Origin of the sequence: Escherichia sp. HH41S, assembly GCF_009820115.1 — a bacterium.
GTDB classification, from domain to species: domain Bacteria; phylum Pseudomonadota; class Gammaproteobacteria; order Enterobacterales; family Enterobacteriaceae; genus Escherichia; species Escherichia coli_F.
In genome coordinates, this window is sequence record NZ_VNXE01000064.1 from 1 (window position 1) to 113,948 (window position 113,948).

Below are 113,948 nucleotides of genomic sequence, written 5' to 3' on the forward strand. Positions count from 1 at the left end.
CTGGCTTTTGCCTCACCGGTCAGCGTTGCGGCATCAGCAAGTTTATCGACCGCTTTCTGGACTATCTTATCGGCATCCTTGACGGCCTGCTCTGCGCGGGCGGCATTCTGGTTTGTTTCAGAGGCCAGCTTTTCAGCTTTCTGCACATTACCCGCAATTTCTTCTGCATCCTGCTGTATTTCCCCAGCGAGCGTTTCTGTATCCTGGCGGGCCTGTTCAGCAGCGGTGGCATGCTCTCCTGCTTTTTCTGCGCTTTGCTGCGCCTGTTGCGCCAGCTCTTCGAATTTCTTCAGGGCTTCCGGGCGCAGGTCAATATCGGTTGCGCCCAGAAAGTCATTCAGCGAACCGTCCGTTGAATCTTCATAAACGCGGATGACACCGATTTCTGAAAGGCGCTGTGTGCTCTGTGTCAGGCGAACGCTGTACACGCCCGGCAGAACGGGGAAGTCGTATTCCCCGTTCTGTGTGGTGACGTGACTGAAAACACTTTTCAGAATCCCTGCACGGTTGTGCAGGGAGGTCAGTGTAATGGTTGCGCCGCCCAGCGGTTCTCCCGTGGGCGTTTTAATCACACCTTTAAGCTGCGGCATCGGGACGCTCCGGCCAGTTGATGGCGTTATATGTGGCTTTATCAGTAATCGTGCTTAAATCCATCGCCTGTAATTCCTTTGCGTAAATGCGCCAGGCTTTCAGGTTTTCTTTATCTTCGTCGCTGATTAACCCCAGCAATAAATCCTTTTCCCACTCGCCGGTCATGATGCTGACCTGTTTTAACAGGGTGTCGCGCTCGTCTTCCGCTTTTAGTTTGTAGTCAAAAACAAATTCATCATTGCGGTAAAACCAGTAACCCGGCGCAGTGATGCGGCGGTTAGTAGTAATATCCGGTAGCTCAATGATGCTGACGTTGGTGGGTTCGATACCTGTCACATCCTTACCGACCCACACCACACGCCCTCTTTCGTTGTAGGCCACTTTTATAGTGTCACTGGCAAAGTTCTTCTGTTCTTCATACCAGTTTTTGCCGTCCTCCGAAAAAAGCCAGACAATACTATGCCGCTTTGTCATCTGATATTGCTCTGCCGTTTTCGGATTACCCGCAGTAATATTTTTTAAATGCAACATTGTTATACACTCGATGCGTTATACCAGGTGCCGTTAATTAATTTCTGAAGAGGTCTTGAATACAGTTTTAGTGCTGATGACGGGGCAACATCACCACCAACCACGACATACCCCGAAGGAACGGTAAAATCATCGTCATAGTGCCCGTCGACCCTCTGACTTCCCAGCCTGATATCCTGTACACCAGTAGCGGTGATGGTGATATCTTGGGTGCCATCAAAGGGCACATTATTAATTCTGCGGGCCGTCTGAAGGCGGGTTGCCGTTCCGGCGTTGCCGCTGATATTGCTGACAGTGATATCTGTAGACAGGGCCATGCCATTGACCCTGCGGGTATTCGGCACGGCACTGTTGGCTTTATTTACCGTGTCACGCAATGAAAGTGCGTCGATAATTTCACCGGCTGTGGTTTTACCCAGAATACCGCGCACAAAAGCACTGAGCGGCGTCAATGCCATTGTGTCTTTGCCGGTAAAATACGGGAACGTATTATTCTGACCGGTTAATCCGGCAATGGCACTGGCTGAACCACTGTTCGTAATAAACAGTTTTTTCAGCGCCGTCATAATCTGGTTGGTGGTATTTTTATCCGGTTTGATATTTGCCTGCCGGAGAATTTCCAGCAGTTCAGACTGAATAATATTAAACCAGTCCGGCCCCGGATAAGTGGGCGGAATACCATTCCCGCCTTCGGTGAAATAAAGCGTTGTTTTGCTTAATTCAACCGCGACAGGTGGCATTACCGGCACACCCGTCGGATTATCCACATGAAACATAAATTATTCTCCGGTGTAATAATATTCATATTCCGTGCCCGCCAGCCGGTAATGCTTCAGCAGGCATTCCAGCTCGCGGGTGCGTTCGCTGATTAATGGCGTCATAACGTCATCAATACAGGTAAACCGTCCGGCATCTTTATCCGGGACTTCTACTTTCAGCAGCCAGCGATACCGCGCCGGATGCAGCGGGTACATGCAGTCACGCAGACAGTGATGCGGCAGAACGGCCGTCACCTTAATGGTGAAGCCCAGCGCCGCCGCAGCGGCTTCAATCTGCCAGGTTGCCAGCCCGCCTTTGCGGCGGTATTTCTCCACCACGGCCCGGCGGCGGGCTTCCGTTGTGGTGGCGGCAATTCCGCATTCCGGTAGCGCCAGATATTGCTCCCACTCCGGCAGCAGCTGGAGCGTGGTTTCCGGTCGCATCTCCACATGCAGACGCGAGGCGTCGTATTCAGCGCGGGTTAAACGCTCTGCAAGCGCCCTTAAAAAGCGGTTTAAATCCGCGTCGTTATCACGCGGCCATGCCTTACCCCGTGGCATGACCTGTTGCAGTGCGGTCAGCCATTCCGTCACACTGTGAGCCATGTCACCTCCCCGATGGTGATAAGCTCATCCACATCACTGGTAGTGTCTTCCCCGATGTTCAGGAAGTAGTCCGCGATGCCGGACGTCATACCGATGGCCGTGCGCAGCGAGGACACCGGCAACATCTGACCGGGGGCCAGCGTTTTCTGTAATGCGGTCAGGTTTGCCCGGACGGCGTTCCTGTTCGCCTGGCTGTCCGGTGTCAGACGGATGGACAGGTCGAGCTTCTTCAGCCTGACCTGCACCGGCCAGACCTCGATGCCGCCCGGTTTACCCACCATCACGCCGGTGGCCGGGTGTTTGTGGCAGAACAGATACTGCTCCATTGTCTTCAGGTCTTCGCGGGTCGGCACAATGTCTTCACGGTCATCATAAAGCCATGCCAGCCCGACCGTGCCGGGGCCGTGCCACGCATCCCACGCCCACGCGCGGCTGACGCCCGGCACTTCACGCGCCCAGATGACGTAATCATGCAGTGCACCGCCCACCGGGGGATTGCGGCGCACATACAGCAGACGGTCCAGCAGCTCTGCGATGGATTCAATATCTGCGCCGCCGGTAATACCGCTATTCACCACTGCACCGGTGCTGCCCGTTCCGGGCAACGGGGACAGCAGGGTCAGAACCGAACCGGCAGCAAGATTGCCCGCCACACCGGCTTCTTCAGCCTGCACGATGACGGTGACCTCGCCGTCCTGTACCTCGCCGGATGTGAGCACCTGATACACCTGGTTCGTGTCGGACTGCATCCGGGTTTCTGCCGGAATGGGGGACTGACTGGTGAAGGTCACCGGCCCGCTGGCAAAGGTTGCCTGCTTGCGGATAACCCCTTCATACGTTGCTGTTTTGATAATGGTTTCATCATCAGACGCGGTGGACGGAATTATCTGGTCCTTAATCCAGCTCTGATGGTCGTATAAATCCCGGACCTGACTGCTGAACGACACGTTCAGCGCCTGCTCAACACTGACAGGCGGCAGCTTTTGCAGGCCGAGTTCATACGCAATATCTTTTTCGCCGTCGGCAATCAGTTTGCCCAGCGTGGGGATTTCATACGGCATTAATGGTGGCCTCCCATCGGCGGGTGATTTCGATTGTGAGCGTGGTTTTGTCCGGGCGGGTTAACACCACCTGAAAGGCAATACGGTCAGGGACGATGATTCTGGCCGTGACGGTGGCGTTACGGGCGTAACCGGCCCGCAGCAGCGGTTGCATGGACAGTCGCGCGTAATCCTCCACGCGCAGGCGGACATCTTCCGTCAGCTTTTCGCGCTCAAGCAGCCACAGGCGGGAACCCCACGAAAAATCGCTGTACGTGTCGCCCGGCCAGCCGCGCGGGTCGCCGGAGCCGTCAGGAATGACGTCATCGTCATCAGCACGGGCATCGGTGAAAAGGCAGATAAGAACCTGAGTGACCAGCCCCTCATCCCGTGAGAGGCCGTTATGGGTGACGGTGATGTCACCCCGTGAGAGAGTATTATTCCAGCGGATTCCGGTCGTCATACGGGCGGTGATGTCTTCTCATTGTCGCCGTCCTTATGAATGTGTTTGATGAAAGATTTACCGTTGATTATGGCATCTTCAGTAAATTCACAGGGACCGACGAATTTCATTTGTTTACCGATAATATTCAGCAATTCGTCGGCGGTGAGATTTACCGTTTTCCCTGAAACGTTTAATTGTTCTCCTGTGATTTGAATGACGCCGTTTTCCTTCAGGGTGATGTGTGATTTGCCGTCCTGGTGATACAGCCGGACATCGCCGGGGGACAGGTCTTTAGGGCGACATCGCTTGTCTTCCACCGCAATGGCAACCAGACCATCACGCCGTCCACCAACGGCCAGCACAATGGCTTCAGAACCTTCCGGCGGAACGGAAGTAAAACCGTAATTCTGGAAGCGTTCCACATCGTCATCAGTGGCGTCTGCCAGCGTCTGGATTTGCAGGTTCTGCCGCTCCAGACTGTCAGACACCATGCGGACAATGGCACGGTCAACCATCAGCCGCAAACGGCGGGCAATGGCGTTTAATCCCATGTGGCCACCGCCTTTGTTTTCTTCGTCTTCGCTTTCATTTCCGGCATATCCAGTGATTCAGGCGGAACCAGCGCCAGAACCGTCATCCGCCCCTGTGCGCCATCCGTCCAGGTCACCCCGGATATCAGCCAGGTGGTTTTCAGGTTCTGAATACTGTCGTCGATATCGACAAGGCGGTTGGTCTGCCACAGCGGGCCGCTGTCGCCCTGTTCGCGCCAGCCTGCCACCGTGATTTCCGTTGTGCGAGCCTCTCCAAGCATCCGGGCTTTGTACCATTCTCCGCGAATGCTGGCCCCGCCCACGGTCAGACTGTCTTCATTGACCAGAATGCGCGGGCGGTAACGGTTAATTTCCGGGTCTTCGATGATGTACTGGCGACCGCCCACCATCGAGGCAGGCTGGCTGTCCCACAGTTTGCCACCGGCACTGGTGGTGCCCTTGATGATGTACTGGCTGTTACGCTCCCGCCAGCTGAAGCGCCCACGGGCGGCGAGGATATTTTCTCCCAGCACCAGTGACACACCCGCGCGAACGGAAGATGCACGGGTGATAATCAGGTTACCCGCTCCGTCAGACGTCAGCAGAACGCCGCGCTGTTTTGCCAGCCGGTCGAGCAGTTCAAATCCCGTTTCACCCTGTTCCAGAACGACAGACGCAAACGCCTCTCCGGTCGGGGTTTCCGTGATGACGGTTATCCCGAACGGGCGGCAGACATCAGCCGCCACCTGTTCCAGCCGCACGCCTTTCCATTTCCCGGACGAATGCACCACAGAGCAGTCAACCAGGTCGCCGGTTTTGTCGCGCCCCATGACACGAATCTCCACGTTATCTGCGTCATAGCTGGGGATAAAATCATCGATATACCCCGTCAGCACGGTATCCGCGCCCAGCCTGACCGTGCAGGGTTGCCCCTCACGAATCACGCGCGGTGCCGCCGCTGACCAGCGGGTTGTCACACTGAGAACAAACTCACCGGCAATCGCCTTCAGGGAACGGCTGATGGACATTTCCGTCCAGCCTTCCCACAGTTTGCCGTCAACGGTAAGAATCACGGATTCCATCAGTCGGTAATCTCCACAGGTTGCGTTGGCAGTATGAATGACGGATGGCGCAGGCGGTTACGCTGCACGATTTCATCCCGTCGGCTTGTGTCACCATGTTCGCGCCATGCCAGCAATGCGGCAGATGTGGTTGTGGTCAGCGTCACCTGTCGGGTTTCCGGCAGACGGGCGGCACACTCGCGGGCATCCGTAATCACGGTCTGCCGTAAATCGCGCAGCGTTCGCCATAATGCCCGCTGGTTATTTTCCACCGCCGCCACCGCCTGCTCATGCAGTTCAGCCGCCAGCGTGTCACCGGCAGATAATGCCGCATCACTGGTATCGAACGTCATCGAGGCCACGGCATTTGCCTGTCCCAGCAGGGTTTCCAGCACAACCACCTGGCGGAAGTCATCAATGTTCTTTTGCAGGCTGTCAGATACCGGCTGATAACCCGGTGACAGACCGATGGCAAAGCCGATTTCGCCGTCTGCCACGCTGCCAGGCTTCACAGTGATATCTTCCGGCAATGCGCCGGTGGCAACCTGTCGGGCGCGTTCTCCGGCCCACTGGTTGCGTAATGTCGTGTAAACCGCCAGTGCTTCGGGGGGTTCCGTCACCAGATCAACCACGCCGTCGATGAACGAGGACAGCTCACTGACCAGACGCCCCGGCGTGGCAATGATGGTTCCGGCCATCTCCTTAAAATGGTTCAGCCTGTCCATCCACTGATTCAGTGCAGCCGGTAGTGTGGGCAGATTAGCCACAAGGTTCTCCATATCAGCCAGAAAGCTGTCGGCCATCTCACCCAGCCCGTCAAGTGCGCCGAACCAGTCGCCATCGTCAATGGCCGCTTTTACCGCATCAATACCCGTCAGCACTTCCTGCTGCGTGTTATCCGCCGCAGACGGGAACAGGCGCTCGCCTGCCTCAAACACTTCAAAGGTGACATACGCAATGCCGTCTTCCTCCGTGCTGAGGCGATGGGTGACCTTGCCAACCTGTACGGTCTGTATCCCGAACCACGGGTGGATAAGCTCGCCGGGGCCGGGGGTATTGAGCGCGTCTAAAAGGGCGTTTAAATCATCCTGGAAGTTTTTACCTGGCAGCTTTGCGTTAATCTGCTGTTGTCCCGGAACGGCCCCGTTATCATCCGTCCAGGCGGTTTCGCGCCGGGGATACGCACGGGGAATGGCACGACGGCCACCGGTGCCTTCCGTATCCACCAGAAAGAAGGGGACACCGCGAAACGAGGCATCGCGCAGCCCGTCCCATTTGCCTTTGCTCGTTGTCATTACCCTTGCTCCACGCTGGTGACGCCAGCCTGCGCACTGAGTCTGACGCCGGGTTGATCCACTCTGACGCTTTTCACGCGGGCGTCACCTTCCACCACCACACGGATTTCCCCCTGCAACTGCTGCGGAACGAATGGTGCGTTCTGCGTGGATTGCAGAACATCCCAGGGCGACGGCGCGGCGATGTTCTTTTTCTCCAGAGAGTTAAACCAGTTCTTGATATCCGTCCATACCGTCGGGCGGTTGTTGTTTTCCTGAACCCGTGCGATTAGCGCATCAGCTTCCTCTTTGTTCTTTGGGAAAGCCGAGAGCACCATGTCAAGGAGATTAAATCCTGATGCCGTTTGTGGTGTAACCAGCGCTGGCGTCTTTGGCCCACGTGGGTTGCGGGAGTTGCGGGGATTGCGCGATGAATCCGGCGCATCCGGCAGACCTCCGGTATTACCATTCATCCCGCCACTGCCCATATTAACCACATAAACCGGCATCACACCGGAGCCGAAAACATCTGTAATGCCACTGGGTATCCCTTTGCCTTTCCCTTTGGGATTCATGATGTCGTGGATGGTTTTACCGAACTGATACGTCTTTCTGATGGCGATAATGCCACCCAGCGCAATCGCTATATATTTACCCACCTGCAACCAGTTCTGGACGGTATCCTGGTCCACGCTGTTGAGCGCATCCGCCAGGTCCTGAACGGGCTTTGCCAGTTGCCCTTCAGCAAAACGTTGCCATTCGTTATTCAGTGATTGCATGGCAGCATTAAAGCCTTCGGCATTGGTCTGTGCGGCCTTTTGCGTGGACCCCAGCTCAATCGTGCCGTAAATCATTTTCTCCAGCAGTTCCCGGTTTTCAGGGTTAAGCAGCGCCTTAATCCCCTGCATCCCGGTCTGATCAAACACATCCTGAAGTTTCAGCGGGTCGTATTTGGCCCGTTTAAGGATTTCCATCATCAGTTCATAGGGCTTTTTGATGTCTTTTGTGCCTTTGACAAAAACATCAACGCCGTTTTTTTTCAGGAACTCGATGTTCTTTTTGTCCGACAGGGAGGCATACATGGCCTGAATACTGGTTACCGTCTCATCAATGCTGCCTTTGTTTTTGGCGAACACCTGAGCAAATGCCCCCATCTGGGCAATGGCTTCCGGTCCCTGATCCTGAATGATGGAAAACAGTTTCGGGGCAGCGCGGGCAACATCGGCAACGCTGACAGACCCCACTGCGAACTGCGAATACAGCCTGTCCATCATGTTATTGACCGCATCAGCGCCCCGGACGTTTTTTTCCCAGAACTGGGCCATCAGTCCGGCTGCAACCTGTCCGTCAACACCGAACGCCTGCATCATCAACCCCATGTTGCGGAGGTTGTCCACCACATACTGATAATCACCGGTTTTCCCCAGAAGTTCGCTGGCCCCCTGACCAAGCGCAGAAGCATCAATACGAATATCTTTCTGGTTCGATACATCCCTGATTTTGTCGTGAAGCGTCTTTACCTGTTCAGTGGTTAACTGGGCATCCGTACCCATCCGGCGCATCTGCGCATCAAAATCGGCAACCTGTTTGATGGTAAGGCTACTGCCAAGCCCGGCTATCATTGCCGTGTAGCGGTTACCCAGCGTATCAAGGCCGCGTCCTGCGGCCTCCGTTGTGGCTTTGACAAGGCGCATGGCCTTCTGATGATTCCGGGCGAACTGCGACATATTTGCGCCGTACTGCCGGGCTTTGGCGGTCAGGTTCCCGGCAAGGTTGATCATGATTTCCGTGCTGAGACGGTTACCTGTTGCCATGCTGTTTCTCCAGTTGCTTTATCAGGCGGAACAGCTGCCGCAGGGGCAGCTGTTCCAGGTACTGAATGCTGAATCGCTGGGACAGGTTAACCAGCAGGTTCATCAGTGCCGCCGCCAGCGGCATCAGTTCGCCCCCGCGTTGCCACCTCCTCAAGCATTTCATCCAGCGCAGCAGCTTTGGTGCTGATAAGCTCAAGGTCTGTCGGGTGGAGCATTCGCAGCTGTTTCATGTCCAGCGGGCCGGGAATGCTGCCGATGGCCGCAACCTGACGGCGCATCATCTCCAGCCCCATCAGCACTTCAGAGCAGTAGGCCACCGCCTTTCCGTTCTCGCCCAGTACCACGCGTTCTGCGGCCAGTTGCGCATCAATCACGTCACTGGCGGTCAGCTCGCGCAGTTTCACGGTTTTATGCAGGGTTTCATCTGCCGTGCCTTTGCCGGTCAGAAGCCCGTGTTTCAGTTCAAATTCCATTTCAGCCATGTCACACCTTCACGCATTTTTCACCGATAAAGTTGGCACTGATGGTGCCGGAATCCTCGTCCAGCTCTGCCGGATTATCCGTGGCGGAACCCGTCATCATGTAGTTCAGGCCGTTGTCGCCGTAGAACATCACCGTGACATCTTCCCAGCTGCTGATTTCAATCACGTCCATATCCGCTGCCGCCGCAATGGTCACCTTGATGGACGGCGAGGCCATCTTGCTGGAGATGCCCCAGACCTTGCCGCCGCCCATATGCTGGGTGCGACTGAAGCCGCCCGGATTCAGCGTGGATTTCCCCTCGGTTTTAATTTCGCGGCCATTCACGCGAATGGTCGCCATGCCAAGAATTTTTGCCATGCGGCCCCCTTAAAGTTTGAACTGAATCAGGCCTGCCAGCACACGCAGCTGGTTCACCAGATTCGGGTGGCAGATAAAGTTCAGGCGGTTTTTATCGCTGCTGTCGCGTGTCACCTGAAGCGTGTCCTTGTAATCGCTGAAGTTCTCCACAAGGCCCGCAGGAATAAGTTCGGTCTGGCAGATATCCAGCAGCTCTGCGGTGCACAGCTTCGGCGTCATCACCGGCTGCCCCGCATCCAGTGAGTCCAGCACGTCATCATCTGCCAGCTTGTGGCGCGGATAACGGTTCGTGAAACGGTTTTTGATGATGTAACGGATACGGCCCAGCGTGGCGGGGGACTGCACATCTAGGTACGACACATCCGCATCACCGTACTGGTTAACCCGGTACATGGTGATTTCACGCTCGATGCAGACGTTATCCCCGGCGTCCACCATGTGCGTGGCAATGCCGTCATGCAGCAGCAGGTTACGTTCCGGCATATCCCAGCGAACATTACGCGCAGACGGTAGAATGCCGGTCAGGACCAGCGTCTGAAGCGGACGCGCCGGGTCAATGGCAAGGTGATACGCTGCCGTTGCGCCGTATGACGCGGCCCACATCCACGCCGGATGCGGTGACAGGTTGGTGCCGATACAGCTAATCAGCCAGTCATTGCGGGTTTCACCAAACGTGCCGGTTTCCCCGTGCGTGCCACGAAACGCCGTCCACAGCTGCGCCTCCATCATTTTGAGCGGCCCCCAGCGGTTCAGCAGTTCATCACGCAGGGTGTTCAGGCTTTTCGTGTCGGTGAACGGGGCGATGATATCGGTAAACCACTCCGGGCCGATGGCCGCAACGGCATCCGCCATTTCCGGTGTCCCGGTGCCGCCGGTAAACGCAGTAGCGGTCACCTTCACACCTGCCGGGAAGGCTTCACCGGTGTAGTAGTTCAGGCGAACGTCGGCACCGTTGCCGGTGACGCCGTGCCAGTTCACGGTCAGCTCCACGGTATCCGTGGCATCATCCTTCACCGCAGCGGCCACCTGCGTGGCAGGCTTTTTCGTCACCGCATCAGCAATGGCTTTTGCAATGTTTTCCTTCGTAGCCCCGGCGCTCACGCTCACCTGAACGGACACACCGTTAATCAGCAGTGCCACCGTTCCGGCTTCAGTCGCTGTCCCCAGCACGGTCAGCGTGGCTTTTGCGGCAGCGCCTTCAGGCGCGGCAACCGGCATTGCCCAGGTTTCCGTGTACGTGTTGGCACGGCGCAGCATTTTGAGCATTTCAGCCAGCATCGACCCTTTGCCATAAAGCTGGTCTGCCTGGCTGTCACTGGTGATGCGGGTCAGTGACAGGGCGTCTGCGCTGCCGGACGATACCGCATGGCCCATGACCAGAATTTTTCGGCTTTGCGCGGATGCACCATCCAGCGCCTGTGAATTGTCGATATCGATCCAGACAAGCGGGACGCGGATATCATCAGGAATTGAACCCAGCGACATTATTTTTTCCCTCTGGTTTTGTTGCTATTTTTCGGAAGCGCGGTTATTTCCACATCTCCCTCGGCTTCACGGCGCAGCCAGTAAGCGCAGACGTCGAGACGTTCCCCTTCCGGGGATAAATGCGCGCCATCCGGTTTACGGACACGGACGTTTTCCCGCGCTGGCTTAATCAGTTTCTGTTCCATCGTCACCCCGTACATGGATCACGTCGTTAATTTCAGTGTGTTCACCGCTACGCAGCGTTGCCCCGAGGCGCAGGAAGTCCGGGAGCGCGGCGAGATCAATCTCTTCATCCAGCCGAAATTCCTGCTCCCACGTCACCGCCCACATGGTGACACCCAGCCCGTCGAGGCTGGCGGAGTAAATGTTGTCTGCCCGCACATCAGCAGCCAGGCGTTCAGCCCCCATGCCCGCTGTGGCATCCGACGACAGCAGACGTTTGATCACCTTTCCGGCCAGCACTTCACAGCGCACGTCGCGGGAGTACCCCCACGAATCCGTCGCCATGATGTAAGCCACCCAGGTAACCAGACCGGACAGCCCGCCGCGCGGGTTGATATCCCGGACACGCAGGGCAGCTACCCGGATACAGCCGGTACGACCGGACAGATAGCGCTTCACTTCTTCCGGGCTGTTGAACTGGCCGATGTGACGCTCCACCACGTCGGCCCGGTCAGGGGTTTTCCCCTGAAGTGCTGTTTTCAGCCAGGCCACAATGCGCTCTGCGGCCGCAACGGTGCTCCCCGGTGTGCGCAGTTCAGGGCGTTGTTCTGTCATGGCAGAACCTCCTTCCAGAAATGACTGATAACCTGTTGCAGCTCCTGCTGATTGGCAGAAGACAGCCCCAGAAATTCACGTTGCGGAATGTTCATCATGCGGTTATGTGCGCCGACGGTCTGCCAGACCGGATATTTCAGCGCCCGCCCGAAACACTGCGAGATAAGCCGTTTGTGGGCGCTGACCGGCACACTGCCGGAAAAGCCGTCATTCATGATGCGGGCATAATCCAGCGGTGAACCGATACGCACCACGCGGTTTTCCACGATGTACTGGATACTCTCCAGCAGATGGCCTTCACCGCGCAGCAGACTCTGGTTGCCGTGGCGGGTCTTTTTGTACCCGTCAGACCAGTCCGGCCAGCGTTCGCCGCCCGGACTGCTTTTCTCATCGATGATGCGGCGGCGGGTCTGTGATTCCACCACCGCACCGATGCTTTCCAGCAGCTCTGCCTGCAATGAACCATCTGTCAGCTTTTCAACGGCGCGGCGGATATCCTCCAGACGCTGGTCACCGCTGACCTGTACAGAAATCCCCATCACAGCACCCCTTTCAGGTTGTTACGGGTGAACAGCCGGGCATTGGCACCCACCACAATGATCTTCCCGTGGTCGGTTTCTGCCGGGGTGGCATACGTCGGCAGACCCAGGTCACGGGTGCCGTTCGCCATCTCACGCAGGGTTTTAATGGCGTCGTCGTAGCGTTTCTGGATCAGCTCTGTGATTTGATTGTCACGCTCTGACAACCAGTAAAACGCCAGCGATGCCGCCACGCGTTGCAGCGGGCGCGGGATTTCCGTCACTCCCAGCGGCAGCTGGTAGCGGCGGGACAGAAACGAATCAATTTCTGCTTCGGCATCACTGATGGCCTGACGGATTTTGTCTTCATCCAGTTCGTTGGTTTCCCGGTTAATCGCCATGTTCCAGACAAGATTGCCGTCCGCGCGTAACAGGTCTTCCTGCGTGATATACCCCATCAGCCTTTCTCCGTTTCCCGGACAATCAGATTCGGCTCTGCCATCAGGCGGGTGGCAACCGCAGCGGTCACCGCCACATCCTCACCGGCATGTGACCAGAAACGGCCACAGCGCCAGAACCCGTTTTCAGACACGGCCCGGACGTTCAGCCGGACAGGGGCGTCACCCTGTACAGTAACCGGGTCTTCAGCCGGACGTGGTTCATTCGCCTGACCGTCAGCCACAATAACGTCTGCCAGCGGTGCCGGGTTTTCCTGTGCTGCGCTGTTCTTTGCGGCTTTCGCGCCTTTGGTTCCTGCTTTTTCACTCATGACTCTGCCTTTTAAAAGGCAGTTAAAAGGGCATTCACAGCGCCTTTTAACTGCGGGTTACAACAGATTACGGATGACGGGTTATGCAGGGGTGGTGATGAACGGACTGACCACGATGTCCACATCCTTGTACCAGATGTTGGAATCGCCGCCGTTAACCAGCATGGCGTCAATGATGCGCTTCGCCGCCGCGCGGTTTTTCGGTCCCACCACAAGGGTGGTCGGGCGGATGCCCAGCGGTTCACCGTTGGTGCCTTTCATACCCAGCAGCAGATTGCTGGCCTTCTCGTAGTTCTCCGCTGTCAGTGCCGCACGGGAACCGACGGCGGTCTGCCAGAAGCCGAAGCCCGCATTACAGCGACCGTCCACTCCGTACAGGAACTCGTTATTCTTGAAGGTGTGCTCGCTGTTCAGATCATCCAGGGCTTCAAACTTAAAGGCGCGTCGCGTCTGCCAGATGATGGGTTTCAGTACCTGAGAATCATCAATCAGGAACCACGGTTCGCCCTTGTCTGATGCCGGGGTGCCGACAACGTTGCTGTAGGTGCCGTCGCCCAGCGGGTGGTCTTCATCAAAGAAGTTCTGACCGTCAAAACACAGGGTGTTAAACCCGGCACACAGCAGGGGGTAACACAGCTTGTCCGGGAACTCCGATGTCTGGCGGCCATAGCGTTCAGCGATAATGCTGTACTGACCAATCTGATCGTCTTCAATGTGTTCGCGTTTAACGCGGATCGAACTTTCCCAGGTTTTGTTCGCCAGGGTGTAACCATAACCGTCCAGCGTTGCCATCTGACGGGCGCTGACCCATTCCTTAATCTCCGGTAAATCTTTCATCCAGCCGTAGGTATTGGAGGCGGACGAACTCGGGATTTCAGAGGCGATGCGCTGCCACTGTGGGGTGACACCACTCAGACCACGGGTATAAGCGGCGCTCAGGCAGGTGGTCAGCGCGTGAAGGACTTCGGAAGTGACTGCTCCCATCAGTTATTCTCCTGTTTCGGTTTAGCGGCGAGGAACTCTTCCCCGGTAATACCCATGCTGCGGCACATCGCCAGTTCGGCGTCGGTCAGTGTCTGCGCGGGTTTATCCTTGCCCTGGCTGGGCTTGTCGTTGTTCACCAGCGGCTGTGCACCTTTGGTGTACTCCGCAAACTGTTTGCGGCCTTCTTCCGTACGGCAGGTGGCAAGGAACATGTCACGGTTTGCCGGGGCCACTTTTCCGGCTTCGATGGCCGCATCCACAAGCGCTTCTGCTTCCTTCTCTTCCAGTTGCTGAAGGCGTTGTTCTGCGGTTTCGGCACGGTTCAGTGCCAGATTGTGGGTTTCCACCGGTACAAACTTCGTCAGGTCAGGTGTCTGTGCGCGGTTCAGCGCCACCTGTTCGTTCTCCTGAAGTTGTTTAATGGCGGCCACGGTATCGTCTACCGTGGCAGATTCAGCCAGCCCAAGCAGGCCGGTGATTTGCTCAGGTACTGTCATCGGGTTTTTCTCCGTATTCAGTGCAGGAAAATCCAGGTTAGGTTTGTTGGTCAGCCCGACGCTGGACAGGCGCGTCACCACACCGTCTGCGTCAAAGAAAAACGCCGGGCTGTAATAGCGGTAACGGCGTTCGCTCAGCATCCACCGGGCGTACTCGCTCCAGACAACACGGCCTTCAATGGTGCCGCTGTCCGTCACGCGCAGTTCTTCCACCCAGCCATACGCCGGGGCTTCATCACCGCGTTGCCCTTTAATTTCGGTGGCGTGTTCAATGTCCACCGGAATTTTGATGTCGGACGAACGGGCGACCACCTCATGCGGATTACGGTTAATCCACGTCCGGCCATCGCGCCCGGTGAACTCACCCGCAGGAACGAGTTCAAGCCATTCCGGCAGTTGAGCGGGTGTCAGCTCAGGGATGGGTTCTGGCAGGGAAAAACACAGCGCCAGCAGTTCCGGTTGCATGTCAGTCTCCGTCGTTTGGGGTTACCGACGGTCAGTATGCGGAAGGCAGAAAAAAAGCCGGATTTACCGGCTTCACTGAAAACGGGGAAATACCCCCTTCAAAACCCCTTCAAAAACGCCACAGCATCTTCAAAAACGTCAGAATGCACATTCACGCCATCAGAATAAAAAACGCGTTTCTGATGCGTTTCAGGGGGATTTACGGCGGGAGGGTTACTCACTGTCAAAACGGGCCTGTTTTGTCGCCAGCTGGCGCGCCAGCTCCTGCTCACGGTTTATGCCGGGATTGTAGTTCCAGCCCGGATCAATTCCTTCCGGCACATCTTCCTCTTCGCCCGTGCGTTTGTTCACCCAGCGAACAGTTCTGATTTCCGGCGCTTCGGTGTGAATGGTGCCCTGTGCCACCAGTTGCGCATACTCACCACGGCTGACCTGACGGATGGTGCATTTGCAGCCCCAGCCGTTAGGGGCAAAATGTGTCTGCCAGAACGGATGATCTACCGGCAGACACAGACGCGCCCATTTCACATGCTCCGCCCGGTGCTCGCGGGATGGCCCCAGCTCATAAATCAGATACGGCATGGCCCGCTTTGTCCGCTGAATGCGTTCCCACTGGCCCGCCGCGCGGGCGGTGCGCATGTTGGTATCGTAAATCGTGCGGAGGCGGCGGTCGCTGCCCAGCTGTACGGTGCGCCTTTCGCCCGTCAGCGGATCATCCATCTCCTGTACGCCCCACCATCCGCGTTTTATCAGCAGCGGTTGCAGCGCCTCCCGGAACTCGCTGAACGTCTGCCCGCTTTGCAGGGCGTCTTCCACAAGGGCTTTCACATCCGACAACAAATCCAGTTGCAGCATTTTTGCCACGGTGAAGCTGTTCCGGTGCTCTTCCCGCCACACATCCCGGTAATCAAAACCGGGGCGCAGCTTCTTCGCCTTCAGCCACGCCAGCGCCTCTTTCGGGATGAGAGTTTCACGCATGACCGGTGTCCCCCAGCGCTCGCGCCTTAAAGCACACCTCCGCCAGTTGCAGGGCAAAGTCGTCCGCGTTCAGCGTTTCCTGAAGCTCAGGCAGGCGTTTCAGAAAGTCATCAAAACTGTCGCATTCCTGCGCCAGTGTCAGCACCGGGTTCGTGAACGCCTCGCCGGTTTTCTGCCAGTCACGCAGGGCATCATCCACCATCTGTGCCAGTTCATCGGAGTGTTCCCGGTTCAGGGCGACGCGCTCGCGGTTCATCGCCACATCACCTGACATTCCGGCAGACACCGGATGCAGAACATCAGCCCCGTCGTCCGGTTCAGCCAGGCCGAACCGGTCCCGCAGCTCCGATTCCTGAACCCGCATCCCCCGGTCAATCAGCGGCACCAGAGCATCTGTCAGCGCCTTCAGATCTTCCGCTTCACTGATACGCAGAACAACACGGGGATAGTGTTCCTGTGGCCCGTAGTTGGCCTCGATGTAGGGCCGCACCAGATATTCATTCAGCGTGTTAGCCAGCTGCCGCGCGTCCCAGCGCACAATGTCCATGCGCACCTGATTGTGCACGTCCGCCTGTGAGCGCGAACTGCCGTTATCCGTGGTCATGGTCTGCCCCAGCACAGCCTTACTGATTTGCGCATCGCACCATTCCGCCATTTCACGGAACAGTGCGCCGCCGTTATTCCTGCTGGCGGTTTCCTTCATCTCCAGTTGCATGGACTGCGGAATGGCACACCCGGCATCCGAGGCAATGGAGGCAATCGCATCAATCAGCACGCGGATTTGCTCCTCCGTGGCGTTGGGACCGTATTTCCCCACCGTAACCGGAATGCCGAATTTTTCCGCAAATGCCCACCAGTCGCGCACGGTAAAGGATTTCAGCATGTACATCACCGCCACCAGACGGGCCAGACCGTTACGCAGCGGCAGACCGGATTTCAGACGCGGCTGGTGAACAATGAATTTTCCCGGTGTCAGCGGTACGCCATCCACCGGTTCATCGTCCGTCAGCAGACGAAACTGGCGCAGCGTGGGTTTTTCGGCTTTCAGAAAACGGGGATCAACCCACTCATAATCACGGGGCATCCAGTGGTTGTTGCGGGTGTCCCACAGGATTTCACAGACCGCCACGCCTTTTCCCAGCCCGTCGAGCAAATCAAACATCAGCTCAGGGATTTGCGGGGCTTCCATCAGCGCACGGATAGCATCCGCCAGCTGTACATCGGCATCGTCGTCACTGGCAGCCACCACCACCGGTTCGATACCCGCCACCGTCAGCTTGCGGGTGCGCAGTACCGAGGCGTAATGCAAATCGCGTTCTTCCATCTCTTCGGCAAGGATAAAAAAATCACGCGTGATGCCATCGGCGGCATTGCGCAGAATGCCTGCCAGCCTGCCGGGATTCAGCCCGGAAGCAATGCTGATGCCCGGCGAGGCCGAACGCACGCCAGCTTGACGCGGACGGGCCTGTATTTCATCGAGCGTCTCTTTTTTGAGACTGTCTTCCTCACCGGTTGCCGGGTTCAGCAGACGGCGAACGGCCCCGGCCAGTTGTTTCAGGTTCACAGTAAACCTCCCTCATTTTTCAGGCCGCGCGTCAGCTTCATCTGGCGGCGCGCGTTGCGTTCTTCCGGTTTCGCCGGGCGGTTCAGGCGGTGCAGTTCGTAACGGTGGCAGTCATCTTTACTGGCAAGGAAGCCCAGGAAAATGGCCACAGCGGCGTCGCCGTGACGTTTGTGACCGTCGCTGCCTCTGGTTCGTGAATCATCAATGCCGGGAACGCCACGCAGTAACTGAATGGCCCCGAGGTCATTGATCACGTCTTCATGCTTCGGAAGGATCAGCTCATCATCTTCAAACGCCGCACGGAAACGGGGCATGTTTTCGCGGTAGAACGCCACGGACAGCATCACCTGTTCCACTTCGTCGCCGTACCGCTCCGCCGCCTGTTCTGCCAGATACTGACCATTCCCCCGCGCATCCATTTTGATGCCGTCACGACGGGGCAGACGATCGCAAAGCCAGAACAGCACCTGCTCCTGCTGTTTAAACGGCACATTGCCAAGCTCAACCAGGAACGGCACCTCGCGGGTGGTGTCATCGTTCACCGTCACCGGGGCCAGTACGGTCAGGTCACCCGAACGCGCAAAGTCTTCCCCCAGACAGTGGCGCAGGTTCTTCGGGAGTTTTTCCAGTTCAGGGCGCACCACTGTTTCCAGCCATTCCCGGATATCTGCCCGGCGCTGGCTTTCCGTCAGTGCGTTAAATTCCGGTGTGCCGGTAAAGCGCAACACTTTCCCGGTGCCACGGGCCGCACGTTCACGCAGTGAGCGGGGGATATACGTGCCGCCGCCGTTTTTCGGGACGCAGTAATATTCTTCCAGTGCGTCTTCGCGGGTGGCGGTATTTCGCAGCAGACCTTCTTTCCATTCCGCTTCGGCTTCCGGTGACCACACCATGCCGCGCACCTGACAGATACGCCGGTACAGCCCGTCATTGCAGGCGTCATCCAGCGTGATGGTGTGAATGCTGTAATCTTTTTTGCCCGCGCGGCTTTCCTGAATCAGCTGGTTAAACAGGTTGTCCACGCCGTCATGGGTGGAAATAAGGCGAATTTTGCCGCCCCATGTTTTCAGCGGCAGCACCGCCTTCAGCAGCTCGTCCAGTTTTTCATGGAACGCGGCCTCGTCGATGGTGACATTCCCCTGCATCCCGCGAATGTTGCTCGGGTTGCTGGACAGTGCCTTGACCTTAAAACCGCTGGCGAAGTACACGACGAACGTCAGAATGTCCTTGTCTTCGTCGGTGATCACTTCCTCGCAGATTTCTTCCGCTGCCGCATTAAACGCCTTCGCCCACATCGCCACGGCGTCGATAAATTCGCGGGCCATCTCCTTATTCGAACCGATATAAAAGTGATCGCGCCCGCCGTCTTCCTTCTTCAGTGATGCCGTCAGTGCTGCATCCGCCGCTTCCGCCCAGGTTAAACCGGTACGGCGGGATTTCTCGGCAATTTTCAGGTCGCCATCATCCGCCACCCAGCGTTTCTGATACGGCAGCAGAACATCAGATTCACTGAACGTGTCCATCTGTGTCATGCGCTAATCCCCAGAATTTCACGTTTGATGGTGTCAGCCGCACCGCCTGACAGACCGCCCGTTCTGACCAGTTCTTCGGTTTTCTCTGCCATCTCCTGCACAAACGCATCACGGATCGCTTTCTCGCGTTTATGGCTGGTCATGGCTGCCGCTTCCAGACGCTGGGCAACCAGCGCCAGTTGCCCCAGCGCCTTCGGTGCAACGGGCTTGTCGTCTTCTGCCATCGACATGGACGTTTCAAAAGCCAGCGTTTTTACAAACTCCATCAGCAGTTTGCCGACGTCTGACGTCGGCGCGGAACCCAGCTTTGCCGCCCAGACTTCGGCCATTTCGCGGGAGGCACGGATTTTTGCCCCGACTTTTTCCATGCGGATGGCATAGCGGTTTAAGCCCGTCCGGCTTAACTGCATCTCTTCCGGCAGGTTGTGTTCGTCAATCAGGGCGTTGATGGCTTCGCGGATTTCTTCCTGCGTGTGCCGCTTTTCCCGCAGCATCTGATGCAACTGCTCCCGGATGCTGTCCGGGAGTAAATCCACTTTGGAAAGACGGCCACGGGTGGGGCGTTGTTCATTTTCCATGTGTGCCCTCCTGTTGCTCACTACGCTGTAAACTTTCGTATGCAGATTTCAGTGCGCCGCTCTGGATTTCCCGCCATGTCAGGTTGTGCGCCAGACGGCGGAGTTCATCACGGGACGCTTTACTTATCGGATTCTTTTTACGGTTCACGACGGCCCCCGTCTTCAGTTCCCGGTGTTTTCAGACCGGCGTATATTTCTTCGCGAACGGAGCGGATATCCTTACCCAGCAGCTTCCACAGCCGCGCACATGCCGGTGATGAACGCAGGGCACGTTTCATGGGGGTATCCGGTGCATCCGGGCTCCAGGGCTTTCCGGTCTGTTGTTCGTATGCACGGACAATGGCGTTTTGCTCAATATCCGCGAGCACAAGACAGTACGCCAGCTGCCGCACGACGGCCCGTTCTCCGCGACTTAACGGCTTCAGTTTTCGGGCCATGCTCAGTCCCTCGCACGGGGTTTTTTAACGCCCGGAACGCTGGACAGGCCGTTTGCCACATCCTCACCGCTGCCGGTGATTTCAGCCACGTAACAGCCGCCCACATCAGACAGACGAACCAGCCCCTGCTCGCGCAGCCATGCAAGCTGGGTGCGCACCACATCACGGGATACCTTATGACCGTAGGCCTGAAGGCAGGTCTGCAACACGGATTCATTCGCGCTGTCGCCACAGTCCAGCAGGGAACGCAGCAACACAAGACGACGGTCTTCAGTGAGGATCTCTTTCATCGCCATTATTTTTTTTCCTTTAACTCGTTCTCTAATAACAAATCGCTGATGCGGGATACCTGGCGGATGGATGGCCCCAGCTCTTTGATTTCTCCCCGCAGGTTGCTGATATCCAGTTGCAGGCGGTGGAACTCATCACGGTCGGGTAAATGGTGTACCTGGCTTTCCATCACCGACATGCGGGAACGGAGTGAATCAAACTCTTCGCGTTTGACGTAGGTTTTCGCCAGAATCAGCTGAAGCAGGTTTATTCCTGTCATCAGCAATGCCCACAGAATGGGCCAGTTGGCTCTGATCATTTCCCAGGACACGATTTCCTCCTGTGTTCCCGTATCTGCTGACAGTCAATACAGGTCACCACATCCGGCAGCGCCGCAAGGCGCTGTGCCGGAATAACGTTCCCGCAGTCATTGCAGAAGCCCCGGCTGTGGGGCGCTTCTTTTGTCCGCGTCTGCCAGGCTTTAACGACGCTCTGACGTTCGTTCAGAACCACTTCACTGATGCGGTCGATTTCGTCGGTCATTTCAGCCCCGCAGAAATTTTGTCCTTGCTTGACTTGCTGTAACGGGCAAAGCCGTCAAGAGTTCGCACGCCGAGATAGCCCAGCGCCGGGGTAAGTAACATCAGCGTGATATCCCAGTCCGGTGACGGCATATGCAGCGTGATACCTCTGGCACCGGCAATGGCTCCGGCAATCTGGCCGCAGGAAAGCAACAGCACATAGGCCAGACTGCTGTAACAGGAAAGGCGGGCCAGCAGCGGGCGCGTCTGGCGCACATAGCTGTCCGTGGCGTTGTCACCATTGCGGATGGTTTCCTGCTGTTCGTGGTGTGCGGCCTGCTGGTCAGCCAGCACCAGCTTCTGCCGTTCCACCTCCAGCTGTTGCAGCTGAATTTTCAGGGTTTCCAGCTGCATCAGTTGCTCCGGTGACAGCATCACCAGTTTTTGTTCCAGAATGCGTTGCTGTTCAGCCACCGGCAGGCTTTCCCGGACGCTTTCCACCATACCGGCCACCGAGTCAGCGGCGGCAGATGTGCTGCCACCAAACCAGCGCCCGACGGAACGAATCAGCCCCGGCCCGGCTTTCAGCAGGACAGAAGCGATGCCTGAAAGGGTTAACGGATCCATGAATCCCCCTTATGAAAACGGCGCTGATGTTTATAAAGTGCCGCGCAAAAGATACCGCCCAGCCAGAACGCCAGCTGATAAGGCTCCTTCAGATAAAGAATGCCGAATGTCAGCATGAAAAAACCAACGGCCCAGACCACCCATGACCACACGACAATTCGAAGGGAGGCCGCCCGGAAGCGCCTTTTGGGTTGCAGGCGATAAGGCACGTTACCCAGCTGGAAACTGTGAATCAGGCAGAGTGTCGCGCCGTATGCCAGCACCATGACCGCAAACGCCCGCCATCCGGCAAAACAGCTCGCCAGAAAAAGCACTGCCGACAGCCCCAGAAACGACCACTGGCACAACATAAAGCGGGAGTAAATAACGCGAACAAAAAGACTATTCATTCTGTGCATTGAGTTTTTCCTTGTACTTCTGGCACTGCCAGAAAATGTCCCGTGTATCCACGGAGTTCCAGCCACGCATGTAGTAGCTGGCGTGTGTGCCGTCATGACCGGTATAGTCCAGCGGTTTCGGGGGCGGACCTCCGGCCATGCGGTGCAGAACCTCCTGACGCAGGCGGTCACGCCGCCCGGCTTTCAGTGAGGCATCCCAGCCTTTGCCCATATCACCCCCGCGTGGCGGACATGATGCCCAGAGGGGTATCGATGATTTCCAGACAGGCGTCGGTCAGTTTTTCCATGCGGTTAAACCAGCCGTTCAGGTATTTACCCTGGGCGGGTTTTGACTTGATGATGTCGGCATAAAAGCGGGAACGACGGACAATGCAGCGGGCCAGCAACCAGTCCGGGGTGGACAGACTCACGGCCTTACGGGTACGCGGGCCGATGATGCCGTCAGCATCCACATCAGCGGCTTCCTGCAAAATTTTGATGGCTTTTTTAACGCCATGCTGAACCGCTGCATCGAAAACAAACATCGCCACGCCATCAGGCCACTGGTCACATCCGGCAGGCAGCCAGTAATCGCGCCAGTAAATCTGCGCGACCTGTTCGCGGGTTAAATCTTTGATGCGGGTATCCGGTTTGCCGTCACCGCTGACATCGGTTTTGCCGTCAATCACACCGTCGCGGCGGTCAGAAATGCCGTATTTGGTTTCACCGCCACGGTCAGTGGGGTCATTGACATAAACGCCTTCGATATCAGGACGCAGAATAAAATTCAGCGCATGCTCAAAGGCCGGAGAGAATTTTTGATTTTCCATAAAAGCACCTGTGAAGCAGAGTTAAACGTGGTCTGCTTCATGGTGCCGGAGGCACAAAAAAAGCCGGATTTACCGGCTTTATTGATTAATGGCGTCGGTGCGGACGACGAACGGGGCGGGATTGGTTCGGGGAGTGGTAAAACAAATCAGGCTGGTATTTGTTACGCTCCAGACGTCGCATCCGCTTGATGGCCTTGTAGACGGTCTTATACGTCACCCCATAACGCTGAACCAGTTCAGGGATATTATGACCGTTAAAATCACGCCAGATACGCATATCCCGGACAAGACTTTCCAGAATACTCCCCCTCGGAACATAAACCTGCATCCCCCCGATATGGCGACAAATAGCCACAACCAGCTCAAGGGAATAGACTGGGTCCGCGCCAATCCGGGCCAGCTCTTTACGCAACAGAGCGTTCAGCTCTGAAAGTAACGCCGGATAAGCGGTGTTTTCCTGGTAATCGTTAAGGTATTCCAGAACGCTGTCGTCCCGGAAGTCTTCGAATAAATCCTGCTCTTTCATTTGTTTCATACAGCAATTCTCCCGCTGTTTCGTGCGCGGGCATATGCACTGGTCAGTGCATCATAGCCGCGCAGCTCCCGCCCGGTTTCGCTCACAGGTAAGGGCACGCCATGTCGGACAAAGGCTTCCCGGATGCAGCGCATATGCCACTGTTTGAGCGTTTCGAGCACAATCTGCAACGATTCCCCGTGACACCATGCCAGCGTGGAAACACCTTTACCGCCATTACGTCTGGCTGTCAGGCGCTCAACGTATTTGTCCAGCGCAGCGTCGCTGATATCGGAGACAAAACCATCAAGGAACATCTGCTGCCAGATTTTGTAAATCTTCTCGCGCGGTGTGACATGCCCCTTAAAGCGACGGCGGGGATGTTTTTTCTGCTTCTTAAAACCGCGCTCTTTCATGGCATCGAGCACACGTTCCAGTTGTGCAACGGACAGCTCGCGGCAACTGGTCTTGCCCGTGCACTGCACCAGAAAGGCGCGGTAAGTGTCATCGTCGAGTTGTAGATCACGACGGGCGACATGAATTAACTTAATAAGCGATGTGCGACTCATTTTGTCACCTCTCATATTAAGGAATGAGATATGAAAATTGATTACGATGAACTGGCAAGAATCCTTGATACTTTTCTGAATGCAGACAGCGCATTTATTACCCTTAAGGATGTTGGAATCGACACAACCGACGATGAAGATAAACTGATATTTCATTTATTACTGCTCGTCGAAAATGATCTTATCGGTAACAGAGAACTGCAAACTGGCACCCCGGAGTGCATCGGTCTGAAGTTCACCACAACAGGTATTGGCTGGCGAAACATACCAATAAGGCTGACTCAGGACGGACATGATTTTGCCAATGCATTGCATCAAAAACCTATTCTTGAACGAATCAAAAAAGAATTTGCCGAAGCCCCGTTTGATGTTGTCAAAGACCTCGGCAAGGGGTTTTTAACTCAGTTATTTAAAAAGAAACTCGGTATTGAATAACTCCTTACTCATTCGCTGTAGCACATCAAGGGCGGCAACTGCCGCCACTTTATCCTGACCGGCAATGATTTTTCGTAATTCCTCAATAATCCAGGCATGGCTTAATGATTCAGCAATCATCGTGCGCTTTTCTGAAATTAAATTTTCTCTGGCCTGCTCATAGTGCTGGTATACGACATTATCCAGAAAATCATTTACATTTTGTTCTGGCATGCCACTGGAAATTAAGGTTGCAGCCATTAAATCAGCATCAGTAATCATCTGTATTTTCATTTCTTAATACCTCCTCGCAATAAAAAACTTCATTCGGATGGCGTTTCTGCATGTGCTCCATCACCTGCATACATGCCTGCTCTGTGGGCCAGATTTTTTCTGTCACCGGAATGGCATCACAGGCATCATTCCCACAGGTGCCAACCAGCAGGACAAAGCCAATTGACTTAATCACCGTTCGTCTCCATTTGTTCCAGGCGCTGCGCTTCGCGCATACACAGCTGCGCAATCATCATCTGGCGGGTAATGCCTGCACGAATAAACGAAGCTGCACGACGGAGATTTTTTGCATTCGCCTGTTGAATCAATGCAGGCACTGATGCCAGACATTCGGCGCTGTCTTTAATCAGCGTTGCTGCTGTTATTTCTGTTTTTTGTCGTTCACTCTTTGTGGTCATAAACATCACCATTTCAGATTCAGGCGCGAGCAACCCCCTGACGCATCGCGCCATAATTAAAAGAGAGTGGATTAATTAAATATTTGTAGTGGTATTAAATACCGGCTTCCTGTTCAAATGGAATAATAGAAAAATCCTCAATGCCTGATTTAACTGTGATTCCGGCGACACCTGCGACTGCTTTCGGTTCCAGTAAAATCGCTTCCTTGTTGATTTCCTGTTTCGTGCGAATAAAACGTTGCAGGCCAAGACGCTCCAGCGTTTCCATCACCGCATCCACACCGCGAATACTTACCGATGGTGGGCGCTGACGCCATGACACATCGCCGGTGACCAGGTTCGCCGTCTTCACCTTGCCGCCGTTCGTCAGTTCGTCACGGTTCGCTTCACACCATCCCTGAACACCTTTTGAAAGGGTTTCAATACTGGTTTTAAGCGGCGCAATCTGTGAGGCGTATTTCTCCGTAATCTCAGCGATAGCGTCATTCATTTCCGTTTCAAGTCGTGCCGCTTCGCGTTGCAGGTCACCAATCCGGCGGATATCACATACCACGGCATCGCGGGATTGCGGAACATAAGCCGCTGCGGCGTTCTTGATTCGTTTTGCTGGTTTAGCCATATAAATAAAGCTCCTGTTAATTAATATTCGCTGTATACAATGCTGGATACAGCACGATTGCTTAATTCCATCTTTTGGGCAATGACATGAATAGCCAGCCCTTCTTTATAAAGTTCACGACACAAATATTTGTCGTGCTCACTGACCCGGTATGCACACAACGATATTCCGTGCCTTCTGGCATGTGCCTGTAGGGCGGTTGGGGCAACGTTCAGTTTTTTCGCCATTTCTTCGACGGTCATTTTCCCGACGCTGGCTTCGATAAATTCCCGGTCTTCGCGTGACCAGCGTTTACGCTTACACATCATTCCGGTCACCACTCAGTACAACAGGGGGTCGCGCAGTGATGCCGGAATATGCCGCAGCGATAACTGAACCGCTTTCAGGGCAAGGGAAGAATACGTCCCCTGCGTCCAGCCTTTCGCCATTTGCCGGTAATCGCGCCAGATGTTCTGCCACTGCTCCCGTGCGTCCGGGTCTGACGCGCTGATGTATTCGCGGTCCATGACGTATTCCCATAAATCCACATTGAAGGCATTGCCAAACGTAATGGCGCGGAATACCGCCTCCCCGCAATAACGCGCACAAATGCTGTAATGGTCGAATGCAATCAGGTAAGTCTTTTCGCCATACCCCTCAACTTCGCGCGCGCAAATAAATTCGCGCAAGTCTCCGCCATTGTTATTACGCATTTTGATTCGAATTAATGCCTGAATTTCGTTTCTGATTTTGGCGTTCATTGTCAGCGTTCCTTTCAGTGACGTGTTCCTTCAACTGTCGTTTCTGTGACATCGCCACCCGTGATGAGGCCGTCATTTTTCAGTATTTCAATGGCCTCATGGGCTGACTCGCTAACGATATCCCGGCTTTTTTCCAGAACCAGTAACGCTATCGCACCAGCAAGCGTGTACTCATCACCATCCAGCTCTGCATTGTGGTCCACGTTAACATTTGTGCGTAAATACTGCCCTTTAACTTCAGATGTCACATTTTTGATTTCGATAATGACTTTTGCCATTTTGTTTCTCCTTATTGATTCTGAATAACTACGCTGACCTTTACCTTCGCGCCTTCTACCTGTTTAAAGAAAACCGCACTGCACCACGGGCAACATGTAAAGGAGTCCCATACTTCATTTTCGGGTGAACTTTGCGTCATAAGCTGTTCGCCACATCCGGGACATTTATATGTCGTCAAAGGCACCCCGTGGCGCTGACAGTGTTTAACCCACGCAATATATTTTCCTGACCTGATACTCATCGTTATCTCCAGATAATCTGACAACCATTAAGACGGGCCGTCCATACTGAACGGGCAACCCCTGATTTATGCTCCATAATCCTGACAGCGTTTCTGACCAGCTCCGGCGGTGGGCAGGTGATTTCAAGCACCGGGCGGGCCACGCCCAGCCAGGATTCGTTGACGTGGCTTCCGCGCTCCTGTAACCAGGTCTTTACTTCCGTCGCCATTTTGATATTCCGTGACATCATGATTTATGCCCCTTACCACCAGTTCAGTAACTTCGGGTTGCTGTAAACCTCTTTAAAAGCCGCTTTAATGTAGCCTTTGGATAACGGAACACCTTTCCCGCTGGCTGCCAGCCATGCCTGATTCAACGTATGAGTTAATACACGTAATGCACCTGGTTTTTCCGCTATGCTCTGCATGAGTGATAATTCATCTTCACCCTCAATGCCCCAGGCTTTCGCAATTGCCACCACATCAGCCTTTTTGGCTTTACGCAGTTGTTTTGTTCTGGCGAAACGGCTGAACAAACGCGCAAGGTCATCCGTTCCCCGGTGTGTGGCTTTGGCTAACTGGCTTGGGTTACCAATCAATACCATCCCGACGCCTGTTGCATCCTGAATGGCGCGCAACTGCTCCAGCCCGTCCATGCTCAGGTGGTCAGCTTCATCCACAATCACCAGACCGCGTGTGCCGTTCAGTTTTTTGCGAATGGCACGGGTTAGCGCGCCTTTACTCCTTTGCGGGTTATCAATTCCCAGTGCGTCTGCCAGTTCCAGCAGACACTCGGTCACTGTTGAGTGTGCAGGGGAAAGGGTCACCATCCAGGTATTAGATACACGGTTACTGTATTCGCGGGCCGCAACGGTTTTACCAACACCCGGCACACCAACCAGAACGCTGATACATCCCATAACACGCACGGTCTGAAACAGCTCGCGCAAATCACGGAGGGTTTGTGTTTCCACAAGTTGTGGCGCGCCTGGCAATTCCTGGCTTTTCAGCCAGTCCTGATGCCACATCTGTAATTTGTCATGCATCCCTTCGGTATCGCCTTTGTAACGACCTTTGCGAAGTTCCGATAGCGTGGCCTCTGACACGCCCGCTTCTTTAGCAATAACACCCTGAGTTTTTACGCCGTCGGAAATCAGCGCATTAATCGTATTGAAAACATCATTAATATCGGTCATATTATTTCCTCGGTTATTTAAAATTAACTTTGCTTCCCTGTTTAACAGTCCGTTCTCGCGGACTGTTTTTTTATTCAGGCCAGCGGATCATCCTGTTCCTGTATGGCTGCAAGTTTCTGCAAACCCAGCCTGAAATCGCGTTCATAATCTTCGTCGTAATCCTCCTCATAATCCTGTTGCTGGATGGTTACCGTATTACCAACCGGGCGATAAACATTATCCAGCCAAGGTTCGGCCTGTTTGTGCTCCAGAATCTGAATACCTTCATCTTCAGCATCACGAATTTTTTCCTCAGCACGTTTGCGCATTCCTTTAATACGCTGTTGCTGTTTGTGATATTCCGCACTGACAGGGAAGGCTGCGCGTTTATTGCCGTTCCATATCGCCTCACAGATAAAGCTGCCGTCCTTGCGACGTACCGTAATTCGCTCGGCGTCATGAATGTCATAACTGATAAGCACTTTGCGACCGTGTTCGTCACGCAACTCCGGCGCGTAGTAAATATTGTTCAGCCACTGGATTTCGCAGCGTCTTACCGGACGCTCCACCATCGGGCGGAACATGTCGCGCAGCTCAAGATCACTTAGCCACTCAATTTCAGTGTCTTCTTCTGCCAGGCGTTTTTTTCTGAACTCTGCCGGGCTGTAATGCCGCCCGTTCGGTTTCATCGGTAGCTCAGAATGCGGGCGGTTGTTGTACCATTCCACGCCTTCACGAATAGCCTCAATAAGCTCCGCCCACGATGGTAGCTCGCGCATTGCAGCTTTCTGGCGGTCGTTCAGAGGCTTGTCCTGTTGCATGGCGTTAAACGCTGAACGCAGATCACGGTTAAGTACACGCAACGATTCCCGGTCAGCACCCTTGCCAAAATAGGTGCGATACCTCCTGGCTATACGCATCGGCAGTGTCCGGTTCAGGCGTTCAATAATGCCGCGCCCCTGTGGATTACCGGCAATACCGGTAGGGTGTTTAATCCCCAGGCGGGGCAGAATACCCACGACCTCTTTGTCCAGCATGTCAGCCGTTTCACCAGAACCATTATCCGAGTAATACAGAAACGGTTTTCCGTGGTTGCGAATGCCGTGCTGTATCGCACCGGCAACGGCGAACACGTTCTCGGCAAGATCAAGACTCCAGCCAACAACAAACCGGGTTCCACCGTCGATCACAAATGTGACTTCTGGTGAGAATGGTCGCCCGTGGATCGGATGTGCACATTTCAGCTTCATACCGTGACCGTCACCAATCCACACATAATTCACTGGCATAGCTGTCCAGTCGCGGCGGGTAAATCCTTCAAGCTGACGGTATTCACTGCCGGTAACACGCCCTTTTTGTTTCACCACTTCCGGCAGTTTTTTCATGGCATACCGGACAACATCATAGGAAGGCATCACCTCCAGCATGTATGGTTCGTCCGCATGGCGACGCTGCCATTCCGCGACAAAATCCTCGTAGGCTTCAGACATAGGTCTGCCGTTCACCTGGCGATACTGCGCCAGAAACTCAGGTAGCCAGCTAATTTGTTCCGGTTTTATTTCGTCGCGTTTTCCTGGTGCCAGTAACAGCAGCCGTTCTGCGGCGTTCTGTGACTGGTTGTACTTCAGCACCCACTGATAAAGCGGGTCACGACTGATGGTGCGATTAGCGCCACGTTTTGCATTGGCGTTAACTGCGGCCTGTTGCAGGCGTTCCGGTAGTTCACCTTTACGGGCTTTTTCGACAAGATAGTTAATGGCTTTCAGCCGCCCGAGATTACCGTCGCTTTCCAGCTTCAGCACTTCCACCACCAGCGCAGCCCTTGCTTCAGATACCCGACGCTGATTTTCGGTCAGTGCATTCAGGCGTTCTTCCATCAGTTGTGGCGAACCGCGATATGCTTCGATTGCCTGGACAGCATCAGGATTGCGCGCCTTCCTGGTAACGACCTGAACTTCGGAAGCGTTGTGCTCCGTAGCTACAAGTTGTTCCACATAACGTTCACGCAGCGCCTTTTGAGTCGCTTCCGGCAGACAATCAATGTGGTACTCAATGGCTTTTGTACCTGCTCGTTTGCGTCGAAAATGCTCTGATGAGGCCAATTTTTTTATAGTGTACCTCACACCTTGCGCACTTCCCGGCATACCAGGCAGCCCCACGAGTTCGTTGACAGACACAAACATTTTTACGCCACCTTACGAACGTAGCGGCTGGGCCAGATCTCCTCCGGAGCCACGCCGATAGCATCAGCAATAATGCGCTCATACTTAGGGCATTTGCGGTACAAGGCATTCTTTAAAGAATCCTTGTTTAAACCTGCTTCAACTGATAGCGAACGCAAAGTAAAGCCTTTCACATGCACCGCAGCGACAACATGTGCCGGGTGCCAGTCCTGTTTTACAACTTCATTTATAGACATCATTCGTTTATCCTTAAAAGTTATCTGCGCGGATAACACCGCCGGATAATCTCTACAGATAAATATTTGATCACTACAAAAGAAAAGTAAAGAGTTTAAATCTCTTTCTTTAGTGATTTTTATCTACACAAGGATAAATGCTTATGAATCATGCAGTTAAGAGAAAAGAAAAAAACGATAAAAAAGAAAGTGATTTTTCTTTTCCAGCATTTCAAAAAGAAAGCATCAAGGAACGACTGGCAAAGTTAATGCGTGGTCGGTCTAAAACAGCTGTTGCGAAAGCGTGGGGGCTTCCATTCTCTACACTTAATAACTATTTTGAGAAAGATGCGATACCATCTCTACAAGTAGCTAGTCAGATAGCTTTTGCAGAAGGAGTAAGTATTGATTGGCTTGTTTTTGGTAAGGTAGACGCAGAGTCGTTACATCCTCAAACAGATAACAACGCCCAGAACCAACCACTCGATATCACACAACAACGACTCCTAGCTATTCTGAGTGCCCTGGAATCACCGGAGGCTGAGCGGTTGTCCAAACTCCTGGCACTAAATGGAGCCAAATACTTGTCGCGCTTACTGGAACCTGAGAACCAAGAGTTGATCCAATTAGAAGGGCGAAAACGAGCAGCGGCACTACTTCTAGATAATCTATCTGATGATAGAGTTAGAGAGATTTTGGCAGAAATTGAAGCTAGTAATCTCTCGCACAGTTTAAAAGCGAAGGCAGGTTGACTTCATTGACCTGCCTTTAGAGCTTCTTTAAAATCAAGTTTAGAGCCAATACTGATGTTTTGAAGGGCTTTCAAACTATCGAAAGGTACGGCGCGCCTATCTTGAATATGTTGTCGATTGTGGCGCATTGAACATTTTTTGATGCCTCCTATCTTGAATCTAATAGACATCTAACTTATTGAATCCCATCAAATCCCGCCTTTTCCAATCTCTTCCCGATTATCTTGAATAAATTACCTAGTCATAATATGCAGTTCGCCAAAACGCTGGGCCAGCGCGCGTTGCTGCTGCGGTGTAATGGCTTGTTCACGCACAAATACCACCTGATGGCGCAGCACCGCATGGTAAAGCTGTTCAAACTGATTATCGCTTAACGGACGCGTCAGGTCGGCACCCGAAATTTGTGCACCGATATACGGCCCCAGCGGGGTAATGCTCAGACGTTCACTCATTGTACTTCTCCATGCCAGGGCGTCAGGCGGCGCTGTAACGCGCGCAGACCCAGTTCTAAAAGAAAGGCGATAATCGCAATCACCGCGATCCCCGCCAGCACCACGTCAGTCGCGAGAAATTCACCCGCTGACTGGACCATAAAACCCAAACCGCGCGTTGCGGCAATCAGCTCCGCCGCCACCAGGGTAGACCAACCCACACCCAGACCAATGCGTAATCCGGTGAGGATTTCCGGCAGCGCGCCGGGCAAAATAACAAACCACAGCACCTGCGCACGGCTGGCACCCAGCGACTGGGCGGCACGAATGCGAACCTGCTGCGCGCTTTTCACCCCCGCCAGCGCCGACATCGCCACCGGCGCAAAAATCGCTAAATAGATCAGTAAGATCTTTGAGGTTTCACCAATACCAAACCAGATCACCATCAACGGCAAATAAGCCAGCGGCGGCACCGGACGATAAAGCTCGATTATCGGATCCAGAATGCCCCGCACCGTCGGACTTAGCCCCATGGCGATCCCAACCGGAATGCCGATTAACACTGCCGCAAGTAACGCGAACATAATGCGCGTCAGGCTGGCTGCCAGATGTTGCCACAAGGTGGCGTCCATAAATCCCTGCGGTCCTGCAATAGTGAGCAGTTTTGCCATTACCTGTTGCGGCGGCGGCAGAAACAGCGGGCTAATCAGTTGCAGCGCCGCCACCGCCCACCATACCGTGAGTAAAACCGCTAACGTGCCAATGCTTAAGGTCACCTGACGCGAGAGCGGCCAGCGCCATTTCAGCCGATGCGAATGCAGTTTTTCATTAATGAGCACACTCATGAGAACGCCTCCCGTTGCTCAAATACGCGGCTTAAAACATATTCGCGCATGGCGATGAATTGTGGATCGGACTTGATGCTGCGGCTCGGTTCCCCGGCAACAAAGCGGCGGGCGAAGTTGAGCGGCAGGCGTTCCAGCACGCGGCCTGGGCCGGGTGAAAGCAGAACCAGTTCAGTCGCCATAAACACCGCTTCTTCTATATCGTGGGTAATCAACAGCACCTGCTTGCCCGTCTCCTGCCAGAGTTTCAGCAGCAGGGTTTGCATCTGGTCGCGGGTGAAGGCGTCCAGCGCGCCAAACGGTTCGTCGAGTAATAACAGCTGGGGATTTGCCGCCAGCGCGCGGGCAATCCCTACCCGCTGACGTTGACCGCCGGAAAGCTGCCAGATATAGCGTTTTTCTGCGCCTTCCAGCCCCACTTTTTTCAGCATCTGGTGCGCGATTTCCAGGCGCTGTACTTTCTCTACACCTGCCAGTTGCAGGCCGAATGCCACGTTGTCTACCACATTACGCCACGGCAACAGCCCTTCATTCTGAAAAACCACGCCCCGCTCTGCGCCCGGTCCCTCAATGCACTTACCCGCCAGTTGAATGCTGCCATGCTGATAAGGCACAAAACCGGCAATCAGATTCAGCAAGGTGGTTTTGCCGCAGCCAGACGGTCCCAGAACCACCAGAAGCTCGCCGCTTTCCAGCGTCAGGTTGATATCTTCCAACGCCGGTTTGCCGCCATAATCGGCGTAAAGATGAGAGATTTGCAGCATCTGCGCCTCCTTTTATTGCACGAAGCGCGAGGTCACGTACTGGCTGTAATCATTCGCCACGGCAGGGACTTTGCCCTGATCTTTCAAAAACTGCGCGGTATCGATGATCGCTTTATTCACCGGTCCGGTCAGTTCTGCCGTTTGTTGCTGCGGCGTCAGATAGGTATTCCCCTTCACCAGCCCCGGAACGTCACCTTCCGGCACGCCGCTTAAACGCGCCAGCTTGCTGATGTTTTCCGGCTGTTTCAGCCACGCGTCTGGGTTAGCAATGTACGGTTGCTGAGCATCGATGGCGCTTTTAGCAAACGCTTTCACGACTTCAGGATGTTTCTCGGCAAAATCTTTGCGCACGACCCAGACGTCCAGTGTCGGCGCGCCCCACTGCCCGACCTGTTCAGAATCGGTCAGCACCTTGCCATCTTTTTCCAGGGCGTTAACCGCCGGTGCCCAGACATAAGCACCATCAATGTCTCCCCGCTGCCAGGCGGCGATAATCGTAGGCGGCTGCAGGTTCACAATCTCCACTTGCCCGGGTTTAATGCCCCAGTGTTTCAGCGCCGCCAGCAAGCTGTAATGCGTGGTGGAGATAAACGGTACGGCAATGCGTTTGCCAATCAGATCTTCGGGTTTGCTGATGGTTTTCTTCACCACCAGCGCTTCGGAGTTACCCAGTTTTGACGCCAGCAAGAAGACTTCAATCGGCACCTGTTGGCTGGCTGCAACCGCTAATGGGCTGGAACCGAGGTTGCCGATTTGCACATCGCCTGAAGCCAGCGCCCGCACGATGCTGGCTCCGCTGTCAAACTTGCGCCAGTCCACCGTCGCCCCGCTCTCTTTAGCAAAGGTGTTATCAGCCTGAGCCACTTTCGCCGGTTCAGCGGAGGTTTGATAGGCCACGGTGACGTTCACCGCCTGTGCCTGAAAAGCGATGAATGCCAGTGCGGCAAGAAGTGTGTTACGCGATGAAATTGCCATGATTGTCTGCTCCCCTGTCTTGTTATGGGAGCAGTATTTCGTTGCGGGTCAGTTTGATAAAGGAATTAAAACGTCTTGTTAAGAACAAAGCGTTTTTAGAAAAAAATCGGCAATGGTTAGCGAATATGCGCATTTTGCTATTTTTAACAAACATCGCCTGGTGCAGCGCTCACGCCTCTTATCATGCATACAAATACTGGGGCCGGATAAATTTTATGCTCCAATGCTATATACTATAGGGGGGTATGCATTGACATATAGCATACCCCCCTATAGTATATTGCGTGCAGATGATGAGGTGCGAAATGCCCAGTACTCCGGAAGAGAAGAAAAAGGTCCTTACTCGAGTTCGTCGTATTCGGGGGCAAATTGATGCTCTGGAACGGTCGCTGGAGGGTGATGCCGAATGCCGTGCCATACTCCAACAGATCGCTGCCGTTCGGGGCGCGGCTAACGGGCTGATGGCAGAAGTGCTTGAAAGCCATATCCGGGAAACGTTTGACCGAAATGACTGCTACAGCCGCGAAGTCAGCCAATCCGTTGACGACACTATTGAACTGGTTCGTGCCTATCTTAAATAGCTGAATCTATTACCATATTGAGGAAGAGCGAGAGATGAAATCACGTGCTGCCGTTGCATTTGCTCCCGGTAAACCGCTGGAAATCGTTGAAATTGACGTTGCACCACCGAAAAAAGGTGAAGTGCTGATTAAAGTCACCCATACCGGCGTTTGCCATACCGACGCATTTACCCTCTCCGGCGATGACCCGGAAGGTGTATTCCCGGTAGTTCTCGGTCACGAAGGGGCCGGCGTTGTGGTTGAAGTCGGTGAAGGCGTAACCAGCGTCAAACCTGGCGACCATGTGATCCCGCTTTATACCGCAGAGTGCGGCGAGTGTGAGTTCTGTCGTTCCGGCAAAACTAACCTCTGTGTCGCAGTTCGCGAGACTCAGGGCAAAGGCCTGATGCCAGACGGCACCACCCGTTTTTCTTACAACGGGCAGCCGCTGTATCACTACATGGGATGCTCTACATTCAGTGAATACACCGTGGTTGCGGAAGTGTCTCTGGCCAAAATTAATCCAGAAGCAAACCATGAACACGTCTGCCTGCTGGGCTGTGGCGTGACCACTGGCATTGGCGCGGTGCATAACACTGCTAAAGTCCAGCCAGGTGATTCTGTTGCCGTGTTTGGTCTTGGCGCGATTGGTCTGGCAGTGGTTCAGGGCGCGCGTCAGGCGAAAGCGGGACGGATTATCGCTATCGATACGAACCCGAAGAAATTCGATCTGGCGCGTCGCTTCGGTGCTACTGACTGCATTAACCCGAATGACTACGACAAACCGATTAAAGATGTCCTGCTGGATATCAACAAATGGGGTATCGACCATACCTTTGAGTGCATCGGTAACGTCAACGTGATGCGTGCGGCGCTGGAAAGTGCTCACCGCGGCTGGGGTCAGTCGGTGATCATCGGGGTCGCGGGTTCCGGTCAGGAAATCTCCACCCGTCCATTCCAGTTGGTCACCGGTCGCGTATGGAAAGGTTCCGCGTTTGGCGGCGTGAAAGGTCGTTCCCAGTTACCGGGTATGGTTGAAGATGCGATGAAAGGCGATATCGATCTGGAACCGTTTGTCACGCATACCATGAGCCTGGATGAAATTAATGACGCCTTCGACCTGATGCATGAAGGCAAATCCATTCGAACCGTAATTCGTTACTGATTTCCCGCTGATTTCGCCCCGTCCAGTTCAGACGGGGTTCTCAATACCGTCCCCGGGCAGCCGTCCGGGGATTAACCATGAGATAATGACTGATGGAACTCATTGAAAAACATGCCAGCTTTGGCGGCTGGCAAAATGTGTATCGGCATTATTCCCAATCACTGAAATGTGAAATGAATGTCGGTGTCTATCTCCCGCCAAAAGCCGGGAATGAAAAATTGCCGGTACTGTACTGGCTTTCGGGCCTGACCTGTAACGAGCAGAATTTCATTACTAAATCGGGGATGCAACGTTACGCGGCTGAGCACAACATTATTGTTGTTGCGCCAGACACCAGTCCGCGAGGCAGTCATGTCGCAGATGCCGACCGTTACGATCTCGGACAAGGTGCCGGGTTTTACCTGAACGCAACGCAAGCGCCGTGGAATGAACATTACAAAATGTATGATTATATCCACAACGAGCTGCCGGATTTAGTGATGCAACATTTTCCGGCAACGACCAGAAAGTCTATCTCAGGTCATTCTATGGGCGGGCTGGGCGCGCTGGTGCTGGCGTTACGTAACCCAGATGAATATGTCAGCGTCTCGGCGTTTTCGCCCATTGTCTCCCCATCGCAAGTACCGTGGGGACAGCAAGCCTTTGCCGCGTATCTTGGTGAAAATAAAGATGCCTGGTTGGATTACGATCCGGTGAGCCTTATTTCACAAGGTCAACGCGTTGCGGAAATCATGGTTGATCAGGGATTGAGTGATGATTTTTACGCAGAACAGCTGCGGACTCCAAATCTTGAAAAGATCTGCCAGGAGATGAATATCAAAACGTTAATCCGTTATCACGAGGGTTATGATCACAGCTATTATTTTGTCTCCAGTTTTATTGGCGAGCATATTGCCTACCACGCCAATAAATTGAATATGGGTTGATCATCTGCGCACAGCTGCCGGATGCGGCGTGAACGCCTTATCCGCCTACATTTCGCCCATAAACCGTAGGCATGATAAGACGCGCATAGCGTCGCATCAGGCATCTGCGCACAACTGCCGGATGCGGCGTGAACGCCTTATCCGGCCTACATTTCGCCCATGAGCCGTAGGCATGATAAGACGCGTCAGCGTCGCATCAGGCATCTGTGCACGGCTTATCGATGATTACCACATCAAATCATCAGGCACTTTAAAGTCGGCATACGGATCGTCTTCATCCTGCTCTTCGGCGCTGAGCGCGCTGTGCAACACAATACTGCTGGCGTCACGCTGAGCAATTTTATCGGCAACGCTGGCGGGAATAATGGCGTATTCACCTTCGCTATTGTTATCGACCAACAAGCGGGCAATCGCCAGACGACCATTAATCAACTGCGCTTGCGTGAGCTTATCGACAAAGATTTTCTTAATCAGATTACCGTCAGTGAAGTTAAAACCAATATCGCCATTAGCAATGGTGATCCGGTTCATTTCAATAAGCTGCTTCACCTGGGCTTTATATTCTTTCGCCAACGCCGCTTGTTTTTGCTGCTCGCTAAGCTGTTTATCACGCTCAAGCTGTGCCTTTTTATTTTCTTCTACCGCCGCCCGAGCTTCACGCGCCTGAACGCGCGATTTTTTCGCCGTTCTCTCGACCTTCGCCGCTTTTTTGCTTGTGACTAATCCTGCTTTGAGCAACTGCTCTTGTAAGGTAAGTTTTGCCATCTTTGTTTCCAAACCCGCTGAATAATTTTTAGCGAGTATACCTGTAAACGCCGTAGGTGTATTGGGGGCAAGTCCCTTTCGCCCCGGCTTAATAAGGCGCGTCAGGCATCAGCGCACGGCTGCATTCGTGATTTTCGACTCATCAAAATAAACACCGCTAATCCAGCAACAAGAATACCCGGCGCAGATGCGGCCATTACGCCAACCGTGCCAGTGCCTAATGCCAGCATTTTCCCTGCCAGCAACGGGCCGCTCATGGCACCCAGACGCCCAATCGCCACGGCGGTTCCCACGCCGGTTGCGCGGATCTGCGAACTGTAAAACAACGGAGCCAATGCATACAAAACGCTTTGCCCACCTGTTGCAAACAACCCTGCGACGAATCCCGCCAGCAACATACCGCTAAATGACGATACCGTTCCCAGTGCCAGCAGCGAAGCTAACATGCCGCTATAAATCAGTAGCGACATGGCCATGGGTCGCAGTTTATCCATCAACGCGCCCAAAATTAATGTTCCGCTCGCCGCTCCCATTTGCAGTGCAAACATCACCCCTGCCGCCTGCGATGGCTGGAATCCTTGTTCCACTAAAAGCAGCGGTAGCCAGTTGATCAACATGTAGACCACCAGCAAAGTGAAGAAATAACACAACCACAGCAGCAGCGTTGCGGTTGCCGTGTCGGGCGCAAATAACGCACGCAGCGGCGGCGCAACCTGTTTTTCGCCAGCGAACACCATCGACTCCGGCAGCCAGCGCATTAACAGCGGCACCAGAATCAACGGCACCACGCCACCTACCCAAAACACCGTTTGCCAGGCTAAGTTTGCCCCTGCAAAACCCAGTGTCGCCGCCAGCGCCGCGCCAATGGGAACCCCGCAATACATCAGGCTCACCGCCGTTCCACGAAAACGTGGCCCCGCCGCTTCAGACGTCAGGGCGATAAGATTCGGCAACGCCGCCCCCAGCCCGACACCGGTCATCAGCCGCGCAAAGACCAGTGAGGGGAAATCCCAGGCAATAGCCGTTGCCAGCGAGAACAAACCAAACAGCGCAACTGAACCAATCAAAATGCGTTTACGACCATAACGGTCCGCCAGCATTCCGCCAACCAGCGCGCCGGGTAGCAAACCGAGTATTCCGGCACTGAATATCCAGCCCATTTGCATTTTATCGAGTGCAAAAGCCTGGGCGATGCCACCCGCCGCAATGCCAGCCGCCTGAAGATCCAGTCCTTCCATCAGAGCGACCAAAAAACAAAGCCCGACGGTCAGCATCAGGCGGGATGAAGATGATGAAGGGGTACGAGTCGACATAAGATGAACCTCGTTGCGAATGCAGGTGAATCGCGGCTGATACATTGCCAGCCGCGTAATCAAAACCATTTAATGACTACCTACGGGCGAAATGTAGGCCGGATAAGACGTTTACGCCGCATCCGGCTGTCGTGCGCCATTGCCTGATTCGACGCTGACGCGTCTTATCATGCCTACAAATTCCCGCGCCATCCGTAGGCCGGATAAGGCGTTTACGCCGCATCCGGCAGTCGTGCGCCATTGCCTGATGCGACGCTGACGCGTCTTATCATGCCTGGGATGGGTATACAAAATGTACGTTGTCAACAGTCAACATGATTTGTTGTTGCGCAGATCCAGCGCCACGTCGACGATCATATCCTCCTGACCACCGACCATCCGGCGTTTACCCAGCTCAACGAGAATATCCACCGCGCTTAAACCATAACGCGCCGCCGCCGTTTCACAGTGACGCAAAAAGCTTGAGTAAACACCAGCGTATCCCAGCGCCAGCGTTTCGCGGTCGACACGTACCGGACGATCCTGCAACGGACGCACCAGGTCGTCAGCGGCATCCATTAACGCATAGAGATCGGTCCCATGCTGCCAGCCCAGTTTATCCGCGGCGGCAATAAACACTTCCAGCGGCGCGTTACCTGCCCCCGCGCCCATCCCCGCGAGGCTGGCGTCGATGCGGTCACAGCCCTCTTCCACCGCCGCGATAGAGTTCGCCACGCCAAGGCTCAGGTTATGGTGAGCGTGCATGCCGGTTTGCGTTTCCGGTTTCAGCACCGCTTTCAGGGCGCGGAAACGGTCACGGATATCGCTCATGTTCATCGCACCGCCAGAATCCACCACATAAATACAGGTCGCACCGTAGCCTTCCATCAGCTTTGCCTGCTTTGCGAGATTCTCCGGCGTGGTCATGTGGCTCATCATCAGAAAGCCAACGGTATCCATTCCGAGTTCGCGGGCATACTGAATATGCTGAGCGGAAACATCAGCTTCGGTACAGTGCGTTGCCACACGAACCACCCGCGCGCCAGCCTGCCAGGCATTTTTCAAATCGTGAATAGTGCCGATTCCTGGCAGCAACAACGTCGCGATTTTGGCGTGCTTCACCACATCCGCCGCAGCTTCAATCCATTCAAGGTCGCTATGCGCACCGAAACCATAGTTAAAGCTGGAACCCTGCAAACCATCGCCATGGGCCACTTCAATCGAATCCACGCGGGCATCATCCAGTGCTTTGGCAATCTGGCGGACATTTTCAAGTGAATACTGATGACGAATGGCGTGCATACCGTCACGCAACGTGACGTCTGAAATATAAAGTTTTTTACCGTTCATGCCGCTTCTCCTGCCTTGCGCGCCAGTGACTGGGCCATTTTTTCTGCTGTCGCCAGCGCACTGGAAGTCATAATGTCGAGGTTGCCTGCGTAGGCAGGCAGATAATGCGCTGCGCCTTCGACCTCCAGCCAGACCGCCGTTTTCAGCCCAGAGAACTGACCAATGCCCGGTAAATTAACCGGTTTATCCTGCGGGATAACTTCAAACTGCACGCGCTGTTTCAGGCGATATCCCGGTACGTAAGCCTGCACCGCCTCAGCCATTTCATTAATTGAGGCTTCGATATCATCTTGTGAAGCTTCATCGCTCAATACATACACCGTGTCGCGCATCATCAACGGCGGCTCTGCCGGATTAAGCACAATAATCGCCTTCCCTTTTGCCGCGCCGCCTACGACTTCAATGGCTCGCGAGGTGGTTTCCGTAAATTCATCGATATTGGCACGCGTGCCAGGGCCAGCAGATTTACTGGCGATAGAAGCGATGATTTCGGCGTAATGAACACGCGCCACGCGTGAAACCGCCGCTACCATCGGAATGGTGGCCTGGCCGCCGCAGGTGACCATGTTGACGTTCAATTGATCGACGTTTGCGTCGAGATTAACGACCGGCACGCAGTAAGGGCCGATGGCAGCAGGCGTCAGGTCGATTAAGCGGATATCCGGTTTCGCTTCGCGCAAAGCGGCATCGTTTTTCACATGCGCGCCCGCGCTGGTCGCATCAAACACTATATCGATATCAGCAAATTCAGGCATGTTCATCAGCCCGATCACCCCTTCATGGGTGGTGGCGACGCCCATGCGTCTGGCACGCGCCAGCCCGTCGGACTGAGGATCAATGCCGACCATCACCGCCATCTCCAGATGCTGACCGTGACGCAAAATTTTAATCATCAGGTCGGTGCCAATATTGCCAGAACCGATAATGGCGACTTTACGCTTACTCATGACAGACTTCCTTTTAGGGCTGCGTTTGAAAATGTCGCAGCAACTGAACCTATGCCTTCAATATGGGCTTCAAAACGATCGCCCGCATTTACCGCCACCATCGGACCTAATGCCCCGGTGAGAATGATATCTCCGGCACGCAGCGGTTCACCCAGGCTGGCCATTTTGCGTGCCAGCCAGACGGCGGCATTAAGTGGATGCCCCAGACATTCGCTGCCGCGCCCGCTGGAAACCTCTTCGTTATTACGCGTCATCGTCATAGTGCAGTTTTTCAGATCTAACCCTGCCGGACGTTGCGCCGGACCACCGATGACATATACCCCACAGGAGGCGTTATCTGCCACGGTATCGACAAACTGAATCGACCAGTCGCGAATACGGCTGCCCACCACTTCCAGCGCCGGAAGCACCCATTCAATGGCGCTATACAGTTCGTCGAAGGTAATATCCGTTGCGGGTAAATCGCGGTTTAGCACCAGTGCGATCTCTGCTTCAATACGAGGTTGCAGAACACGGGAAAAAGGAATGGTTTCGTTATCGCCATAACACATGTCGGCAAATAATGTTCCGAAATCCGGTTGATCAACCCCCAGTTGTTGCTGCACTTTCGGATGCGTCAGTCCCACTTTACGCCCCACCACGCGACGCCCCTGCGCAACGTCATATTGCACATTTATGTGCTGAATGGCGTAGGCCGCTTCAGCGTTATCGATACCAATCAGATCGCGCAGCGGCGCAATCGCTTCGCCCTGCTCTGCGGCGCGGCGTAAATCCGCCGCCAGTTGCTCAAGAGTATGCTTCGTCATGACCGTTCCTTAAGGACGTGCGAGGAAATTCAGCACCAGTTGATTGAAAGCGTCGGCATGTTCCCACTGAGCCCAGTGACCACAGTCGCGGAAGATATGCAGCTCAGAACCGGCGATGCCAGAAAGCAGACGCAGCCCTGCGTCCATCGGCACAAAACGGTCGTTACGCCCCCAGACAATCAGAGTTTGCGCTTTGATTTCCGCCAGACGTGGACCAAAATCCGGGAACTGTTTCGGATTGGCTTCCAGGCTCTTAACGAAGTTTTCCAGGTGATCGCGGCGCGACAGCATATTATTCAGGCGCGCTTCAAACAGGGCGTCGGTCAAATCGCTGGTATCGAAAACGAAGATATCCATCATCAGCTTCAGATTTTCGATAGTCGGCTGGCGATAAAGCTGATTCAGTCGCTTAATGCCTTCAGTTGGCATCGGCGTAAACAAACTCATGCCACCTGTACCGCCGCCCATCAGCACCAGTTTGCCGACGCGCTCCGGCCAGTTAAGGGTGAACGCCACAGAACTGTGGCCGCCCATCGAGTTGCCCAGCAGGTGGATTTTGGCGATATCCAGTTGATCCACCACGCTTTTCAGGATGCGCGCATTGAGATCCGATCGCGAACCACTGTTAACGATCGAATCGCTCTTACCCCAACCAGGACAATCCAGCAGGATCACCCGATAGCCAGCTTCTACCAGCGGATCGATATTGCGGCTGAAGTTCGCCCAGCCCGTAGCCCCCGGGCCGGAGCCGTGCAGCAGGACAACGGTTTCGTCGCCTTGACCGCAGTCATTAAAATGGATGCGCAGCGTTTTACCCGCTTCTTCTACATTCAGAAAACGGCTGGTGGCGGCTTCGGTTTGTGGCTGATAACTCATCATCTTCTCCTGCATATTCAGTTCTCTGTTCTGGCGCTTAACGAGCCAAATCCGGCAATCCACTCCGGGATCGGGCGGTAATAACGCCCTTCGCTACGCCAGTTGCCAAACGCAGAAATAGCGGCAAAAGCAGCGACCCAGGTTTTGATTTCATGTGTCGACTTTCCTGCAATGGCGGAAAGCTCTTCGTTACTGACGGCATCCAGTTCCTGTATGCGTCCCTGCTCCAGCAAAGACATGAACTGGTTATCCCAAATCGGGTTGAGCGGATGCAGAGTTCTCTGATCCTCAACAAACCTCTCAGCGGCGCTAATCACCCGTTGCTGGCGCATTTCGCGCTCATTGGCGGGCAAATCTTTCCCGCTACCCAACAGACGATCGCGCATATGGGCATCCGCTTTCGCCAGTTCTGGCACCGGCGGCTGATGGGAAAGCCCACCGGAACCCAGGAACAGCACGCGCTTATTCAGCGTACTGGTGAAACGTCCAATGGCTTCACCCAACATGCGGGTACGCTGAAAACCAGGTAGCGGCGTGGCGACACCGTTGATGAATACAGGCAGGACCGGCACCTTATCCAGCCCACCGAGCAAGAACTCCAGCGGCTGGGCGAACCCATGATCAACCTGCATACAGTAAGAAACGGCAAGATCAATCCCGCTCTTCATGACGGCATGCGCACAAGCCTCCGCCAACTCCACAGGCACAGGAAGCTCTCCTGCCGCACTGCCGAAATCGCCAATTGCCGTCGCCCCAACGCCTAAACAGAAGGGTGGCATCACGTCATAGAAAAAACCGTTGTAATGATCTGGCGCAAACAGCACCACCAGTTCAGGGGAGAAAGCCGCAATACGCTCGCGGGCGCTGGCAATCACGCCATTGACCTCATCGAGTATCTCTTGCGCCGGGTCGACATACCCTACCAGCGGCGAGTGGGAAAGACAGTGAAGATAAGCGCGCATATCAGGCTACCTTTTCGACAGAAACGTCGACATCAGGGCGGTTGAGTGTCATCACGGACGCCAGTTTATTCAGCGTATTACCCAGAGTTTGCGGAATGGCGATGGCGGCAACAAAGCGATCCGGGCGCATCACCACTAGCGAAGCATTATGTTGTGCGAACCAGCTACGCAGGCGACCTTGCGTATCGCCCACGCGCAGCACGCCGTCGTAGTTATCCTGCGCGGTATGAATTTGCACATCCGGCACCACCTGAATGAAGCGAGTACCCAGCGCGCGCCATTGCTGGATTTGCTCATCGCTCATCCCCCACAGTGGATTGCATCCCCAGCCAATTACCGCGAAGTTCGCGCCGATCGCGTTATCGAGCAACGTCACGTCGCAGTTTTCCAGCGTGACTTTCGGCTGAATAAACATCTTGCCGACCGGAGAGTGCTTCGCTTCGCCTTCACGCACCAGCGCACCGGCGTAATATTGCGGCATCGGCTTGAAGCGCATTTCGAGGAAGTAGCGTTTTACTGGCGGCAGATAATTCAGCAGCCAGGAAACACCGTCACGTAACGTACCCTGCCAGCGTTTCGGCGGAGCCAGTACGTTGCCCGCCGTCACCGACAGATCAATCATCGCTTTGGCGTGATCGCGACGTTCTTGTTGATAGGTATCGAGCAGCGCATCGCGAGCTTTCCCCTGGATAACCAACGCCAGTTTCCAGGCGAGGTTAAAGGCGTCGCGCATACCACTGTTATAGCCCTGCCCCTGCCACACCGGCATGATATGTGCGGCATCGCCCGCCAGCAGTACGCGGTCAATACGAAAACGTTGTGCCAGTCGCGCGTTGTGGGTGTAGACACGCTGACGAATCAATTCGACGTTGTCCGGATTAGGCAGCACTTTGCTTAACAGTTTGCGCATATTTTGCGGCTCGCGGAGCTGTTCTTCGGTTTCGCCCGGCATCACCATAAATTCAAAGCGACGTACCGCATGAGGCAGAGCTGCAGAAACATACGGGCGCACCGGATCGCAACACAAATAGATATGCGGCGTACTTAACGGATCGTTGGCGATATCCACCACAATCCACTGATTTGGTGCGGTTTTACCTTCAAACGGCACATTCAGGGTGCGCCGGACAAAACTTGCTCCACCGTCACAGGCTACCAGCCACTGGGCTTTGACCGTTTCCCGCTGCCCTTCTGCCGTTTTCAGGTGCAAGGTCACTTCGTCATCTTGCTGGCTGAAGGCCTCCAGCTCGCGGGAAAACAGGCAGCGCACATTCGGAAACCGCGACAACCCTTCCAGCATCACCGCATCGACCTGCGGCTGAATAAAGGCGTTACGACGCGGCCAGCCAAATTCATCGGTCATTGGCTGAATATCAGCAAAACAGCGGCCTTTTGGGGTAAGAAAACGCATCGCATGCCACGGAGTAGTGTGCGGCAGAACATTATCGACAAGGTCAACCGACTGCATGGTGCGCAGCGCCTCGTCATCAATTCCAATCGCGCGTGGATAGTCGATCAACTTATCGAGTTTCTCCACCACCAGCACGTCAATGCCCATCTGGCCGAGATAGTTCGCCATCATCAGCCCGACCGGACCGGCACCAGCGATCGCCACCTGAACGCAATGGTTAACAGCAGGCTGGATGTCAGGGTGTTGTATTGCCATTTCAGTACCTCACGACTCGGACAAAATGCCGTTGCGCGCACAGTTCAACGCAACTTATTTTGTTAAAAACATGTAAATGATTTTTTATTGTGCGCTCAGTATAGGAAGGGTGTTTTCGGCTACAATCAAAACATGCCTGAGTGTGCACCAGGTGCACAACGTTGTTTTAACTATAGAAATGTCAATTAATATGCAGAAAGATGAGCAGACGGAATACAAAACCGTGCGCGGCTTAACCCGCGGTCTAATGTTATTAAATATGTTAAATAAACTCGATGGCGGTGCCAGCGTCGGGCTGCTGGCGGAGCTCAGCGGCCTGCATCGCACCACTGTGCGGCGACTGCTGGAAACGCTGCAGGAAGAGGGATATGTCCGGCGCAGTCCCTCCGATGACAGTTTTCGTCTGACCATCAAAGTGCGGCATTTAAGCGAAGGATTTCGTGACGAACAATGGATTTCTGCACTGGCGGCCCCACTGCTGGGCGATCTGTTGCGCGAAGTGGTATGGCCGACAGATGTGTCCACGCTGGATGTTGATGCAATGGTGGTACGCGAAACCACCCACCGTTTCAGCCGCTTATCCTTTCACCGGGCAATGGTCGGGCGACGTTTACCGCTTCTGAAAACCGCCTCGGGCCTGACCTGGCTGGCCTTTTGCCCGGAACAAGAACGCAAGGAGTTAATCGAAATGTTAGCCGCCCGCCCCGGTGATGACTATCAACTGGCACGGGAACCGTTAAAGCTGGAAGCCATTCTGGCGCGCGCACGCAAAGAGGGTTACGGACAGAACTACCGTGGCTGGGATCAGGAAGAGAAGATCGCCTCCATTGCCGTGCCCCTACGCAGTGAACAACGGGTGATTGGCTGTCTGAATCTGGTGTATATGGCAAGCGCAATGACCATCGAACAGGCAGCGGAAAAGCATCTTCCGGCGCTACAACGGGTAGCAAAACAGATCGAAGAAGGGGTTGAATCGCAGGCTATTCTGGTGGCCGGACGGCGAAGCGGCGTGCATTTACGCTAGTTGCGCCAATGTGTAATTTGGCCCATTCTCATCGTTATTCGCCCATTTGCCCACATGCACAGTACGGGCTGCACGCTACGCTAATGCCATCAATACTGTGATGTGGAGCAAATCATGAAAATTACTCAAATTCGTAATGCCACCCAAATTATCCAATACGCTGGCAAAACATTTCTTATTGACCCGTTACTCGCGCCTAAAGGAAGTTATCCGGGTTTTGCCGGAACGGCACGCGCAGAAATCCGCAATCCAACGGTAGAATTACCGTGCGATTTAACAACGTTACTCAACGTTGACGCCCTAATAGTGACCCATTTGCATGAAGATCACTGGGACGAAACAGCCTCCCGCGTCGTCCCCAAAGATAAACTGATTTATGTGCAAAATGAGCAAGATGCTGAATCACTGCATAAACAAGGATTTACGCATCTTACCGTACTTGCCGACGAGACTAAATTTGGCGATATTACTCTGCATAAAACGACAGGGCAGCACGGCTCCGATCACACCTATGCAGACCCGGCTATGGCGAAGCGTTTAGGCGCAACCTGCGGCGTTGTTTTCCAGCACCCGACAGAGAAAACGCTCTATCTGGCTGGCGATACCCTCTGGCGTGATGACGTCGAGGATACAATGCTAACTTTCCAACCAGAAGTGGTGGTGTTGAATGCCGGATTTGCGCATGTTCTGGGGCATGGCGCGATAATTATGGGAGCTGAAGATATTCTCAAAACACATTTCACCCTGCCAGAAGCGCAAATTGTCGCGACACATATGGAGGCCGTAAACCACTGTTTGCTGACGCGTGATGCGCTCAAGGAATACGCCAGAGATAATCAAATTATCGAATTTGTGAACGTACCAGAAGATGGTGAAACGTTGACATTCTAATTCGGAGATAAAGAGTGTTATGCGCCCGCTAACTGTTGCCATTATCGCCGTAGCCGGTTTTAGTCCTTTTCACCTTTCCGTACCGTTTATCGTGTTTAGCGAAAAAATGGCGGAGAAAAAACGCTTTCATGTAATTATCTGCGCTGAAAAGCCGGGAAACGTGGACTCTGCCGATGGGTTTTCCGTAACCGCCACCCATGACTATACGGCAGTCATCCAGGCGGATATTGTAATAATTCCTTACTGGGGAACAATTACACAAAAACCGCCACAAAAACTGCTGGAAGCCTTAACGACCGCACGAGATAACGGGGCACAGATTGTCGGGCTTTGCCTGGGCACGTTTGTGCTCGGCTATGCAGGTTTACTGAACAATAAGCGTGCTGCCACGCACTGGGAGTTCGAGCGTGAATTTCAGGCACGTTTTCCACAAACACATCTGGATATTAACGCGTTGTATGTAGACGATGATGGCATTATTACCTCTGCCGGTACTGCCGCGGCGCTGGATTGCTGTTTGTATATTGTTCGGCAACATTTTGGCAGCGACTATGCTAACCATATTGCCCGACGGATGGTCGTACCGCCATATCGCACCGGCGGTCAGGCGCAGTTTATAGAGCAACCGGTGCCGAAAAATACCCATGATGAACGCATTAACCTCCTGCTGGATTACCTGCGGCAAAACATTGCGCAACAGCATGATCTCGACTCGCTGGCTCAGCGAGTAATGATGAGTCGCCGCACACTAACCCGTCATTTTATGAAAGCGACCGGTTCGAGTATCGCCGAATGGCTCATCACTGAACGCTTACGCCGTAGCCAGGAACTGTTGGGATCCAGTCAGTTGCCCGTTGAGCGGATAGCGGCTGAGGTGGGTTTTCTCTCACCTGTGACCTGGCGTCAGCATTTTAAATCTCACTTCGGCGTCAGCCCCGCAGAATGGCGCAAAACCTTTCGTGGTATGGCATGATAGCGCCCGGAAGAAAGTCAATTCAGGGTGGTGAATGTGAAACCAGTAACGCTATACGATGTCGCGGAGTATGCCGGTGTCTCTTATCAGACCGTTTCCCGCGTGGTGAATCAGGCCAGCCACGTTTCAGCGAAAACGCGGGAAAAAGTGGAAGCGGCGATGGCGGAGCTAAATTACATTCCCAACCGCGTAGCACAACAGTTAGCGGGCAAACAGTCGTTGCTGATTGGCGTTGCCACCTCCAGTCTGGCCCTGCACGCACCGTCGCAAATTGTCGCGGCGATTAAATCTCGCGCCGATCAACTGGGTGCCAGCGTGGTGGTGTCGATGGTAGAAAGAAGCGGTGTCGAAGCCTGTAAAGCGGCAGTACACAATCTTCTCGCGCAACGCGTAAGTGGTCTGATCATCAACTATCCGCTGGATGACCAGGATGCCATTGCTGTGGAGGCAGCCTGCGCTAATGTTCCGGCGCTATTTCTTGATGTCTCTGACCAGACTCCCATCAACAGTATTATTTTTTCCCATGAAGACGGTACGCGGCTGGGCGTAGAGCATTTGGTCGCATTGGGTCACCAGCAAATCGCGCTGTTAGCGGGCCCATTAAGTTCTGTCTCGGCGCGTCTGCGTCTGGCGGGCTGGCATAAATATCTTAAACACAATCAAATTCAACCGATAGCGGAACGGGAAGGCGACTGGAGCGCCATGTCCGGTTTTCATCAAACCATGCAGATGCTGAATGAGGGCATCATTCCTACCGCGATGCTGGTTGCCAACGATCAGATGGCGCTGGGTGCAATGCGCGCCATTACCGAGTTCGGGCTGCGCGTCGGCGCGGATATCTCGGTAGTGGGATACGACGATACCGAAGACAGCTCGTGTTATATCCCGCCATTAACGACCATCAAACAGGATTTTCGCCTGCTTGGGCAAACCAGCGTGGACCGCTTGCTGCAACTCTCTCAGGGCCAGGCAGTGAAGGGCAATCAGCTGTTGCCCGTCTCACTGGTGAAACGAAAAACCACCCTGCCACCCAATACGCAAACCGCTTCTCCCCAGGCGTTGGCTGATTCCTTAATGCAACTGGCGCGACAAATTTCCCGACTGGAAAGCGAGCAGTGAGCGCAACGCAATTAATGTGAGTCAGCTCACTCATTAGGCACCCCAGGCTTTACACCTGATGTGTCCGACTCGTATGTTGTATGAAATTGTGAGCGGATAACAATTTCACACAGGATACAGCTATGACCATGATTACGGATTCACTGGCCGTCGTATTACAACGTCGTGACTGGGAAAACCCTGGCGTTACCCAACTCAACCGCATTGCGGCGCATCCTCCTTTCGCCAGCTGGCGAAATAGTGAAGAGGCCCGCTATAATCGCCCTTCCCGGCAGTTACGCAGCCTGAATGGTGAGTGGCAATTTGCCTGGTTCCCGTCCCCAGAAGCGGTGCCGGAAAGTTGGCTGGAGCGCGATCTTCCTGACGCCGATACTGTCGTCGTCCCCTCAAACTGGCAGATGCTCGGTTACGATGCGCCTATCTACACCAATGTGACCTATCCCATTGCAGTTAATCCACCGTTTGTTCCCACGGAGAATCCGACAGGTTGTTACTCGCTCACATTTAATGTTGATGAAAGCTGGTTACAGGAAGGCCAGACGCGAATTATTTTTGATGGCATTAACTCGGCGTTTCATTTGTGGTGCAACGGGCGCTGGGTCGGTTACGGACAGGACAGCCGTTTGCCGTCTGAATTTGACCTGAGCGCATTTTTACGCGCCGGAGAAAACCGCCTCGCGGTGATGGTGCTGCGCTGGAGTGACGGCAGTTATCTGGAAGATCAGGATATGTGGCGGATGAGCGGCATTTTCCGTGACGTCTCGTTGCTGCATAAACCGACCACGCAAATCAGCGATTTCCATGTTGCCACTCGCTTTAATGATGATTTCAGCCGCGCTGTACTGGAGGCAGAAGTTCAGATGTACGGCGAGCTGCGCGATGCGCTGAGGGTGACGGTTTCTTTGTGGCAGGGTGAAACGCAGGTCGCCAGCGGCACCGCGCCTTTCGGCGGTGAAATTATCGATGAGCGTGGCGGTTATGCCGATCGCGTCACACTACGTCTGAACGTCGAAAACCCGAAACTGTGGAGCGCCGAAATCCCGAATCTCTATCGTGCGGTGGTTGAACTGCACACCGCCGACGGCACGCTAATTGAAGCGGAAGCCTGTGATGTCGGTTTCCGCCAGGTGCGGATTGAAAATGGTCTGCTGCTGTTGAACGGCAAGCCGTTGCTGATTCGCGGCGTTAACCGTCACGAGCATCATCCTCTGCATGGTCAGGTCATGGATGAGCAAACGATGGTGCAGGATATCCTGCTGATGAAGCAGAACAACTTTAACGCCGTGCGCTGTTCGCATTATCCGAACCACCCGCTGTGGTACACGCTGTGCGACCGCTACGGCCTGTATGTGGTGGATGAAGCCAATATTGAAACCCACGGCATGGTGCCGATGAATCGACTGACCGATGATCCACGCTGGCTACCGGCCATGAGTGAACGCGTAACGCGGATGGTGCAGCGCGATCGAAATCACCCGAGCGTAATTATCTGGTCGCTGGGTAATGAATCGGGCCACGGTGCCAATCACGACGCACTCTATCGCTGGATTAAATCTGTCGATCCTTCCCGCCCGGTGCAGTATGAAGGCGGCGGAGCAGACACCACAGCCACCGATATTATTTGCCCGATGTACGCGCGCGTGGATGAAGACCAGCCCTTCCCGGCTGTGCCGAAATGGTCCATTAAAAAATGGCTTTCGCTGCCTGGAGAGACGCGCCCGCTGATCCTTTGCGAATACGCCCACGCAATGGGTAACAGTCTTGGCGGCTTCGCGAAATACTGGCAGGCGTTTCGTCAGTACCCCCGTTTACAGGGTGGATTCGTCTGGGACTGGGTGGATCAGTCGCTGATTAAATATGATGAAAACGGCAACCCGTGGTCGGCTTACGGTGGTGACTTTGGCGATACGCCGAACGATCGCCAGTTCTGCATGAACGGTCTGGTCTTTGCCGACCGCACGCCACATCCGGCAATGACAGAAGCAAAACACCAACAGCAGTTTTTCCAGTTCCGTTTATCCGGGCGAACCATCGAAGTGACCAGCGAATACCTGTTTCGTCATAGCGATAACGAGCTCCTGCACTGGTCGGTGGCGCTGGATGGCAAGCCGCTGGCAAGCGGTGAAGTGCCTCTGACTGTCGCTCCACAAGGTAAACAGTTGATTGAACTGCCTGAACTACCGCAGCCGGAGAGCGCCGGACAACTCTGGCTTACGGTACACGTAGTGCAACCTAACGCGACCGCCTGGTCAGAAGCCGGACACATCAGCGCCTGGCAACAATGGCGACTGGCGGAAAACCTCAGTGTGGCACTCCCCTCCGCGCCCCACACCATTCCGCAACTGACCACCAGCGAAACGGATTTTTGCATCGCGCTGGGTAATAAGCGTTGGCAATTTAACCGCCAGTCAGGCTTTCTTTCACAGATGTGGATTGGCGATGAAAAACAACTGCTGACGCCGCTGCGCGATCAGTTCACCCGTGCCCCGCTGGATAACGACATTGGCGTCAGTGAAGCGACCCGCATTGACCCGAATGCCTGGGTAGAACGCTGGAAGGCGGCGGGCCATTACCAGGCCGAAGCCGCGTTGTTGCAGTGCACGGCAGATACGCTTGCCGACGCAGTGCTGATTACCACTGTCCACGCCTGGCAGTATCAGGGGAAAACCTTATTTATCAGCCGGAAAACCTACCGTATCGATGGGCACGGTGAGATGGTCGTCAGTGTGGATGTTGAAGTAGCGAGCGACACACCGCATCCGGCGCGGATTGGCCTGACCTGCGAGCTCGCACATGTCGCAGAGCGGGTAAACTGGCTCGGATTAGGGCCGCAAGAAAACTATCCCGACCGTCTGACTGCGGCCTGTTTTGACCGCTGGGACTTGCCATTGTCAGACATGTATACCCCGTACGTCTTCCCGAGCGAAAACGGTCTGCGCTGCGGGACGCGCGAATTGAATTATGGACCACACCAGTGGCGCGGCGACTTCCAGTTCAACATCAGCCGCTACAGCCAACAACAACTGATGGAAACCAGCCATCGCCATCTGCTGCGCGCGGAAGAAGGCACATGGCTAAATATCGACGGTTTCCATATGGGAATTGGTGGCGACGACTCCTGGAGCCCGTCAGTGTCGGAGGAATTCCAGCTGAGCGCCGGTCGCTACCATTACCAGTTGGTCTGGTGTCAAAAATAATAATAACCGGGCAGGCCATGTCTGCCCGTATTTCGCGTAAGGAAATCCATTATGTACTATTTAAAAAACACAAACTTTTGGATGTTCGGTTTTTTCTTTTTCTTTTATTTTTTTATCATGGGAGCCTACTTCCCGTTTTTCCCCATTTGGCTACATGACATCAACCATATCAGCAAAAGTGATACGGGTATTATTTTTGCCGCTATTTCTCTGTTCTCGCTATTATTCCAACCGCTGTTTGGTCTGCTTTCTGACAAACTCGGGCTGCGCAAATACCTGCTGTGGATGATTACCGGCATGTTAGTGATGTTTGCGCCGTTCTTTATTTTTATCTTCGGGCCACTGTTACAATACAACATTCTTGTAGGATCGATTGTTGGTGGTATTTATCTTGGCTTTTGTTTTAACGCCGGTGCGCCAGCAGTAGAGGCATTTATCGAGAAAGTCAGCCGTCGCAGTAATTTCGAATTTGGTCGCGCGCGGATGTTTGGCTGTGTTGGTTGGGCGCTGTGTGCCTCAATTGTCGGCATCATGTTCACCATTAATAATCAGTTTGTTTTCTGGCTGGGTTCTGGCTGTGCACTCATCCTTGCCGTTTTACTCTTTTTCGCCAAAACGGATGCGCCTTCTTCCGCCACGGTTGCCAATGCGGTAGGTGCCAACCATTCGGCATTTAGCCTTAAGCTGGCGCTGGAACTGTTCAGACAGCCAAAACTGTGGTTTTTGTCACTGTATGTTATTGGCGTTTCCTGCACCTACGATGTTTTTGACCAACAGTTTGCTAATTTCTTTACTTCGTTCTTTGCCACCGGTGAGCAGGGTACGCGGGTATTTGGCTACGTAACGACAATGGGCGAATTACTTAACGCCTCGATTATGTTCTTTGCGCCGCTGATCATTAATCGCATCGGTGGAAAAAACGCCCTGCTGCTGGCTGGCACTATTATGTCAGTACGTATTATTGGCTCATCGTTCGCTACCTCAGCGCTGGAAGTGGTTATTCTGAAAACACTGCATATGTTTGAAGTACCGTTCCTGCTGGTGGGCTGCTTTAAATATATTACCAGCCAGTTTGAAGTGCGTTTTTCAGCGACAATTTATCTGGTCTGTTTCTGCTTCTTTAAGCAGTTGGCGATGATTTTCATGTCTGTTCTGGCGGGCAATATGTATGAAAGCATCGGTTTCCAGGGCGCTTATCTGGTGCTGGGTCTGGTGGCGCTGGGCTTCACCTTAATTTCCGTGTTTACGCTTAGCGGCCCCGGCCCGCTTTCCCTGCTGCGTCGTCAGGTGAATGAAGTCGCTTAAGCAATCAATGTCGGATGCGGCGCGAGCGCCTTATCCGACCAGCATATCAGGACAGAATGATCAAAATGAACATGTCGATGACAGAAAGAATAAAAGCAGGAAAGCTATTTACCGATATGTGCGAAGGCTTACCTGAAAAAAGACTTCGTGGGAAAACATTAATGTATGAGTTTAATCACTCGCATCCAGCGGAAGTTGAAAAAAGAGAAAGCCTGATAAAAAAAATGTTTGCCACGGTAGGGGAAAATGCCTGGGTAGAACCACCTGTCTATTTCTCTTACGGCTCCAACATCCATATAGGCCGCAATTTTTATGCAAATTTCAATTTAACCATTGTCGATGACTACACGGTAACGATCGGTGATAACGTACTGATTGCCCCCAACGTTACCATTTCCGTTACGGGACACCCTGTACACCATGAATTAAGAAAAAACGGAGAGATGTACTCTTTTGCGATAACGATTGGTAATAACGTCTGGATCGGCAGCCATGTGGTCATTAATCCAGGCGTCACCATCGGGGATAATTCTGTTATTGGCGCGGGAAGTGTCGTCACAAAAGACATTCCACCAAACGTCGTAGCTGCTGGCATTCCTTGTCGGGTTATTCGCGAAATAAGCGACCGGGATAAGCAATATTATTTCAAAGATTTTAAAGTTGAATCGTCAGTTTAAATAAGCAAAATTGCCTGATGCGCTCCGCTTATCAGGCCTATAAGTTCAGTGATCTACGTAGGCCGCATCCGGCGTAAACAAAGCGCAGGAACGAGCGTCGCATCATGCCTCTTTGACCCACAGCTGCGGAAAACGTGCTGGTGCAAAACGCAGGGTTATGATCATCAGCCCAACGACGCACAGCGCATGAAACGCCCAGTCCATCAGGTAATTGCCACTGATACTACGCAGCACACCAGAAAACCACGGAGCAAGCCCGGCAATGATAAAACCAATCCCCTGCATAAACGCCACCAGTTTGCCAGCAATAGCGGGTTGCGCAGAGTGATCGAGCGCCAGCAGCAAACAGAGCGGAAATGCGCCACCCAGACCTAACCCACACACCATTGCCCACAATACCGGCAATTGCAGCGGCAGCCAGATAAAGCCGCAGAAACCCACCAGTTGTAACGCCAGTGCCAGCATTAATAGTTTGCGCCGATCCTGATGGCGAGCCATAGCAGGCATCAGCAATGCCCCTGCGGCTTGACCAAGCGTCATCAACGCCAGCAAGGAACCGCTGTACTGCGTGCTGGCACCGATCTCAATATAGAAGGCGGGTAACCAGGCAATCAGACTGGCGTAACCGCCGTTAATCAGACCGAAGTAAAGGCCCAGCGTCCACGCGCGGGGAGTGAATACCACGCGAACCGGAGTGGTTGTTGTCTTGTGGGAAGATACGACCTCGCGGGAGCTTTGCCACCACCAGGCAAAGAGCGCAATAATGGCAGGCAGCGCCCACCAGGCGAGAGTCTGGAACCAAATCTCGCTGTGTTGAACTAACCAGGGCGTCAGGGCGGCACCAAGTCCACCGCCGCCCATCAGAGCCGCAGACCACAGCCCCATCACCAGTGGCGTGCGCTGCTGAAACCGCCGTTTAATCACCGAAGGCATCACCGCCTGAATGATGCCGATCCCCACTCCACCGAGCAGTGCGCTGCTAAGCAGCAGCACACTTTGAGGGTAAAGCTCTCGCATCAATGCGCCGACGGCTATCAGCAACAAACTGATGGCGACGCTGCGACGTTCGCTGACATGCTGATGAAGCCAGCTTCCGACCAGCGCCAGCCCGCCCATGGTGACCACCGGCAGAGCCGTCAACAGGGCAGCCACGCTAAAGCTCATTCCGCTCGCCTGGCGCAATTGCGGTAGCAGTGGCCCGACGGAGGTGAGCAGTGGTCGCATATTAAGACCAATCAGCACCAGAACCAGCAGCATCGTGAACGTCTTTTGATGGTCGCGCATGGTTGTCAGAACGGTTTGGTCGGCAGATATTTGCCATCTAAGGTGATGACCGCGCGTTCGCCACCTTCCGGATCCGCCACTTTCTTAACGTCGAGTTTGAAGTTAATCGCGCTGATAATGCCATCGCCAAACTTCTCATGAACCAACGCTTTCAGGGTTGTGCCGTACACCTGCAACATTTCATAGAAACGGTACATCGTTGGGTCGGTTGGAACACGGTCATCAATGCAGCCACGCAGTGGAATCATCTGCAACAGTAAAATGGCGTCTTCGTCGAGCTCCAGCTTCTCCCCGACCAGGCGGGCAGCGTCGGCAGGAAGCGCCTGCTGCCCCAGCAAAGCCGCGGTCACAAAGGCTTCTGCCAGACCGGTGCCGTCGGCAATCTCGGCAAATGAGAGATCTTTTTTAGCTTTGCTGAGCAAAATGGCATCGGCAAGATCAAGACGAATATTGCGGTTAATTTGCGACTGAATCATGGTGAATCTCCTGATGGTTTAAAAATAAGGTTACGCTGCGGTCGGCTGGCGTAGCGGTATGGCACAAACGCAAGGATTAGCTGCCAGTGGCACAAACTGGCGGGTTGCGCCGTCAAAGGCTGCGATACTTCCGCTTTCAATGTCGTAGACCCAGCCGTGCAGAGCGATCCGCCCCTCTTCGAGCGCCAGGCGCACCGATGGATGAGTTTGCAAATTAGCCAACTGAGCAATGACGTTTTCACGTACCATCGCCGCAGCTTTTGACGCTAAATCGGAATGCGGGCGCGCCTCATTAACGACGCGGGCTGAATCGGCATAACGCAGCCAGTGGGAAACGGCAGGCATATGGTCCATGCACTGACAGCTGGCAATGGCGGTCATCGCGCCACAGTTGGAATGACCGCAAATCACAATGTCAGATACCCGAAGCGCAGCGACGGCATACTCCACCGAAGCAGAAACGCCACCAGGTTCCGGTCCGTAGGAAGGGACGATATTGCCCGCGTTGCGAATCACGAACAGATCGCCAGGTTCGCGTTGCGTCACCAGCTCAGGGACCAGACGGCTGTCGGAGCAGGAGATAAAAAGTGTGCGCGGGCTTTGCTGTGTCGCCAGCTGTTTAAACAAGGCTTCCCGCTCAGGAAATGCCTCGCGCTGGAATTTAAGGAATCCATCAATAATCTCTTTCACCGTTAACCTCTGTCTGTCTCTGGAATGAGAGGCAGACTACTCGCCGATTGCCATAAGGTAAAAGACTCATTTATGATGAGTTCTATTGGATTTACTTATAGGTTGGCGAATGCTCTCTCGACATATCAATTACTTTCTTGCCGTGGCTGAACATGGCAGCTTCACCCGTGCCGCCAGTGCGTTGCATATCTCCCAACCTGCGCTTTCCCAGCAGATTCGCCAGTTAGAAGAGAGTTTGGGCGTACCGCTGTTTGACCGTAGCGGGCGAACGATTCGTCTCACCGATGCGGGAGAAGTCTGGCGACAGTACGCCAGCCGTGCGTTACAGGAACTGGGGGCGGGTAAACGGGCGATTCATGATGTTGCCGATTTGACGCGAGGATCGCTGCGCATCGCCGTCACCCCCACCTTCACGAGCTACTTTATCGGCCCTTTAATGGCGGATTTCTATGCGCGTTATCCCGGCATCACGCTCCAGCTACAGGAAATGTCACAGGAGAAAATCGAAGATCTGCTTTGCCGCGACGAGCTGGATGTTGGGATTGCCTTCGCGCCGGTGCATTCGCCGGAACTGGAGGCAATACCTTTACTGACAGAAAGTTTAGCGTTAGTCGTGGCGCAACATCATCCACTGGCAGTCCATGAACAGGTGGCGTTGAGTTGCTTGCATGATGAAAAACTGGTACTGCTCAGCGCGGAATTTGCCACCAGAGAGCAAATTGACCACTACTGCGAGAAAGCGGGGCTACATCCACAGGTGGTGATAGAGGCGAACTCAATTAGCGCAGTTCTGGCGCTGATTCGCCGCACTTCCCTTTCCACATTGTTGCCAGCAGCGATTGCCACACAACATGACGGGCTTAAAGCTATATCCCTTGCCCCACCGTTACTGGAGAGAACGGCGGTTTTGTTGCGGCGGAAAAATAGCTGGCAGACAGCCGCCGCAAAGGCATTTTTGCAAATGGCGTTGGATGAATGTGCGGTTGTTGGCGGGAATGAATCACGGTAGCCGCTGACACAGGTCAGCGGCTGGAATTGCCTGATGCGCGACGCTTATCAGGCCTACGAGTTCAGTGCAAGGCGTTCACGCCGCATCCGGCATAAACTACGCTCGCTGCAACCCAGCCGATTACCGTTTGTAATCGATGGCTTCTGGCTGCTCCAGATATACGGTGGTTTGTGCCGGTTGTGTGCTGGCAATCACCTTGCCGCCACGTACCGAATAACGTACCGGAACCTGACGGCGCAGCGCATCAAATCCATTTTCAGCCGGCAGGATAATCAGGTTGGCGCTGTTTCCGGCGGCAATGCCGTAATCCTGCAAATTCAACGTCCTGGCGCTGTGGTGGGTGATTAAATTCAGGCCATCGTTAATCTGCCCGTAGCCCATCAACTGACAAACATGCAGCCCCATATGCAGCACTTGCAGCATATTCGCCGTTCCCAGTGGATACCACGGATCGAAGACATCATCGTGACCAAAGCAGACGTTAATGCCGGACTCCAGCATCTCTTTAACGCGCGTAATACCGCGACGTTTTGGATACGTATCGAAACGCCCTTGTAGATGAATATTGACCAGCGGGTTGGCGACAAAGTTAATACCGGACATTTTCAGCAAACGGAACAGGCGCGAGGTATACGCCCCGTTATAGGAGTGCATTGCCGTGGTGTGGCTGGCGGTGACTCGCGCGCCCATGCCTTCACGGTGAGCCAGGGCAGCAACGGTTTCGACAAAGCGTGACTGTTCATCATCGATCTCATCACAGTGAACGTCTATGAGACGGTCGTATTTTTGCGCCAGGGCGAAGGTTTTATGCAGCGACTCCACGCCGTATTCACGGGTAAATTCAAAATGCGGAATCGCCCCCACTACATCTGCCCCTAAGCGTAACGCCTCTTCCAGCAACGCTTCACCGTTGGGATACGACAAAATCCCTTCCTGCGGGAAGGCGACAATTTGCAGATCAATCCACGGCGCGACTTCCTGCTTCACTTCCAGCATTGCTTTCAGCGCAGTTAGCGTTGCATCCGAAACATCGACATGGGTACGCACATGCTGAATACCGTTGGCAATCTGCCATTTCAGCGTTTGCCAGGCGCGTTGTTTCACATCGCCATGGGTTAATAACGCTTTGCGCTCGGCCCAGCGTTCAATGCCTTCAAACAGCGTGCCGGACTGATTCCAGTTCGGTTGCCCGGCGGTTTGCGTGGTATCCAGGTGAATATGCGGCTCCACAAACGGCGGTAAAACTAAACCTTGCTCGGCATCCAGGCTGTTTTCTGTTACGGGCATCACGCCGGATTGCGCATCAATGGCGCTGATTTTTCCGTCCTGCAGATGAATCTGCCATAGCCCCTCTTTGCCGGGTAACCGGGCGTTAATAATTGTCTGTAAAGCGTTATTCGACACTGTTAGCCTCCACATGCGTCATTGCAGCTGTCGTTTTGCGATTCAAAATCGGGTTAAGGATCAGATAACTCAGCGCGCCACCTAATACCGCGTTGACCGGAACAATGCCCGGTAACCAGTGGCCTGCGGCAATCCCCAGCGCGACCGCCAGAATCGCCACCCAATTGACACTCATCATACGCGTGGTCGCAAAGTGCTCATAGCGGCGACGGTTCATCAGATAGTCGGCGATGATCACGCCACCCACCGGAGGAATAGCAGCCGAAAGGAAGGTTAGCCAGCCGACAAAATTGTTATACAGCCATAGTGCGCAGACCGTGCCGATAACACCGTTGATTACTGAAAGAGTTTTGCTCGACATACCGGTAATATTGGCGAAACCTAAACCCGACGCATAGAGCGCGTTATCGTTGGTGGTCCAGATATTCAACCCCAGCACCACAATCGCGGGCAGCAGCAGGCCCTGAGCAATCATCACATCAGAGATATCCGCCATCCCCAGTGCCGCCGCGCCCGCTGCACCGAAAATAAACATCAACGAGTTGCCGAGGAAAAAGGCCACCATCGCCACCAGCACCGCCAGTTTGGCATTGCGACCAAAGCGGACAAAGTCAGCGGTGAGCGTACCCGCGCTGATAAATGACCCCACAACCAGCGCCAGCGCGACATTGAAATCTAGCGGTTGTGCGGGAACGACCGCTTTTAATGCCTCCAGGCCGCCCATGCCGTTAACGGCCAGCCATACGGAATAACCGCCAAGGCAGGCAATCGCCGGAACCGCAATCACCGAAAGTACCGTCAGCGCCGAAATGCCAAAGAAGACGGTGACGGTCATCAGTAAACCGGAAACGGCAATCAGCAAATTAATATCCAGCCCGGTTGCCTTGCCCACCGGAATAGCAAACATCGCCACGCCAACACCAAACCAGCCGACCTGAGTGCCGCCCAGCAGCAGTGAAGGCAGCCATGAGCCTTTAACACCAAACGAGAAGCGAGCAAGAAGATGGGTGGTCAGGCCGGTTTTTGCGCCAATGTAACCAAGAAATGAAGTGTAAATACCGAGGAGAAGATTACCAATGAGGACTGCGAGGAAGAAATCATGATAGCTAAGACCGGTTCCGAGAGTGCCGCCGGTCCACATACTGGCGGAAAAGAAGGTTAATCCCAGCATGACGAACGTCAATGCCAATACCCCTTTCCGCGCCGACTGCGGGACTGGCCCCTGGCTAAAGTTGTTATCTTGCGACACGAAATTCCCCCTTTTTGCTGTTTGAAACCCAAAAAATCCGCCGCATTCTATTCATCTGAAGATAAAAAGCAATCGTTTTCGTGGAGGGATATATTTTTTATATGGATGAATGCGGAAAAGTGGATAAAAACTTATTTGAGAAAAAATGGGTACACATGATAAGACACGCCTGCCTCGCATCAGGCATCTGCGCACAGTGTCGGATGCGGCGCGTGCGCCTTATCCGACCTACGGTTCAGGCCTGTAGGCATGATAAGACGCGTCAGCGTCGCATCAGGCATCTGCGCACGGTGTCGGATGCGCCGCGTGCGCCTTATCCGACCTACGGTTCAGGCCTGTAGGCATGATAAGACGCGCCTGCGTTGCATCAGGCATCTACGCATAGCTGTCGGATGCGCCGCGTGCGCCTTATTCGACCTGCGGTTCAGGCCTGTAGGCATGATAAGACGCGTCAGCGTCGCATCAGGCATCTGCGCACGGTGTCGGACGCGCCACACGACACATCCGACAATACCTTACTCTTCCATCGCCTGGCGGATCTGATCCAACGACGCAGGATCATCAATAGTCGTCAGATCCCCCGGATCGCTTCCTTCACAAATCGCCTGGATCGTGCGGCGCAGCATTTTTCCGGATCGCGTTTTTGGCAATTGCGAGACAAACCAGACGTGCGCCGGGCGACCAAAGTTGCCAATCTGGCTGTCCACCAGCGCCATAATCGCCTTCTCTTGCGAGTGCGCCACCTCGCGATCTTCCAGGCTATCGCTCTCTTTCGGAATGACAAACGCCACCGCCACCTGCCCTTTCAGCGCATCTTTCACCCCAACCACCGCCACTTCAGCAACGCCCGGATGACTGGAGATACTCTCTTCAATCTCGCGTGTGCCAAGCCGATGCCCGGCAACATTAATCACATCGTCAGTGCGCCCGAGAATAAAGTGATAACCGTCAGCATCGCGGATGCCCCAGTCAAAGGTGGCGTACACCGGACGGGAAAACAGCGACCAGTACGTCTTCACAAAACGGTCGTCGTCGCCCCAGATGGTTTGAATACACCCCGGCGGCAATGGCCCTTCCACCACCAGCATCCCTTTCTCGTTGACGCCGCACGGTTCGCCGGTGACTTCATTGAGCAACTGCACGTTGTAGCCATACATCGGCACGCCGGGGCTTCCCAGACGTGTCGGCCTGTCGTCCAGACCACGAGCAATCGCCATAATCGGCCAGCCGGATTCAGTCTGCCAGTAGTTGTCGATGACCGGCACATCCAGCGTATTGCTCACCCAACTGGCAGTCGGCTCATCCAGCGGCTCCCCCGCCAGATAGAGCACTTCCAGCGACGAGAGATCGTGTTTGCGAATTTCGGCGGTAGGGAATTTTTTCAGCACGCGAATGGCGGTTGGCGCTGAGAACATCCGGCTAACCTGATATTTCTCGACGATTTTCCACCACACACCGCAGTCAGGATAAGTCGGCAATCCTTCGTAAACGATAGTCGCCATCCCCGCCAGCAGCGGCGCGTAGACGATATACGAATGCCCAACTACCCAGCCGATATCCGACGCACAGAAGAACACACCGCCCGCTTTACCGCCAAAAATGGTGTCCATTGAGGTCGCCAGCGCCACCGCATAACCGCCGACGTCACGCTGTACACCTTTTGGTTTGCCGGTCGTGCCGGAGGTGTAGAGAATGCAGGAGGTTTCGTTGGATTCCAGCCACGCCACCGGCACCCGCGCGCCGATGTGTTGATGGCGCAACGACGCGAAATCGACATCCCGCCCGCTGACGCGCGCCATTTTCGCCAGCCCGCGATCCACCAGCAAAACGTGGCGCGGCTGATGCTGAGCCTGACTTATCGCATCGTCGAGCAATTTTTTATACGGAATAATTTTGCCACCGCGCGCTCCGGCATCTGCCGAGACAATCAGCACCGGTTTAGCGTCATCAATCCGCGCAGCCACGCTGTGCGAGGCAAATCCACCAAACACTACCGAGTGAATAGCGCCAATGCGCGCGCAGGCTAGCAGGGTAATATGCGCTTCGGCAATCATCGGCATATACACCAGCACCCGATCGCCACGCCGTACGCCCAGTGAGCGCAGCATTGACGCCACCGCGTTCACTTCGTCATGCAACTGGCGAAAGGTAAAGGTGCGCTCTTCTTCTGTTTCCGAAGAGACGGCAATTAATGCCAGCGCCTCTGGCTGTTTCTCCAGCCAGCGGTCGATGGCGTTGTGGCACAAATTGGTTCGGCCTTCACAAAACCAACGGGCAAACGGCGGATTGCTGTGATCGAGCGTTTGCGTAAAGGGCGTCTGCCAGTCAATACGCCGGGCCTGCTCGGCCCAGAATTGCTCCGGTTCGTTAATCGAACGCTGATAAAATTCGCTAAAAGACATAATGCTCTCCTGTTGAACTTACGCCTTACCGCCGTTTACTTAAATGACGTACAGATCGAGATACTCATTGACCGGCATCTGTTCCAGGCGAGTTCTGTCGAGAGAAACCTCCAGAATGCGCTGCTGTTGGCGAGTCGGGAACTGGCGCGCGAGATTGATTTTGAATTTATCCACCAGCTTCGGAAAGCCATCCTGACGGCGGCGAGCATGACCAATTGGGTACTCCACCACCACTTCTTCAAATCGCGTGCCGTCGGTGAACTCAAGGGTTATGGCATTGGCGATGGCGCGTTTTTCCGGGTCGTGGTAGTCAGCGGTAAATGCCGGATCTTCAAAGCAATTGATCTTCTCGCGCAGGGCGTCGATGCGTTTATCTTGCGCGACGTTTTCTTCGTAATCTGCTGCCGTTAAGCGCCCGAACAGCAGTGGGATCGCCACCATATACTGAATGCAGTGGTCGCGGTCAGCCGGGTTATTGAGCGGCCCTTTTTTGTCGATGATGCGAATACAGGCTTCGTGGGTGCGAATGGTCACTTTTTCGATATCCGCCGCCGTTTTGCCTGCTGCCTGCATCTGTTCATAGAGCGTCATCGCCGCTTCAACTGCCGTCTGGGAGTGGAACTCCGCCGGGAAGGAGATTTTGAACAGCACATTTTCCATGACGTAAGAACCGTACGGACGCTGGAAGCGGAACGATTCACCTTTAAAGGAGACGTCGTAGAAGCCCCATACCGGCGCGGTCAGGGCTGACGGGTAACCCATTTCGCCCGTTTTCGCCATCAGTGCCAGACGTACCGCGCGGGAAGTGGCATCGCCCGCCGCCCAGGATTTACGCGTGCCGGTGTTCGGCGCATGGCGATAGGTGCGCAGCGACTGACCGTCCACCCACGCCAGCGAAACAGCGTTGAGAATTTCCTCGCGGGTCAGGCCAAGCATTTCGGCGACCACGGCGGTGGAAGCCACTTTCACTAACAGAACGTGGTCGAGGCCAACGCGGTTAAAGGAGTTTTCCAGCGCGATGCAGCCCTGAATTTCATGGGCTTTGATCATTCCGGTTAGCACCTGTTTCATGGTCAACGGCGCTTTGCCGCTGGCGACCGCGTTGCGCGAAAGCCAGTCCGCCGTTGCCAGAATGCCGCCGAGGTTGTCGGAAGGATGGCCCCACTCCGCCGCCAGCCAGGTATCGTTGAAATCAAGCCAGCGGATCATCGCGCCGATGTTAAATGCCGCCTGGACGGGGTCGAGCTGGAACTGAGTTCCGGGGACGCGCACGCCGTTAGGTACGACGGTGCCAGGAACAATTGGCCCCAGCAGTTTTTTACAGGCCGGGTATTCGAGAGCTTCCAGACCGCAGCCAAGGGTGTCGAGCAGGCAGTAATGGGCGGTGTCGTAGGCCACTCTGGAGCTGATTTCGTAGTTCATGACGTAATCGACAATATCAATAATTTCGCGGTCGAATTCCGGGCGGATGTTGTTGATTTGAGCTGACATTGGGTACGTTTCCTTCTTGTTATTCGTAGAGGTTTACTGGCGCTTATCCAGCGCGACAAACTGGCGGTCTTCCGGTCCAACGTAATTGGCGGAAGGACGGATAATTTTGTTGTCCTGACGTTGTTCGATAATGTGCGCTGCCCAGCCGGTGACGCGGGCGATAACAAACAGTGGCGTGAACATCTCGGTGGGAACGCCCATCATGTTGTAGGAAACAGCGGAGAACCAGTCGAGATTGGGGAACATCTTTTTGCTCTCCCACATCACCGCTTCCAGACGATCGGCGATGTTGTACATCTTCAGCGAGCCGCCTTCCTGCGAGAGCTGCTTCGCCACGCGTTTGATCACCTGATGACGCGGGTCAGCGATGGTATAAACCGGATGTCCAAAACCAATCACCACTTCTTTGTTTTCCACGCGCTTGCGGATATCGGCTTCGGCTTCGTCCGGCGTTTCGTAGCGTTGCTGGATCTCCAGCGACACTTCATTCGCCCCGCCGTGTTTCGGCCCGCGCAGTGCGCCAATCGCGCCGATAATCGCTGAATACATGTCAGAGCCGGTGCCCGCAATCACCCGGCTGGTAAAGGTGGAGGCGTTAAACTCGTGTTCGGCGTACAGCACCAGCGAAATATGCATCGCCTTTTCCCAGCTTTGCGACGGCTTTTCGCCGTGCAGCAAATGCAGGAAGTGACCGCCGATGGAATCGTCATCGGTTTCCGGCTGGATGCGTTCGCCGTTGTGGCTGTAGTGATACCAGTAGAGAAGAATCGAGCTCAGCGACGCCAACAGTTTGTCGGCAATATCACGCGCGCCAGAGACGGTATGCCCCTCTTTTTCTGGCAGCGTGCAGCCGAGCGCGGAAACGCCGGTGCGCATAACATCCATCGGGTGCGACGCCGCCGGTAAGGCTTCCAGCACGGTACGCACGTTAGCCGGTAAACCGCGCAGGGCTTTCAGTTTCGTTTTGTAGGCGGCGAGTTCGTCACGGGTCGGCAGTTTGCCGTGGATCAGCAGATGCGCCACTTCTTCAAATTCGCAATGTTCCGCCAGATCAAGAATATCGTAGCCACGGTAATGGAGGTCGTTGCCGCTTTTACCCACGGTGCAGAGCGCCGTATTGCCCGCCGGAACGCCAGAAAGTGCCACAGATTTTTTCGGTTTAATGACATGGGTACTGTTTTGCAGGATCGTTGTGTCGCTCATGTTGTCCTCGTCATTGTTATCATTTGTAGGGTCGAGATTGTTGTCGGATGCGACGCTATGCGTCTTATCCGACCTACAGTTCAGTTCATCCCGTAGGCCTGATAAGCCGCGTCAGCGACGCATCAGGCATCGGTTGTCGGATGCGACGTCATGCGTCTTATCCGACCTACAGTTCAGTTCATCCCGTAGGCCTGATAAGCCGCGTCAGCGGCGCATCAGGCATCGGTTGTCGAATACAACCAAAGGGCGTTTTTTATTTCGCCTGGTTACGGGCAAACAGGTCGTCGAGCTTCTCTTCGTACTGGTAGTAGTTGATGCTTTCATACAGCTCGTTGCGGGTCTGCATGGTGTCGATGACGCTTTTCTGCGTGCCTTCCTGGCGCAGGACGTTGTAGACATGTTCAGCGGCGCGGTTCATTGCGCGGAAAGCAGAAAGGGGATACAGCGCCATTGCGACATGGGCGCTGCGTAATTCGTCGGTGGTAAACAGCGGCGTGGCACCAAATTCAGTAATGTTGGCGAGGATTGGCACCTGCACCGCATCGGCAAACTGGCGGTACATGGCGAGTTCGGTAATCGCCTCCGGGAACAGCATTTCGGCACCCGCTTCAACATAGGCCTGCGCACGCTCGATCGCCGCATCCAACCCTTCAACCGCCAGCGCATCGGTGCGCGCCATGATCACAAAATCAGGATCGGTTTTCGCATCCACCGCCGCGCGGATCCGATCCACCATCTCTTCTTTCGAGACGATCGCTTTGTTCGGGCGATGACCGCAGCGTTTTGCTCCAACCTGATCTTCAATATGTAAGCCCGCCGCACCGGCTTTAATCATCGATTTCACGGTGCGGGCAACGTTAAAGGCCGAAGAGCCAAAACCGATATCCGCATCCACCAGCAGCGGCAGCGAGCAGACGTCAGTGATACGACGAATATCAGTCAGCACATCATCAAGAGTAGAAATACCGAGATCCGGCAACCCCAGCGACCCTGCCGCCACGCCACCGCCGGAGAGATAAATTGCCTGATATCCGGCACGCTGCGCCAACAGCGCATGGTTGGCGTTAATGGTGCCAACAATCTGCAATGGATTTTCTTTAGACAGTGCAGCGCGAAACGCTTTACCTGGAGAGTGTAGAGACATAGCCCATCCTTTGTTATCAACTTGTTATTTGCGTTGATAAAGACAAAGCAAGGGGTATGCCACAATTTCCTGAATAAAATTAAATGTTTAATTTCAATTTGTTAGAGATAAAGTCATGAAGTAATCCGCAAATATGCGTTTCAGTTAACGTTTCAGGCAATGTTTCACCGCGTTTCATTGCAACAATTATGAAACAAGGCTAAACCCAATATTCGGTTTCTTAACTTTGCGGTGCGCTATGGCACATCCACCACGGCTGAATGACGACAAACCGGTGATCTGGACGGTATCGGTAACGCGCCTGTTCGAGCTGTTTCGCGATATCAGTCTCGAGTTTGATCACCTGGCGAATATCACCCCTATTCAGCTTGGCTTTGAAAAAGCGGTGACCTACATCCGCAAAAAACTGGCCAGCGAACGCTGCGACGCCATCATTGCTGCTGGCTCTAACGGCGCATATCTTAAAAGTCGCCTGTCAGTGCCGGTTATTTTGATTAAACCGAGCGGCTACGATGTGTTACAGGCGCTGGCAAAAGCCGGAAAACTCACCTCTTCTATCGGCGTTGTCACCTATCAGGAAACCATTCCGGCACTGGTAGCGTTTCAAAAAACCTTTAATTTGCGCCTCGACCAACGTAGCTACATTACCGAAGAAGACGCACGTGGGCAGATTAACGAGCTAAAAGCCAACGGCACCGAAGCGGTGGTCGGCGCGGGGCTGATTACCGACCTGGCAGAAGAAGCCGGAATAACCGGAATTTTTATCTATTCTGCCGCCACCGTGCGCCAGGCATTTAGCGATGCGCTGGATATGACGCGCATGTCGTTACGCCATAACACTCACGATGCCACCCGCAACGCCCTGCGTACTCGTTACGTGCTGGGCGATATGCTCGGTCAATCACCACAGATGGAACAGGTACGGCAGACTATTTTGCTGTATGCCCGCTCCAGTGCGGCGGTGTTGATTGAAGGGGAAACGGGGACGGGCAAAGAGCTGGCGGCCCAGGCGATTCATCGGGAATATTTTGCCCGCCACGATGCGCGACAGGGCAAAAAGTCGCATCCTTTTGTTGCCGTCAACTGCGGGGCGATTGCTGAATCTCTGCTGGAAGCGGAGCTGTTTGGCTATGAGGAAGGAGCGTTTACCGGCTCGCGACGCGGAGGCCGCGCCGGGCTGTTCGAAATTGCCCACGGCGGTACGCTGTTTCTGGACGAGATTGGTGAAATGCCGCTGCCGTTGCAGACCCGGCTGCTGCGGGTGCTGGAAGAAAAAGAGGTCACCCGCGTCGGCGGGCATCAGCCTGTTCCGGTGGATGTGCGGGTTATTAGCGCCACTCACTGCAATCTCGAAGAGGATATGCAGCAAGGGCGTTTTCGCCGTGATCTGTTTTATCGACTGAGTATTTTGCGTCTGCAATTGCCGCCGCTACGCGAGCGGGTGGCGGATATTCTGCCGCTGGCGGAAAGCTTTTTGAAAGTGTCACTGGCGGCACTTACTGCGCCTTTTTCTTCCGCGTTACGTCAGGGATTACAGGCAAGTGAAACTGTGCTATTGCGCTACAACTGGCCGGGAAATATTCGTGAACTGCGCAATATGATGGAACGACTGGCGCTATTTTTAAGTGTGGAACCGACGCCGGATTTAACGCCGCAATTTTTGCAGTTGCTACTGCCGGAACTGGCGCGCGAGTCGGCGGAAACTCCCGGTCCATGCTTACTGACGCCACAACAGGCACTGGAGAAATTTAATGGCGATAAAACAGCCGCGGCGAATTATTTAGGTATCAGCCGAACGACATTCTGGCGGCGGCTGAAAAACTGAAATGCCGAATCCAGCGCGAACGCCTTATCCGGCATAAATTTCAATAGATGATCACCGATAAACTTACGCATCGGGCATGTTTACATGGGGTGCAGAATTATTTCTTCTTATAAATATTTGCCGTGCCGTGGATCTTATTGTCAGTTTGACCAGAGGTCAGCACCAACACATCTGCCCCTTTTTCATCCGCTTTTTTGATCAGATCTTCTTTCGCATCTGCAGTCGACATTTCATTACTGCTTGAAATATCACCTATTTTTTCATATTGCGATGCAACTTTTTCAAATTCTGCTTTGGTCATTAATTCTGCGGCATAAACGTTGGTAACGGCAAACGCTAACGCACCGATTAACATTTTAGAGATTATTTTCATATTACGGCTCCAGAGTTGTTATCAAACTATCACCCACCCATATTATTGGGCTGATTAATAATTAGTTCAGTCAGGGCATAAACGCCAGTAACCGGAAATAAGACACTTTGTGATCTCTCTCGCATCCGATTATTTTTTGTAGAAATATGATGAAGTTACTTCACTTATTTATGGATGAAATCACATGGATCCCTTGCACGCCGTTTACCTGACCGTAGGACTGTTCGTGATGACTTTTTTTAATCCGGGAGCCAATCTTTTTGTGGTGGTGCAAACCAGCCTGGCTTCCGGTCGACGCGCAGGAGTGCTGACCGGGTTGGGCGTGGCACTGGGCGATGCGTTTTATTCCGGGTTGGGTTTGTATGGTCTTGCGACACTCATTACGCAGTGTGAGGAGATTTTTTCGCTTATTAGAATCGTCGGCGGCGCTTATCTCTTATGGTTTGCGTGGTGCAGCATGCGCCGCCAGTCAACACCGCAAATAAGCACACTACAACAACCGATTAGCGCCCCCTGGTATGTCTTTTTTCGCCGTGGATTAATTACCGATCTCTCTAATCCACAGACCGTTTTATTTTTTATCAGTATTTTCTCAGTAACGTTAAATGCTGAAACACCAACTTGGGCACGTTTAATGGCCTGGGCGGGAATTGTGTTCGCATCAATTATCTGGCGAGTCTTTCTTAGTCAGGCGTTTTCTTTGCCCGCTGTGCGTCGTGCTTATGGGCGTATGCAACGCGTTGCCAGTCGGGTTATTGGTGCAATTATTGGTGTATTCGCGCTACGCCTGATTTACGAAGGAGTAACGCAGCGGTGAGCAGATAATTTACTCTCTACGTAATCAACCTGATTTGCCGAATCCCGCTCATCGGCGATGATACCCCCCGTAATGCGTGGTCCTTATTTCCGATAAGTTTACTTGAGTCTTTAGCTTCCCATTTCAGCCCACTCTCCCCTGTGTGGGCTTTTTTCATTTGTCTGCTTCAGTGAGTAGCTGGCAATGCTCCATCCACTCTGCAAGGATGATAATAAGAGGATCTGATTCAGAAGAGTTTTGAAAAATTGGACCGCCATCGAGGCCTCGAACCCCGTACCATACAACAATCCTGGTTGTCGTCTGCTCTTCCTGATGAGCTAATGGCGGTTTGTGATATGAGCCTTACAGCATATTGTCTGTCAGGCTTGAGTGCGATGCGTAAGATACAGAAAAGACCCCACACAAACATGATGGAATTATGATTTTTTTCATATGAATTTCAACCAACACATTCATAAAACACTCGCACAAGTTCACTTTTTAAGCAACATGACGCCGATCACAACAAAATATCGGCGAAAAAGGAGGGTAAATGCCATTTGACGTAGAGATAAGCAGATGAAATGATTACCCGCTTTGCGATTCACTCTCTGATGGAATAACAAATTGGAGATGGAAAAGTTTCTAAACTAAAGAGTGTAGCGTATTTTAACGTGCTTATTTACAGGATAATATTTGTCACCTAATTCCTGCACTCTATTAGATACCCATTGATTTAATCGTGCATCATCTCTGTATGTTTTCACGTTCAGAACGGAGAGCAATAACATCACTAGCGATTTAGGAAAAACAGGGTAAATATTTTTTAAGTGCAATAATAATTCATACGCAAGCGCCTGCTTAATAGGTGCGTCTGCATCTGGAATGCGCGACATTTCGCGAAGCCATTTTTCTACATGCTCACATTCTTTCCCTTCACGGAAAAGTCTCAACAAAGGCATATGGTGCTCAAGAAGAATGCATTTGCAATCTGTTCGTACTGAATCGATAAACTGCACTAATTTCTTAAGTCCGGTGAAGCGTCCGGCATGGATATTCTCTTTAATATCAAGAAACACGTCATCCTGATCATATACCCAAACGGTCCCTTTTTGATTTTCAAGTATCCGAAAAACAAACTTAATCGGGTAATCAGGGTAATCCACCCAGTCATAAACTCCAGGGAAATCATTAAACTGCACATTTATGGTAAGCGCATTGTCGGCTGCCCACTCGCAATCTCGTACGGCAGCCATGAGATAAATGAGTTTATCATCATCGACTAAATCATCACGACAATCATAAGGATAATCATAGTATTGTTTAATCAAAACCTTGAATATATCGACACAAGAAACCAGTGTACTTCTGATATCTTCAGGTAACTGATTGTTTTTAACCGTATTGTGTACGCTTTGTTTCGTATATAGCAACAAATTATTGTGCGGCGCTTTTAATGGTATCATTGCGATCTCTCTTAAATAAAAATAAACGTCGCAGATAATAAAGCCCTGATTAAACCAGGCACTATCAGAAATCGCTCATAACTAACGAGTGAAGTATTGTGTACTGGAGGTAGTTATTTTAACAATTTGAATTTACGTTATAGGTTTTACCGCTACTTTGATATTATTTCGCTCTCCTTAACTAAAAAGTTAAGTGGAGAGCGAAGTTAATATGTTAAACCACAGGGTATTTATTAATTGTTTCAGTCTGTTAGTGTGCGATTATCGATAACAAAACGATATTTCACATCTCCTCGCAGCATTCGCTCATAGGCTTCATTAATTTGATCGGCCCGAATCATCTCTATATCAGCCACGATGCCATGTTCGGCGCAAAAATCGAGCATCTCCTGTGTTTCTGGAATGCCGCCAATCATAGAGCCGGCTATCGCGCGGCGTTTCATGATCAGGTTGAAAACTTCCGGCGATTTATGCGGTGTCGCAGGCGCACCAACCAGCGTCATGGTGCCATCGCGCTTCAGCAAGGTGGTAAAATCATCGAGATTATGTGGCGCAGCTACGGTATTCAAAATGAAATCGAAACTCTTCACATGAGCCGCCATCTCATCGGCATTGCGCGAGTTAACAACTTCATCGGCCCCAAGGGCTTTTGCCGCTTCGCGTTTTGACTCAGACGTGGTAAACGCCACTACATGCGCCCCCATCGCGTGGGCCAGCTTTATCCCCATATGCCCCAGACCGCCAATGCCGACCACTCCCACTTTTTTACCCGGCCCGGCCTGCCAGTGACGTAGCGGCGAGTATGTGGTGATCCCTGCACACAACAAAGGAGCCACCGCCGCCAGCTGCTCTTGCGGGTGACGAATACGCAGAACATATCGCTCATGAACGACGATCTGTTGTGAGTAGCCGCCCAGCGTATGGCCCGGTTCGTCCGGCGTCGGCGAGTTATAGGTGCCGGTCATGTGATCACAGTAGTTTTCCAGCCCATCTTCACACTCTTCGCAATGTTTACAGCTGTCGACAATGCAGCCGACACCGACCAAATCGCCCGGTGCATGTTTTTTTACCTGATCACCAACGGCTACCACGCGCCCCACAATTTCATGGCCCGGCACGCAGGGATAAACCGTCCCCGCCCACTCGGAACGGACCTGGTGGATATCGGAATGGCAGACGCCACAGTAAGCGATTTCAATTTTGACATCATGCGGTCCCGGTTCACGCCGGGTAATATCCATCGGTTCCAGCGGTTGTTTAGCGGAATATGCACCAACAGCTTTGATCTTCATTGTGTTTACTCCTGATTAGCTATGTGTATTTGGCGATGCCTGATATGTCATCGCGGCAAAACGCGTCCATTGAATATAGCCAATATTTAAACCACCCGATCCAGCCCCAACATGCCGCGAGCCTGAATGAAACAGAGCAGCAACGTTCCCCATAAGGCCATCGTCAGGTAGGGGCTTATCCCGAGAATATTGAAGCCGCTTTCAATAATTTGCAGAAGAAACAGCGCCAGCACCATACCAATTATCCGCCCGCTGCCGCCGTCCGGATTAACCCCGCCGAGTACTGCCGCGAGGATTGACACCAGCAAGTACGATTCGCCATAAGAGGCCTTAGCCGAGTTGAGTTTCGACATCATCAAAAATGCCGCTACCGCACAAAGCAAGGCGGAAATGACATACACCCATATCAGCACCCGACGCGTGTTAATACCGGAGTAAAGTGTTGCTCGTTCGTTAGAACCAATCAGATAAATGGATTTACCGAGCGGCGTTTTCTCCAGCAATATCCACAGCCCCAGCGCCACTGCGGTAAACAACCACATCGGTAGCGGAATACCGAACCACTGTGCATGATTCAACCACAGCACCCATGAGGGATAATTGGCAATGGCGCTACCGCCTGTCACCAGAATATTTACCCCTTTGAGCAACGTCATCATCCCAAGCGTTGCAAGAATTGGCGACACTCGAATACCGGCAATCAATACGCCATTACATAAACCAATTATCACCGCCGCACCAGCGCCCGCCAGCAGCGTAGCGACAACCGTAGTAATACCCGGCGGATACTGAGTCGCCACCCACGCCATCACCAGTGAACAGGCGTTAGCGGTAGCAATAATTGACAAGTTAATGCCGCCACAAAGCATGGTCACCGCCATAGCCAACGCCAGAATGCCCAGCACGGGCATTTGCGAAGCGACAGACTGGAAGTTACTTATCGACCAGAAAATCTCCGGCATAGTAATGCTGAACGCGGCAACAGTTAGCACCAGCAGGCCGATCAAATAAAACTCAACGTTATTACGCCACGATTTTTTCATAGCAGACTCCGGTTCTGATGCTGACTCCACGCCGTGGCGCTAATGCTGGCAACGATGATGATGCCTGTGATCAATGTTTGCCAGTAAGACGAGACTCCCAATAAATTTAGCCCGTTTTGCATCACTGCCAACAACACCACGCCGAGCAAAGTACCGGTTAACGTGCCGCGCCCGCCGAGCAAACTAGTGCCGCCAAGCACCACCGCAGCCAGTACTGTCAGCTCATAACCCAGAAGAGAATCGGGGGCGACAGTCATCACCGTCCACGACTGCACTACACCCGCAGCACCAGACATCAATCCCATATAGCCGTAAACGAAAAGTTGCAGTTTCAGCACGCTAAAGCCGATGCGACTGGCTGATTCACGGTTCCCGCCAAGGGCATAAATTTTGCGCCCTACACTGGTGAAATTCATGATAAACGCTGTCAGCAGCACCACCGTAATCATGGCGATCAGCGGCAGACCAAGGCCATAGTCATAGCCGTCAACATCGGTGTACTTGAACAACATTACCCCCTGCTCAAACCACGGCGGAAAGTCGTACAGCCACACACCTTTACTCAACCATAACAGCAGGCCATAGAAAATATTCAGCGTCGAAATGGTGATGATGATAGAAGGCACCCGTAGGCGATTAACCAGTAAGGCGTTTATTAAGCCAAGTAAAATGCCGATGCCGCCCGCCAGGGCAAACGCGACAGCAAAGTTGCCACCCATTTTTTGCAGCAACAGCACCATGCCGTATTGCGCAATGATGGTCATTGCCGGAAACGAAATATCAATCCCACCGGAAATTAACACCACAAACAAACCACAGGCGAGAATAGTCAACATGGCATAGTTATTGGCGAGATCGTACAAATTACCGAATGTCAGAAACTCGTCGCTGCGCCAGGCAAGGCCAACAAACAGCACTATAATCAGTAATGCCAGCCAGAATTCATGGCGTTTTTTCAGTTCAGCCATTTACCACCTCCGCAATCCTGGCCTGAGAACTGCTGTCAGGCAGGAAGCTATGGGTGATCTGACCTTTTTGCATTACCAAAATCCGGTGGCTTTGATACCACGCTTCTTCAATTTCATCGCAGATCATCAATACCGCAATGCCATGAGCCGCCAGATCGCTGATAATGCCGTATATTCCTGCTTTGTTGGCGATATCAACACCGACAGTCGGGCTATCGAGAATCAACAGTCGTGGCCCAATCGCCAGCCATTTGGCGATCGATACTCGCTGCGCGTTACCCCCGGAAAGCGTATTCACCGGGAGATGTGGGTCAGAGACTTTGATGGTCAATGCCTTAATTAGCCTGTCCACCAGGTCACGCACTTTAGCTTCACTCAGAAAGCCGAAGCGATCTTTTACCTTGTGAAAAACAGTGCTAATGATGTTGTCTTCAATAGATTGCGCCATCACCAAACCGCGCGACATGCGATCTTCCGAAACATAACCAATACCGTGGCGGATGGCGTCCTGGTTACTATGCAGTGTAACCGGCTGACCGTTGATGAGGATCTCACCAGCATCCGGTCGGGTCATACCAAACAGACTCAGACATAATTCCGTGCGCCCCGCACCAAGCAGGCCAACAATCGACACCACTTCGCCCGCTTCCACCCGCAAGTTAATATTTTGATATTCCCCATGACGACTTAAATTACGCACCTCCAGCACTGGGGTGCTGGATTTTCCCTGCCACAACTCTCGCACCTGATATTCAAACTCCTGGCCGGTCATCAGGAAACCGAGTTGTTTTGTGGTCATCTCTGCAGCCGGAAAGGTCCCGACCAGCTCACCATCTTTCAACACTGAAATACGGTCGGAAACTTCCATCACCTCTTCCAGACGATGACTGACGAAGACCACGCAGATCCCGCGTTCCCGCAATTGATGCACCACCTGTAATAACCCTTGCACTTCCTGATGGGTCAGCGAAGCGGTTGGTTCATCCATCACGATCAACCGTGCGTCCTGCGCCAGTGCACGGCAAATTGCCACCAGCTGACAGCGGGCAATTGAAAGCTCAGAAACGAGCGTATCCAGTGGCAATGTGACGTTAATACTGGTCATTGCCGCCTGCGCCACCTCACGCAGACGACGTCGGTTAACAAACAGTCCGTGGTGATAGTGATTCACGGCGATATTCTCCCAGACACTCAGGTTAGGAAATAAAGAGAGGTCCTGATAAATCACCTGAATCCCCTGCGCCACCGAAGCGGCGGGTGTCAGCTTTGACCAGTTTTTCCCACCAAGCGTAATTTCCGCCCCCTCATCCGGGCGATAAACACCGGACATAATTTTAATCAACGTCGATTTACCACAGCCGTTTTGCCCGGCAAGGCAGTGCACCTCACCCGACATAAAGTCGAGAGAAACATCGCGCAGCGCTCGCGTGGCATGAAACGTTTTGTTGATATGACGAAGGGAAAGGAAGGTTTCCATAGCATCCCCTGGCAATAAGAATCGGGGCTTTCGCCCCGAAGAAATGGATTAATAAAGTGAGTCAATATTGTCTTTGTTGACCAGTAATACCTTATGGAAACGGATAATTCGCTTATCCATATCTACGTCGGCCTTACCGAGATTCTCCATTTCTAATCCAGGTTTGATCTCTTCACCCTTCAGCAACGTGCTGGCGACGGCCGCGAGTGCGTAACCTGCAGAGGCCGGATCGTAAGTAATCCCTTCGGTGATATCACCACTTTTAATCAATGATGCCGCCTGTGAAGGGATCATCATGCCATAGACTGCGACTTTATTTTTCGCCCGTTTCTCTTTCACCGCACGTCCCGCGCCAATCGGACCGTTTGAACCAAAGGAGACAACCGCTTTCAAGTCAGGATAGGTTTTCATCAGGTCCAGTGTGGTACGACGTGAGTCATCCACACTCTCGGCAACCGGCATGCGGCGGGTAACTTCATGCATATCCGGGTAATGCTCTTTCTGGTATTTCACCAGCAAGTCAGCCCATAAGTTATGCTGCGGCACGGTCAAACTACCCACGTAAATCACATAGCCGCCCTTGCCACCCATGCGTTTCGCCATATGTTCAACATATTCAGCGGCAAATTTTTCGTTATCAATGATTTCGATATCCCAGTTAGCACTTGGCTGACCGGGGGATTCGTTGGTCAGAACCACAATTCCGGCATCTCGCGCTTTTTTGAATACCGGTTCCAGCACGTTGGCATCGTTTGGCACGATAGTAATTGCGTTAACCTTACGGGCGATTAAATCCTCAATGATTTTAACCTGTTGCGGAGCATCAGTACTTGAAGGCCCCACCTGTGACGCATTAACACCAAAGGCTTTACCCGCCTCGACCACACCTTCGCCCATGCGATTAAACCACGGCATACCATCGACTTTAGAGATATTCACCACGACTTTTTCCGCGGCCTGGAGCGGCGCAGAAATTAGCGCAGCGCCTAATAACAGCGAAGACACCATATTGATAACAAAACGTTTATTCATCATTTCAGCCTCATTGCAGGGTAGTCAGGAAGTGTTCGCCCAAATTAGCGCGCTGGAGAGAATAAGAATTTTCGAATATTTTTATGCAGAATAAACAGCCCTATTTCAGGCAGCTATTAAAAATTTGGTTATAAATATGGACAAAACGGGCAGTAACAATAAGTGTGACAATCATCACGTAAAAAATAGCAAAATAAACAAAATTAGCGATACTTTATGTTTGTGAGCTTATTTCGCGTAGAAAAATAGTTATCTACACAATGTCAATAAGGGCATATTCTTCAAAGATAACATCCATTTCGGGTGAATAGCATCCTTCTGCCTGGAAAAAACGACGGTGTTCATTGCGCCAATATTCAAGACTGAGGTCACCTTCACCTTCCTTACGGGCAAGCTCCGCGGTGACATCAGAAAAGCGCAGTAAATGCAGGCCAATAACTCTGATAACACATACAGGCTCACCACGGCTATTTTCTACAATCTTATACTCACCAATCATCGGAAATGCGTTGTCTTCAATACATCCCGCCAGCGAACCACAGGAAGCTGTTTTAACACCAGTCGCAATCAACGTTGCGAGGTGATCAGCCAACGCTGCTGAATCGCCAAAAGTACAAAAGGAAGCATGGGGATATTTTTGTGAGATTTTTTCTTTTATGGTCATGAGAATATTTTCGCGATTACGGAAAAAAATCACATCTTAATTACTGTTGATAACCATCAGCAAGAGGATCATTGGTTTTTCTATGTTTAATCTTTTTTATCCGAAGCAGGTCACATTTATGGCTTGATAAATACCTTTGTTAAAACTCACTTTTGTGTATTTCTCTCAAATAATCCCCTGGAAATTATGCCGGGAGATTATAAAGTTCAGGATCATTCATTAACAAACCATTCCCGCCCCACTCCCTGGGGCTTAAATCTCTTACTATTCACCGTTGCAGGCGTTTCAAATTCGTATCAACCTGCCACACTCCCCCACACCAGTTGCCCTTTATGGAACGTTGCGGTTCTCGGCGAGATACGCGCCACCGCCTCGGCGGAACAGGAGGCGTCCACCAGCACAAAGCTGGCGTCATCCTGCGCTTTAGGCCAGACGCGCTCGCCTTTTTCGTTGAGCGGCAATACATCACCAGTGGCTAAAAACAGCGAGCGGGACAAATTCTGTTCGTTAGGACGAATATAGAGCTGCGCGTACAGATTGGCTTTTTCCAGCATGTCGCCCAGGCCGTAAGGCGACCAGTGGTCGATAACGCTGTCGGTGCCGGTCATCACTTTTACGCCTTTGTCGTGCAGCTGTTTGAGCGGCATATGCAACGTGCCAATCGGCACCGTCGAGGCGATCGAGATTTGCTGCGCCGCCATCCGGTTCGCCAGTTCATCTACTTGTTGCTCGTTGAGGGTAGCCAGCGCAAAGGCGTGGCTGATGGTCAGCTTGCCTTTTAGCTGCGGCGTTTTCTCCACTGTTTCAACCATATAATTGATGGCTGCCACGCCCGCCGGAGTGGTTTCGTGCAGATGAATATCGACGCCTTTGTCGTAGTCCAGCGCAATCTGGAACATGGTGTCGAGGGATTTTTCCATCGCGCCATCAACACTGGTCGGGTCCAGCCCGCCGACGTAATGCGCGCCTGCCTGCATTGCTTCACGCATCAAGGGTTCCGATTTCGACAGCAGCAAACCGTGCTGCGGGAAGGCGACGATTTCACACTCGAAGCCCGCCTGACGTCGCGCCAGCACCGCCTGCAAATTTTGCAGATTTTTCAGGCCGGAAACCGGTTCGATATTGCAGTGGCTGCGGGCAATGGTGGTGCCTTTCGACTGCAATAAATCGATCAGTTTTTCTGCCCGCTCCTGAGTGTACGGTTGTAACTCCGGCAGCATTTTCTGCTCGAGTTTGATCATGTCCTGGATGGTGGTGCCTGCCGGGCGATTGAGCGAGCGCCACGGTCCGCCGTAAAAGGTTTTGTCGAGATGAATATGCATGTCGCGAGTAGTGGGCAGCATCAGCTTACCGCCAGCGTCATATTGCGGCAGCGTGGCGTCCGGATGCTGCTTGTTCTCATGTAGCGCAACAATTTTACCGTCCTGAATCTCCACGGTCTGGCGCGCCGTGCGGGTCTGCACCGCCACACCGTTTTCGTAGTCAAAACCGGTTTCCAGCAGCACGTTATCAAGATAGTAATGCGGGTCAGTGATTTTCATGGTGTTATTCGCGTCGCAGTGGGTTGTGCCAGAGACCTCCGCATGGGCGAATGGCACAGAGGTACCAAACAGCGCGGCGGCGGTGACCATCTTACCGCTCTGGCTCAGAAATTCACGGCGGCTATTGTTTTTTTTCATCTTACGTCCTTACGTTTTAATAATATGGGTGCCCGTTTCGCCACGCAGCGCCGCGGGCAGGCATTCCGGCGTGGTGATAATCACTTCTTTACCGCCCTGTTCCAGGAACGTCAGGCTGGCGATGATTTTTGGCAACATGCTGCCTGGCGGGAAATGCCCTTCCTGCATATAGCGGGTCATGGTGGCAATATCCACCCGATCCAGCGCCTGCTGCTGCGGTTTGCCAAAATGAATACACACTTTTTCGACGCCAGTGGTGATCACCAGAATGTCGGCGTGAATTTCACGGGCCAATAGCGCGGTAGAGAGATCTTTGTCGATAACCGCGTCCACGCTTTGGTAATCTCCCGCGTCACTGCACACCACCGGAATTCCACCGCCGCCCGCGCCAATTACCACAAAGCCTTGTTGGATCAGCGCCTTAATGGCAGGTGCTTCGACAATACGTTTCGGTTCCGGCGAGGCGACCACGCGGCGATAGCCCCGTCCGGCATCTTCAACAAAACGCCAGTCAAGATTTGCCTTTTGTAATTCGTCACGCTGGCTGTCACTAAAGAATGCGCCGATGGGCTTGGTGGGATGAGCAAATCCCGGATCGTTTTTATCCACTTCCACCTGAGTCACCACGGTGACGGCTTTTTTCTCGCCGTGACGCGCCAGCCGATTGTTCAGCGCCTGTTGGATCAAGTAGCCAATGCCGCCTTGCGTATCTGCCACACAGTTCGCCAGCGGCGTTAAGGGCAGCCCTTCGCGCTCGTGGGCAATCTCCGCACGGCGTAGATCCAGCCCAACCTGCGGCCCGTTGCCGTGGGTCAGCACAATGTCGTAATCGGAAGCCAGCATTTCCAGCACCGTATCGGCCACGGCTTTCACCGCCTCCGCCTGATGCTCAATCGACTGGCTGGCGTTATCTTTGATAATGCTGTTGCCACCAATGGCAACGACCACAAGTTCTTTCATGTTGTTATGTCCGCTACAGAGGGTGATGGGGTTATGACCAACGCCAAATTGCCTGATGCGCTACGCTTATCAGGCCTACAGATTCTTGCGCCATTCGTAGACCGGATAAGGCGTCCACGCCGCATCCGGCAATCGTGACAAATGCCTGATGCGCTACGCTTATCAGACCTACAGATTCTTGCGCCATCCGTAGGCCGGATAAGGCGTCCACGCCGCATCCGGCAATCGTGACAAATGCCTGATGCGCTACGCTTATCAGGCCTACAGATTCTTGAGCCATTCGTAGACCGGATAAGGCGTTCACGCCGCATCCGGCAATCGTGACAAATGCCTGATGCGCTACGCTTATCAGGCCTACAGATTCTTGCGCCACTCGTAGGCCGGATAAGGCGTTCACGCCGCATCCGGCAGAGACAACGCGCACTTTGCAGGTCAGACGCCGTAACGTTCGCACCAGCCAAGAATGGCTTTTTCGAAGCAGGCGAATGGTGGATGCACAATGCCCGCGCCAATCATGCCGACGCCCGCATCTTTATGGGCAATGGCGGTGTTGATCACCGGCAGAATGCCACTGCTACCCACGCGGGTGATGTCGATTGCCGTCGGCACACCCATAAAACCGAGCAGCGGAATGGTCACGTTCGGGTTTTCGCCGAGAGTGATTTCGCGCATCTGACGGGAGAAATCGATAGCCTCTTCCACCGTACCGCCCACCAGCGCGACGATTGCAGGCGCGGTCGCCATAGCAAATCCACCAATGCCGTAGGTTTCGGTGATGGCGCTGTCGCCAATATCCAACCCAGAATCTTCCGGCTTATAACCGGCAAACATCGGGCCGATCACCTGCTGCGCCGGGCCGGTAAACCACTGCCCCGGTAATCCGCTGACCCGCAGGCCGAACTCGACGCCGTTACGCGCCATCGTGGTCACCACGGTGCTGTATTCGATGCCGTGCGCCGCATCCATCGCCGCTTTACACATCGCCATCCACGTCGGGCCGGAGAAGTAGTCGCTGCTGGCGACAAACTCAAACACTTCGCGCTGTTGCTCGACAGAATAGCCCGCCTGAATAATCCCCGGTGTCAGCGCCTGAATCAGCAGCGTCGTCCCGGCGTTATTGCGGTTATGGCACTCATCGCCCATATGCAGCGCCTGCGCCAGCATTAAGCGCAGATCAATCTCAGCGAGAATCTTCATTGCGTCGCGCAGCATGGGTCCCTGCACATCGCGCATCCAGTTCAGGCGGTCAATCACGCTCTGATCGTTAGCGCCCATACGCAAAATCTTCGCCATCTGCTCGCTCATGTTGGTGTAAGCGATGTTGCCGTAGGTTTTGTTTTTCACGATGTGCATAAACATCGAGGCCGAGGTAACACCCGCCATCGAACCCACGCAGTCGTGTTCGTGGCACGGCGAGAAAGTGATCTCCCCGGAGGCCGCCAGTTCGGCCGCCTCGTCGAGATCTTTCGCCAGCCCTTCGAACACCAGCGCCCCGGTGACCGCGCCTTTCATAGCGCCGCACATTTTTTCCCAGGTCACTGGTGGCCCGGCGTGAAGAATGGTTTTCGCTGTCATGCCAGGCACCACGTTAATCGCCTGATCAAAGCCAATCAGTACCGGATGCGACTGGATAATGCGTTCCAGCGCCTGCTGGTTAGCGGCGGCGATTTTGTCTGCCAGCGGTGAATCGGCAATGTTGTCCAGCGCCTGCACCACCTGCATATTGCCCTGCCCCGGCGGCGTCCAGTCGAGTTGGGTCACTTCTACATACTGCTTTTTCAGGTCATCGCTAAACATGGCGATGCCGACGTTAATAACGTTCAACGGTTGGCTAAACAGTGACTGGCTCATCAGGCTTCCTCACCTTTGCAGATAAATTCACGCGCCAGCAATCCGGTATTGGTGCTACTGCTCGCCAGAATCACTCCGGCATCAAGCAGCATCTGGCTTTGTTGTTCTAATGATGGCGTATCAAGATCGGTACCCAGCACATAGGCGAGAATGATCAACTCGCGTCCTTCGACAGCGGCGATCGCTTTCGCCTCTTTGATCGCATTGATGGTGGAGCCGACCGGATCTTCATGCGATCCAAATCCGAGCACAAAATCCATCACGATCACCGCCACTTCTGGATCGCGCGCTTCTTCGATCAAGCGACTGATACGGTTGGTCGGGTCAATCATTGGATGCGGCTTGCCGTTGGTGAAGTCGTCATCGCCAAAGTCGAGGAAGGTATGTTTGATGCTGCGGTTGATATCTTGCAGGCGGAATTCAGGATCGGGCTGGATATTGCTGTAGACATCGCCGTGTTTTTCCATCACCGCGAACATGGTTTCGTCACACAGCGTGCCGCCGCAGAACAGGCCACGAATGTATTTCTGCTGCGGTTGCAGGCGAGCGCGCACGTCAGCAATCAACGGCTGGTTCAGCGTATGCAGCTCGAGATGTTCCTGTTTCACGCCGGAGAGCATCACCGCTTTCAATGCCGCCTCTTTACTGCCGCGGGCAAACTGTAGCCCCTGCTCATCCACTGGCGTTTCGCCACGACCGAGGAAGCAGACTACCACCGGCTTGCGGCAGGCGCGTGCGCGTTCCAGCACTTTGCGGGCCACCGCAGGCGCAGGCGGTTTGGAGATAAGCACAATGATTTCAGTTTGCGGATCGTTTTCCAGCATCCCGATGGCGTCGAGCATCATCAGGCCGCCGATTTTCTCGCTCAGGTCGCGCCCGCCGGTACCGATCAGTTGCGAAACGCCGCCGCCAAATTCATGAATGCGGACGCTCAGCTCCTGGCTGCCGGTGCCAGATGCGCCAACAATACCGATGTTGCCGCGACGCACGGCGTTACCAAAGCAGAGCGCCGCGCCGTTAATAATCGCCGTGCCGCAGTCAGGCCCCATCATCAGCAGCCCTTTTTCGTGGGCCAACTGTTTGAGCGCCAGTTCATCTTCAACCGAGACGTTATCGGAAAACAGCATCACGTTAAGATCGTTTTGCAGCGCCTGACGCGCTTCGCGAGCGGCAAACAGACCGTTGACCGAAATCACTGCCAGGTTACTTTCCGGGATATGCTTTTTGGCGCTGGCAATAGTGGCATAACGCGCCTCGTGCGAGCCGCTTTGCGCTTTGCTGTTGAACAGTTCTTCAATCTCCACCAGCAACTGCTCGTTGTCTGCGCCCGCTTTGCCGTTGATGACAATCATCAGGTCGCCGTTTTTCGCCTGCTCCAGCTCCGGCGTCAGCAGCCCTAAATTCTTCAGCACGCCTTTGTTCATTTCGGTCGCCATCGCCACAAATGCCTGCTCGACGCCGTCGAGTTTATTTGCACGCGTGGAGATAGACATCAGCGAGACAGAATCAAAATAGGTATTCGGTTTAATGACTATTTTAACTGACATAATTCCCTCCGTAGGTTTGGCTCAGCGCACAACCATCGGCCATGCCATACAGCATGTCGCAGCCGGAACTGGAGCCAATATGTTTAATTTTTTCTATTGCCTGAGTTGCGTTCCCAGGTATGTCATAAATAATGTTATGAATAAAACGATGAATATTTTCCCGGCAGCGTTGTTGTAATGCGGCTTCCAGCGTTATGGCACTTAATAACGTGGTATTATTTCTGCCGCGTTGCAGACCGAGATAAAATTCCTCTTTGTATTTTTCCGCCGGATGCCCGGGAATAAATAAAATAAGCACCAGACCTGTTAAATAATCGTCGGCTGATGGCGTAAGGCCAATCCCTAACCCCATCATACTGACGACCGCTGAGGCGATATTTTGTTTATCGTTTACTGCCTGAATAACTGCCCGTCGTTTAATATGTAATTCTTTATTTAACGCCTGATAAAACGGATTATCGCCGCGATAATTAAACAGGGTTTCATTTTCCCCCAGGTGCTGATGAATAATGTCATGCCACTGTTGCCAGGCGATAAGGTGAAAATTCACAGCGGTCATTTGCAAGGTTGGGGACAGCCAACGCTGGCAATGACTCATCTCTATATGAAGATGTTGACCAACCGTAATACCTTGATCATCAAACTGAACCTTATCACCATGACGGAACAGACCATCAAAGTGAGTGAGTGCCAACCGACAACTGTTTGGCGCATTGTCGTACTCTTCACAAAGCAGTGTCAGCAACTGCTGGCGAGCCGGGATTGCGATATTTACCGCTCTGGCAAAGACCTGTTCAACCTGTCCTTGCTCCCGCTGCGCCAGAAAATCAGTATCCGCAGTTAGCGCCCACACACACCGTCTTTCTGGTGTGTTGATAGCAAGCCTCCCGGGTTATGCGCCTGCAGCAATAAGCAACTGAGCAATCTCTTCAAAGCCCCGTTCCCGTGCCAGTTCCAACGGTGTTTTACCATATTTATCGGTCATATGCGGGCTGGCACCATGTTCCAGCAATAACTGGACAATCGCCTGCTGTTTTATCCCGCCATCGTTAAGCACAATTGCTTCCAGGAGTGGCGTCCAGCCAACATGGTTGGTCTGGTTAACGTTAATATCCGTATGCGTCAAAAGCTCTTTCACAATACTTAAATGACCTTTTTCACAGGCAGGCGTCAGGCCGACACCGCCGAAACGGGTTACACAATTAAGGTCTGGTTTAGCCGGTAAAATAATTCGTAGTAGCGTTAAATCACCGTTCAGGCAGCTCATTAAAAAAGGATTTAAACAGGTCTGGTCTTGTTTATTAATATCCGCACCGGCATCAATTAATGCCTGAACGCAAGCATATTGCTGATATAAACTTGCCAGTGTAATTGCCGTTTTCCCCTGCCGATCGCAGGTATTTATATCGACACCCAGCGCAAGGCAAGTTTTTACTTTATCGATATCACCCTGTTGTGCAGCCAATAAATAGTCGGCAGGTAGATTTTTTATACTCATTAACATTCCCCTGGTTTTTGTGGCTGTTTTCGATGAATTGAGAATAGCAACGATAATCTGATAAAAGAACCCGCTTAAATTTAATTCGCCGTATTTCGCCTTTTTGTTGAATGATGTTCAACAATCTTTTCGCAGTGTGCGGTAGTGCAATATTTGTTTCTTTGACCCGATACCCTTTCACTCAATCAGGTTTTATTTCTCTATAGTCTGCACATGTAAGAGTAGCTTTCGTCCATGTCTAACCAGAGGGGAACAAGATGAACGGACTCACGGCAACGGGTGTCACCGTCGGTATTTGTGCAGGGCTTTGGCAGTTAGTGTCTTCACATGTCGGGCTCTCTCAGGGATGGGAATTATTAGGAACCATTGGCTTTGTCGCCTTTTGCAGTTTTTATGCCGCAGGCGGCGGTAAATCGGGGTTTATCAAGAGCCTGGCGGTTAATTATTCCGGGATGGTGTGGGCGTTTTTCGCCGCGCTGGCTTCCGGTTGGCTGGCCTCGGTGAGTGGGCTTTCCGTGTTCTGGGCAAGCGTGATGACTACCGTGCCTTTCTCAGCTGTAGTGGTCTGGCAAGGGCGTTTCTGGTTACTGTCATTCATTCCCGGAGGCTTTCTCGGCATGACGCTGTTTTTTGCCAGCGGGATGAACTGGACGGTGACATTACTGGGTTTTCTGGCGGGTAACTGCGTGGGGATAATTTCAGAATATGGCGGACAAAAATTAAGCGAAGCGACGACTAAACGCGACGGGTATTAAAAGTTATTCAAAAATGATTATCTATCTTTAACCGATACCTCTACAGTCATAGCTGGAGAAATTCATAGTAGATAATGGCGGGAATGGTTTAATGAACTCAATTTTTACCGAAGAAAATCTGTTGGCATTTACTACCGCTGCGCGTTTTGGCAGCTTCAGTAAAGCCGCAGAAGAGTTGGGTTTAACCACTTCCGCCATTAGCTACACCATCAAGCGAATGGAAACAGGGCTGGATGTGGTGCTGTTCACTCGCAGTACCCGCAGCATTGAGTTAACGGAGTCCGGGCGTTATTTTTTCCGCAAAGCTACCGACCTGCTGAATGATTTTCACGCCATCAAACGCAGCATCGATACTATTTCGCAGGGCATAGAAGCGCGTGTGCGTATTTGTATTAATCAGCTGCTTTATACGCCCAAACACACCGCACGCTTATTACAGGTACTGAAAAAGCAGTTTCCAACCTGCCAGATTACCGTCACCACCGAAGTGTATAATGGCGTCTGGGATGCGATTATTAATAATCAGGCGAATATCGCTATCGGCGCACCCGACACGCTGCTGGACGGCGGCGGCATTGATTACACGGAGATTGGCGCGATTCGCTGGGCTTTTGCTATCGCCCCGGATCACCCGTTAGCCTTTGTGCCGGAACCCATCGCCGAAAGCCAACTGCGTCTCTATCCTAATATCATGGTGGAAGACACCGCGCATACGATTAATAAAAAAGTGGGCTGGTTGCTGCATGGGCAGGAGTCGATTCTGGTGCCAGATTTCAACACCAAATGTCAGTGCCAGATTTTAGGCGAAGGAATTGGTTTTTTGCCGGATTACATGGTCCGTGAGGCGATGGCGCAATCCCTGCTGGTTACCCGACAAATCCATAATCCGCGCCAGGATTCACGCATGTTACTGGCGACCCAGCACTCTGCCACTGGTCAGGTGACGCAGTGGATTAAAAAGCAGTTTGCGCCAAAGGGTATATTAACAGGGATCTATCAGGATTTACTGCATCGGGAGAATTGATATCTACCAACCTCCCGATGCGCTGTGAATAGCGGTTTACATCAACCACCTGCTTTCATTACCCATTCAGAGATAAATTTATTACCCGGTACTGGCGGAGAGTACAAATAGCCCTGCAAAAAGTGAACGCCTTTGCCGATCATTAAATCCGCCTGCTCCTGGGTTTCTACCCCTTCCGCCACGATACTCAGACCAGGCTTACGCGCCAGTTCGACAATATTGTCCACAATATGACCGGAAATTTCGTCGACACTCGCCATTTGCACAAACGACTTGTCAATTTTAATAAAATCGACCGGAAACGCCTGCAGATAACGATAGGTCGCATAACCCGTACCAAAGTCATCCAGCGCAAAGGTAATGTTATGCTGATGAAGGCTGTCAAATATCGCTCTGGCTTCTGGCGTTACCGGAATGGGGTTGCGTTCCGTTAGCTCAAGAACCAGCTTGATTTTATCGTTACCTAATTTCTTGACCAGGTTCAGACACTCTTTTTCAAATCCTGCAGCCAAAAAACAGCCCGCCGAGACGTTGATACCAATATGGAAATTGTCCGGCAGCAAATGTTTTACTGGCATCAGAATATCCGCAGTCTGTTTCATCAGCTGGCGAGTCATTATGACAATAAGACCGGATGACTCCGCCAGAGGAATAAACTGATCCGGTGGGATAATTCCCGTTTGCGGATGTTCCCAGCGAACAAGCACTTCACAGCCCGTCAGTACCCCTGTCTGCGCGCAGAAAACGGGCTGGATCCACGGTTTGAATTCGTGATTTTCCAACGCCAGACTGATGGCTTCAGGCGTGACGATATGGTGACAACGGTTATCAGGAATATAAAAATTATTTTTATTTCCCTTGCCACTGATGACTTGCGGATGATATTGAAAAAAGATATCCCGCCAGAAAGTAATATCACTCTGGATGCCTAATTTTTCATACAACTGCTTCTTCTGATGTGAAATTGTCTTTGCGCTACGATTTCTGTATTGTGATATTTCTGTAACCGACATTCCCTCCATTAGCAGCTTGAGTAAAAGCCGTTCTTTTTCGGACACGATACCAGGCAAGGTCAAATTAACCGTTGCCCCGAACTCTTCCAAAAAAACACTCAAATCATGCGAAGCCATTGAACACACCTTGATGAAATCTTGTGCGCCAGCTAAATCTGCTTGTCTTCACTCTGACTGATAAAGCTGACTGCAAGAAAATGACACAGAGAGCCGAATTGTCTCCCGTTCGGCTCTCTCTCCTTTTACTCATTATTCAGATCAGAATTGCCACTTAATGCCCACCATTGCAGAGGTGTCATTATATCCTCTATCGGCAATCTGAACGCCCACATTCCCCCAGACATTCAGGTTGGCATTTAGCTGTCCTTCCACCCCGGTTTTTATCTCAGCAATATTTCGGGCTCCATCCTGAGTGACGGACACGCCATCCATACTGGTGCTGAAATCCTTACTGTTATGCAGCCAGTTCACTTCTACAAACGGCTGGAACTCGCGGGATTTACCGTCATCCATTTTATGGTGGCTCTTCAGCCAGGTTTTTACGCCAAGTCGGGTTTGAACATTGCCATCACCGTTGCTATGAACGAGGGTTCCGTTGCTTTCGCGGTGATTATCGGCTTTGACTCCCATCCAGGTAACCTGTGCTTGCGGCTGAACATACCATTCATTACGCGTTCCCTGGCTGCCATTAAATTCAGCTAATTTGTGTTTGTATCCAGCTTCCAGTGAAGCGGTAAATCCTTTTGATTTATAGGATTCACTTTGTAAATCATCACCTTTCACTGTGTTATCAAACCAGCTGTACTGCGCCCAACTGTCGAGATACGCGCCATTACGCGACTCGTCATCGGCATACCAGGTGGCATAGAGGCCTGTGCTATATCCGTTCACACTCGCTTTAGCACGATAACCAGTTCGCGAGGAAATGGTTTTGCTGTCGCTGTTGCCATATCCCGCCATGACCCCAACATGCCAGCTGTCGCTGCCGTTTTGGCTCCACTGCGCGATATCGCCTCCCAGTTGCAGAACATAGCGATTGCTTTGGGTTTTCAGCTGGCCGCTGCCATCACGCCATTTATTATGACCACCTTCATGGCGCATCCACATAGTGGTTTGTTTCTGCTCACCCGTCACCATGTCGGTATAGTACGTATTACCCAGACGCTCATGCAGACGCGTGTTGAACATGGTATTCGCTGCTGCAAGGTTCGCAATGTAGCTACCCGCCTCCGGTCGCAGGTCATTATCCACATTCAGATCCGGACCCGGCGTAGGTGTCGGGTTAGGGTTCGGCTCTGGATTCGGGTTTGGCTCCGGATTCGGCATCGGGTCTGGCTCCGGCTGCAGTTCAGGAGAATCACTGCCGCTGGTCAGATACCAGTTACCACTATTTGCCCCTTGTCCACGCGCGAGAGTGTAGTCATATGCCCCCGCAACGATACGCCCAGCCTGAACAAATTCGCCCTCAGACTTACCGTCAACATGGATAAGTTCGATACCGTTAAGGGTTTTCGCACCTGTACCGCCAGCGTTATTCACCGTAACGGCAGTCGTGCCGCTAGTATCACCCTCGACAACCAATTTATCAGTTACTGAATCATCGCCATTCAGTACCGTATTCATTACCAGTTGGCCGTTATTACCGTGGTAGTTCCCCTTCACCACTAATACGTTGCCAGCTTGCAGTCCTGACATCCCGGTCATCAGCGTACCGTTGTTGGTCAGATTGCCACCCAGGGTGTAATTCACTGGTGCAGCCGCTCTTTTTTCAGCGCTATTATTCAGCGCCAGGGTGCCGTTGTTCTCAATGTTTGCGTTACCCATTCCCTGCGCATGACTAACCAGGACATTAGCCGAGCCAGCAATGTTCACATTCGCCGTCAGGTTGCTGTTATCGCCCGCGATATCCAGCGTGCCGCCCTGGATATTCAGTTCCCCGTCGCCGCTTAACGAACCGCTTGAAGTCCCCCCGTTGGTAACCGTCAGAGTGCCGCCGTTTAAGTTCAGCAACGAATCGGCGCTAGCCTTGAGCGTACCCACGGTCTGGCTGTGACCATTCATATCCAGTTCAGTCTCTGCCGCCAGACGCAGTTCATGGGTATTACCCAACACGTTATCGTTATTCAACAAAAGCGTCCCGCTACGCAGATCGGTAATACCGGTATAGTCATTGTCTTTGTTTGAAAGCGATACGGTCTGACCATTCTGGCTGCTGAATGCCAGGTCACCACTGCCGGTAACCTTTGCACTGAGATCGGCGGCATTCTCGCTCTTACCGTTGGCACTCAGCACCAGGGCGTCACTGTCGGTAGCCTGCAATTCAAGCTGGGTCAGGCCGTAACCGATATACAGACCGTCATTGTTTACCCCACTCGTCAGGCGATAATCATAAGTGCCGACGGCCGCTTTTTGCCCATTCTGCTGAATATCACGTTGGGCGCTGCTGGAGAGGATTTGCCCATTTTTATCCTGCAATTGCAGATTGCCCGCATCGCCCAGAACTTCCGCACCTTGCGCATCAACCAGCTTAATGGTGCTGTTACCATCATCGACTTCAGTGAGCGATAACGCAGAGTCAATATCACGAGAAACAGAGCGTACAACGTCACTGTCAGTAACCTGAATCACACCCTCGCCGCGCAAATCCAGCGTTTTACTAACGTTGACTGTCCCTTCTGTCATCTGCGCGCCAGCGGTCAGGGCACCAAAATCAACGGTTCCGCCCGAGAATCCCAGAGTGCTAATGGAGTGAGCGCCCTTACCCACTGTTATCTGGCTTCCCTGACCCGCAGTGATCCCGCCTTTCTGCAGAAACTCAGCATTTTTTTCCAGGTTAAATGTCGTGTTCTGGAATGCCAGTGCCCCCTGAAACCAGTCTGTATAAGCAAACTCATCGAAGGAGAATTCGTGATTCCCCATGTTTATTTCAACAACGCCTTTACCTTCAAGATCGTTATCAAACACCCAATCTTTATTGGCATTAATTTGCAGTTTGCCATCAACATCCAGTTCTGCACGGCCGATGTTCTTGTCTTCAGAAATAACAGCGACAGCATCGGAAGCGACATCAATATATCCGCTGAATGCATAGTTATTGCCGGTCAACTCCACCGTCCCACTGTCGATACTTATTGTACCGTTGCCGGAAATCTTATTGGCAAAGGTCATGCTATCGTCAGCCTTCAGGTGTAATTTCCCGCGGTTGGTGATTTCTGCTGTACCTATATTTTGGGTGATCCCTAAAGCGCCATTTTGCTCAATTTTGACTTTACCGCTAAAGGCGGAGTTATCCCCGGTTAAGTAAGTCGTGCCATTGAGCGCGTTGATATAACCCAGGCCCTCGCTGCCACTGACAATATTTGCGGAGATAGTCGCGTTTTTGTCTGTGTGGTTTAAAGTGATTTTCTTCTCGGATGTTTTTGCCCACACAAACTCAATTTTTTCGGCATCAATAATCCCTGCCGCCTTCGCTGCGCTTCCTTCCTGTGCACCTAACGCTAACTCAGAGTTGGTGCTTAAACTAATAGTCGGCGCAGAAATTTTACCACCTTCCGAAACGGCAAGTGTTGTATCGGAGTTTTGATCATAATAACCCAGGCTAATTTTCTCACTGGCATTAACTTCACCGCCGTTATTAACTGACAGGTACTGATTGCCACCGTAACTGCCGTAAACGCCCATAAAGAAGGTTTTAGAATTTACCTGGCTGCCTTCACCACTGACATTTCCCTGCAAATAGGTCAGACGACTGGTGCCCTTAACATGGATTTTGCCGCCATTGGAGACGTTAAAATAGCCGCGATCATGCCAGGAGCCGGAGTTTGAGTCATATAAATCATCTGCATACAACTCACTACCAGCATTGGAGACGTTCAGGAAACCTGTACCTTTCAGCAGGACGTCAAGCTGACCATTGATATACACTTTCCCTCCGGTGATATCCAATCCACCACCAGAATTGAGCGTAAAGCGTGGACGCGAGGTGTCTGTTACGTTAATAACCAGATTAGCATTATCAGTCACCGTAATACGGTAATCGATGTTCTGATCGGTTTTGCCGTAATCAACAGTCTTATCCTGGTTCACGATGAAATCACCAGAGAACGCCAGAGATGAATATAAACTTATCGCGCTAATTAAAACAGCCCGGGACTTTTTTCCTTTTACTCTGCTCCCCAGCTCCGAGCAGACGCTCCAACAGTTACGGGACCTGTTCCACTTTAGCCGATATATTTTATTCATCACAATCTCCAGCAATACATCCAAATAAAACTAAGATTGCATAAACAGCAACGCATTAAATGCCATTCCGGTTACTGTTCATCGCATATAAAAATTCAAAAATTTTGCATAGCATTGACAACCACATATCTGAGTATGTAGTTCAGAGGGTAATAAAATAGCAAGTTACTACTGAAAACTTATTTTAAGTTAACACTATTAACTTTATCATTACATTCCACCCAGTCTCGAATACATGCGCATTATATGTATCCAGGAACTCAAATCAACTCAAAATATAAACAAAAGCAGGAGGAATACATTTAATATACAGCCGGTAAAAGTGGTAACTCTTATTAGGTATCTAAATATAAGAATCGTCTTATTAATAAATATATAACTCTATAGGACTGAATCCATTCAGCTAATGCAAAATAAAATCGTTAATTAATAAAATATAAAATCATGAAGTGATACAAGAGGAATTGCAGGATATGACATGACAATCATATATAATATATGCATAATTTTTTACAGCGAGTCAATGATTTCCGCGCCATATGCAGACATGGCGCGGTTTTATGCAATAACAATCACGCGTCCGGGAACATCACGCTATGGCCCGGCGCTTCACGATGGAGATGGATAAAGTTAAGGTGCCGCTCGTACTGATCGAGAATATCGGTGATCACCTGCTCTTTGCTGTAGTCCATCAGGTCGTTGCCCTGGCTGCCTTCTAACAGGAAGGTTTCCAGCCGGTAGTAGGTCGATTTCCCGCTACGTGCGCGGTAGGTAAAGCCCGGCACCGAATATTGCTGCGGCCAAATCTGATAGACAAAGTTTTGCTCTTCACCCATATGCACCAGCAAATCCAGATGCCCTAACTGTTGTCCCTCTTCCGGCGGCAGGCTTTTTAACTCGACGTACGCACCGCGCAGTCGCAGTTCCTGCGCCACTTCTTCCATTGCCGGATAACAGACGGTTTCCATCATCTGTTTGGTGTAACGCGTTCCTGGGTAGTTCATCAGGCGCGAGAGACGCTTTTTCCAGCTCAGGCGATCCTGAAGCCCCAGCGGTCGCGGCGCGGTATCGCGATTTGCACTTTCTCGGCGATAATCTTCAACTTTCAGTGATTTATACAATCCCGCCATGACGAAGAAAATCACAAAACTGAATGGCAGCCCCATGATGACCGTGGTGTTTTGCAGCGCGGATATTCCGTTGGTCATTAACATACCGAGCGTCAGCAGACCAATGGCAACCGACCAGAAGACACGCAGCCAGCCCGGCGCGTCGCTGTTGATATCTTTAAGCTGCGAGGTGAAATTCCCCAGCACCAGCGCCCCGGAATCCGCCGAAGTTACGTAGAACAGCAAGCCAGTGATGGTGGCGACGGAGGCGCTAAAGGTAAATGCCGGATACTGCGCCAGCAGGCTGTAGAAGCCGCGCTCCGGATGGACCATCGCTTCCTGGGCAAATGCCGCGCCGCCGTGGATGATTTCATACAGCGCGCTATTGCCGAACACCGAGAGCCATAACAGTGTGAAGGTAAACGGAATAATCAACGTGCCCAGCACGAACTGGCGAATGGTACGCCCGCGCGAGATACGCGCCAGGAACAGGCCGACAAACGGCGACCATGCCACCCACCATGCCCAGAAGAAGAGCGTCCAGTTATTCATCCACTCAACCGGGCGGTCAAAGGCGAAACTGTTGAGCGTCATGCCCATAAAGCGGTTAACGTAATCGCCAACGTTCAGCACCAGCGCATTAAGCAGGAACGAGGTGTCGCCCATAAACAGCACGAACAGGATCAACCCCAGCGCCAGCGCAACGTTGAGTTCCGATAACACGCGAATGCCCTTATCGACACCGGAGGTGACAGAGATCGTTGCGATGATCACCGACAAGGCGATCAGTGCCGCTTTCGCCGCCATCGAATCGGGAATATCAAACAGTACGCTCAAGCCATAGTTAAGCTGCACCACACCGATACCGAGCGTAGTGGCAATACCGAAGATGGTGCCGATTACCGCTGCAATATCCACTGAATGACCAATCGGCCCGTTAATCCGTTTACCGAAAATCGGATACAGCGCCGAGCGGATCGTGAGCGGCAAATTATAACGATAGCTGAAGTATCCGAGCGCCATGCCCATCAGCGCATACATCGACCAGCCGGTTAAGCCGTAGTGAAACAGCGTCCAGACCATCGCCTGACGCGCGGCCTCAATTGTCTGTCCCGCGCCTTCCGGCGGCTGCATATACTGCGTGACCGGCTCAGCAACGGAGAAGAACATCAGATCAATACCAATCCCGGCAGCGAACAGCATCGCCGCCCAGCTCAGTAGACTGAATTCCGGTTTGGATTGTTCAGGCCCGAGCTTCACCGAACCAAAACGCGAACAAGCGATGCAGACCACAAAGACAATATAGAGCGTTGCCGCCAGCAGATAGTACCAACCGAAGGTTTTAGAAACCCAGTCCAGCGTGCGGCCAATCCACAGGGCCGAGAAGTCGCGAAACAGGATCGTTGTCAGGGAAAACAACAAAATCAGTCCGGCGGAGGTGTAAAACACCACCGGATTGATTTTGTCCTTTTCCCTGCTGTGCGAAAGGTCTGTCATCCAGTATCCCCACTGTTATTGTTACCATTTAAAATCAAATTAGTAACAATTAAGACACATTTTATATTGAACGTCCAATCAATAACGGCTTTAATAGATTAACAACGCTGATGAATGGAGTGGCAAAAATGCCCAAATTGGGGATGCAGTCGATCCGGCGCAGACAACTGATCGACGCCACGCTGGAAGCAATAAATGAAGTAGGTATGCACGATGCGACGATCGCGCAGATCGCCCGCCGGGCGGGCGTTTCCACCGGGATCATTAGCCACTATTTCAAAGATAAAAATGGTCTGCTGGAAGCAACCATGCGTGATATCACCAGCCAGCTGCGTGACGCGGTCTTGAACCGCTTACACGCGCTACCGGATGGCAGCCCTGAGCAGCGATTACAGGCGATTGTTGACGGGAATTTCGATGAGACGCAGGTCAGTAATGCTGCGATGAAAGCCTGGCTGGCGTTTTGGGCCAGCAGTATGCATCAGCCGATGCTTTACCGTTTGCAGCAGGTGAGCAGCCACCGCTTGTTGTCGAATCTGGTGAGCGAATTTCACCGCGAGTTACCGCGCAAAGAGGCACAGGAGGCAGGTTATGGCCTGGCCGCGCTGATTGACGGTTTATGGCTGCGCGCGGCATTGAGCGGTAAACCGCTGGATAAACCTCTCGCACACTCGCTGACCCGTCACTTTATTACTCAGCATTTACCCACCGATTAACCGAGGAGACGTGATGTCCCGAATGGCAGAACAGCAACTTTATATACATGGTGGTTATTCCTCCGCCACCAGCGGTCGCACCTTCGAGACCATTAACCCGGCCAACGGTAACGTGCTGGCAACCGTGCAGGCCGCCGGGCGCGAAGATGTCGATCGCGCCGTGAAGAGTGCCCAACAAGGGCAAAAAATCTGGGCGGCGATGACCGCCATGGAACGCTCGCGCATTCTGCGTCGAGCCGTTGATATTCTGCGCGAATGCAATGACGAACTCGCTAAACTGGAAACCCTCGACACCGGGAAGGCGTATTCAGAAACCTCAACCGTCGATATCGTTACCGGCGCGGACGTACTGGAGTACTACGCCGGGCTGATCCCGGCGCTGGAAGGCAGCCAGATCCCGCTACGCGAGACGTCGTTTGTTTATACCCGCCGTGAACCGCTGGGCGTGGTCGCCGGAATTGGCGCATGGAACTACCCGATTCAGATTGCTTTGTGGAAATCCGCTCCGGCACTGGCCGCAGGCAACGCGATGATATTCAAACCGAGCGAAGTTACCCCGCTTACTGCGTTAAAGCTGGCTGAAATCTACAGCGAAGCGGGCCTGCCGGACGGCGTATTTAACGTGTTGCCGGGCGTAGGTGCGGAAACCGGGCAGTATCTGACCGAGCATCCGGGCATCGCCAAAGTGTCGTTTACCGGCGGCGTCGCCAGCGGCAAAAAGGTGATGGCTAACGCGGCGGCCTCTTCCCTGAAAGAAGTGACCATGGAGCTGGGCGGTAAATCACCGCTGATCGTTTTCGACGATGCGGATCTCGATCTCGCCGCTGATATCGCCATGATGGCGAACTTCTTCAGCTCCGGTCAGGTGTGTACCAACGGCACCCGCGTCTTCGTTCCGGCGAAATGCAAAGCCGCATTTGAACAAAAGATTCTGGCGCGCGTTGAGCGCATTCGCGCGGGCGACGTTTTCGATCCGCAAACTAACTTCGGCCCGCTGGTCAGCTTCCCGCATCGCGATAACGTGCTGCGTTACATCGCCAAAGGCAAAGAGGAAGGCGCGCGCGTACTGTGCGGCGGCGATGTATTGAAAGGCGATGGCTTCGATAACGGCGCATGGGTTGCACCGACCGTGTTCACCGATTGCCGCGACGAAATGAGCATCGTGCGCGAAGAGATCTTCGGTCCGGTGATGTCGCTTCTCACTTATGAATCTGAGGACGAAGTGATTCGCCGCGCCAATGATACCGACTACGGTCTGGCGGCGGGTATCGTCACGGCGGATCTGAACCGCGCGCATCGCGTCATTCATCAGCTGGAAGCCGGCATTTGCTGGATCAACACCTGGGGAGAATCCCCGGCGGAGATGCCCGTTGGCGGTTACAAACACTCCGGCATTGGCCGCGAGAACGGCGTGATGACGCTCCAGAGTTACACCCAGGTGAAGTCCATCCAGGTTGAGATGGCTAAATTCCAGTCCATATTCTAACCAGGAGGTTTATTTGCAATTTGACTACATCATTATTGGTGCCGGCTCTGCCGGCAACGTCCTCGCGACACGTCTGACTGAAGATCCGAACACTACCGTGCTGCTGCTTGAAGCGGGCGGCCCGGACTATCGCTTTGACTTCCGTACCCAGATGCCCGCTGCGCTGGCGTTCCCGCTACAGGGTAAACGCTATAACTGGGCCTATGAGACGGAACCCGAACCGTTTATGAACAACCGTCGCATGGAGTGCGGACGCGGCAAAGGGCTTGGTGGATCATCACTGATCAACGGCATGTGTTACATCCGTGGTAACGCACTGGATCTCGATTACTGGGCGAAAGAACCCGGTCTGGAGAACTGGAGCTACCTCGACTGCCTGCCCTACTACCGCAAGGCCGAGACGCGCGATGTGGGCGAGAACGACTACCACGGCGGTGATGGCCCGGTAAGCGTGACCACCTCAAAACCTGGTGTCAATCCGCTGTTTGAAGCAATGATTGAGGCGGGCGTGCAGGCCGGTTATCCGCGCACGGACGACCTTAACGGGTATCAGCAGGAAGGTTTCGGCCCGATGGACCGCACCGTCACGCCACAGGGCCGTCGCGCCAGCACCGCGCGGGGTTATCTCGATCAGGCCAAATCGCGCCCGAACCTGACTATTCGAACTCACGCCATGACCGATCACATCATTTTTGACGGCAAACGCGCGGTAGGCGTCGAGTGGCTGGAAGGCGACAGCACCATCCCAACCCGCGCAACGGCCAACAAAGAAGTGCTGTTATGTGCAGGCGCGATTGCCTCACCACAAATCCTGCAACGCTCCGGCGTCGGCAACGCTGAACTGCTGGCCGAATTTGATATTCCGCTGGTGCATGATTTGCCCGGCGTGGGCGAAAATCTTCAGGATCATCTGGAGATGTACCTGCAATACGAGTGCAAAGAACCGGTTTCCCTCTACCCTGCCCTGCAGTGGTGGAACCAGCCGAAAATCGGCGCGGAGTGGCTGTTTGGCGGCACCGGCGTGGGTGCCAGCAACCACTTTGAAGCAGGTGGATTTATCCGCAGCCGTGAGGAATTTGAGTGGCCGAACATTCAATACCACTTCCTGCCAGTAGCGATTAACTATAACGGCTCGAATGCGGTGAAAGAGCACGGCTTCCAGTGCCATGTCGGATCGATGCGCTCGCCAAGCCGTGGGCATGTGCGGATTAAATCCCGCGACCCGCACCAGCATCCGGCGATTTTGTTTAACTACATGTCGCACGATCAGGACTGGCAGGAGTTCCGCGACGCGATTCGCATCACCCGCGAGATCATGCATCAACCGGCGCTGGATCAATACCGTGGACGTGAAATCAGCCCCGGCACGGAATGCCAGACGGATGAGCAGCTCGATGAGTTTGTGCGTAATCACGCCGAAACCGCCTTCCACCCATGCGGTACGTGCAAAATGGGGTACGACGAGATGTCCGTTGTGGATGGCGAAGGCCGCGTGCACGGGCTGGAAGGATTACGCGTAGTCGATGCGTCAATTATGCCGCAGATTATCACCGGCAATCTGAACGCCACGACCATTATGATTGGCGAGAAAATGGCGGATATGATTCGCGGACGAGAAGCGTTGCCGAGGAGCACGGCAAGATATTTTGTGGCAAATGGGATGCCGGTGAGAGCGAAAAAAATGAGTCGTGATTTGAACTAACGCAGGAACTTACAAGATTGAGAGTTACCGTTCTACGATGAGGACCGAATCCTTATATAAAAAACATAGGTAACTCTCATGCTTCATATCCAGTATTCATGATGCTGGTTTTTTGCTGATGTTTTTACCAGAATATTCCTGATACAGACTATTAATTCAAGCTTATCTGCGACAGATTTCATTTTCTGGATATATTATGAGTGACAAATCAAACAGGATATCGATCTGATTGAAATTTTATTTTATCTGAAGAAAAAGATTCGTGTTATTCTGTTTATTATAGCTGTTTGTATGACAATGGTGCTATTATTTCTGTACATCAATAAAGACAATATAAAGCTGAGTTACAGCCTAAAAATAAACCACACAACATCAGGCATACTTGTAAGCTGTGATAGCAATAATAACTTTGCCTGTCAGACCACAATGACTGAAGATGTTATTCAGCGAATTACGAGTTTTTTAGACCAGTACTAATGCTAAAAATTGCCTTGTCAAAAAAATGGTAGATGAATACAAACAAAACTCTGGGCAGTAATAAACAGCATTCTGATAGAGAGTGCCTGTATAAAGCTGAAGTGACAATGACCGGGAAGGGAGCCCGTCTTCAGGAATGGATTCCTGTCTTTTTCACTGTAAATATCCTGGCATTATTAATGTCAGGATATTTACAGAAGAGCAGCATAACCATGACGGAACGGGGTTAAGTCAGGTTGTCCTTAACGCTATTCACAACCTCGTATACCGCCTTCAGGTTTATGTCCAGACTTCATATCTCTCTCAGCAATCCTCAATAATCAGATACACCGCTTTCACCGGACCATGAACCCCGACGACTTTGATAAGCTCAATGTCCGCCGTTGAACTAGGACCACTGATGATGTTAATACATGACGGCATTCGTTCACCGGCCTGCGCTTTCTGATGCAATTTTTCTGCGAGTTGCGCTACACGCGGCAGGATTGTGCTTTTACGCAGGATAAAAAGAGAAGATTCCGGGAGCAGGCTCAATGAACGCCCGCGCCCGGCAGCGGAAAAAAGAACCACGCCACCCGATTCGGTTAAACCATATTCAGCATACACGACGCCCACTTTAGCCTGCTCTGCTTGTGATATGTTCTCAATACCTTTCGCCGGATCCCAAACAACGGCATTGCATTCCTGCTGCAAACGTTCGCTAATCCCCAATTCCTCCAGCCTCGTGTCACCGCTAATCACGACCGACTGCTCTCCCAGCTCTTTACACAGACATATTGCAGCTTCTGCGGCCTGCGCCTCGCTGGTCAGTTCACAGCGCGTCAACATAACATCGCTGGCAAACTGGATAAACGCGTCACAGCGCTGCTGTTGGTTAAGTTCGGTAAGCCGCTCGTTAGCATAGTTGTTAAGCGGCGCATCTTCTGCTTGCGGTTCAAGTCGCTGCGGGCGACCCAGTGCCTGAGCAACGTTATTCAAAAATTCGCTCCGATTATCCATTCTTTTTCTCCTGCGCCTGATGTTTCTTAAACCAACTACGGAAACTCTCTCCGTCAGCTTCAGGAAGATCGCGTGCTTCCATCCAGTCGCTAATCGCGCCAAATTTGAGTGGTGTTTTGCCGCCATTGATAAACCAGCTTGCCGCATGAGCACCAGCCATCATCCCGACTTTCCACAATCCTGGATGACTATTGGCATAAGCGAACATTTTTATCGCCCGTTGCTCTGCTTTTGCGGTGATCCCTTTTTCAGCCATCACCCGACGATGACGCAAAATCAGTTTTGACAGCGGAATACGCACCGGACACACGCTGTCACAAGCGGTGCATAAAGAGCAGGCGTAGGGTAAATCTTTAAAATCTTTATAGCCGCCAAGTAGCGGAGAAATCACCGCACCAATTGGCCCTGGATAAATAGAGCCATATCCATGACCGCCAATATGGCGATATGCCGGACAAGTATTCATACAAGCCCCGCAGCGAATACAGCGCAGCACATCCCGAAATTCAGAAGCCAGCACCTCAGAACGCCCGTTATCGACAATAACCAGATGAAACTCTTCAGGACCATCAACGTGCCCCGCTTCGCGCGGTCCTGTCAGCCAGGTGTTGTATCCCGTCAAACGTGCACCAACGGCACTGCGCGCCAGCATGGTGATCAATACATCTACCTCGGCAAACGTGGGGGCAATACGCTCCATTCCCATCACTGCAATATGCGTTTTAGGCAGCGTGGTACACATTCGCGCATTACCTTCATTGGTCACCAGGCATACCGAACCGGTCTCTGCCACCGCGAAATTACAGCCGGTAATACCTATTTCAGCACTGAGGAAATCTTCGCGGATTTTTTGCCGAATGAATAAGGTCATCGCTTCAGGCGTTTCCGGCCCCTCATAGCCCAGACGTTCGTGTAGCACTCGACGGATCTGATGGCGATCTTTATGAATTGCCGGGACCACAACATGAGAGGGCGGATCTTGATCCAGCTGGAGAATGTATTCACCCAGATCGGTTTCAATCACCTGAATACCAGCATCCTGCAACACATGATTGACACCAATCTCTTCGGTCACCATCGATTTAGATTTCACCACCTTCCGGGCATTTTTGCGTTGGGCGACCTGTAAAATGTAGCGGGTGGCGTCTTCTTTGGTTTTTGCAAAATAGACGTGACCGCCGTTTTGCGTCACTTTTTCAGAGAGCTGGTACAGATAAGCGTCGAGATTACTCAGAACATGATCACGTATCTGGGCGGCCCGATCGCGCCACTCCTCCCAGTGCCCCAATTCATCGACCATTTTTTGCCGATTTGCCCCAATACGCTGCTGCGCGTTTGCCACCGCTTTGCGCATGATCGGATCTTCAATTTGCTGACGGATGCGTGTCTTAAAATCTGTATTACTGGTTTTGATCGACATCTTTATATCCTCAGCGGCTCATCAGCACTTCAGCAATATGCATCACTTTGACTTTCTGCCCTTCCCGTTGTAATCGTCCACTGATGTTCAGCAGGCAACTCACGTCAGCACCAATTAAATACTCAGGGCGGACTTCCATCAGGTGCGCAACCTTTTCTTTCACCATCTCGCCGGATATTTCGGCCATTTTGACCGAGAACGTGCCGCCAAATCCGCAGCAGGTATCCTGTTCAGCAAAGGTCAACAGCTCCAGTCCACGCACATTTTTCAGCAGCGTAAGTGGCTCGTCCTTCACCCCCAGCTTACGGGCCAGGCTACAAGATGGGTGATACACCGCTCTCCCTTGCAAACTGGCACCTACATCGACTACCCCTAATGTATTAACAATAAAAGAGGTGAGATCCTGCATACGCGCGGCAACCTTTTCGGCACGTGATGCCCATTCAGGCTCATCCGCCAGATACGTTGGGTAACTTTTTACGGCATAGGTACAGGAGCCAGCCGGTGAAATAATGGGATCGTCGTTATCCTCCAGTGCGGCGATCAGATTTTTCATCCCTGGAATCGCTTCTTTGATATAACCACTATTGATCGCAGGCTGACCGCAGCATCCCTGTTTCTCCGGGAAATTTACGCGACAGCCGAGTTTTTCCAGTAGCAGCACGGAGTCTCGTGCCATTCTTGATTTCAGGGCGTCACCAATACAGGTGACAAAGAAATTGACATTCACAACTAATACTCCATTACTTCATGCCCATTTATGCCCGATGGTTCCCCCACCAGGGGATCAATCATCAATAAATATGGCGTTCTTTTTTAATTGGCTAGCAACATACCACCCCTCATTTGTATGACAAATGATAATCTTTCATCCAAACTTCAAATGCAATAACTAATTTTATTTCTTTCGGCATCGCTCACATTTTATAGGGAAATCGACGATCATTTTTGGCATAAGAAATTCATTTAAAAAGGCCACATCCCTTATACCTATTCAGAGCTACTTATTCAGGGGTTGTTGAGATATACAATGATGGTGTACTAACAAAATCACCGGCAATAATCAGGTATCAAGTAATAGTCGGCATTTTATTTAATTAAAGCAATTTAGTTTGCGTTTTTATTTACATACTGGGCCTGCATTCTTCAAAAAAACATATAAAACACTGTTGGAAATAGAAATAGTTGAAAGGCTCACAACACCCGGAATGCTGATTATCTTTGCTCCGATTCCTGGCGGTTTTATTCAGGGTGCAAGCTGTCTGACTCTTTCCCGATATTCTCCCGGGGTACAACCAAACTCGCGGACAAACGCCTTGTGAAAAGATGATTCACTGGCATAGCCTACTGACTCAGCGATCACCACAACAGGGAACGTTTCCCGGGAAAACATCTGGGCCGCTATTTGTAGACGCAACTTTGTTAATACAGCCAGCGGCGTGGTTCCGGAAACATCACGGAAAAGCTGGGCAAAACTTGCCCGGGACATGTGGGCGATGCTGGCCAGCGATTCGACGGTCCAGGCGTGTCCTGGCATTTCCAGCATTTGCTGTATTACCGCACCAAGACGTGGATGCAGAAGCAAACTGAGAATGTTTTTCTCAGTATTAACCTGTGCAATCCACTCACGCACCGCGAGGGTAAAGAATGTAGCGCAGATCTGGCTACACAGTGCATCCACTCCCGGCATTGCCGATTTGGACTCCTGTTGTAAAAACGGGATCGCCTCCCTCAGCCAGTTATATTCCACGCTGTGGTTAACCGGTGCTAAAAACAGCGTTTCCGGCAAAGACGTTAAAAAATAACGCGCCGAATGTTGCAGCCGAAGAGTGCCGCAGACAATACAGGTCGATTCATTATCGACATGACTCAGGCGATGAGCTGAATTTTGTGGTAGCAGGACCACATTTCCCGGGCGTAATGTAAAAATCTCCCCCGTCGGCATTTCCAGCTTCGCCGCTCCTTGCGTTAACGCATGCCAACGAATAACCGATAATTCCCCGGCACCATGTGGAAGCTGCCAGTCACTTCCTAACACGCAATTCTTATCGATCGTTCCTTGTGGAGCGTTAAGCATCAACAAACGGCTAAGGGCATCCATATCAGACTCCTGAGTGGTTTTTGATTACAAACACCAACAATCTTAGACAATAATTAATCTAATACCATCAAATGGTTAATCATGATTTTTGTTTTGTGATTCTGATTAAGAAAAAGAAAATACCAGACGATAAGACAAAATATCAAGCGTTGTGAAGAAATGTTATTTGCTCTTTTGCGTCTATAGTCATGATGTCAAATGAACGCGTTTCGACAGGAAATCATCATGAATAAATATCAGGCAGTTATTATTGGTTTTGGCAAGGCTGGAAAAACATTAGCCGTCACGCTGGCAAAAGCAGGTTGGCGTGTGGCTCTCATCGAACAATCAAATGCAATGTATGGCGGGACCTGTATTAATATCGGCTGTATCCCAACCAAAACATTGGTTCATGACGCACAGCAGCACACAGATTTTGTCCGTGCCATACAGCGTAAAAATGAAGTGGTTAATTTTTTACGTAATAAGAATTATCATAATCTTGCGGATATGCCCAATATCGACGTGATCGACGGCCAGGCGGAGTTTATCAATAATCATAGTCTGCGTGTTCATCGGCCTGGGGGAAATCTGGAGATTCATGGCGAGAAAATTTTTATTAATACCGGTGCACAAGCCGTGGTTCCGCCAATTCCTGGAATTACCACCACGCCTGGTGTATATGACAGCACCGGATTACTTAATCTAAAAGAATTGCCTGGGCATTTAGGTATTTTGGGCGGCGGATATATTGGCGTTGAGTTCGCCTCTATGTTCGCTAATTTTGGCAGCAAAGTAACCATTTTAGAGGCAGCTTCGCTGTTTTTGCCTCGGGAAGATCGGGATATTGCTGATAATATCGCGACGATTTTACGCGATCAGGGCGTCGATATTATCCTCAATACCCATGTGGAGCGAATCAGTCACCATGAAAATCAAGTGCAAGTGCATAGCGAGCACGCCCAACTGGCGGTGGATGCACTGTTAATCGCTTCCGGTCGTCAACCGGCTACCGCTTCGTTACATCCAGAAAATGCCGGTATCGCAGTAAACGAGCGCGGGGCAATTGTCGTTGACAAGCAATTACATACCACCGCAGACAATATTTGGGCGATGGGAGATGTTACCGGCGGGCTGCAATTTACTTACATATCACTGGATGATTACCGCATTGTACGTGATGAGTTACTGGGTGAAGGCAAACGTAGTACTGATGATCGGAAAAATGTGCCTTATTCCGTATTTATGACACCGCCCCTTTCCAGGGTTGGTATGACAGAAGAACAAGCCAGAGAGAGTGGTGCTGATATTCAGGTGGTGACATTGCCTGTAGCTGCAATTCCGCGCGCCAGAGTGATGAACGATACCCGTGGGGTATTAAAAGCGATTGTTGATAATAAAACCCAACGTATATTAGGGGCATCACTGCTGTGTGTTGACTCCCACGAGATGATTAATATAGTGAAAATGGTGATGGATGCCGGGCTGCCTTATAGCATATTACGCGATCAGATATTTACTCATCCGTCGATGAGCGAATCACTCAATGATCTATTTTCATTAGTCAAATAAACTCAAAATCAGACGCCAGGACAAATATTCTGGCGTCTCAGAGAAAAGAATCTTATTAATTCCTTGTTATTATATAACTTCTTAATCACTTCATTGATGGTATTTTATATGTTTAAAAAACCTGTTTTATTTGCAACACTATTATCTGGCGTTATGGCATTTTCCACCAATGCAGATGATAAAATAATTCTGAAACATATCAGCGTCTCGTCAGTATCAGCATCACCGACAGTTCTGGAGGATGCCATTGCTGATATAGCCAGAAAATATAATGCTTCATCCTGGAAAGTCACATCGATGCGAATTGATAATAATTCAACCGCAACAGCAGTATTGTATAAATAAGAATGTTCACAATGGAAAAATACCTGCACCTGTTAAGTCGGGGAGATAAAATTGGCCTGACATTGATTCGTCTGAGTATTGCGATTGTTTTTATGTGGATTGGGTTATTAAAGTTTGTCCCTTACGAGGCAGACAGCATTACACCATTCGTCGCAAACAGTCCACTAATGTCGTTCTTTTATGAACACCCGGAAGACTATAAACAGTATCTGACTCACGAAGGCGAATACAAACCAGAAGCAAGGGCATGGCAATCGGCCAATAATACCTATGGTTTTTCCAACGGTCTTGGCGTCGTGGAGGTGATTATTGCTCTGCTGGTTTTGGCTAATCCTGTCAATCGCTGGTTAGGTTTATTGGGAGGGCTGATGGCATTTACCACACCGTTGGTAACACTCTCATTTTTAATCACCACCCCGGAGGCATGGGTACCCGCATTGGGTGACGCTCATCATGGTTTCCCTTATTTATCTGGTGCTGGTCGCCTGGTATTGAAAGATACTCTGATGCTGGCAGGTGCTGTCATGATAATGGCAGATTCGGCGCGGGATATTCTTAAACAACGCAGTAATGAATCCAGTTCAACGTTAAAAACTGAATATTGATAATCCGAACACTGTCTGTTGTTCACTTTTTCAGGCGTCAGGCTCCCTTTCTGATGATGAAGCCTGACGCCATATTACCGGAGATATGACAGAGTGAAGATCAATATCACTCCCCTGTTAAAAGATTCTTGTCGTCTCAGGTAAAATAAGTGATTAATATCAATCATGTATTTTTACAGCAAGACAACCACGAACAAACTCAGGATTAAAATGTTTTACCGATTCCCCAACATAACCCAAATCAAGCGAACTAATTTGCGCCATTTCTTTCTCTGTCAGTGAGAAATCCCAGATAGCAAAATTTTCTTCGATACGCTGTTGATGTGTCGATTTCGGAATAACGACCACTCCCCGTTGAATATTCCAACGCAGAATGACCTGAGAAATCGATTTTTGATGGGCATCTGCAATATTCTGAAGCAGACTATTTTCAAAGGGTTTATGTCGTCCACCGCCTAACGGAGCCCATGCTTCAGGCTGCACGTTATAATACTTCATGGTTGCCAGCGCCTCTGGTTGGGCAAAATAGGGATGCAACTCGACCTGGTTGACCATCGGTTTAACTCTTACCGTTTCACAAAAGTTCGCCAGAACATGAGGGTAGAAATTGGAAACCCCAATCGCTTTTAATTTTCCCTCTTCATAGGCATCTTCGAGTGCACGCCACGCACTAAAATAATCGCGCATGGCCTGGTGTAATAAATAGAGATCGAAGTATTCCAGTCCCGATTTTTTTAATGATGCTTCAATACCTGCTGCTGCAATATCCTGATTCAACATATCCTGCACCCACAATTTAGACGTTATAAATAACTCTTCTCGGGTACATAAACCTTCAGATATGGCTTCACGAACGGCTTCACCGACGGCATCTTCATTACCGTATACCGCTGCAGTGTCGATGAGTCGATAACCCGTGCGGATAGCATTCAACACTGACTGTTTGCATACGTCTTTATCGGTAACCTGAAAAACACCAAATCCCATCATCGGCATTTTCAGATTGTTACTTAATACGGAAAATTCCACTGTCAGTCCCTCCATTAGGTATGAACAATGAGTCTACGTTAAAACGTAACCTCAAATTAGTATGTGGATTTTGATATCACTTATGCAAAAAATTCATTAATAATGTAGGACTGAAACCTCTCTATTTTTGGGGCAATGAAGCAGACGCTATCAGTGCTTTTGCCTTGGGACTTGCTGTTTTTGATACACTTAGGGCCCAGGACATAACGAAAATGTGCGATATGACAAAGAATTAACGGAGAATGTGATGATCAGGCAGAAGATTCTACAGCAGCTCCTGGAGTGGATTGAGTGCAATCTTGAGCACCCTATTTCAATCGAAGATATCGCACAGAAATCTGGCTACAGCAGGCGCAACATCCAGCTTCTGTTCCGAAATTTCATGCATGTGCCTTTAGGAGAATACATTCGCAAACGAAGGCTTTGTCGTGCCGCCATTCTTGTCCGACTCACCGCGAAATCTATGCTTGATATTGCACTCTCTTTGCATTTTGATTCACAGCAGTCATTCAGCCGCGAATTTAAAAAGTTATTCGGCTGCTCTCCCCGTGAATACCGCCACCGTGATTATTGGGATCTCGCAAATATCTTCCCTTCTTTTTTAATACGTCAACAGCAAAAGACGGAGTGTAGATTAGTCAACTTTCCTGAGACACCTATTTTTGGCAATTCATTTAAATATGATATTGAAGTGTCGAATAAATCACCGGATGAAGAAGTCAAACTGCGACGTCATCATTTAGCCAGATGTATGAAGAATTTTAAGACGGATATCTATTTCGTCTCCACGTTCGAACCGTCAACAAAATCGGTCGATTTGCTCACAGTTGAAACTTTTGCCGGTACGGTATGCAAACAAACCGATTCAGAGATGTCGAAAGAGTGGACAATTAACCGAGGACTGTATGCCTCTTTCCTCTATGAAGGTGAGTGGGAGCACTACCCTGAATGGGCGCGAAACCTCTATCTGATGGAATTACCTGCCAGGGGGTTAGCCAGAGTGAACGGCAGTGATATTGAGCGATTTTATTACAATGAAGATTTCGTAGAAAAGGATAGCAATGATGTTGTTTGCGAAATATTTATCCCTGTTCGTCCGGTTTAGTTATCGCTATGTCTAAATGAATTTATAACAAGACTACTGTCAGGCAATTCAATAAATAATGGCGTTGAAGATGTCAACGCCATTATTGTTTATTAGAATGTTACTTTCATACTCTTAATATTATTTCATCGCCTCCTCGCCCGTTGCCGTATTGGCATCCACCGCGGTAATGGTCACCGTCACTGGCTTCATTTCGTACCCGCCATAGGTCAGGGCGTTAAATGTGAACGTATAGACACCAGGCTTGCTGGTACTAAATGTACGCGTGATTTTTCCGCTCACGAAATGGTCATTTTTCGACGGCAGGAACTGATAATCCTTCTCCGTCACCCCTTCCGGCGTCTGAATGTCGACCCACATATTCCCGCCAACGGGGTTATTTGCCGACATCAGGGTCACCTCCAGCTTCGCAGTCGATTTCCCATCCGCCACCAGCGAAGGCACATTAGATGATGCGGTGAGCTGCGCGTTTTTATCATCCGCGACGAATTTAGCTTCGGCGGTTTTCGTTGATACCTGACCGTTGTTCTGACTCACTTGCGCCGTGAGTGTATATGTCGCCGCAACAGTCGTGGTGGCGGTGAAAATAGCCTGCCCTTGCTCATTCGTTGTCGCAGTGCCATTCGGTTCCAGGTTTAACGAAGCCGGGCTGGCGGTCAGCGTCACTTCGCTATCTTTCACCAAATTCTTATTGGCATCAGTCACCGTAACTTTATACGTTTGTTTGGCTTTGCCGTCCGCCAGTGCATAGTTGCCAATCACCTCAATACTGGAGACGGTTGCGGTAGCCTTATCGGCTACAAACGTTATAGTCTGCGTATTCGAAGGCTGGCTATTCCCTGCCGATGCCGTGATCTCATACGTTCCGGCAGTCACTGAAACCACCTGCAACTCTGCTTTCCCCTCATCGTTGGCTTTCACCCAGACATTATCGCCAGTAAGCGGCTTGACACCCCGGGGCAGATTAAATGTCACCAGAGTTCCTGGAACAGGGTTACCGTTTTTATCCTCAACGGTCGCCGTCAGCGTAAAGGCATCTTTGCCGTTTGCCACTTTTTGAACGGCGGTGTCTACCTGCAGGTTTGCCTGACCGGAGCTGGCATCCGCGTTGAATTTCACCGTGACCGTCTTCTGAGAGTTTTTCACCGCGGCCGCGATTTCAAGTTCCCCTGCAACGGTTGATATCAACTCAATATCCGCTTTACCTGCCGCATTGGTTGTTACTGTATTCCCCGTCTTGCTAGTCACACCCTGCGGTAAAGTCAGCGTAACTTCTTGCCCCTGCAACGGGTTACCATAGCTGTCCACGACGGTCAGGGTTACCTGGTTAGCAGACTGTCCATTTGCCAGTTGGTTATTCACCTTCACCGCCATATCACTGATCACTGCCCGGGAAGCGTCGCCTGCAACATTCAGCACCAATGGCTGAGCAACGGCATTTTGGCCGTTCACGCGTGTCATGACAGACAACTGACCTGCAGCCGATCCCAGCGTTAAGGTCGCCACGTAGACCCCATTACTTTGCTCTGTCCAGCTTCCTGCTGAAGGTCGCTCTGATCCCGTGCTGGCGGCACCGCTAAACACTGGTGCATCTGGCTTCAGCCCGGTGACCGGGTTCCCGTACGCATCCTTCACGGTGAAGGTGAGTTCCGTCGTCGTTTTAACCGTTGGAGTCTTATTGTCCGCAACAAGCGTAGAGTTCGCTGATGACATCTCCCCGGCGATGACCGTCAACTGCGCGGCTTCGGTGGCTGCTGGCTGGCCGTTGAAGAGCGGCATGACACGAAGCTCGCCCGTCTTTCCGCCTGTGGTCAACGTAGCAACATAGGAACCGTCACCTTTTTCGGTCCAACTGGAAATAGTCGCCCCTTCAGAGGCGGTCCCCGTCAAACTTGCCGACAACGAAAGACCACTGATAGCGTTGCCATGCGCATCTTTCGCCACCAGCGTCACGGTTGTGCTTTCGCCTGCTTTTACGCGATCTGCGGCTACAGACACTGTCGACTGGCCTGAAGATAACGCATCAGCCACCACGGTTACTTTTGCCGCGTTTGCTGCCGCATCCTGTCCATTGAGCTTCGGCATAACTTCTAATTCACCCGCCGTAGAGCCGAGAGTAATCTGCGCAGTCCACGTCCCATCACCATTATTTGTCCAGCCAGATGCCGTAGAACCAGCAGCTGCTGCGCCCGATAATGACGGTGCATCCGGATTGAGGCCTGTTACAGGGTTGTCATTGGCATCTTTTGCCGTCCAGATTGCCGTAAGCGTACCGCCGACCACCGGTTTATCAGGATTCAGGGTGATGGACGAATGTGCTGCATCAAGCGGCCCGGCAACGAACTTCAGCGTTTGTTGTAATGTGCCCAGCAGATACTGCTCGCTGAAGGCACGCACAACAACGTTTCCGGCACGAGTCGAAGAAACCGTGGCGCTGTAAACCCCTGGTTTTATTTCCGAAATGGCACCAACGGTAACACCATTAGTGTCTTGCGGAACAAGTCGCAGGCGGCTGGCTTCTCCCGTCACCGGATTACCCTCGGAGTCCACCGCAGTCAGCGTCAGCGTGTAGGCTTGCTGACCATCAGCAACCACGTCACCTGACGGCTCGTTAGCGCTCAGGGTGGAGTTTGCCACATCCATCATCGTGGCCCGCAGTTCTGCAGTGACGGTTTTGCTCATGCCATCAACGCTAACAGTAATCGTTGCCTCACCTGACTGCGTTCCGGTCGTAAAGACAGACTGGTACACCCCTGCTTCAGTTTCGGTGAACTCACCCAGTGTGGGTTTTGCCTGTGATTTAGTGGCCTTCAGGGTACGAGTCACAATATTTCCAGCCGGTTTGAAGGATAGTTCAGTCTTGATCTGATCTTTCATGCCCTTGACTGGCTGGCCCTCTGCGTCGCGCAGAGACAGCACCAGCGGCTTTTGCTCATTACCGTTAGCAAGCATTTGAATACGGCTCTGACCATCAAGCGTTAACGCCGTGCGATCGGCGCTCATACCAGCTCCGGTAATAACCACTTCTGTCTGCACACGTTTCGAGGCATTGCCTTTGTTATCGTAGGCAACTGCTGAAATCGCATAATAATTGTCTTTGCCTGGACGGTAAGCCGGGAGCGTTACTTGCCACTGACTACCCTGACCGGTAATTTTGCCACCTTCAGCCAGTAATGACGGCGCTTCCCACTGCACATTTTTCAGTCCGTGAGTTGCTTTGCTGACCACAAGCCCCAGGGAAACCGTCTGACCGCCCTTGCCTTCAATACGCTCAGGCAGAGCAATACGGATCACTTCAGATTTGCGGTACTCAAGAACGATGTTGTTATTACGCTCAACCAGGTCATAGCGGCTGCCTGCCAGCATTCGACGCTCGCGAATGCTGTCTGTATCGAGTTGTTTTTGCAGAGGTTCGCCAATTCGGTAGTTAACTTCCAGGCCAAAGCGAGTGTCATTCTCACCACTCTTGCCCTGCTTATGCCCGGCGCTCAGTGTCAGAAGAGGCACTGGTGTATAGGTTACCTCGGCAGAAATAGCATGCGGGTCTTTCTGGCGTTTATCTTTACCAAACAGCCCGACTTCATCGCCATAATACTGCTCATACATCAGGCTTGCGCCAAGCTGCGGCCAGGCAGGTAAATAGCCCTCAGCACGAATATCCCAGCCATTCGCCGGGCGTTCCTGATAATCCTCAACATCCGGCGATTTTTTCCAGCCAGAAGCCCGGATATAACCATTGGCGCTCAGTTTCAAATAATCACGCCAGTATTCCACACCAACACCAATGCGGGTATGACTACGGGATAAATCATGATCGATAAAAGTATTCACCCCCGCCATCCAGTCATTTCCTGAAAAATGACGCCAGCCAAAACCAATATTTGACTGAGTACGATCGTCGGTACGATGTATTGCCCCCTGAGTGAACAACATATTTGTCGGCGTGTCATAAATCGGATAAAGCATTTCCAGCGAAGAATCCTTCAGCGAGAAATCTTTATCGACATTCAGTTTGACGCGCGCTGTACCATATTTCCCGAGCCACTCCTGTATTTCCTGGTTAGCTTTAGCGGTGGCCATTCCGGTAATAAAATTACGTGTCGCATCGCTATCTGGCTGACTGCTTAAAAATGTCCCGGCATTCGCGGCAAGCGACGCGACATTTTTCTCCACGTTATTATCAGCAGTTACCGTAGTATTTTCCATGCTCAATCGTGGCTGAACCGCATGCTGCGCATGTGCCGCCATTACTGGGGTAAAAGTGACTGCGAGTGGGAAAAGAACCTGAACAGAGATATTTGCCCACGCCACGCAGCGGGCCAGAACTGAATAACGAAATCGTGGTTGTTTATGACCTGTTTTATAACGTGACATTGAGATAATTTCCTGATGAACGAATTAACGAACATAGGCAGACACAAATAATGGTGTCTGCTTGTCAGAAAAACCGGGGATTTCCCGGTTTCCTTTTCCGCAGAAAAGGAAATACCTTTATGTAAGAAAGTACACCGCCACCTAATATATCCAGTGCCTGTAGCCACTCATCAGGTGGTTGGGCGCGGGATTATATTTTTATTTATGGGTGAGAATTTAGCTTTTTGTGCAAACCATTAAATAGATACCTAAGTTATATTTCTTACTCTGCGGACAGTGAATAATTCATTATTCAGAGTGAATAATAATGACCTACCTTTAATTAGCAAATATCGGAAATACGTCGAAGTAGGTATATACGCCAGGATAAACCGATATATTTTTTATGGATATTCATTTTCCTTCATCAGACTGTGAATTGCAGGGATATCGAACTTGCACGACTCATCACAACACTCAAACAGATTTATGAATTTCGTTCATAGCCCCTGACAAATCCTGCCGTCTAATCGAGCTTTTCCCTTTACGTTATGCTTCTCATGAACGATAACGGAAGGATAACACCATGCAAAAAGTAAAACTGAACAACGGTATTGAAATGCCCCTGTTGGGCTTTGGTGTATTTCAGATGACCGATGCCGCTGAATGCGAAAGAGCGGTCATTGACGCTATTAACACCGGTTATCGACTGATTGACACCGCCGCCTCCTATCAAAATGAAACCCAGGTCGGGAACGCACTGAAACAAAGCGGTATCGCCCGTAACGAACTCTTTGTCACCACGAAACTCTGGTTGCAGGATACCAGTTACGAAGGGGCCAAAGCCCAGTTCGAACGCTCTCTGAATCGACTGCAACTTGATTACGTTGACCTGTACTTGATTCACCAGCCATATGGCGATGTCCACGGAGCCTGGCGTGCCATGGAAGAGCTGCAACAGGCCGGTAAAATTCGCGCTATTGGCGTAAGTAACTTCCATCCTGACCGA

116 protein-coding genes and 4 pseudogenes (1 of these 120 running past the window's edge) are annotated in these 113,948 nt (G+C 52.3%); 26 read left to right on the forward strand and 94 right to left on the reverse strand.

What is annotated here, in order from left to right:
* The 36 genes from FQZ95_RS12000 to FQZ95_RS12165 all read right to left on the reverse strand — a co-directional run.
* Positions 1-590: prophage tail fiber N-terminal domain-containing protein (locus FQZ95_RS12000; RefSeq protein WP_237427987.1), on the reverse strand; the 590-nt coding region annotated here is incomplete at its 3' end.
* The gene (locus FQZ95_RS12005) at positions 577-1,122 is read right to left on the reverse strand and encodes a tail fiber assembly protein (protein WP_160530217.1); all 546 of its coding nucleotides are present in this window, start codon (positions 1,120-1,122) and stop codon (positions 577-579) included. The genes FQZ95_RS12005 and FQZ95_RS12000, both read right to left, overlap by 14 nt.
* A gap of 2 nt (positions 1,123-1,124) precedes the next feature.
* The gene (locus FQZ95_RS12010) at positions 1,125-1,898 is read right to left on the reverse strand and encodes a phage tail protein (protein ID WP_160530218.1); all 774 of its coding nucleotides are present in this window, start codon (positions 1,896-1,898) and stop codon (positions 1,125-1,127) included.
* A 3-nt stretch (positions 1,899-1,901) separates the two neighbouring features.
* The gene (locus tag FQZ95_RS12015; protein ID WP_109955421.1) at positions 1,902-2,486 is read right to left on the reverse strand and encodes a YmfQ family protein; all 585 of its coding nucleotides are present in this window, start codon (positions 2,484-2,486) and stop codon (positions 1,902-1,904) included.
* Positions 2,471-3,547 carry a baseplate J/gp47 family protein gene (locus FQZ95_RS12020; RefSeq protein ID WP_160530219.1) on the reverse strand — a complete coding sequence of 359 codons (1,077 nt, stop codon included), beginning with the start codon at positions 3,545-3,547 and terminating at the stop codon, positions 2,471-2,473. Before FQZ95_RS12020 ends, FQZ95_RS12015 begins: the two co-directional genes overlap by 16 nt.
* Positions 3,537-3,989 (reverse strand): phage GP46 family protein, encoded by a 453-nt coding sequence (locus FQZ95_RS12025; RefSeq protein WP_095628565.1) that lies wholly within the window; start codon positions 3,987-3,989, stop codon positions 3,537-3,539. Before FQZ95_RS12025 ends, FQZ95_RS12020 begins: the two co-directional genes overlap by 11 nt.
* The gene (locus FQZ95_RS12030; RefSeq protein WP_160530220.1) at positions 3,986-4,522 is read right to left on the reverse strand and encodes a phage baseplate assembly protein V; all 537 of its coding nucleotides are present in this window, start codon (positions 4,520-4,522) and stop codon (positions 3,986-3,988) included. Before FQZ95_RS12030 ends, FQZ95_RS12025 begins: the two co-directional genes overlap by 4 nt.
* Positions 4,513-5,583, reverse strand: a complete 1,071-nt coding sequence (locus FQZ95_RS12035) for a phage baseplate assembly protein (protein ID WP_160530221.1) — start codon at positions 5,581-5,583, stop codon at positions 4,513-4,515. Before FQZ95_RS12035 ends, FQZ95_RS12030 begins: the two co-directional genes overlap by 10 nt.
* Entirely contained in the window at positions 5,583-6,857 is a 1,275-nt protein-coding gene (locus tag FQZ95_RS12040) for a DNA circularization protein (protein WP_160530222.1), read from the reverse strand. The genes FQZ95_RS12035 and FQZ95_RS12040 overlap by 1 nt, the downstream gene beginning before the upstream one ends.
* A complete protein-coding gene (locus FQZ95_RS12045; RefSeq protein WP_160530223.1) occupies positions 6,857-8,650 on the reverse strand; it encodes a phage tail protein in 1,794 nt (597 codons plus the stop codon). The genes FQZ95_RS12040 and FQZ95_RS12045 overlap by 1 nt, the downstream gene beginning before the upstream one ends.
* The gene (locus FQZ95_RS26135) at positions 8,637-8,774 is read right to left on the reverse strand and encodes a hypothetical protein (RefSeq protein WP_001127483.1); all 138 of its coding nucleotides are present in this window, start codon (positions 8,772-8,774) and stop codon (positions 8,637-8,639) included. The genes FQZ95_RS12045 and FQZ95_RS26135 overlap by 14 nt, the downstream gene beginning before the upstream one ends.
* A complete protein-coding gene (locus tag FQZ95_RS12050) occupies positions 8,737-9,132 on the reverse strand; it encodes a phage tail assembly protein (protein WP_160530224.1) in 396 nt (131 codons plus the stop codon). Before FQZ95_RS12050 ends, FQZ95_RS26135 begins: the two co-directional genes overlap by 38 nt.
* Before the next feature lies 1 nt (position 9,133).
* Positions 9,134-9,490: a phage tail tube protein gene (locus tag FQZ95_RS12055; RefSeq protein WP_001062748.1), complete on the reverse strand. Its 357-nt coding sequence runs from the start codon at positions 9,488-9,490 to the stop codon at positions 9,134-9,136.
* 9 nt (positions 9,491-9,499) lie between these two features.
* On the reverse strand, positions 9,500-10,975 hold the full coding sequence (locus FQZ95_RS12060; RefSeq protein WP_160530225.1) for a phage tail sheath subtilisin-like domain-containing protein: 1,476 nt from the start codon (positions 10,973-10,975) through the stop codon (positions 9,500-9,502).
* Positions 10,975-11,160 (reverse strand): DUF2635 domain-containing protein, encoded by a 186-nt coding sequence (locus FQZ95_RS12065; RefSeq protein ID WP_024195697.1) that lies wholly within the window; start codon positions 11,158-11,160, stop codon positions 10,975-10,977. Before FQZ95_RS12065 ends, FQZ95_RS12060 begins: the two co-directional genes overlap by 1 nt.
* Entirely contained in the window at positions 11,141-11,752 is a 612-nt protein-coding gene (locus FQZ95_RS12070; protein WP_047084872.1) for a hypothetical protein, read from the reverse strand. Before FQZ95_RS12070 ends, FQZ95_RS12065 begins: the two co-directional genes overlap by 20 nt.
* Positions 11,749-12,291, reverse strand: coding sequence for a phage virion morphogenesis protein (locus FQZ95_RS12075; protein WP_160530226.1), 543 nt, complete (start codon positions 12,289-12,291; stop codon positions 11,749-11,751). Before FQZ95_RS12075 ends, FQZ95_RS12070 begins: the two co-directional genes overlap by 4 nt.
* Positions 12,291-12,728 (reverse strand): gp436 family protein, encoded by a 438-nt coding sequence (locus FQZ95_RS12080; RefSeq protein WP_160530227.1) that lies wholly within the window; start codon positions 12,726-12,728, stop codon positions 12,291-12,293. Before FQZ95_RS12080 ends, FQZ95_RS12075 begins: the two co-directional genes overlap by 1 nt.
* Complete coding sequence (locus FQZ95_RS12085; protein ID WP_063103529.1) at positions 12,728-13,039, reverse strand: hypothetical protein; 312 nt, start codon at positions 13,037-13,039, stop codon at positions 12,728-12,730. The genes FQZ95_RS12080 and FQZ95_RS12085 overlap by 1 nt, the downstream gene beginning before the upstream one ends.
* A gap of 81 nt (positions 13,040-13,120) precedes the next feature.
* Positions 13,121-14,023, reverse strand: coding sequence for a Mu-like prophage major head subunit gpT family protein (locus FQZ95_RS12090; protein ID WP_097333577.1), 903 nt, complete (start codon positions 14,021-14,023; stop codon positions 13,121-13,123).
* The gene (locus tag FQZ95_RS12095) at positions 14,023-14,985 is read right to left on the reverse strand and encodes a phage protease (protein WP_160530228.1); all 963 of its coding nucleotides are present in this window, start codon (positions 14,983-14,985) and stop codon (positions 14,023-14,025) included. Before FQZ95_RS12095 ends, FQZ95_RS12090 begins: the two co-directional genes overlap by 1 nt.
* A gap of 213 nt (positions 14,986-15,198) precedes the next feature.
* Complete coding sequence (locus tag FQZ95_RS12100) at positions 15,199-15,963, reverse strand: phage head morphogenesis protein (RefSeq protein ID WP_160530229.1); 765 nt, start codon at positions 15,961-15,963, stop codon at positions 15,199-15,201.
* Positions 15,956-17,527, reverse strand: coding sequence for a phage portal protein family protein (locus FQZ95_RS12105; protein ID WP_160530230.1), 1,572 nt, complete (start codon positions 17,525-17,527; stop codon positions 15,956-15,958). Before FQZ95_RS12105 ends, FQZ95_RS12100 begins: the two co-directional genes overlap by 8 nt.
* Entirely contained in the window at positions 17,524-19,059 is a 1,536-nt protein-coding gene (locus tag FQZ95_RS12110) for a terminase large subunit domain-containing protein (protein ID WP_202384133.1), read from the reverse strand. Before FQZ95_RS12110 ends, FQZ95_RS12105 begins: the two co-directional genes overlap by 4 nt.
* Complete coding sequence (locus FQZ95_RS12115; RefSeq protein ID WP_160530231.1) at positions 19,056-19,637, reverse strand: DUF3486 family protein; 582 nt, start codon at positions 19,635-19,637, stop codon at positions 19,056-19,058. The genes FQZ95_RS12110 and FQZ95_RS12115 overlap by 4 nt, the downstream gene beginning before the upstream one ends.
* Entirely contained in the window at positions 19,627-19,785 is a 159-nt protein-coding gene (locus FQZ95_RS26140) for a hypothetical protein (RefSeq protein ID WP_001080358.1), read from the reverse strand. The genes FQZ95_RS12115 and FQZ95_RS26140 overlap by 11 nt, the downstream gene beginning before the upstream one ends.
* On the reverse strand, positions 19,775-20,074 hold the full coding sequence (locus FQZ95_RS12120) for a hypothetical protein (RefSeq protein ID WP_160530232.1): 300 nt from the start codon (positions 20,072-20,074) through the stop codon (positions 19,775-19,777). The genes FQZ95_RS26140 and FQZ95_RS12120 overlap by 11 nt, the downstream gene beginning before the upstream one ends.
* Before the next feature lie 2 nt (positions 20,075-20,076).
* Complete coding sequence (locus FQZ95_RS12125; protein WP_024168521.1) at positions 20,077-20,364, reverse strand: VpaChn25_0724 family phage protein; 288 nt, start codon at positions 20,362-20,364, stop codon at positions 20,077-20,079.
* A gap of 5 nt (positions 20,365-20,369) precedes the next feature.
* The gene (locus tag FQZ95_RS12130) at positions 20,370-20,675 is read right to left on the reverse strand and encodes a DUF2730 family protein (protein ID WP_001397890.1); all 306 of its coding nucleotides are present in this window, start codon (positions 20,673-20,675) and stop codon (positions 20,370-20,372) included.
* Positions 20,660-20,887 (reverse strand): TraR/DksA family transcriptional regulator, encoded by a 228-nt coding sequence (locus tag FQZ95_RS12135; RefSeq protein WP_053289381.1) that lies wholly within the window; start codon positions 20,885-20,887, stop codon positions 20,660-20,662. Before FQZ95_RS12135 ends, FQZ95_RS12130 begins: the two co-directional genes overlap by 16 nt.
* Complete coding sequence (locus FQZ95_RS12140) at positions 20,884-21,492, reverse strand: hypothetical protein (protein ID WP_160530233.1); 609 nt, start codon at positions 21,490-21,492, stop codon at positions 20,884-20,886. The genes FQZ95_RS12135 and FQZ95_RS12140 overlap by 4 nt, the downstream gene beginning before the upstream one ends.
* A complete protein-coding gene (locus tag FQZ95_RS12145; protein WP_063103520.1) occupies positions 21,480-21,890 on the reverse strand; it encodes a hypothetical protein in 411 nt (136 codons plus the stop codon). The genes FQZ95_RS12140 and FQZ95_RS12145 overlap by 13 nt, the downstream gene beginning before the upstream one ends.
* Positions 21,874-22,101 (reverse strand): hypothetical protein, encoded by a 228-nt coding sequence (locus FQZ95_RS12150; protein ID WP_040088621.1) that lies wholly within the window; start codon positions 22,099-22,101, stop codon positions 21,874-21,876. Before FQZ95_RS12150 ends, FQZ95_RS12145 begins: the two co-directional genes overlap by 17 nt.
* Before the next feature lies 1 nt (position 22,102).
* A complete protein-coding gene (locus FQZ95_RS12155) occupies positions 22,103-22,699 on the reverse strand; it encodes a glycoside hydrolase family 108 protein (RefSeq protein ID WP_160530234.1) in 597 nt (198 codons plus the stop codon).
* A gap of 85 nt (positions 22,700-22,784) precedes the next feature.
* Positions 22,785-23,234 carry a Mor transcription activator family protein gene (locus tag FQZ95_RS12160; protein ID WP_160530235.1) on the reverse strand — a complete coding sequence of 150 codons (450 nt, stop codon included), beginning with the start codon at positions 23,232-23,234 and terminating at the stop codon, positions 22,785-22,787.
* Entirely contained in the window at positions 23,231-23,782 is a 552-nt protein-coding gene (locus FQZ95_RS12165) for a gp16 family protein (RefSeq protein WP_160530236.1), read from the reverse strand. Before FQZ95_RS12165 ends, FQZ95_RS12160 begins: the two co-directional genes overlap by 4 nt.
* A gap of 30 nt (positions 23,783-23,812) precedes the next feature.
* Here FQZ95_RS12165 and FQZ95_RS12170 point away from each other — a divergent pair, with 30 nt between their 5' ends.
* Positions 23,813-24,217, forward strand: a complete 405-nt coding sequence (locus FQZ95_RS12170; protein ID WP_160530237.1) for a DUF2513 domain-containing protein — start codon at positions 23,813-23,815, stop codon at positions 24,215-24,217.
* Here the strand turns inward: FQZ95_RS12170 and FQZ95_RS12175 are convergent.
* From FQZ95_RS12175 to FQZ95_RS12225, 11 genes are all read right to left on the reverse strand, one after another.
* Positions 24,188-24,490: a hypothetical protein gene (locus tag FQZ95_RS12175; protein ID WP_062897840.1), complete on the reverse strand. Its 303-nt coding sequence runs from the start codon at positions 24,488-24,490 to the stop codon at positions 24,188-24,190. The two genes, FQZ95_RS12170 and FQZ95_RS12175, sit on opposite strands and share 30 nt — an antisense overlap.
* Positions 24,468-24,665: a hypothetical protein gene (locus tag FQZ95_RS12180; protein ID WP_160530238.1), complete on the reverse strand. Its 198-nt coding sequence runs from the start codon at positions 24,663-24,665 to the stop codon at positions 24,468-24,470. Before FQZ95_RS12180 ends, FQZ95_RS12175 begins: the two co-directional genes overlap by 23 nt.
* Positions 24,658-24,888, reverse strand: a complete 231-nt coding sequence (locus FQZ95_RS12185; RefSeq protein ID WP_237427988.1) for a hypothetical protein — start codon at positions 24,886-24,888, stop codon at positions 24,658-24,660. Before FQZ95_RS12185 ends, FQZ95_RS12180 begins: the two co-directional genes overlap by 8 nt.
* Before the next feature lie 94 nt (positions 24,889-24,982).
* Complete coding sequence (locus tag FQZ95_RS12190; protein WP_001107927.1) at positions 24,983-25,507, reverse strand: host-nuclease inhibitor Gam family protein; 525 nt, start codon at positions 25,505-25,507, stop codon at positions 24,983-24,985.
* A 20-nt stretch (positions 25,508-25,527) separates the two neighbouring features.
* Positions 25,528-25,815: a hypothetical protein gene (locus FQZ95_RS12195; protein WP_042099546.1), complete on the reverse strand. Its 288-nt coding sequence runs from the start codon at positions 25,813-25,815 to the stop codon at positions 25,528-25,530.
* A gap of 12 nt (positions 25,816-25,827) precedes the next feature.
* Complete coding sequence (locus FQZ95_RS12200) at positions 25,828-26,247, reverse strand: hypothetical protein (RefSeq protein ID WP_160530239.1); 420 nt, start codon at positions 26,245-26,247, stop codon at positions 25,828-25,830.
* A gap of 14 nt (positions 26,248-26,261) precedes the next feature.
* A complete protein-coding gene (locus tag FQZ95_RS12205; RefSeq protein ID WP_160530240.1) occupies positions 26,262-26,525 on the reverse strand; it encodes a hypothetical protein in 264 nt (87 codons plus the stop codon).
* A 244-nt stretch (positions 26,526-26,769) separates the two neighbouring features.
* A complete protein-coding gene (locus FQZ95_RS12210; protein ID WP_000987805.1) occupies positions 26,770-26,997 on the reverse strand; it encodes a hypothetical protein in 228 nt (75 codons plus the stop codon).
* Between the two features lie 12 nt (positions 26,998-27,009).
* Positions 27,010-27,942 (reverse strand): AAA family ATPase, encoded by a 933-nt coding sequence (locus FQZ95_RS12215; protein WP_089639413.1) that lies wholly within the window; start codon positions 27,940-27,942, stop codon positions 27,010-27,012.
* A gap of 74 nt (positions 27,943-28,016) precedes the next feature.
* Complete coding sequence (locus FQZ95_RS12220) at positions 28,017-30,104, reverse strand: Mu transposase C-terminal domain-containing protein (RefSeq protein ID WP_160530241.1); 2,088 nt, start codon at positions 30,102-30,104, stop codon at positions 28,017-28,019.
* A gap of 2 nt (positions 30,105-30,106) precedes the next feature.
* Entirely contained in the window at positions 30,107-30,343 is a 237-nt protein-coding gene (locus FQZ95_RS12225) for a helix-turn-helix domain-containing protein (protein WP_000987080.1), read from the reverse strand.
* Between the two features lie 140 nt (positions 30,344-30,483).
* Between FQZ95_RS12225 and FQZ95_RS12230 the strand changes: the two genes are divergently transcribed.
* Positions 30,484-31,071, forward strand: a complete 588-nt coding sequence (locus tag FQZ95_RS12230) for a helix-turn-helix domain-containing protein (protein ID WP_077900543.1) — start codon at positions 30,484-30,486, stop codon at positions 31,069-31,071.
* Positions 31,072-31,316: 245 nt separating this feature from the next.
* Here the strand turns inward: FQZ95_RS12230 and FQZ95_RS12235 are convergent.
* The 4 genes and pseudogenes from FQZ95_RS12235 to tauA form a co-directional block, all read right to left on the reverse strand.
* A pseudogene (locus FQZ95_RS12235) lies at positions 31,317-31,523 on the reverse strand (TauD/TfdA family dioxygenase); the annotation flags it as partial.
* Positions 31,520-32,347, reverse strand: a complete 828-nt coding sequence (tauC, locus tag FQZ95_RS12240) for a taurine ABC transporter permease TauC (RefSeq protein ID WP_160530242.1) — start codon at positions 32,345-32,347, stop codon at positions 31,520-31,522. The gene tauC and the pseudogene FQZ95_RS12235, both read right to left, overlap by 4 nt.
* Positions 32,344-33,111: a taurine ABC transporter ATP-binding subunit gene (gene tauB, locus FQZ95_RS12245; protein ID WP_039021002.1), complete on the reverse strand. Its 768-nt coding sequence runs from the start codon at positions 33,109-33,111 to the stop codon at positions 32,344-32,346. Before tauB ends, tauC begins: the two co-directional genes overlap by 4 nt.
* A gap of 12 nt (positions 33,112-33,123) precedes the next feature.
* Positions 33,124-34,086 carry a taurine ABC transporter substrate-binding protein gene (gene tauA / locus FQZ95_RS12250; protein ID WP_160530243.1) on the reverse strand — a complete coding sequence of 321 codons (963 nt, stop codon included), beginning with the start codon at positions 34,084-34,086 and terminating at the stop codon, positions 33,124-33,126.
* Between the two features lie 305 nt (positions 34,087-34,391).
* Here tauA and frmR point away from each other — a divergent pair, with 305 nt between their 5' ends.
* The 3 genes from frmR to fghA all read left to right on the forward strand — a co-directional run bounded on the left by frmR (position 34,392) and on the right by fghA (position 36,737).
* Positions 34,392-34,667, forward strand: a complete 276-nt coding sequence (gene frmR, locus FQZ95_RS12255) for a formaldehyde-responsive transcriptional repressor FrmR (RefSeq protein ID WP_001141271.1) — start codon at positions 34,392-34,394, stop codon at positions 34,665-34,667.
* A gap of 34 nt (positions 34,668-34,701) precedes the next feature.
* Positions 34,702-35,811 (forward strand): S-(hydroxymethyl)glutathione dehydrogenase, encoded by a 1,110-nt coding sequence (gene frmA, locus FQZ95_RS12260; RefSeq protein WP_000842102.1) that lies wholly within the window; start codon positions 34,702-34,704, stop codon positions 35,809-35,811.
* Between the two features lie 92 nt (positions 35,812-35,903).
* A complete protein-coding gene (gene fghA, locus FQZ95_RS12265) occupies positions 35,904-36,737 on the forward strand; it encodes an S-formylglutathione hydrolase (RefSeq protein WP_160524142.1) in 834 nt (277 codons plus the stop codon).
* 225 nt (positions 36,738-36,962) lie between these two features.
* Here fghA and FQZ95_RS12270 read toward each other — a convergent pair whose 3' ends face one another.
* The 8 genes from FQZ95_RS12270 to FQZ95_RS12305 form a co-directional block, all read right to left on the reverse strand.
* Positions 36,963-37,502: a DUF2058 domain-containing protein gene (locus FQZ95_RS12270; protein WP_001096705.1), complete on the reverse strand. Its 540-nt coding sequence runs from the start codon at positions 37,500-37,502 to the stop codon at positions 36,963-36,965.
* A gap of 101 nt (positions 37,503-37,603) precedes the next feature.
* Positions 37,604-38,815: a 3-(3-hydroxy-phenyl)propionate transporter MhpT gene (mhpT, locus tag FQZ95_RS12275; protein WP_160530244.1), complete on the reverse strand. Its 1,212-nt coding sequence runs from the start codon at positions 38,813-38,815 to the stop codon at positions 37,604-37,606.
* Between the two features lie 309 nt (positions 38,816-39,124).
* Complete coding sequence (gene mhpE / locus FQZ95_RS12280) at positions 39,125-40,144, reverse strand: 4-hydroxy-2-oxovalerate aldolase (protein WP_001013508.1); 1,020 nt, start codon at positions 40,142-40,144, stop codon at positions 39,125-39,127.
* Positions 40,141-41,091 carry an acetaldehyde dehydrogenase gene (gene mhpF / locus FQZ95_RS12285; RefSeq protein WP_000044306.1) on the reverse strand — a complete coding sequence of 317 codons (951 nt, stop codon included), beginning with the start codon at positions 41,089-41,091 and terminating at the stop codon, positions 40,141-40,143. The genes mhpE and mhpF overlap by 4 nt, the downstream gene beginning before the upstream one ends.
* A complete protein-coding gene (gene mhpD / locus FQZ95_RS12290; RefSeq protein WP_160530245.1) occupies positions 41,088-41,897 on the reverse strand; it encodes a 2-keto-4-pentenoate hydratase in 810 nt (269 codons plus the stop codon). Before mhpD ends, mhpF begins: the two co-directional genes overlap by 4 nt.
* A 9-nt stretch (positions 41,898-41,906) precedes the next feature.
* Positions 41,907-42,773: a 2-hydroxy-6-oxonona-2,4-dienedioate hydrolase gene (gene mhpC / locus FQZ95_RS12295; RefSeq protein WP_000121898.1), complete on the reverse strand. Its 867-nt coding sequence runs from the start codon at positions 42,771-42,773 to the stop codon at positions 41,907-41,909.
* Between the two features lie 17 nt (positions 42,774-42,790).
* Positions 42,791-43,735 (reverse strand): 2,3-dihydroxyphenylpropionate/2,3-dihydroxicinnamic acid 1,2-dioxygenase, encoded by a 945-nt coding sequence (gene mhpB / locus FQZ95_RS12300; RefSeq protein WP_160530246.1) that lies wholly within the window; start codon positions 43,733-43,735, stop codon positions 42,791-42,793.
* Between the two features lies 1 nt (position 43,736).
* Positions 43,737-45,401, reverse strand: coding sequence for a bifunctional 3-(3-hydroxy-phenyl)propionate/3-hydroxycinnamic acid hydroxylase (locus FQZ95_RS12305; protein WP_160530247.1), 1,665 nt, complete (start codon positions 45,399-45,401; stop codon positions 43,737-43,739).
* Between the two features lie 190 nt (positions 45,402-45,591).
* Between FQZ95_RS12305 and FQZ95_RS12310 the strand changes: the two genes are divergently transcribed.
* The 7 genes from FQZ95_RS12310 to lacA all read left to right on the forward strand — a co-directional run bounded on the left by FQZ95_RS12310 (position 45,592) and on the right by lacA (position 54,587).
* On the forward strand, positions 45,592-46,425 hold the full coding sequence (locus tag FQZ95_RS12310; RefSeq protein WP_237427991.1) for a DNA-binding transcriptional regulator: 834 nt from the start codon (positions 45,592-45,594) through the stop codon (positions 46,423-46,425).
* A gap of 114 nt (positions 46,426-46,539) precedes the next feature.
* Positions 46,540-47,316, forward strand: a complete 777-nt coding sequence (locus FQZ95_RS12315) for an MBL fold metallo-hydrolase (protein ID WP_160530249.1) — start codon at positions 46,540-46,542, stop codon at positions 47,314-47,316.
* A 19-nt stretch (positions 47,317-47,335) separates the two neighbouring features.
* Complete coding sequence (locus FQZ95_RS12320; protein ID WP_001247700.1) at positions 47,336-48,289, forward strand: GlxA family transcriptional regulator; 954 nt, start codon at positions 47,336-47,338, stop codon at positions 48,287-48,289.
* A gap of 36 nt (positions 48,290-48,325) precedes the next feature.
* Positions 48,326-49,408 (forward strand): DNA-binding transcriptional repressor LacI, encoded by a 1,083-nt coding sequence (gene lacI / locus FQZ95_RS12325; protein WP_000805874.1) that lies wholly within the window; start codon positions 48,326-48,328, stop codon positions 49,406-49,408.
* Between the two features lie 122 nt (positions 49,409-49,530).
* Entirely contained in the window at positions 49,531-52,605 is a 3,075-nt protein-coding gene (gene lacZ, locus FQZ95_RS12330; protein ID WP_160530250.1) for a beta-galactosidase, read from the forward strand.
* A 51-nt stretch (positions 52,606-52,656) separates the two neighbouring features.
* Positions 52,657-53,910: a lactose permease gene (gene lacY / locus FQZ95_RS12335; RefSeq protein ID WP_000291532.1), complete on the forward strand. Its 1,254-nt coding sequence runs from the start codon at positions 52,657-52,659 to the stop codon at positions 53,908-53,910.
* Between the two features lie 65 nt (positions 53,911-53,975).
* Positions 53,976-54,587 carry a galactoside O-acetyltransferase gene (lacA, locus tag FQZ95_RS12340; RefSeq protein ID WP_160530284.1) on the forward strand — a complete coding sequence of 204 codons (612 nt, stop codon included), beginning with the start codon at positions 53,976-53,978 and terminating at the stop codon, positions 54,585-54,587.
* A gap of 102 nt (positions 54,588-54,689) precedes the next feature.
* On the opposite strand, the gene cynX is transcribed toward lacA, so the two are convergent.
* Genes cynX through cynT form a run of 3 tightly spaced genes read right to left on the reverse strand, consistent with a single transcriptional unit; the run spans position 54,690 to position 57,037 of the window.
* Positions 54,690-55,871, reverse strand: a complete 1,182-nt coding sequence (gene cynX, locus FQZ95_RS12345; protein WP_160530251.1) for a cyanate transporter CynX — start codon at positions 55,869-55,871, stop codon at positions 54,690-54,692.
* Positions 55,872-55,876: 5 nt separating this feature from the next.
* Complete coding sequence (cynS, locus tag FQZ95_RS12350; RefSeq protein WP_160524149.1) at positions 55,877-56,347, reverse strand: cyanase; 471 nt, start codon at positions 56,345-56,347, stop codon at positions 55,877-55,879.
* A gap of 30 nt (positions 56,348-56,377) precedes the next feature.
* Positions 56,378-57,037 (reverse strand): carbonic anhydrase CynT, encoded by a 660-nt coding sequence (gene cynT, locus FQZ95_RS12355; RefSeq protein ID WP_000658634.1) that lies wholly within the window; start codon positions 57,035-57,037, stop codon positions 56,378-56,380.
* Between the two features lie 109 nt (positions 57,038-57,146).
* Between cynT and cynR the strand changes: the two genes are divergently transcribed.
* Positions 57,147-58,046, forward strand: coding sequence for a transcriptional regulator CynR (gene cynR / locus FQZ95_RS12360; protein WP_105278254.1), 900 nt, complete (start codon positions 57,147-57,149; stop codon positions 58,044-58,046).
* A 120-nt stretch (positions 58,047-58,166) separates the two neighbouring features.
* Here the strand turns inward: cynR and codA are convergent, their stop codons facing one another.
* The 6 genes from codA to prpB form a co-directional block, all read right to left on the reverse strand.
* Positions 58,167-59,450, reverse strand: a complete 1,284-nt coding sequence (gene codA / locus FQZ95_RS12365; RefSeq protein WP_160530252.1) for a cytosine/isoguanine deaminase — start codon at positions 59,448-59,450, stop codon at positions 58,167-58,169.
* Positions 59,440-60,699: a cytosine permease gene (gene codB, locus FQZ95_RS12370; protein ID WP_032183393.1), complete on the reverse strand. Its 1,260-nt coding sequence runs from the start codon at positions 60,697-60,699 to the stop codon at positions 59,440-59,442. Before codB ends, codA begins: the two co-directional genes overlap by 11 nt.
* Positions 60,700-61,214: 515 nt before the next feature.
* Complete coding sequence (prpE, locus tag FQZ95_RS12375) at positions 61,215-63,101, reverse strand: propionate--CoA ligase (RefSeq protein WP_160530253.1); 1,887 nt, start codon at positions 63,099-63,101, stop codon at positions 61,215-61,217.
* A 39-nt stretch (positions 63,102-63,140) separates the two neighbouring features.
* Complete coding sequence (prpD, locus tag FQZ95_RS12380; RefSeq protein WP_160530254.1) at positions 63,141-64,592, reverse strand: 2-methylcitrate dehydratase; 1,452 nt, start codon at positions 64,590-64,592, stop codon at positions 63,141-63,143.
* 33 nt (positions 64,593-64,625) lie between these two features.
* Positions 64,626-65,795, reverse strand: coding sequence for a bifunctional 2-methylcitrate synthase/citrate synthase (gene prpC / locus FQZ95_RS12385; RefSeq protein WP_001285904.1), 1,170 nt, complete (start codon positions 65,793-65,795; stop codon positions 64,626-64,628).
* A gap of 253 nt (positions 65,796-66,048) precedes the next feature.
* Complete coding sequence (gene prpB / locus FQZ95_RS12390; RefSeq protein WP_000052170.1) at positions 66,049-66,939, reverse strand: methylisocitrate lyase; 891 nt, start codon at positions 66,937-66,939, stop codon at positions 66,049-66,051.
* Between the two features lie 238 nt (positions 66,940-67,177).
* Between prpB and prpR the strand changes: the two genes are divergently transcribed.
* Positions 67,178-68,764, forward strand: coding sequence for a propionate catabolism operon regulatory protein PrpR (gene prpR / locus FQZ95_RS12395; RefSeq protein WP_088541906.1), 1,587 nt, complete (start codon positions 67,178-67,180; stop codon positions 68,762-68,764).
* 97 nt (positions 68,765-68,861) lie between these two features.
* Here prpR and yahO read toward each other — a convergent pair whose 3' ends face one another.
* Positions 68,862-69,137: a DUF1471 family periplasmic protein YahO gene (yahO, locus tag FQZ95_RS12400; protein WP_032183387.1), complete on the reverse strand. Its 276-nt coding sequence runs from the start codon at positions 69,135-69,137 to the stop codon at positions 68,862-68,864.
* 184 nt (positions 69,138-69,321) lie between these two features.
* On the opposite strand from yahO, the gene FQZ95_RS12405 reads away from it, so the two are divergent.
* Positions 69,322-69,954, forward strand: coding sequence for a LysE family transporter (locus tag FQZ95_RS12405; protein WP_000371335.1), 633 nt, complete (start codon positions 69,322-69,324; stop codon positions 69,952-69,954).
* Positions 69,955-69,970: 16 nt separating this feature from the next.
* On the opposite strand, the pseudogene FQZ95_RS26145 reads toward FQZ95_RS12405, so the two are convergent.
* The 16 genes and pseudogenes from FQZ95_RS26145 to FQZ95_RS12475 all read right to left on the reverse strand — a co-directional run bounded on the left by FQZ95_RS26145 (position 69,971) and on the right by FQZ95_RS12475 (position 85,410).
* A pseudogene (locus FQZ95_RS26145) lies at positions 69,971-70,211 on the reverse strand (hypothetical protein).
* On the reverse strand, positions 70,181-70,363 hold the full coding sequence (locus FQZ95_RS26985) for a hypothetical protein (protein ID WP_439218385.1): 183 nt from the start codon (positions 70,361-70,363) through the stop codon (positions 70,181-70,183). The pseudogene FQZ95_RS26145 and the gene FQZ95_RS26985 overlap by 31 nt, the downstream one beginning before the upstream one ends.
* Before the next feature lie 220 nt (positions 70,364-70,583).
* On the reverse strand, positions 70,584-71,399 hold the full coding sequence (locus FQZ95_RS12410) for a hypothetical protein (protein ID WP_032183385.1): 816 nt from the start codon (positions 71,397-71,399) through the stop codon (positions 70,584-70,586).
* A 242-nt stretch (positions 71,400-71,641) separates the two neighbouring features.
* Complete coding sequence (yahK, locus tag FQZ95_RS12415; RefSeq protein WP_032183383.1) at positions 71,642-72,691, reverse strand: NADPH-dependent aldehyde reductase YahK; 1,050 nt, start codon at positions 72,689-72,691, stop codon at positions 71,642-71,644.
* Between the two features lie 86 nt (positions 72,692-72,777).
* Positions 72,778-73,734, reverse strand: a complete 957-nt coding sequence (locus FQZ95_RS12420) for an ABC transporter permease (RefSeq protein ID WP_032302512.1) — start codon at positions 73,732-73,734, stop codon at positions 72,778-72,780.
* Positions 73,731-74,702 (reverse strand): ABC transporter permease, encoded by a 972-nt coding sequence (locus FQZ95_RS12425; protein WP_032183379.1) that lies wholly within the window; start codon positions 74,700-74,702, stop codon positions 73,731-73,733. The genes FQZ95_RS12420 and FQZ95_RS12425 overlap by 4 nt, the downstream gene beginning before the upstream one ends.
* Positions 74,695-76,179: a sugar ABC transporter ATP-binding protein gene (locus tag FQZ95_RS12430; RefSeq protein WP_000447340.1), complete on the reverse strand. Its 1,485-nt coding sequence runs from the start codon at positions 76,177-76,179 to the stop codon at positions 74,695-74,697. Before FQZ95_RS12430 ends, FQZ95_RS12425 begins: the two co-directional genes overlap by 8 nt.
* Before the next feature lie 48 nt (positions 76,180-76,227).
* Positions 76,228-77,211 carry an autoinducer 2 ABC transporter substrate-binding protein gene (locus FQZ95_RS12435; RefSeq protein WP_001042105.1) on the reverse strand — a complete coding sequence of 328 codons (984 nt, stop codon included), beginning with the start codon at positions 77,209-77,211 and terminating at the stop codon, positions 76,228-76,230.
* A gap of 253 nt (positions 77,212-77,464) precedes the next feature.
* On the reverse strand, positions 77,465-77,875 hold the full coding sequence (locus tag FQZ95_RS12440) for an ASCH domain-containing protein (protein ID WP_032183414.1): 411 nt from the start codon (positions 77,873-77,875) through the stop codon (positions 77,465-77,467).
* Positions 77,876-78,171: 296 nt separating this feature from the next.
* A complete protein-coding gene (locus FQZ95_RS12445) occupies positions 78,172-79,554 on the reverse strand; it encodes an amidohydrolase family protein (protein ID WP_105277174.1) in 1,383 nt (460 codons plus the stop codon).
* 9 nt (positions 79,555-79,563) lie between these two features.
* Positions 79,564-80,514 carry a carbamate kinase family protein gene (locus tag FQZ95_RS12450; RefSeq protein ID WP_160530255.1) on the reverse strand — a complete coding sequence of 317 codons (951 nt, stop codon included), beginning with the start codon at positions 80,512-80,514 and terminating at the stop codon, positions 79,564-79,566.
* 31 nt (positions 80,515-80,545) lie between these two features.
* A complete protein-coding gene (locus FQZ95_RS12455) occupies positions 80,546-80,911 on the reverse strand; it encodes a hypothetical protein (protein WP_160530256.1) in 366 nt (121 codons plus the stop codon).
* 35 nt (positions 80,912-80,946) lie between these two features.
* Positions 80,947-82,365 (reverse strand): DUF1116 domain-containing protein, encoded by a 1,419-nt coding sequence (locus FQZ95_RS12460; protein WP_160530257.1) that lies wholly within the window; start codon positions 82,363-82,365, stop codon positions 80,947-80,949.
* The gene (fdrA, locus tag FQZ95_RS12465) at positions 82,365-83,912 is read right to left on the reverse strand and encodes an acyl-CoA synthetase FdrA (protein ID WP_160530258.1); all 1,548 of its coding nucleotides are present in this window, start codon (positions 83,910-83,912) and stop codon (positions 82,365-82,367) included. Before fdrA ends, FQZ95_RS12460 begins: the two co-directional genes overlap by 1 nt.
* Positions 83,902-84,765 carry an oxamate carbamoyltransferase subunit AllH family protein gene (locus FQZ95_RS12470; protein WP_160530259.1) on the reverse strand — a complete coding sequence of 288 codons (864 nt, stop codon included), beginning with the start codon at positions 84,763-84,765 and terminating at the stop codon, positions 83,902-83,904. The genes fdrA and FQZ95_RS12470 overlap by 11 nt, the downstream gene beginning before the upstream one ends.
* A gap of 39 nt (positions 84,766-84,804) precedes the next feature.
* Entirely contained in the window at positions 84,805-85,410 is a 606-nt protein-coding gene (locus tag FQZ95_RS12475; RefSeq protein ID WP_032183362.1) for an ankyrin repeat domain-containing protein, read from the reverse strand.
* Between the two features lie 257 nt (positions 85,411-85,667).
* Here FQZ95_RS12475 and FQZ95_RS12480 point away from each other — a divergent pair, with 257 nt between their 5' ends.
* The gene (locus FQZ95_RS12480) at positions 85,668-86,165 is read left to right on the forward strand and encodes a DUF1097 domain-containing protein (RefSeq protein ID WP_032183361.1); all 498 of its coding nucleotides are present in this window, start codon (positions 85,668-85,670) and stop codon (positions 86,163-86,165) included.
* A 91-nt stretch (positions 86,166-86,256) separates the two neighbouring features.
* Positions 86,257-87,189, forward strand: coding sequence for a LysR substrate-binding domain-containing protein (locus FQZ95_RS12485; RefSeq protein WP_160530260.1), 933 nt, complete (start codon positions 86,257-86,259; stop codon positions 87,187-87,189).
* Positions 87,190-87,230: 41 nt separating this feature from the next.
* Here FQZ95_RS12485 and FQZ95_RS12490 read toward each other — a convergent pair whose 3' ends face one another.
* From FQZ95_RS12490 to betT, 3 genes are all read right to left on the reverse strand, one after another.
* On the reverse strand, positions 87,231-88,319 hold the full coding sequence (locus FQZ95_RS12490) for an EAL domain-containing protein (protein WP_000146382.1): 1,089 nt from the start codon (positions 88,317-88,319) through the stop codon (positions 87,231-87,233).
* Between the two features lie 141 nt (positions 88,320-88,460).
* Positions 88,461-92,444 carry an autotransporter adhesin EhaA gene (gene ehaA, locus FQZ95_RS12495; protein WP_160530261.1) on the reverse strand — a complete coding sequence of 1,328 codons (3,984 nt, stop codon included), beginning with the start codon at positions 92,442-92,444 and terminating at the stop codon, positions 88,461-88,463.
* 572 nt (positions 92,445-93,016) lie between these two features.
* On the reverse strand, positions 93,017-95,050 hold the full coding sequence (gene betT, locus FQZ95_RS12500) for a choline BCCT transporter BetT (protein ID WP_088541904.1): 2,034 nt from the start codon (positions 95,048-95,050) through the stop codon (positions 93,017-93,019).
* A gap of 128 nt (positions 95,051-95,178) precedes the next feature.
* On the opposite strand from betT, the gene betI reads away from it, so the two are divergent.
* From betI to FQZ95_RS12520, 4 genes and pseudogenes are all read left to right on the forward strand, one after another.
* Complete coding sequence (gene betI, locus FQZ95_RS12505) at positions 95,179-95,766, forward strand: transcriptional regulator BetI (protein WP_088541903.1); 588 nt, start codon at positions 95,179-95,181, stop codon at positions 95,764-95,766.
* A 13-nt stretch (positions 95,767-95,779) separates the two neighbouring features.
* Positions 95,780-97,252 (forward strand): betaine-aldehyde dehydrogenase, encoded by a 1,473-nt coding sequence (gene betB / locus FQZ95_RS12510; RefSeq protein ID WP_088541902.1) that lies wholly within the window; start codon positions 95,780-95,782, stop codon positions 97,250-97,252.
* 13 nt (positions 97,253-97,265) lie between these two features.
* Entirely contained in the window at positions 97,266-98,954 is a 1,689-nt protein-coding gene (gene betA / locus FQZ95_RS12515) for a choline dehydrogenase (RefSeq protein WP_160530262.1), read from the forward strand.
* Between the two features lie 207 nt (positions 98,955-99,161).
* Positions 99,162-99,416, forward strand: a pseudogene (locus tag FQZ95_RS12520) (hypothetical protein); the annotation flags it as partial.
* Between the two features lie 318 nt (positions 99,417-99,734).
* On the opposite strand, the gene FQZ95_RS12525 reads toward FQZ95_RS12520, so the two are convergent.
* From FQZ95_RS12525 to rclR, 4 genes are all read right to left on the reverse strand, one after another.
* Complete coding sequence (locus tag FQZ95_RS12525; RefSeq protein ID WP_032183351.1) at positions 99,735-100,430, reverse strand: LutC/YkgG family protein; 696 nt, start codon at positions 100,428-100,430, stop codon at positions 99,735-99,737.
* Positions 100,423-101,850, reverse strand: a complete 1,428-nt coding sequence (locus FQZ95_RS12530) for a LutB/LldF family L-lactate oxidation iron-sulfur protein (protein ID WP_000023919.1) — start codon at positions 101,848-101,850, stop codon at positions 100,423-100,425. Before FQZ95_RS12530 ends, FQZ95_RS12525 begins: the two co-directional genes overlap by 8 nt.
* Positions 101,851-101,860: 10 nt before the next feature.
* On the reverse strand, positions 101,861-102,580 hold the full coding sequence (locus FQZ95_RS12535; RefSeq protein WP_001102123.1) for a (Fe-S)-binding protein: 720 nt from the start codon (positions 102,578-102,580) through the stop codon (positions 101,861-101,863).
* A 516-nt stretch (positions 102,581-103,096) separates the two neighbouring features.
* On the reverse strand, positions 103,097-103,951 hold the full coding sequence (rclR, locus tag FQZ95_RS12540) for a reactive chlorine-specific transcriptional regulator RclR (RefSeq protein ID WP_000339584.1): 855 nt from the start codon (positions 103,949-103,951) through the stop codon (positions 103,097-103,099).
* Between the two features lie 225 nt (positions 103,952-104,176).
* Here rclR and rclA point away from each other — a divergent pair, with 225 nt between their 5' ends.
* The 3 genes from rclA (at position 104,177) to rclC (ending at position 106,452) form a co-directional block, all read left to right on the forward strand.
* The gene (gene rclA, locus FQZ95_RS12545; RefSeq protein ID WP_105270912.1) at positions 104,177-105,502 is read left to right on the forward strand and encodes a reactive chlorine resistance oxidoreductase RclA; all 1,326 of its coding nucleotides are present in this window, start codon (positions 104,177-104,179) and stop codon (positions 105,500-105,502) included.
* A gap of 108 nt (positions 105,503-105,610) precedes the next feature.
* Positions 105,611-105,847 carry a reactive chlorine resistance periplasmic protein RclB gene (rclB, locus tag FQZ95_RS12550; protein WP_000474001.1) on the forward strand — a complete coding sequence of 79 codons (237 nt, stop codon included), beginning with the start codon at positions 105,611-105,613 and terminating at the stop codon, positions 105,845-105,847.
* Positions 105,848-105,858: 11 nt separating this feature from the next.
* On the forward strand, positions 105,859-106,452 hold the full coding sequence (rclC, locus tag FQZ95_RS12555) for a reactive chlorine species resistance protein RclC (protein WP_001355150.1): 594 nt from the start codon (positions 105,859-105,861) through the stop codon (positions 106,450-106,452).
* A 159-nt stretch (positions 106,453-106,611) separates the two neighbouring features.
* On the opposite strand, the gene FQZ95_RS12560 is transcribed toward rclC, so the two are convergent.
* Positions 106,612-107,481 carry an aldo/keto reductase gene (locus tag FQZ95_RS12560; protein WP_123057650.1) on the reverse strand — a complete coding sequence of 290 codons (870 nt, stop codon included), beginning with the start codon at positions 107,479-107,481 and terminating at the stop codon, positions 106,612-106,614.
* Positions 107,482-107,728: 247 nt separating this feature from the next.
* Here FQZ95_RS12560 and FQZ95_RS12565 point away from each other — a divergent pair, with 247 nt between their 5' ends.
* Positions 107,729-108,586 carry a helix-turn-helix domain-containing protein gene (locus tag FQZ95_RS12565; protein ID WP_123059755.1) on the forward strand — a complete coding sequence of 286 codons (858 nt, stop codon included), beginning with the start codon at positions 107,729-107,731 and terminating at the stop codon, positions 108,584-108,586.
* 120 nt (positions 108,587-108,706) lie between these two features.
* Here the strand turns inward: FQZ95_RS12565 and fdeC are convergent, their stop codons facing one another.
* On the reverse strand, positions 108,707-112,960 hold the full coding sequence (fdeC, locus tag FQZ95_RS12570; RefSeq protein WP_160530263.1) for an inverse autotransporter adhesin FdeC: 4,254 nt from the start codon (positions 112,958-112,960) through the stop codon (positions 108,707-108,709).
* A 565-nt stretch (positions 112,961-113,525) separates the two neighbouring features.
* Between fdeC and FQZ95_RS12575 the strand changes: the two are divergent.
* A pseudogene (locus tag FQZ95_RS12575) lies at positions 113,526-113,948 on the forward strand (aldo/keto reductase) (its annotated part continues 138 nt past the right edge of the window); the annotation flags it as partial.

What these genes read in the sequence shown, in the direction of transcription:
- FQZ95_RS12005 (WP_160530217.1), bottom strand. Translation starts at nt 1,122, where the DNA reads ATGTTGCATTTAAAAAATATTACTGCGGGTAATCCGAAAACGGCAGAG.
- FQZ95_RS12010 (WP_160530218.1), bottom strand. Translation starts at nt 1,898, where the DNA reads ATGTTTCATGTGGATAATCCGACGGGTGTGCCGGTAATGCCACCTGTC.
- FQZ95_RS12015 (WP_109955421.1), bottom strand. Translation starts at nt 2,486, where the DNA reads ATGGCTCACAGTGTGACGGAATGGCTGACCGCACTGCAACAGGTCATG.
- FQZ95_RS12020 (WP_160530219.1), bottom strand. Translation starts at nt 3,547, where the DNA reads ATGCCGTATGAAATCCCCACGCTGGGCAAACTGATTGCCGACGGCGAA.
- FQZ95_RS12025 (WP_095628565.1), bottom strand. Translation starts at nt 3,989, where the DNA reads ATGACGACCGGAATCCGCTGGAATAATACTCTCTCACGGGGTGACATC.
- FQZ95_RS12030 (WP_160530220.1), bottom strand. Translation starts at nt 4,522, where the DNA reads ATGGGATTAAACGCCATTGCCCGCCGTTTGCGGCTGATGGTTGACCGT.
- FQZ95_RS12035 (WP_160530221.1), bottom strand. Translation starts at nt 5,583, where the DNA reads ATGGAATCCGTGATTCTTACCGTTGACGGCAAACTGTGGGAAGGCTGG.
- FQZ95_RS12040 (WP_160530222.1), bottom strand. Translation starts at nt 6,857, where the DNA reads ATGACAACGAGCAAAGGCAAATGGGACGGGCTGCGCGATGCCTCGTTT.
- FQZ95_RS12045 (WP_160530223.1), bottom strand. Translation starts at nt 8,650, where the DNA reads ATGGCAACAGGTAACCGTCTCAGCACGGAAATCATGATCAACCTTGCC.
- FQZ95_RS26135 (WP_001127483.1), bottom strand. Translation starts at nt 8,774, where the DNA reads ATGCCGCTGGCGGCGGCACTGATGAACCTGCTGGTTAACCTGTCCCAG.
- FQZ95_RS12050 (WP_160530224.1), bottom strand. Translation starts at nt 9,132, where the DNA reads ATGGCTGAAATGGAATTTGAACTGAAACACGGGCTTCTGACCGGCAAA.
- FQZ95_RS12055 (WP_001062748.1), bottom strand. Translation starts at nt 9,490, where the DNA reads ATGGCAAAAATTCTTGGCATGGCGACCATTCGCGTGAATGGCCGCGAA.
- FQZ95_RS12060 (WP_160530225.1), bottom strand. Translation starts at nt 10,975, where the DNA reads ATGTCGCTGGGTTCAATTCCTGATGATATCCGCGTCCCGCTTGTCTGG.
- FQZ95_RS12065 (WP_024195697.1), bottom strand. Translation starts at nt 11,160, where the DNA reads ATGGAACAGAAACTGATTAAGCCAGCGCGGGAAAACGTCCGTGTCCGT.
- FQZ95_RS12070 (WP_047084872.1), bottom strand. Translation starts at nt 11,752, where the DNA reads ATGACAGAACAACGCCCTGAACTGCGCACACCGGGGAGCACCGTTGCG.
- FQZ95_RS12075 (WP_160530226.1), bottom strand. Translation starts at nt 12,291, where the DNA reads ATGGGGATTTCTGTACAGGTCAGCGGTGACCAGCGTCTGGAGGATATC.
- FQZ95_RS12080 (WP_160530227.1), bottom strand. Translation starts at nt 12,728, where the DNA reads ATGGGGTATATCACGCAGGAAGACCTGTTACGCGCGGACGGCAATCTT.
- FQZ95_RS12085 (WP_063103529.1), bottom strand. Translation starts at nt 13,039, where the DNA reads ATGAGTGAAAAAGCAGGAACCAAAGGCGCGAAAGCCGCAAAGAACAGC.
- FQZ95_RS12090 (WP_097333577.1), bottom strand. Translation starts at nt 14,023, where the DNA reads ATGGGAGCAGTCACTTCCGAAGTCCTTCACGCGCTGACCACCTGCCTG.
- FQZ95_RS12095 (WP_160530228.1), bottom strand. Translation starts at nt 14,985, where the DNA reads ATGCAACCGGAACTGCTGGCGCTGTGTTTTTCCCTGCCAGAACCCATC.
- FQZ95_RS12100 (WP_160530229.1), bottom strand. Translation starts at nt 15,963, where the DNA reads ATGCGTGAAACTCTCATCCCGAAAGAGGCGCTGGCGTGGCTGAAGGCG.
- FQZ95_RS12110 (WP_202384133.1), bottom strand. Translation starts at nt 19,059, where the DNA reads ATGACACAGATGGACACGTTCAGTGAATCTGATGTTCTGCTGCCGTAT.
- FQZ95_RS12115 (WP_160530231.1), bottom strand. Translation starts at nt 19,637, where the DNA reads ATGGAAAATGAACAACGCCCCACCCGTGGCCGTCTTTCCAAAGTGGAT.
- FQZ95_RS12120 (WP_160530232.1), bottom strand. Translation starts at nt 20,074, where the DNA reads ATGGCCCGAAAACTGAAGCCGTTAAGTCGCGGAGAACGGGCCGTCGTG.
- FQZ95_RS12125 (WP_024168521.1), bottom strand. Translation starts at nt 20,364, where the DNA reads ATGAAAGAGATCCTCACTGAAGACCGTCGTCTTGTGTTGCTGCGTTCC.
- FQZ95_RS12135 (WP_053289381.1), bottom strand. Translation starts at nt 20,887, where the DNA reads ATGACCGACGAAATCGACCGCATCAGTGAAGTGGTTCTGAACGAACGT.
- FQZ95_RS12140 (WP_160530233.1), bottom strand. Translation starts at nt 21,492, where the DNA reads ATGGATCCGTTAACCCTTTCAGGCATCGCTTCTGTCCTGCTGAAAGCC.
- FQZ95_RS12145 (WP_063103520.1), bottom strand. Translation starts at nt 21,890, where the DNA reads ATGCACAGAATGAATAGTCTTTTTGTTCGCGTTATTTACTCCCGCTTT.
- FQZ95_RS12150 (WP_040088621.1), bottom strand. Translation starts at nt 22,101, where the DNA reads ATGGGCAAAGGCTGGGATGCCTCACTGAAAGCCGGGCGGCGTGACCGC.
- FQZ95_RS12155 (WP_160530234.1), bottom strand. Translation starts at nt 22,699, where the DNA reads ATGGAAAATCAAAAATTCTCTCCGGCCTTTGAGCATGCGCTGAATTTT.
- FQZ95_RS12160 (WP_160530235.1), bottom strand. Translation starts at nt 23,234, where the DNA reads ATGAAACAAATGAAAGAGCAGGATTTATTCGAAGACTTCCGGGACGAC.
- FQZ95_RS12165 (WP_160530236.1), bottom strand. Translation starts at nt 23,782, where the DNA reads ATGAGTCGCACATCGCTTATTAAGTTAATTCATGTCGCCCGTCGTGAT.
- FQZ95_RS12170 (WP_160530237.1), top strand. Translation starts at nt 23,813, where the DNA reads ATGAAAATTGATTACGATGAACTGGCAAGAATCCTTGATACTTTTCTG.
- FQZ95_RS12175 (WP_062897840.1), bottom strand. Translation starts at nt 24,490, where the DNA reads ATGAAAATACAGATGATTACTGATGCTGATTTAATGGCTGCAACCTTA.
- FQZ95_RS12185 (WP_237427988.1), bottom strand. Translation starts at nt 24,888, where the DNA reads ATGACCACAAAGAGTGAACGACAAAAAACAGAAATAACAGCAGCAACG.
- FQZ95_RS12190 (WP_001107927.1), bottom strand. Translation starts at nt 25,507, where the DNA reads ATGGCTAAACCAGCAAAACGAATCAAGAACGCCGCAGCGGCTTATGTT.
- FQZ95_RS12195 (WP_042099546.1), bottom strand. Translation starts at nt 25,815, where the DNA reads ATGATGTGTAAGCGTAAACGCTGGTCACGCGAAGACCGGGAATTTATC.
- FQZ95_RS12200 (WP_160530239.1), bottom strand. Translation starts at nt 26,247, where the DNA reads ATGAACGCCAAAATCAGAAACGAAATTCAGGCATTAATTCGAATCAAA.
- FQZ95_RS12205 (WP_160530240.1), bottom strand. Translation starts at nt 26,525, where the DNA reads ATGGCAAAAGTCATTATCGAAATCAAAAATGTGACATCTGAAGTTAAA.
- FQZ95_RS12210 (WP_000987805.1), bottom strand. Translation starts at nt 26,997, where the DNA reads ATGATGTCACGGAATATCAAAATGGCGACGGAAGTAAAGACCTGGTTA.
- FQZ95_RS12215 (WP_089639413.1), bottom strand. Translation starts at nt 27,942, where the DNA reads ATGACCGATATTAATGATGTTTTCAATACGATTAATGCGCTGATTTCC.
- FQZ95_RS12220 (WP_160530241.1), bottom strand. Translation starts at nt 30,104, where the DNA reads ATGTTTGTGTCTGTCAACGAACTCGTGGGGCTGCCTGGTATGCCGGGA.
- FQZ95_RS12225 (WP_000987080.1), bottom strand. Translation starts at nt 30,343, where the DNA reads ATGATGTCTATAAATGAAGTTGTAAAACAGGACTGGCACCCGGCACAT.
- FQZ95_RS12230 (WP_077900543.1), top strand. Translation starts at nt 30,484, where the DNA reads ATGAATCATGCAGTTAAGAGAAAAGAAAAAAACGATAAAAAAGAAAGT.
- tauC (WP_160530242.1), bottom strand. Translation starts at nt 32,347, where the DNA reads ATGAGTGTGCTCATTAATGAAAAACTGCATTCGCATCGGCTGAAATGG.
- tauB (WP_039021002.1), bottom strand. Translation starts at nt 33,111, where the DNA reads ATGCTGCAAATCTCTCATCTTTACGCCGATTATGGCGGCAAACCGGCG.
- tauA (WP_160530243.1), bottom strand. Translation starts at nt 34,086, where the DNA reads ATGGCAATTTCATCGCGTAACACACTTCTTGCCGCACTGGCATTCATC.
- frmR (WP_001141271.1), top strand. Translation starts at nt 34,392, where the DNA reads ATGCCCAGTACTCCGGAAGAGAAGAAAAAGGTCCTTACTCGAGTTCGT.
- frmA (WP_000842102.1), top strand. Translation starts at nt 34,702, where the DNA reads ATGAAATCACGTGCTGCCGTTGCATTTGCTCCCGGTAAACCGCTGGAA.
- fghA (WP_160524142.1), top strand. Translation starts at nt 35,904, where the DNA reads ATGGAACTCATTGAAAAACATGCCAGCTTTGGCGGCTGGCAAAATGTG.
- FQZ95_RS12270 (WP_001096705.1), bottom strand. Translation starts at nt 37,502, where the DNA reads ATGGCAAAACTTACCTTACAAGAGCAGTTGCTCAAAGCAGGATTAGTC.
- mhpT (WP_160530244.1), bottom strand. Translation starts at nt 38,815, where the DNA reads ATGTCGACTCGTACCCCTTCATCATCTTCATCCCGCCTGATGCTGACC.
- mhpE (WP_001013508.1), bottom strand. Translation starts at nt 40,144, where the DNA reads ATGAACGGTAAAAAACTTTATATTTCAGACGTCACGTTGCGTGACGGT.
- mhpF (WP_000044306.1), bottom strand. Translation starts at nt 41,091, where the DNA reads ATGAGTAAGCGTAAAGTCGCCATTATCGGTTCTGGCAATATTGGCACC.
- mhpD (WP_160530245.1), bottom strand. Translation starts at nt 41,897, where the DNA reads ATGACGAAGCATACTCTTGAGCAACTGGCGGCGGATTTACGCCGCGCC.
- mhpC (WP_000121898.1), bottom strand. Translation starts at nt 42,773, where the DNA reads ATGAGTTATCAGCCACAAACCGAAGCCGCCACCAGCCGTTTTCTGAAT.
- mhpB (WP_160530246.1), bottom strand. Translation starts at nt 43,735, where the DNA reads ATGCGCGCTTATCTTCACTGTCTTTCCCACTCGCCGCTGGTAGGGTAT.
- FQZ95_RS12305 (WP_160530247.1), bottom strand. Translation starts at nt 45,401, where the DNA reads ATGGCAATACAACACCCTGACATCCAGCCTGCTGTTAACCATTGCGTT.
- FQZ95_RS12310 (WP_237427991.1), top strand. Translation starts at nt 45,592, where the DNA reads ATGCAGAAAGATGAGCAGACGGAATACAAAACCGTGCGCGGCTTAACC.
- FQZ95_RS12315 (WP_160530249.1), top strand. Translation starts at nt 46,540, where the DNA reads ATGAAAATTACTCAAATTCGTAATGCCACCCAAATTATCCAATACGCT.
- FQZ95_RS12320 (WP_001247700.1), top strand. Translation starts at nt 47,336, where the DNA reads ATGCGCCCGCTAACTGTTGCCATTATCGCCGTAGCCGGTTTTAGTCCT.
- lacZ (WP_160530250.1), top strand. Translation starts at nt 49,531, where the DNA reads ATGACCATGATTACGGATTCACTGGCCGTCGTATTACAACGTCGTGAC.
- lacY (WP_000291532.1), top strand. Translation starts at nt 52,657, where the DNA reads ATGTACTATTTAAAAAACACAAACTTTTGGATGTTCGGTTTTTTCTTT.
- lacA (WP_160530284.1), top strand. Translation starts at nt 53,976, where the DNA reads ATGAACATGTCGATGACAGAAAGAATAAAAGCAGGAAAGCTATTTACC.
- cynX (WP_160530251.1), bottom strand. Translation starts at nt 55,871, where the DNA reads ATGCGCGACCATCAAAAGACGTTCACGATGCTGCTGGTTCTGGTGCTG.
- cynS (WP_160524149.1), bottom strand. Translation starts at nt 56,347, where the DNA reads ATGATTCAGTCGCAAATTAACCGCAATATTCGTCTTGATCTTGCCGAT.
- cynR (WP_105278254.1), top strand. Translation starts at nt 57,147, where the DNA reads ATGCTCTCTCGACATATCAATTACTTTCTTGCCGTGGCTGAACATGGC.
- prpE (WP_160530253.1), bottom strand. Translation starts at nt 63,101, where the DNA reads ATGTCTTTTAGCGAATTTTATCAGCGTTCGATTAACGAACCGGAGCAA.
- prpD (WP_160530254.1), bottom strand. Translation starts at nt 64,592, where the DNA reads ATGTCAGCTCAAATCAACAACATCCGCCCGGAATTCGACCGCGAAATT.
- prpC (WP_001285904.1), bottom strand. Translation starts at nt 65,795, where the DNA reads ATGAGCGACACAACGATCCTGCAAAACAGTACCCATGTCATTAAACCG.
- prpB (WP_000052170.1), bottom strand. Translation starts at nt 66,939, where the DNA reads ATGTCTCTACACTCTCCAGGTAAAGCGTTTCGCGCTGCACTGTCTAAA.
- prpR (WP_088541906.1), top strand. Translation starts at nt 67,178, where the DNA reads ATGGCACATCCACCACGGCTGAATGACGACAAACCGGTGATCTGGACG.
- yahO (WP_032183387.1), bottom strand. Translation starts at nt 69,137, where the DNA reads ATGAAAATAATCTCTAAAATGTTAATCGGTGCGTTAGCGTTTGCCGTT.
- FQZ95_RS12405 (WP_000371335.1), top strand. Translation starts at nt 69,322, where the DNA reads ATGGATCCCTTGCACGCCGTTTACCTGACCGTAGGACTGTTCGTGATG.
- FQZ95_RS26985 (WP_439218385.1), bottom strand. Translation starts at nt 70,363, where the DNA reads ATGTTTGTGTGGGGTCTTTTCTGTATCTTACGCATCGCACTCAAGCCT.
- FQZ95_RS12410 (WP_032183385.1), bottom strand. Translation starts at nt 71,399, where the DNA reads ATGATACCATTAAAAGCGCCGCACAATAATTTGTTGCTATATACGAAA.
- yahK (WP_032183383.1), bottom strand. Translation starts at nt 72,691, where the DNA reads ATGAAGATCAAAGCTGTTGGTGCATATTCCGCTAAACAACCGCTGGAA.
- FQZ95_RS12420 (WP_032302512.1), bottom strand. Translation starts at nt 73,734, where the DNA reads ATGAAAAAATCGTGGCGTAATAACGTTGAGTTTTATTTGATCGGCCTG.
- FQZ95_RS12425 (WP_032183379.1), bottom strand. Translation starts at nt 74,702, where the DNA reads ATGGCTGAACTGAAAAAACGCCATGAATTCTGGCTGGCATTACTGATT.
- FQZ95_RS12430 (WP_000447340.1), bottom strand. Translation starts at nt 76,179, where the DNA reads ATGGAAACCTTCCTTTCCCTTCGTCATATCAACAAAACGTTTCATGCC.
- FQZ95_RS12435 (WP_001042105.1), bottom strand. Translation starts at nt 77,211, where the DNA reads ATGAATAAACGTTTTGTTATCAATATGGTGTCTTCGCTGTTATTAGGC.
- FQZ95_RS12440 (WP_032183414.1), bottom strand. Translation starts at nt 77,875, where the DNA reads ATGACCATAAAAGAAAAAATCTCACAAAAATATCCCCATGCTTCCTTT.
- FQZ95_RS12445 (WP_105277174.1), bottom strand. Translation starts at nt 79,554, where the DNA reads ATGAAAAAAAACAATAGCCGCCGTGAATTTCTGAGCCAGAGCGGTAAG.
- FQZ95_RS12450 (WP_160530255.1), bottom strand. Translation starts at nt 80,514, where the DNA reads ATGAAAGAACTTGTGGTCGTTGCCATTGGTGGCAACAGCATTATCAAA.
- FQZ95_RS12460 (WP_160530257.1), bottom strand. Translation starts at nt 82,365, where the DNA reads ATGAGCCAGTCACTGTTTAGCCAACCGTTGAACGTTATTAACGTCGGC.
- fdrA (WP_160530258.1), bottom strand. Translation starts at nt 83,912, where the DNA reads ATGTCAGTTAAAATAGTCATTAAACCGAATACCTATTTTGATTCTGTC.
- FQZ95_RS12475 (WP_032183362.1), bottom strand. Translation starts at nt 85,410, where the DNA reads ATGAGTATAAAAAATCTACCTGCCGACTATTTATTGGCTGCACAACAG.
- FQZ95_RS12480 (WP_032183361.1), top strand. Translation starts at nt 85,668, where the DNA reads ATGAACGGACTCACGGCAACGGGTGTCACCGTCGGTATTTGTGCAGGG.
- FQZ95_RS12485 (WP_160530260.1), top strand. Translation starts at nt 86,257, where the DNA reads ATGAACTCAATTTTTACCGAAGAAAATCTGTTGGCATTTACTACCGCT.
- FQZ95_RS12490 (WP_000146382.1), bottom strand. Translation starts at nt 88,319, where the DNA reads ATGGCTTCGCATGATTTGAGTGTTTTTTTGGAAGAGTTCGGGGCAACG.
- ehaA (WP_160530261.1), bottom strand. Translation starts at nt 92,444, where the DNA reads ATGAATAAAATATATCGGCTAAAGTGGAACAGGTCCCGTAACTGTTGG.
- betT (WP_088541904.1), bottom strand. Translation starts at nt 95,050, where the DNA reads ATGACAGACCTTTCGCACAGCAGGGAAAAGGACAAAATCAATCCGGTG.
- betI (WP_088541903.1), top strand. Translation starts at nt 95,179, where the DNA reads ATGCCCAAATTGGGGATGCAGTCGATCCGGCGCAGACAACTGATCGAC.
- betB (WP_088541902.1), top strand. Translation starts at nt 95,780, where the DNA reads ATGTCCCGAATGGCAGAACAGCAACTTTATATACATGGTGGTTATTCC.
- FQZ95_RS12525 (WP_032183351.1), bottom strand. Translation starts at nt 100,430, where the DNA reads ATGGATAATCGGAGCGAATTTTTGAATAACGTTGCTCAGGCACTGGGT.
- FQZ95_RS12530 (WP_000023919.1), bottom strand. Translation starts at nt 101,850, where the DNA reads ATGTCGATCAAAACCAGTAATACAGATTTTAAGACACGCATCCGTCAG.
- rclR (WP_000339584.1), bottom strand. Translation starts at nt 103,951, where the DNA reads ATGGATGCCCTTAGCCGTTTGTTGATGCTTAACGCTCCACAAGGAACG.
- rclA (WP_105270912.1), top strand. Translation starts at nt 104,177, where the DNA reads ATGAATAAATATCAGGCAGTTATTATTGGTTTTGGCAAGGCTGGAAAA.
- rclB (WP_000474001.1), top strand. Translation starts at nt 105,611, where the DNA reads ATGTTTAAAAAACCTGTTTTATTTGCAACACTATTATCTGGCGTTATG.
- rclC (WP_001355150.1), top strand. Translation starts at nt 105,859, where the DNA reads ATGGAAAAATACCTGCACCTGTTAAGTCGGGGAGATAAAATTGGCCTG.
- FQZ95_RS12565 (WP_123059755.1), top strand. Translation starts at nt 107,729, where the DNA reads ATGATCAGGCAGAAGATTCTACAGCAGCTCCTGGAGTGGATTGAGTGC.
- fdeC (WP_160530263.1), bottom strand. Translation starts at nt 112,960, where the DNA reads ATGTCACGTTATAAAACAGGTCATAAACAACCACGATTTCGTTATTCA.